Origin of the sequence: Streptomyces sp. NPDC058257, assembly GCF_042881845.1 — a bacterium.
Classification (GTDB): Bacteria; Actinomycetota; Actinomycetes; order Streptomycetales; family Streptomycetaceae; genus Streptomyces.
On record NZ_JBHVXJ010000013.1, the window covers coordinates 78,773 to 189,273 of the forward strand.

General features: G+C 70.2%; 112 protein-coding genes, 3 pseudogenes and 1 riboswitch (2 of these 116 running past the window's edge). Of the genes and pseudogenes, 61 read left to right on the forward strand and 54 right to left on the reverse strand.

All coding sequences use genetic code 11. The features are described from left to right. The 7 genes from ACFVXC_RS27820 to pgi form a co-directional block, all read left to right on the forward strand. Positions 1 to 618, forward strand: partial view of a M14 family zinc carboxypeptidase gene (locus ACFVXC_RS27820; protein ID WP_389910217.1) — the 3' end only. 2,355 nt of this gene lie to the left of the window's left edge; 618 of the gene's 2,973 nt are visible here — the last part of the coding sequence; its start codon lies off the left edge, out of view; its stop codon occupies positions 616 to 618. Between the two features lie 189 nt (positions 619 to 807). After that, on the forward strand, positions 808 to 1,818 hold the full coding sequence (gene gap / locus ACFVXC_RS27825) for a type I glyceraldehyde-3-phosphate dehydrogenase (RefSeq protein WP_361727061.1): 1,011 nt from the start codon (positions 808 to 810) through the stop codon (positions 1,816 to 1,818). A gap of 108 nt (positions 1,819 to 1,926) precedes the next feature. Continuing rightward, complete coding sequence (locus tag ACFVXC_RS27830) at positions 1,927 to 3,138, forward strand: phosphoglycerate kinase (protein WP_389910220.1); 1,212 nt, start codon at positions 1,927 to 1,929, stop codon at positions 3,136 to 3,138. A gap of 6 nt (positions 3,139 to 3,144) precedes the next feature. Continuing rightward, positions 3,145 to 3,921, forward strand: coding sequence for a triose-phosphate isomerase (tpiA, locus tag ACFVXC_RS27835; protein ID WP_389910223.1), 777 nt, complete (start codon positions 3,145 to 3,147; stop codon positions 3,919 to 3,921). Between the two features lie 122 nt (positions 3,922 to 4,043). Next, positions 4,044 to 4,274: a preprotein translocase subunit SecG gene (secG, locus tag ACFVXC_RS27840; RefSeq protein WP_383283369.1), complete on the forward strand. Its 231-nt coding sequence runs from the start codon at positions 4,044 to 4,046 to the stop codon at positions 4,272 to 4,274. A gap of 193 nt (positions 4,275 to 4,467) precedes the next feature. Further along, the gene (locus ACFVXC_RS27845) at positions 4,468 to 4,803 is read left to right on the forward strand and encodes an RNA polymerase-binding protein RbpA (protein WP_078077905.1); all 336 of its coding nucleotides are present in this window, start codon (positions 4,468 to 4,470) and stop codon (positions 4,801 to 4,803) included. A 181-nt stretch (positions 4,804 to 4,984) separates the two neighbouring features. Further along, entirely contained in the window at positions 4,985 to 6,637 is a 1,653-nt protein-coding gene (gene pgi / locus ACFVXC_RS27850) for a glucose-6-phosphate isomerase (RefSeq protein WP_389910227.1), read from the forward strand. A 76-nt stretch (positions 6,638 to 6,713) separates the two neighbouring features. On the opposite strand, the gene pgl is transcribed toward pgi, so the two are convergent. The 5 genes from pgl to tkt are packed head-to-tail and all read right to left on the reverse strand — an operon-like array spanning position 6,714 to position 13,291. Continuing rightward, on the reverse strand, positions 6,714 to 7,493 hold the full coding sequence (pgl, locus tag ACFVXC_RS27855) for a 6-phosphogluconolactonase (protein WP_389910230.1): 780 nt from the start codon (positions 7,491 to 7,493) through the stop codon (positions 6,714 to 6,716). After that, a complete protein-coding gene (gene opcA, locus ACFVXC_RS27860; RefSeq protein WP_389910233.1) occupies positions 7,490 to 8,518 on the reverse strand; it encodes a glucose-6-phosphate dehydrogenase assembly protein OpcA in 1,029 nt (342 codons plus the stop codon). The genes pgl and opcA overlap by 4 nt, the downstream gene beginning before the upstream one ends. After that, positions 8,515 to 10,038: a glucose-6-phosphate dehydrogenase gene (gene zwf, locus ACFVXC_RS27865; protein WP_389910236.1), complete on the reverse strand. Its 1,524-nt coding sequence runs from the start codon at positions 10,036 to 10,038 to the stop codon at positions 8,515 to 8,517. The genes opcA and zwf overlap by 4 nt, the downstream gene beginning before the upstream one ends. Before the next feature lie 5 nt (positions 10,039 to 10,043). Further along, positions 10,044 to 11,162 carry a transaldolase gene (gene tal, locus ACFVXC_RS27870; protein WP_389910239.1) on the reverse strand — a complete coding sequence of 373 codons (1,119 nt, stop codon included), beginning with the start codon at positions 11,160 to 11,162 and terminating at the stop codon, positions 10,044 to 10,046. Between the two features lie 35 nt (positions 11,163 to 11,197). After that, positions 11,198 to 13,291 carry a transketolase gene (gene tkt, locus ACFVXC_RS27875; protein ID WP_389910242.1) on the reverse strand — a complete coding sequence of 698 codons (2,094 nt, stop codon included), beginning with the start codon at positions 13,289 to 13,291 and terminating at the stop codon, positions 11,198 to 11,200. A 388-nt stretch (positions 13,292 to 13,679) separates the two neighbouring features. On the opposite strand from tkt, the gene ACFVXC_RS27880 reads away from it, so the two are divergent. The 3 genes from ACFVXC_RS27880 to ACFVXC_RS27890 all read left to right on the forward strand — a co-directional run bounded on the left by ACFVXC_RS27880 (position 13,680) and on the right by ACFVXC_RS27890 (position 16,358). Then, positions 13,680 to 14,633 carry a heme o synthase gene (locus tag ACFVXC_RS27880; protein ID WP_389910629.1) on the forward strand — a complete coding sequence of 318 codons (954 nt, stop codon included), beginning with the start codon at positions 13,680 to 13,682 and terminating at the stop codon, positions 14,631 to 14,633. 172 nt (positions 14,634 to 14,805) lie between these two features. Continuing rightward, entirely contained in the window at positions 14,806 to 15,153 is a 348-nt protein-coding gene (locus tag ACFVXC_RS27885; protein WP_389910245.1) for a hypothetical protein, read from the forward strand. A gap of 116 nt (positions 15,154 to 15,269) precedes the next feature. Further along, complete coding sequence (locus ACFVXC_RS27890) at positions 15,270 to 16,358, forward strand: amidohydrolase family protein (RefSeq protein WP_389910248.1); 1,089 nt, start codon at positions 15,270 to 15,272, stop codon at positions 16,356 to 16,358. A gap of 19 nt (positions 16,359 to 16,377) precedes the next feature. Here ACFVXC_RS27890 and ACFVXC_RS27895 read toward each other — a convergent pair whose 3' ends face one another. The 4 genes from ACFVXC_RS27895 to ACFVXC_RS27910 form a co-directional block, all read right to left on the reverse strand. Then, positions 16,378 to 17,385, reverse strand: coding sequence for a heme A synthase (locus ACFVXC_RS27895; RefSeq protein ID WP_389910250.1), 1,008 nt, complete (start codon positions 17,383 to 17,385; stop codon positions 16,378 to 16,380). Positions 17,386 to 17,469: 84 nt separating this feature from the next. Further along, a complete protein-coding gene (locus ACFVXC_RS27900; RefSeq protein WP_389910253.1) occupies positions 17,470 to 18,240 on the reverse strand; it encodes an ABC transporter permease in 771 nt (256 codons plus the stop codon). Beyond that, positions 18,237 to 19,163, reverse strand: a complete 927-nt coding sequence (locus ACFVXC_RS27905; RefSeq protein WP_389910256.1) for an ABC transporter ATP-binding protein — start codon at positions 19,161 to 19,163, stop codon at positions 18,237 to 18,239. Before ACFVXC_RS27905 ends, ACFVXC_RS27900 begins: the two co-directional genes overlap by 4 nt. Positions 19,164 to 19,209: 46 nt before the next feature. Continuing rightward, complete coding sequence (locus tag ACFVXC_RS27910) at positions 19,210 to 20,022, reverse strand: aminoglycoside N(3)-acetyltransferase (RefSeq protein ID WP_389910258.1); 813 nt, start codon at positions 20,020 to 20,022, stop codon at positions 19,210 to 19,212. Between the two features lie 161 nt (positions 20,023 to 20,183). Here ACFVXC_RS27910 and ACFVXC_RS27915 point away from each other — a divergent pair, with 161 nt between their 5' ends. The 8 genes from ACFVXC_RS27915 (at position 20,184) to ACFVXC_RS27950 (ending at position 26,745) form a co-directional block, all read left to right on the forward strand. After that, on the forward strand, positions 20,184 to 20,915 hold the full coding sequence (locus tag ACFVXC_RS27915) for a helix-turn-helix transcriptional regulator (RefSeq protein WP_389910261.1): 732 nt from the start codon (positions 20,184 to 20,186) through the stop codon (positions 20,913 to 20,915). Then, on the forward strand, positions 20,912 to 22,333 hold the full coding sequence (sufB, locus tag ACFVXC_RS27920; protein ID WP_389910264.1) for a Fe-S cluster assembly protein SufB: 1,422 nt from the start codon (positions 20,912 to 20,914) through the stop codon (positions 22,331 to 22,333). Before ACFVXC_RS27915 ends, sufB begins: the two co-directional genes overlap by 4 nt. Positions 22,334 to 22,395: 62 nt before the next feature. Beyond that, entirely contained in the window at positions 22,396 to 23,577 is a 1,182-nt protein-coding gene (sufD, locus tag ACFVXC_RS27925; protein ID WP_389910267.1) for a Fe-S cluster assembly protein SufD, read from the forward strand. Next, positions 23,574 to 23,891, forward strand: coding sequence for a bifunctional 3-phenylpropionate/cinnamic acid dioxygenase ferredoxin subunit (locus ACFVXC_RS27930; protein WP_389910270.1), 318 nt, complete (start codon positions 23,574 to 23,576; stop codon positions 23,889 to 23,891). Before sufD ends, ACFVXC_RS27930 begins: the two co-directional genes overlap by 4 nt. Positions 23,892 to 23,896: 5 nt before the next feature. Then, positions 23,897 to 24,661: a Fe-S cluster assembly ATPase SufC gene (sufC, locus tag ACFVXC_RS27935; protein WP_389910273.1), complete on the forward strand. Its 765-nt coding sequence runs from the start codon at positions 23,897 to 23,899 to the stop codon at positions 24,659 to 24,661. After that, complete coding sequence (locus tag ACFVXC_RS27940; RefSeq protein ID WP_389910274.1) at positions 24,658 to 25,926, forward strand: cysteine desulfurase; 1,269 nt, start codon at positions 24,658 to 24,660, stop codon at positions 25,924 to 25,926. Before sufC ends, ACFVXC_RS27940 begins: the two co-directional genes overlap by 4 nt. 16 nt (positions 25,927 to 25,942) lie before the next feature. Then, on the forward strand, positions 25,943 to 26,413 hold the full coding sequence (gene sufU, locus ACFVXC_RS27945) for a Fe-S cluster assembly sulfur transfer protein SufU (RefSeq protein ID WP_160504341.1): 471 nt from the start codon (positions 25,943 to 25,945) through the stop codon (positions 26,411 to 26,413). Further along, a complete protein-coding gene (locus ACFVXC_RS27950; RefSeq protein ID WP_160504340.1) occupies positions 26,410 to 26,745 on the forward strand; it encodes a metal-sulfur cluster assembly factor in 336 nt (111 codons plus the stop codon). The genes sufU and ACFVXC_RS27950 overlap by 4 nt, the downstream gene beginning before the upstream one ends. Positions 26,746 to 26,801: 56 nt before the next feature. Here the strand turns inward: ACFVXC_RS27950 and ACFVXC_RS27955 are convergent, their stop codons facing one another. Then, positions 26,802 to 27,917 carry a hypothetical protein gene (locus ACFVXC_RS27955; RefSeq protein WP_389910278.1) on the reverse strand — a complete coding sequence of 372 codons (1,116 nt, stop codon included), beginning with the start codon at positions 27,915 to 27,917 and terminating at the stop codon, positions 26,802 to 26,804. A gap of 136 nt (positions 27,918 to 28,053) precedes the next feature. Between ACFVXC_RS27955 and ACFVXC_RS27960 the strand changes: the two genes are divergently transcribed. The 5 genes and pseudogenes from ACFVXC_RS27960 to ACFVXC_RS27980 form a co-directional block, all read left to right on the forward strand. Beyond that, positions 28,054 to 28,374 carry a DMT family transporter gene (locus tag ACFVXC_RS27960; protein ID WP_383277776.1) on the forward strand — a complete coding sequence of 107 codons (321 nt, stop codon included), beginning with the start codon at positions 28,054 to 28,056 and terminating at the stop codon, positions 28,372 to 28,374. Further along, positions 28,374 to 28,919 carry a TetR/AcrR family transcriptional regulator gene (locus tag ACFVXC_RS27965; RefSeq protein WP_389910279.1) on the forward strand — a complete coding sequence of 182 codons (546 nt, stop codon included), beginning with the start codon at positions 28,374 to 28,376 and terminating at the stop codon, positions 28,917 to 28,919. Before ACFVXC_RS27960 ends, ACFVXC_RS27965 begins: the two co-directional genes overlap by 1 nt. A gap of 133 nt (positions 28,920 to 29,052) precedes the next feature. Beyond that, entirely contained in the window at positions 29,053 to 30,042 is a 990-nt protein-coding gene (dapD, locus tag ACFVXC_RS27970; RefSeq protein ID WP_389910281.1) for a 2,3,4,5-tetrahydropyridine-2,6-dicarboxylate N-succinyltransferase, read from the forward strand. A gap of 120 nt (positions 30,043 to 30,162) precedes the next feature. Then, on the forward strand, positions 30,163 to 30,771 hold the full coding sequence (locus ACFVXC_RS27975; RefSeq protein ID WP_389910282.1) for a hypothetical protein: 609 nt from the start codon (positions 30,163 to 30,165) through the stop codon (positions 30,769 to 30,771). An 86-nt stretch (positions 30,772 to 30,857) separates the two neighbouring features. Beyond that, a pseudogene (locus ACFVXC_RS27980) lies at positions 30,858 to 31,017 on the forward strand (SigE family RNA polymerase sigma factor); the annotation flags it as partial. Here ACFVXC_RS27980 and dapA read toward each other — a convergent pair. Beyond that, positions 31,009 to 31,974, reverse strand: coding sequence for a 4-hydroxy-tetrahydrodipicolinate synthase (dapA, locus tag ACFVXC_RS27985; RefSeq protein WP_389910283.1), 966 nt, complete (start codon positions 31,972 to 31,974; stop codon positions 31,009 to 31,011). The pseudogene ACFVXC_RS27980 and the gene dapA sit on opposite strands and share 9 nt — an antisense overlap. 220 nt (positions 31,975 to 32,194) lie before the next feature. Here dapA and ACFVXC_RS27990 point away from each other — a divergent pair, with 220 nt between their 5' ends. The 3 genes from ACFVXC_RS27990 (at position 32,195) to ACFVXC_RS28000 (ending at position 33,904) form a co-directional block, all read left to right on the forward strand. Further along, the gene (locus ACFVXC_RS27990) at positions 32,195 to 32,371 is read left to right on the forward strand and encodes a hypothetical protein (protein ID WP_389910285.1); all 177 of its coding nucleotides are present in this window, start codon (positions 32,195 to 32,197) and stop codon (positions 32,369 to 32,371) included. Next, positions 32,368 to 33,036 carry a hypothetical protein gene (locus ACFVXC_RS27995; protein ID WP_389910287.1) on the forward strand — a complete coding sequence of 223 codons (669 nt, stop codon included), beginning with the start codon at positions 32,368 to 32,370 and terminating at the stop codon, positions 33,034 to 33,036. Before ACFVXC_RS27990 ends, ACFVXC_RS27995 begins: the two co-directional genes overlap by 4 nt. Positions 33,037 to 33,166: 130 nt before the next feature. Continuing rightward, positions 33,167 to 33,904: an SRPBCC domain-containing protein gene (locus ACFVXC_RS28000; RefSeq protein ID WP_389910290.1), complete on the forward strand. Its 738-nt coding sequence runs from the start codon at positions 33,167 to 33,169 to the stop codon at positions 33,902 to 33,904. A 24-nt stretch (positions 33,905 to 33,928) separates the two neighbouring features. On the opposite strand, the gene ACFVXC_RS28005 is transcribed toward ACFVXC_RS28000, so the two are convergent. After that, positions 33,929 to 35,797, reverse strand: coding sequence for an endonuclease/exonuclease/phosphatase family protein (locus ACFVXC_RS28005; protein ID WP_389910293.1), 1,869 nt, complete (start codon positions 35,795 to 35,797; stop codon positions 33,929 to 33,931). A gap of 286 nt (positions 35,798 to 36,083) precedes the next feature. Between ACFVXC_RS28005 and ACFVXC_RS28010 the strand changes: the two genes are divergently transcribed. Continuing rightward, positions 36,084 to 37,544, forward strand: a complete 1,461-nt coding sequence (locus ACFVXC_RS28010; protein ID WP_389910296.1) for a hypothetical protein — start codon at positions 36,084 to 36,086, stop codon at positions 37,542 to 37,544. 81 nt (positions 37,545 to 37,625) lie between these two features. On the opposite strand, the gene ACFVXC_RS28015 is transcribed toward ACFVXC_RS28010, so the two are convergent. From ACFVXC_RS28015 to ACFVXC_RS28030, 4 genes are all read right to left on the reverse strand, one after another. Further along, entirely contained in the window at positions 37,626 to 38,072 is a 447-nt protein-coding gene (locus tag ACFVXC_RS28015) for a hypothetical protein (protein WP_389910299.1), read from the reverse strand. A 28-nt stretch (positions 38,073 to 38,100) separates the two neighbouring features. Next, positions 38,101 to 39,255 carry a hypothetical protein gene (locus ACFVXC_RS28020; protein ID WP_389910302.1) on the reverse strand — a complete coding sequence of 385 codons (1,155 nt, stop codon included), beginning with the start codon at positions 39,253 to 39,255 and terminating at the stop codon, positions 38,101 to 38,103. A 64-nt stretch (positions 39,256 to 39,319) separates the two neighbouring features. Further along, the gene (locus ACFVXC_RS28025; protein ID WP_389910305.1) at positions 39,320 to 39,547 is read right to left on the reverse strand and encodes a hypothetical protein; all 228 of its coding nucleotides are present in this window, start codon (positions 39,545 to 39,547) and stop codon (positions 39,320 to 39,322) included. 170 nt (positions 39,548 to 39,717) lie between these two features. After that, positions 39,718 to 40,494 carry an SDR family NAD(P)-dependent oxidoreductase gene (locus ACFVXC_RS28030; protein WP_389910308.1) on the reverse strand — a complete coding sequence of 259 codons (777 nt, stop codon included), beginning with the start codon at positions 40,492 to 40,494 and terminating at the stop codon, positions 39,718 to 39,720. 144 nt (positions 40,495 to 40,638) lie between these two features. Here ACFVXC_RS28030 and ACFVXC_RS28035 point away from each other — a divergent pair, with 144 nt between their 5' ends. From ACFVXC_RS28035 to ACFVXC_RS28050, 4 genes are all read left to right on the forward strand, one after another. Continuing rightward, entirely contained in the window at positions 40,639 to 42,087 is a 1,449-nt protein-coding gene (locus ACFVXC_RS28035) for an alkaline phosphatase PhoX (protein WP_389910310.1), read from the forward strand. A gap of 165 nt (positions 42,088 to 42,252) precedes the next feature. Further along, entirely contained in the window at positions 42,253 to 42,897 is a 645-nt protein-coding gene (locus tag ACFVXC_RS28040) for a GntR family transcriptional regulator (protein ID WP_389910312.1), read from the forward strand. Between the two features lie 31 nt (positions 42,898 to 42,928). Then, complete coding sequence (locus ACFVXC_RS28045; RefSeq protein WP_389910315.1) at positions 42,929 to 43,951, forward strand: 1-aminocyclopropane-1-carboxylate deaminase; 1,023 nt, start codon at positions 42,929 to 42,931, stop codon at positions 43,949 to 43,951. Positions 43,952 to 44,129: 178 nt separating this feature from the next. Then, positions 44,130 to 44,357: a CarD family transcriptional regulator gene (locus ACFVXC_RS28050; RefSeq protein ID WP_135329399.1), complete on the forward strand. Its 228-nt coding sequence runs from the start codon at positions 44,130 to 44,132 to the stop codon at positions 44,355 to 44,357. A gap of 144 nt (positions 44,358 to 44,501) precedes the next feature. Here ACFVXC_RS28050 and ACFVXC_RS28055 read toward each other — a convergent pair whose 3' ends face one another. The 7 genes from ACFVXC_RS28055 to ACFVXC_RS28085 all read right to left on the reverse strand — a co-directional run bounded on the left by ACFVXC_RS28055 (position 44,502) and on the right by ACFVXC_RS28085 (position 52,059). Next, positions 44,502 to 45,761 (reverse strand): TerD family protein, encoded by a 1,260-nt coding sequence (locus tag ACFVXC_RS28055; protein ID WP_389910632.1) that lies wholly within the window; start codon positions 45,759 to 45,761, stop codon positions 44,502 to 44,504. A gap of 125 nt (positions 45,762 to 45,886) precedes the next feature. Further along, the gene (locus tag ACFVXC_RS28060) at positions 45,887 to 46,876 is read right to left on the reverse strand and encodes a zinc-dependent alcohol dehydrogenase family protein (protein ID WP_389910318.1); all 990 of its coding nucleotides are present in this window, start codon (positions 46,874 to 46,876) and stop codon (positions 45,887 to 45,889) included. Further along, positions 46,873 to 47,742 (reverse strand): carbohydrate ABC transporter permease, encoded by an 870-nt coding sequence (locus tag ACFVXC_RS28065; RefSeq protein WP_389910321.1) that lies wholly within the window; start codon positions 47,740 to 47,742, stop codon positions 46,873 to 46,875. The genes ACFVXC_RS28060 and ACFVXC_RS28065 overlap by 4 nt, the downstream gene beginning before the upstream one ends. Continuing rightward, complete coding sequence (locus ACFVXC_RS28070) at positions 47,739 to 48,692, reverse strand: carbohydrate ABC transporter permease (protein ID WP_389910323.1); 954 nt, start codon at positions 48,690 to 48,692, stop codon at positions 47,739 to 47,741. Before ACFVXC_RS28070 ends, ACFVXC_RS28065 begins: the two co-directional genes overlap by 4 nt. Next, the gene (locus ACFVXC_RS28075) at positions 48,689 to 50,059 is read right to left on the reverse strand and encodes an ABC transporter substrate-binding protein (protein ID WP_389910326.1); all 1,371 of its coding nucleotides are present in this window, start codon (positions 50,057 to 50,059) and stop codon (positions 48,689 to 48,691) included. The genes ACFVXC_RS28070 and ACFVXC_RS28075 overlap by 4 nt, the downstream gene beginning before the upstream one ends. A 150-nt stretch (positions 50,060 to 50,209) precedes the next feature. Further along, complete coding sequence (locus ACFVXC_RS28080; protein WP_389910329.1) at positions 50,210 to 50,980, reverse strand: DeoR/GlpR family DNA-binding transcription regulator; 771 nt, start codon at positions 50,978 to 50,980, stop codon at positions 50,210 to 50,212. Between the two features lie 269 nt (positions 50,981 to 51,249). Then, entirely contained in the window at positions 51,250 to 52,059 is an 810-nt protein-coding gene (locus ACFVXC_RS28085; protein ID WP_389910331.1) for an NAD-dependent epimerase/dehydratase family protein, read from the reverse strand. A 294-nt stretch (positions 52,060 to 52,353) separates the two neighbouring features. Here ACFVXC_RS28085 and ACFVXC_RS28090 point away from each other — a divergent pair, with 294 nt between their 5' ends. The 3 genes from ACFVXC_RS28090 to ACFVXC_RS28100 all read left to right on the forward strand — a co-directional run bounded on the left by ACFVXC_RS28090 (position 52,354) and on the right by ACFVXC_RS28100 (position 55,951). Beyond that, positions 52,354 to 53,307, forward strand: coding sequence for a 5-dehydro-4-deoxyglucarate dehydratase (locus tag ACFVXC_RS28090; RefSeq protein WP_389910334.1), 954 nt, complete (start codon positions 52,354 to 52,356; stop codon positions 53,305 to 53,307). Then, positions 53,304 to 54,470, forward strand: a complete 1,167-nt coding sequence (locus ACFVXC_RS28095) for a hypothetical protein (protein WP_389910337.1) — start codon at positions 53,304 to 53,306, stop codon at positions 54,468 to 54,470. Before ACFVXC_RS28090 ends, ACFVXC_RS28095 begins: the two co-directional genes overlap by 4 nt. A 128-nt stretch (positions 54,471 to 54,598) precedes the next feature. After that, complete coding sequence (locus ACFVXC_RS28100; RefSeq protein ID WP_389910340.1) at positions 54,599 to 55,951, forward strand: S28 family serine protease; 1,353 nt, start codon at positions 54,599 to 54,601, stop codon at positions 55,949 to 55,951. On the opposite strand, the gene ACFVXC_RS28105 is transcribed toward ACFVXC_RS28100, so the two are convergent. Then, on the reverse strand, positions 55,926 to 57,134 hold the full coding sequence (locus tag ACFVXC_RS28105) for an MFS transporter (protein WP_389910343.1): 1,209 nt from the start codon (positions 57,132 to 57,134) through the stop codon (positions 55,926 to 55,928). The genes ACFVXC_RS28100 and ACFVXC_RS28105 overlap by 26 nt on opposite strands. Before the next feature lie 177 nt (positions 57,135 to 57,311). Here ACFVXC_RS28105 and ACFVXC_RS28110 point away from each other — a divergent pair, with 177 nt between their 5' ends. The 5 genes from ACFVXC_RS28110 to ACFVXC_RS28130 all read left to right on the forward strand — a co-directional run bounded on the left by ACFVXC_RS28110 (position 57,312) and on the right by ACFVXC_RS28130 (position 60,889). Continuing rightward, complete coding sequence (locus tag ACFVXC_RS28110; protein WP_389910346.1) at positions 57,312 to 57,899, forward strand: TIGR03086 family metal-binding protein; 588 nt, start codon at positions 57,312 to 57,314, stop codon at positions 57,897 to 57,899. Positions 57,900 to 58,064: 165 nt separating this feature from the next. Then, positions 58,065 to 58,898, forward strand: coding sequence for an HAD family acid phosphatase (locus tag ACFVXC_RS28115; protein ID WP_389910349.1), 834 nt, complete (start codon positions 58,065 to 58,067; stop codon positions 58,896 to 58,898). 136 nt (positions 58,899 to 59,034) lie between these two features. Then, on the forward strand, positions 59,035 to 59,796 hold the full coding sequence (locus ACFVXC_RS28120; RefSeq protein ID WP_389910352.1) for a CPBP family intramembrane glutamic endopeptidase: 762 nt from the start codon (positions 59,035 to 59,037) through the stop codon (positions 59,794 to 59,796). Positions 59,797 to 59,798: 2 nt separating this feature from the next. Beyond that, positions 59,799 to 60,161 carry a PadR family transcriptional regulator gene (locus ACFVXC_RS28125; RefSeq protein ID WP_389910355.1) on the forward strand — a complete coding sequence of 121 codons (363 nt, stop codon included), beginning with the start codon at positions 59,799 to 59,801 and terminating at the stop codon, positions 60,159 to 60,161. Beyond that, positions 60,158 to 60,889 carry a hypothetical protein gene (locus ACFVXC_RS28130; protein WP_389910358.1) on the forward strand — a complete coding sequence of 244 codons (732 nt, stop codon included), beginning with the start codon at positions 60,158 to 60,160 and terminating at the stop codon, positions 60,887 to 60,889. Before ACFVXC_RS28125 ends, ACFVXC_RS28130 begins: the two co-directional genes overlap by 4 nt. Before the next feature lie 71 nt (positions 60,890 to 60,960). On the opposite strand, the gene ACFVXC_RS28135 is transcribed toward ACFVXC_RS28130, so the two are convergent. The 5 genes from ACFVXC_RS28135 to ACFVXC_RS28155 all read right to left on the reverse strand — a co-directional run bounded on the left by ACFVXC_RS28135 (position 60,961) and on the right by ACFVXC_RS28155 (position 65,930). Further along, a complete protein-coding gene (locus tag ACFVXC_RS28135; RefSeq protein WP_389910360.1) occupies positions 60,961 to 62,409 on the reverse strand; it encodes a peptidoglycan D,D-transpeptidase FtsI family protein in 1,449 nt (482 codons plus the stop codon). Between the two features lie 162 nt (positions 62,410 to 62,571). Continuing rightward, positions 62,572 to 63,228: a response regulator gene (locus ACFVXC_RS28140; protein ID WP_389910363.1), complete on the reverse strand. Its 657-nt coding sequence runs from the start codon at positions 63,226 to 63,228 to the stop codon at positions 62,572 to 62,574. Then, positions 63,225 to 64,538, reverse strand: coding sequence for a sensor histidine kinase (locus ACFVXC_RS28145; RefSeq protein WP_389910366.1), 1,314 nt, complete (start codon positions 64,536 to 64,538; stop codon positions 63,225 to 63,227). Before ACFVXC_RS28145 ends, ACFVXC_RS28140 begins: the two co-directional genes overlap by 4 nt. A 139-nt stretch (positions 64,539 to 64,677) precedes the next feature. Then, positions 64,678 to 65,148 (reverse strand): GNAT family N-acetyltransferase, encoded by a 471-nt coding sequence (locus ACFVXC_RS28150; RefSeq protein ID WP_389910635.1) that lies wholly within the window; start codon positions 65,146 to 65,148, stop codon positions 64,678 to 64,680. A gap of 11 nt (positions 65,149 to 65,159) precedes the next feature. After that, positions 65,160 to 65,930, reverse strand: coding sequence for an IclR family transcriptional regulator (locus tag ACFVXC_RS28155; RefSeq protein ID WP_389910369.1), 771 nt, complete (start codon positions 65,928 to 65,930; stop codon positions 65,160 to 65,162). A 137-nt stretch (positions 65,931 to 66,067) separates the two neighbouring features. Between ACFVXC_RS28155 and ACFVXC_RS28160 the strand changes: the two genes are divergently transcribed. The 3 genes from ACFVXC_RS28160 to ACFVXC_RS28170 all read left to right on the forward strand — a co-directional run bounded on the left by ACFVXC_RS28160 (position 66,068) and on the right by ACFVXC_RS28170 (position 68,625). Further along, positions 66,068 to 67,597 carry an aldehyde dehydrogenase (NADP(+)) gene (locus ACFVXC_RS28160; RefSeq protein ID WP_389910372.1) on the forward strand — a complete coding sequence of 510 codons (1,530 nt, stop codon included), beginning with the start codon at positions 66,068 to 66,070 and terminating at the stop codon, positions 67,595 to 67,597. 5 nt (positions 67,598 to 67,602) lie between these two features. Continuing rightward, positions 67,603 to 68,211 carry a DUF1349 domain-containing protein gene (locus ACFVXC_RS28165; protein WP_389910375.1) on the forward strand — a complete coding sequence of 203 codons (609 nt, stop codon included), beginning with the start codon at positions 67,603 to 67,605 and terminating at the stop codon, positions 68,209 to 68,211. A 150-nt stretch (positions 68,212 to 68,361) separates the two neighbouring features. Further along, the gene (locus tag ACFVXC_RS28170; protein WP_389910378.1) at positions 68,362 to 68,625 is read left to right on the forward strand and encodes a hypothetical protein; all 264 of its coding nucleotides are present in this window, start codon (positions 68,362 to 68,364) and stop codon (positions 68,623 to 68,625) included. Positions 68,626 to 68,944: 319 nt separating this feature from the next. Here the strand turns inward: ACFVXC_RS28170 and ACFVXC_RS28175 are convergent, their stop codons facing one another. After that, positions 68,945 to 69,595 carry a DUF4352 domain-containing protein gene (locus ACFVXC_RS28175; RefSeq protein ID WP_389910381.1) on the reverse strand — a complete coding sequence of 217 codons (651 nt, stop codon included), beginning with the start codon at positions 69,593 to 69,595 and terminating at the stop codon, positions 68,945 to 68,947. A gap of 374 nt (positions 69,596 to 69,969) precedes the next feature. Here ACFVXC_RS28175 and ACFVXC_RS28180 point away from each other — a divergent pair, with 374 nt between their 5' ends. Then, entirely contained in the window at positions 69,970 to 70,194 is a 225-nt protein-coding gene (locus ACFVXC_RS28180; protein WP_389910384.1) for a hypothetical protein, read from the forward strand. A gap of 235 nt (positions 70,195 to 70,429) precedes the next feature. On the opposite strand, the gene ACFVXC_RS28185 is transcribed toward ACFVXC_RS28180, so the two are convergent. From ACFVXC_RS28185 to ACFVXC_RS28200, 4 genes are all read right to left on the reverse strand, one after another. Next, the gene (locus ACFVXC_RS28185; protein ID WP_389910387.1) at positions 70,430 to 71,140 is read right to left on the reverse strand and encodes a protein kinase; all 711 of its coding nucleotides are present in this window, start codon (positions 71,138 to 71,140) and stop codon (positions 70,430 to 70,432) included. Positions 71,141 to 71,260: 120 nt separating this feature from the next. Next, positions 71,261 to 72,148, reverse strand: coding sequence for a radical SAM/SPASM domain-containing protein (locus ACFVXC_RS28190; protein WP_389910390.1), 888 nt, complete (start codon positions 72,146 to 72,148; stop codon positions 71,261 to 71,263). Positions 72,149 to 72,162: 14 nt separating this feature from the next. Beyond that, the gene (locus tag ACFVXC_RS28195; protein WP_389910393.1) at positions 72,163 to 72,348 is read right to left on the reverse strand and encodes a hypothetical protein; all 186 of its coding nucleotides are present in this window, start codon (positions 72,346 to 72,348) and stop codon (positions 72,163 to 72,165) included. Positions 72,349 to 72,999: 651 nt separating this feature from the next. Continuing rightward, complete coding sequence (locus tag ACFVXC_RS28200; RefSeq protein ID WP_389910395.1) at positions 73,000 to 74,235, reverse strand: helix-turn-helix domain-containing protein; 1,236 nt, start codon at positions 74,233 to 74,235, stop codon at positions 73,000 to 73,002. Between the two features lie 113 nt (positions 74,236 to 74,348). Between ACFVXC_RS28200 and ACFVXC_RS28205 the strand changes: the two are divergent. The 5 genes and pseudogenes from ACFVXC_RS28205 to ACFVXC_RS28225 all read left to right on the forward strand — a co-directional run. Further along, a pseudogene (locus ACFVXC_RS28205) lies at positions 74,349 to 74,555 on the forward strand (helix-turn-helix domain-containing protein); the annotation flags it as partial. A 35-nt stretch (positions 74,556 to 74,590) separates the two neighbouring features. Further along, positions 74,591 to 75,088, forward strand: coding sequence for a GNAT family N-acetyltransferase (locus tag ACFVXC_RS28210; RefSeq protein WP_389910638.1), 498 nt, complete (start codon positions 74,591 to 74,593; stop codon positions 75,086 to 75,088). Positions 75,089 to 75,172: 84 nt separating this feature from the next. Further along, the gene (locus ACFVXC_RS28215; protein ID WP_389910398.1) at positions 75,173 to 75,880 is read left to right on the forward strand and encodes a DsbA family oxidoreductase; all 708 of its coding nucleotides are present in this window, start codon (positions 75,173 to 75,175) and stop codon (positions 75,878 to 75,880) included. An 82-nt stretch (positions 75,881 to 75,962) separates the two neighbouring features. Then, positions 75,963 to 77,009: an aminotransferase class V-fold PLP-dependent enzyme gene (locus tag ACFVXC_RS28220; protein WP_389910401.1), complete on the forward strand. Its 1,047-nt coding sequence runs from the start codon at positions 75,963 to 75,965 to the stop codon at positions 77,007 to 77,009. A gap of 40 nt (positions 77,010 to 77,049) precedes the next feature. After that, positions 77,050 to 77,265: a hypothetical protein gene (locus tag ACFVXC_RS28225; protein ID WP_389910404.1), complete on the forward strand. Its 216-nt coding sequence runs from the start codon at positions 77,050 to 77,052 to the stop codon at positions 77,263 to 77,265. Here ACFVXC_RS28225 and ACFVXC_RS28230 read toward each other — a convergent pair. Further along, on the reverse strand, positions 77,262 to 77,759 hold the full coding sequence (locus ACFVXC_RS28230) for a MarR family winged helix-turn-helix transcriptional regulator (RefSeq protein WP_389910407.1): 498 nt from the start codon (positions 77,757 to 77,759) through the stop codon (positions 77,262 to 77,264). The two genes, ACFVXC_RS28225 and ACFVXC_RS28230, sit on opposite strands and share 4 nt — an antisense overlap. 142 nt (positions 77,760 to 77,901) lie before the next feature. Between ACFVXC_RS28230 and ACFVXC_RS28235 the strand changes: the two genes are divergently transcribed. Then, positions 77,902 to 78,969 carry an alkene reductase gene (locus ACFVXC_RS28235; protein ID WP_389910410.1) on the forward strand — a complete coding sequence of 356 codons (1,068 nt, stop codon included), beginning with the start codon at positions 77,902 to 77,904 and terminating at the stop codon, positions 78,967 to 78,969. A gap of 73 nt (positions 78,970 to 79,042) precedes the next feature. Here the strand turns inward: ACFVXC_RS28235 and thpD are convergent, their stop codons facing one another. The 6 genes from thpD to ACFVXC_RS28265 all read right to left on the reverse strand — a co-directional run bounded on the left by thpD (position 79,043) and on the right by ACFVXC_RS28265 (position 84,593). Further along, complete coding sequence (gene thpD / locus ACFVXC_RS28240; RefSeq protein ID WP_389910413.1) at positions 79,043 to 79,942, reverse strand: ectoine hydroxylase; 900 nt, start codon at positions 79,940 to 79,942, stop codon at positions 79,043 to 79,045. Between the two features lie 158 nt (positions 79,943 to 80,100). Continuing rightward, positions 80,101 to 80,505 (reverse strand): ectoine synthase, encoded by a 405-nt coding sequence (locus ACFVXC_RS28245; RefSeq protein ID WP_383273390.1) that lies wholly within the window; start codon positions 80,503 to 80,505, stop codon positions 80,101 to 80,103. 53 nt (positions 80,506 to 80,558) lie between these two features. Beyond that, entirely contained in the window at positions 80,559 to 81,830 is a 1,272-nt protein-coding gene (gene ectB / locus ACFVXC_RS28250) for a diaminobutyrate--2-oxoglutarate transaminase (RefSeq protein ID WP_389910416.1), read from the reverse strand. Between the two features lie 76 nt (positions 81,831 to 81,906). Next, positions 81,907 to 82,500, reverse strand: coding sequence for a diaminobutyrate acetyltransferase (gene ectA / locus ACFVXC_RS28255; RefSeq protein ID WP_389910419.1), 594 nt, complete (start codon positions 82,498 to 82,500; stop codon positions 81,907 to 81,909). 332 nt (positions 82,501 to 82,832) lie between these two features. Beyond that, positions 82,833 to 83,357 (reverse strand): DinB family protein, encoded by a 525-nt coding sequence (locus ACFVXC_RS28260; protein ID WP_389910641.1) that lies wholly within the window; start codon positions 83,355 to 83,357, stop codon positions 82,833 to 82,835. Positions 83,358 to 83,489: 132 nt separating this feature from the next. After that, complete coding sequence (locus ACFVXC_RS28265; protein WP_389910422.1) at positions 83,490 to 84,593, reverse strand: pyridoxal-phosphate-dependent aminotransferase family protein; 1,104 nt, start codon at positions 84,591 to 84,593, stop codon at positions 83,490 to 83,492. A gap of 88 nt (positions 84,594 to 84,681) precedes the next feature. Here ACFVXC_RS28265 and ACFVXC_RS28270 point away from each other — a divergent pair, with 88 nt between their 5' ends. Both ACFVXC_RS28270 and ACFVXC_RS28275 read left to right on the forward strand, forming a co-directional pair. Beyond that, positions 84,682 to 85,770: an amidohydrolase family protein gene (locus ACFVXC_RS28270; protein ID WP_389910425.1), complete on the forward strand. Its 1,089-nt coding sequence runs from the start codon at positions 84,682 to 84,684 to the stop codon at positions 85,768 to 85,770. Between the two features lie 338 nt (positions 85,771 to 86,108). Further along, complete coding sequence (locus tag ACFVXC_RS28275; protein WP_389910428.1) at positions 86,109 to 87,038, forward strand: SCO1860 family LAETG-anchored protein; 930 nt, start codon at positions 86,109 to 86,111, stop codon at positions 87,036 to 87,038. A gap of 220 nt (positions 87,039 to 87,258) precedes the next feature. On the opposite strand, the gene cobC is transcribed toward ACFVXC_RS28275, so the two are convergent. From cobC to ACFVXC_RS28290, 3 genes and pseudogenes are all read right to left on the reverse strand, one after another. Next, a complete protein-coding gene (gene cobC, locus ACFVXC_RS28280) occupies positions 87,259 to 88,329 on the reverse strand; it encodes an Rv2231c family pyridoxal phosphate-dependent protein CobC (RefSeq protein WP_389910430.1) in 1,071 nt (356 codons plus the stop codon). Further along, positions 88,319 to 89,140 carry a sirohydrochlorin chelatase gene (locus ACFVXC_RS28285; RefSeq protein WP_389910433.1) on the reverse strand — a complete coding sequence of 274 codons (822 nt, stop codon included), beginning with the start codon at positions 89,138 to 89,140 and terminating at the stop codon, positions 88,319 to 88,321. The genes cobC and ACFVXC_RS28285 overlap by 11 nt, the downstream gene beginning before the upstream one ends. An 86-nt stretch (positions 89,141 to 89,226) precedes the next feature. Next, positions 89,227 to 89,604: pseudogene (locus tag ACFVXC_RS28290) on the reverse strand (cobalamin biosynthesis protein); the annotation flags it as partial. 271 nt (positions 89,605 to 89,875) lie between these two features. Between ACFVXC_RS28290 and ACFVXC_RS28295 the strand changes: the two are divergent. Beyond that, positions 89,876 to 90,607 (forward strand): ZIP family metal transporter, encoded by a 732-nt coding sequence (locus ACFVXC_RS28295; protein WP_389910435.1) that lies wholly within the window; start codon positions 89,876 to 89,878, stop codon positions 90,605 to 90,607. Positions 90,608 to 90,671: 64 nt separating this feature from the next. Here the strand turns inward: ACFVXC_RS28295 and ACFVXC_RS28300 are convergent, their stop codons facing one another. From ACFVXC_RS28300 to ACFVXC_RS28335, 8 genes are all read right to left on the reverse strand, one after another. Continuing rightward, a complete protein-coding gene (locus tag ACFVXC_RS28300) occupies positions 90,672 to 92,015 on the reverse strand; it encodes a cobyrinate a,c-diamide synthase (protein WP_389910437.1) in 1,344 nt (447 codons plus the stop codon). Further along, the gene (gene cobO / locus ACFVXC_RS28305; protein ID WP_389910440.1) at positions 92,009 to 92,617 is read right to left on the reverse strand and encodes a cob(I)yrinic acid a,c-diamide adenosyltransferase; all 609 of its coding nucleotides are present in this window, start codon (positions 92,615 to 92,617) and stop codon (positions 92,009 to 92,011) included. Before cobO ends, ACFVXC_RS28300 begins: the two co-directional genes overlap by 7 nt. Then, on the reverse strand, positions 92,617 to 94,680 hold the full coding sequence (locus tag ACFVXC_RS28310) for a putative cobaltochelatase (RefSeq protein ID WP_389910442.1): 2,064 nt from the start codon (positions 94,678 to 94,680) through the stop codon (positions 92,617 to 92,619). Before ACFVXC_RS28310 ends, cobO begins: the two co-directional genes overlap by 1 nt. A 46-nt stretch (positions 94,681 to 94,726) precedes the next feature. Next, positions 94,727 to 96,295 (reverse strand): cobyric acid synthase, encoded by a 1,569-nt coding sequence (locus ACFVXC_RS28315; RefSeq protein ID WP_389910445.1) that lies wholly within the window; start codon positions 96,293 to 96,295, stop codon positions 94,727 to 94,729. Next, a complete protein-coding gene (locus tag ACFVXC_RS28320) occupies positions 96,295 to 97,233 on the reverse strand; it encodes a cobalamin biosynthesis protein (RefSeq protein ID WP_389910448.1) in 939 nt (312 codons plus the stop codon). The genes ACFVXC_RS28315 and ACFVXC_RS28320 overlap by 1 nt, the downstream gene beginning before the upstream one ends. A 121-nt stretch (positions 97,234 to 97,354) precedes the next feature. Further along, positions 97,355 to 97,498, reverse strand: a riboswitch (cobalamin riboswitch). A gap of 106 nt (positions 97,499 to 97,604) precedes the next feature. Next, entirely contained in the window at positions 97,605 to 97,850 is a 246-nt protein-coding gene (locus tag ACFVXC_RS28325; protein WP_389910451.1) for a hypothetical protein, read from the reverse strand. Positions 97,851 to 97,862: 12 nt separating this feature from the next. Next, a complete protein-coding gene (locus tag ACFVXC_RS28330; RefSeq protein WP_389910454.1) occupies positions 97,863 to 99,143 on the reverse strand; it encodes an anion permease in 1,281 nt (426 codons plus the stop codon). After that, entirely contained in the window at positions 99,144 to 99,767 is a 624-nt protein-coding gene (locus tag ACFVXC_RS28335) for a GH25 family lysozyme (protein WP_389910457.1), read from the reverse strand. Positions 99,768 to 100,175: 408 nt separating this feature from the next. Between ACFVXC_RS28335 and ACFVXC_RS28340 the strand changes: the two genes are divergently transcribed. The 3 genes from ACFVXC_RS28340 to ACFVXC_RS28350 all read left to right on the forward strand — a co-directional run bounded on the left by ACFVXC_RS28340 (position 100,176) and on the right by ACFVXC_RS28350 (position 103,686). After that, positions 100,176 to 100,844 (forward strand): class II aldolase/adducin family protein, encoded by a 669-nt coding sequence (locus ACFVXC_RS28340; protein ID WP_389910460.1) that lies wholly within the window; start codon positions 100,176 to 100,178, stop codon positions 100,842 to 100,844. 144 nt (positions 100,845 to 100,988) lie between these two features. Continuing rightward, a complete protein-coding gene (locus ACFVXC_RS28345; RefSeq protein WP_389910463.1) occupies positions 100,989 to 102,125 on the forward strand; it encodes an alpha/beta hydrolase in 1,137 nt (378 codons plus the stop codon). Between the two features lie 88 nt (positions 102,126 to 102,213). Beyond that, on the forward strand, positions 102,214 to 103,686 hold the full coding sequence (locus ACFVXC_RS28350; protein ID WP_389910466.1) for a hypothetical protein: 1,473 nt from the start codon (positions 102,214 to 102,216) through the stop codon (positions 103,684 to 103,686). A 49-nt stretch (positions 103,687 to 103,735) separates the two neighbouring features. Here ACFVXC_RS28350 and ACFVXC_RS28355 read toward each other — a convergent pair whose 3' ends face one another. Next, positions 103,736 to 104,626: a neutral zinc metallopeptidase gene (locus ACFVXC_RS28355; protein ID WP_389910469.1), complete on the reverse strand. Its 891-nt coding sequence runs from the start codon at positions 104,624 to 104,626 to the stop codon at positions 103,736 to 103,738. Between the two features lie 381 nt (positions 104,627 to 105,007). Between ACFVXC_RS28355 and ACFVXC_RS28360 the strand changes: the two genes are divergently transcribed. The 4 genes from ACFVXC_RS28360 to ACFVXC_RS28375 all read left to right on the forward strand — a co-directional run bounded on the left by ACFVXC_RS28360 (position 105,008) and on the right by ACFVXC_RS28375 (position 109,055). Next, positions 105,008 to 105,745 carry a hypothetical protein gene (locus ACFVXC_RS28360; RefSeq protein ID WP_389910472.1) on the forward strand — a complete coding sequence of 246 codons (738 nt, stop codon included), beginning with the start codon at positions 105,008 to 105,010 and terminating at the stop codon, positions 105,743 to 105,745. A gap of 146 nt (positions 105,746 to 105,891) precedes the next feature. After that, entirely contained in the window at positions 105,892 to 107,490 is a 1,599-nt protein-coding gene (locus ACFVXC_RS28365; RefSeq protein ID WP_389910475.1) for an ABC-F family ATP-binding cassette domain-containing protein, read from the forward strand. Between the two features lie 362 nt (positions 107,491 to 107,852). Further along, complete coding sequence (locus tag ACFVXC_RS28370) at positions 107,853 to 108,074, forward strand: helix-turn-helix domain-containing protein (RefSeq protein ID WP_055550175.1); 222 nt, start codon at positions 107,853 to 107,855, stop codon at positions 108,072 to 108,074. Between the two features lie 168 nt (positions 108,075 to 108,242). Next, positions 108,243 to 109,055, forward strand: coding sequence for an enoyl-CoA hydratase/isomerase family protein (locus tag ACFVXC_RS28375; RefSeq protein WP_363207950.1), 813 nt, complete (start codon positions 108,243 to 108,245; stop codon positions 109,053 to 109,055). A 31-nt stretch (positions 109,056 to 109,086) separates the two neighbouring features. On the opposite strand, the gene ACFVXC_RS28380 is transcribed toward ACFVXC_RS28375, so the two are convergent. Continuing rightward, a complete protein-coding gene (locus ACFVXC_RS28380) occupies positions 109,087 to 109,830 on the reverse strand; it encodes a nucleopolyhedrovirus P10 family protein (RefSeq protein ID WP_389910480.1) in 744 nt (247 codons plus the stop codon). A 93-nt stretch (positions 109,831 to 109,923) separates the two neighbouring features. Between ACFVXC_RS28380 and ACFVXC_RS28385 the strand changes: the two genes are divergently transcribed. Beyond that, positions 109,924 to 110,418, forward strand: a complete 495-nt coding sequence (locus ACFVXC_RS28385) for an Asp23/Gls24 family envelope stress response protein (RefSeq protein ID WP_389910483.1) — start codon at positions 109,924 to 109,926, stop codon at positions 110,416 to 110,418. A 72-nt stretch (positions 110,419 to 110,490) separates the two neighbouring features. Next, positions 110,491 to 110,501 carry the 5' portion of a hypothetical protein gene (locus ACFVXC_RS28390; protein ID WP_249590721.1) on the forward strand. It continues 178 nt past the right edge of the window, so only the first 11 of its 189 coding nucleotides appear in the window; its start codon is at positions 110,491 to 110,493; its stop codon lies off the right edge, out of view.

The window sequence follows — 110,501 nt, forward strand, 5'->3', positions numbered from 1 at the left end:
CTCAACTGGAACCTCGAGACCGGATACGACCACGGCGTACTGGAGGCGCACACCACCGGCGCCGACGACTGGACCACGCTCCCGGACACGAACGGCAACTCGTCGTCGGCCGTGCCCGCCGAGTGCGGGGCCGGGTTCTTCATCAACGGCCACCCGTTCCTGCGCCACTACCTGACGCAGTCGGCGACCGGCTGCACGGCGAGCGGCACCAGCGGCGCCTGGAACAGCTTCACCGGATCCTCCGGCGGCTGGAAGCCCGTCGCCTTCGACCTGAGCGCCTACGCGGGCAAGAAGGTCGAGGTGTCGCTCAGCGCCATCACCGACCCCTCCAGCGGGGGCCGCGGACTCTTTGCCGACAACGCGCAGGTTGTGGTAGGGGGCAACGTGACGGAGACCGAGGGATTCGAGGCCTCCCTGGGCACCTGGGCGGTCGCTCCGGCGCCTCCCGGGAGCCCCGGCGTCACGGGTGACTGGGCCCGCACCGGCGAGCTCTACAAGCCCCATGCGGCCGTCACAGCGCGTGACAGCGTGCTCCTCGGCTTCGGGTTCGAGCATGTACCCAACACTGCCGAGCGCACTGCTCTTATGGGCGCCTCCCTTGCACATCTGCGCCGCTGACGCTGCGTAGTCGGGACCGTGATCGCGGTGGCCCGTACTTCCTACTCGGGGGTACGGGCCGCCGTGCTGTTCGGACCCCCTGTCGATGTCACCCAAAGGCCATCAGAGAGGTAGGGTCGGAGGCGGTCGGGGACATCCCATACATCTCGCCGGCGTCTGAAACCGGCGTACCAACGAGGAGATCGGTTCGTGACGATCCGCGTAGGCATCAACGGCTTCGGCCGCATCGGGCGCAACTACTTCCGGGCGCTGCTCGAGCAGGGTGCGGACATCGAGATCGTGGCTGTCAACGACCTGGGTGACACCGCGACTACGGCTCACCTCCTGAAGTACGACACCATCCTGGGCCGTCTCAAGGCCGAGGTGTCGCACACCGAGGACACCATCACGGTCGACGGCCACACCATCAAGGTGCTGTCCGAGCGCAACCCCGCCGACATCCCGTGGGGCCAGCTCGGCGTCGACATCGTGATCGAGTCGACGGGCATCTTCACCAAGAAGGCCGATGCCGAGAAGCACATCGCCGGTGGCGCCAAGAAGGTCCTCATCTCGGCTCCGGCCAAGGACGAGGACATCACCATCGTGATGGGCGTCAACCAGGACAAGTACGACGCGGCCAACCACCACGTCATCTCGAACGCGTCCTGTACCACCAACTGTGTGGCGCCGATGGCGAAGGTTCTCGACGAGAACTTCGGCATCGTCAAGGGCCTGATGACGACGGTGCACGCGTACACCAACGACCAGCGCATCCTGGACTTCCCGCACTCGGACCTGCGTCGCGCCCGCGCCGCCGCCGAGAACATCATTCCGACCACGACCGGTGCCGCCAAGGCCACCGCTCTGGTCCTTCCGCAGCTCAAGGGCAAGCTCGACGGCATCGCGATGCGCGTCCCGGTCCCGACCGGTTCCGCCACCGACCTCGTCGTCGACCTGCAGCGCGAGGTCACCAAGGACGAGGTCAACGCCGCGTTCAAGAAGGCCTCGGACGACGGCGCCCTCAAGGGCTTCCTCACCTACACCGAGGACCCGATCGTGTCGTCGGACATCGTCGGCGACCCGGCTTCCTGCACCTTCGACTCCTCCCTGACCATGGTCCAGGAGGGCAAGACGGTGAAGATCCTCGGCTGGTACGACAACGAGTGGGGCTACTCCAACCGCCTCGTCGACCTCACGGTCTTCGTCGGCGGTCAGCTCTGATCAGCAGAGCAGGCACCTCGATGTGAGCACAGGGTCCGGATCGCGCAATACTGCGTGGTCCGGGCCTTGTTGCACGTCAGCCCTCTAAAGGAGTCCTGGAGTCCAGCCATGAAGACGATCGACGAACTTATCGCCGAAGGGGTCGAGGGCAAGCGGGTCTTCGTCCGCGCCGACCTCAATGTGCCGCTCGCCGACGGCACCATCACCGACGACGGCCGCATCCGCGCCGTCCTGCCGACCGTCACCAAGCTCGCGGGCGCGGGCGCCAAGGTGATCGTCGCCTCGCACCTCGGCCGCCCCAAGGGCGCCCCGGACCCGGTGTTCTCGCTGCTTCCCGCCGCCGAGCGCCTCGGTGAACTCCTCGGCAAGCCCGTGGCGTTCGCCCAGGACACCGTCGGTCCCGCCGCGCACGACGCGGTGGACGGTCTCGAGCCCGGCCAGGTCGCCGTCATCGAGAACCTCCGCTTCAACGCGGGCGAGACGTCCAAGGACGACACCGAGCGCGGCGAGTTCGCCGACCGGCTCGCCGCCCTCGCCGACGTCTACGTGGGCGACGGCTTCGGTGCCGTGCACCGCAAGCACGCCTCCGTGTACGACCTTCCGGCGCGTCTTCCGCACTACGCGGGCTACCTCATCGCCACCGAGGTCGGCGTCCTGAAGAAGCTCACCGAGGACGTCAGGCGTCCGTACGTCGTCGCGCTCGGCGGCGCCAAGGTCTCCGACAAGCTGGCCGTCATCGACCAGCTGCTCGGCAAGGCCGACCGCCTCCTGATCGGCGGCGGCATGGCGTACACCTTCCTCAAGGCCCAGGGCCACGAGGTCGGCGCCTCCCTCCTCCAGGAGGACCAGGTGCCGCAGGTCAAGGAGTACATCGAGCGCGCGAAGGCGAACGGCGTCGAGCTGGTCCTCCCCGTCGACGTGCTGACCTCCACGGAGTTCCCGGACCTGAAGGCCAAGGCCCCCGCCAACCCCACCACGGTCGCCGCGGACGCCATCGCGGCCGACCACATGGGTCTCGACATCGGACCCGAGACCTGCAAGCTCTACGCCTCGAAGATCACCGACGCGGCCACCGTCTTCTGGAACGGCCCGATGGGCGTCTTCGAGCACCCCGACTACGCCGAGGGCACCAAAGCGGTCGCCCAGGCGCTCCTCGACTCCGAGGCCTTCACGGTCGTCGGCGGTGGCGACTCCGCTGCGGCCGTACGGATCCTCGGCTTCGACGAGAACGCATTCGGCCACATTTCCACCGGCGGCGGCGCCTCCCTCGAATACCTCGAGGGCAAGACGCTCCCCGGCCTCGCCGCACTGGAGAACTGACACCTGATGACTACGCGTACCCCGCTGATGGCGGGCAACTGGAAGATGAACCTCAACCACCTCGAGGCCATCGCACACGTCCAGAAGCTCGCCTTCGCCCTCGCCGACAAGGACTACGACGCCGTCGAGGTCGCCGTCCTGCCCCCCTTCACCGACCTGCGTTCGGTGCAGACCCTGGTCGACGGCGACAAGCTCAAGATCAAGTACGGCGCCCAGGACATCTCGGCGCACGACACCGGTGCGTACACCGGCGAGATCTCGGGCCCGATGCTCGCCAAGCTGAAGTGCACGTACGTGGCCGTGGGCCACTCCGAGCGCCGTCAGTACCACGACGAGACCGACGAGATCTGCAACGGCAAGGTGAAGGCCGCCTACAAGCACGGCCTGACCCCGATCCTCTGCATCGGCGAGGGCCTGGACATCCGCGAGGCCGGCCAGCAGATCCAGTACACCCTCGCCCAGCTCGACGGCGGCCTGAAGGACATCCCCGCCGAGCAGGCCGAGACCATCGTCATCGCCTACGAGCCCGTGTGGGCCATCGGCACCGGCAAGGTCGCGACCCCCGAGGACGCCCAGGAGGTGTGCGGCGCGATCCGCGGCCGCCTCGCCGAGCTGTACTCGCAGGAGCTCGCCGACAAGGTGCGCATCCAGTACGGCGGCTCCGTGAAGTCCGGCAACGTGGCCGCGATCATGGCCCAGCCCGACGTCGACGGCGCCCTCGTCGGCGGCGCCGCGCTCGACACGGACGAGTTCGTCAAGATCGTGCGGTTCCGCGACCAGTGAGTATGCGGTAGCGCCGATACGTCGTACCCTTGCGGGGGCCGGGCGGCCTCACCCAGAGGCACCGGCCCCCGTCGTCGACAGAGAATCGATTCAGATCCGAGGAAGTTGGTCCAGCTGTGGTTATGGGGTTCTCGATCGCCCTCATCGTCTTCAGCCTGCTGATGATGCTGCTGGTGCTGATGCACAAGGGCAAGGGCGGCGGTCTCTCCGACATGTTCGGTGGCGGCATGCAGTCGTCCGTCGGCGGTTCCTCCGTCGCCGAGCGCAACCTCGACCGCATCACTGTCGTGGTCGGTCTCTGCTGGTTCGCGTGCATCGTCGTGCTCGGCCTGTTGATGAAGGTGAACAACTGACCGCGAAAGCGGCTTGATTGCCACCTTGCGAAAGCTTCGCTTAAAGCCCCATGTACGGTGCGCGCCGCACGGCGCGGATTATCATGGGGCTTGCGTGTCGGGGTGAGGGTGTAACTCCGAACACTGGACGCGCGTTGGGCCTTACGTAGACTGAGGCGCCCGCAGCAGCACCATCACGCAGGGAGTTACGACCGTGGCAAGTGGCAACGCGATCCGTGGAAGTCGGGTCGGGGCGGGGCCGATGGGCGAGGCCGAGCGCGGTGAGTCCGCGCCGCGACTGCGCATCTCCTTCTGGTGCTCCAACGGACACGAGACGGTGCCCAGCTTCGCCAGCGACGCGCAGGTTCCCGATACTTGGGACTGCCCCCGCTGCGGCTTCCCGGCCGGTCAGGACAGGGACAACCCGCCGGATCCGCCCCGCACCGAGCCGTACAAGACGCACCTGGCGTACGTACGGGAACGGCGCAGCGACGCGGACGGCGAGGCGATTCTCGCGGAGGCGCTGGCCAAATTGCGGGGCGAGATCTAGAGCGTATGAAGGGCCGGACATCGGGCGATGTCCGGCCGCTGTGCTTTTCGCGTGGCGTTTACCGGCGCGTGTCCGGACAGACAGCTTCAGAGATCTCATATCGGGCCCTGATCAATTAGGTTGGAACGTGCAGCGGGGCAAGGTGTACGTACACAGGTACGAGAGAAGGCTGAAGTCCGAGATGAACGCAGAAAGCGGCGCCAGGCTCAACCAGACGCCCGAATGGGCGGCGCTCAGCAAGCACCGGGAGCAGCTGGGGGAGGTGCAGCTGCGTGCGTTGTTCGCCAAGGATCCGGCGCGCGGTACGGGATACACGCTCCAGGTCGGTGACCTGCACGTGGACTACTCCAAGCACCTCGTCACGGACGAGACGCTGACGCTCCTGCGCGAGCTCGCCGCGGCCACCGGCGTCTTCGGCCTGCGGGACGCCATGTTCCGCGGTGAGAAGATCAACACCACCGAGGACCGCGCCGTCCTGCACACCGCGCTGCGCGCCCCGCGCGACGCGGAGGTCGAGGTCGACGGCGAGAACGTGGTGCCCGCCGTGCACGCCGTGCTCGACAAGATGGCCGCCTTCGCGGACAAGGTCCGCTCCGGCGAGTGGACCGGGCACACCGGCAAGCGCATCAAGAACATCGTCAACGTCGGCATCGGCGGCTCGGACCTCGGCCCCGCCATGGCGTACGAGGCGCTCCGGTCCTTCACCGACCGCGACCTCACCGTGCGCTTCGTGTCGAACGTCGACGGCGCCGACCTGCACGAGGCCGTCCGGGACCTCGACCCGGCCGAGACGCTGTTCATCATCGCCTCGAAGACGTTCACCACGATCGAGACGATCACGAACGCGACCTCCGCCCGCGACTGGCTCCTGACCGGCCTGCGCGCCGACCAGAGCGCGGTCGCCAAGCACTTCGTGGCCCTGTCGACGAACGGCGGGAAGGTCTCCGACTTCGGCATCGACACGGCCAACATGTTCGAGTTCTGGGACTGGGTCGGCGGCCGCTACTCGTTCGACTCCGCGATCGGTCTCTCGCTGATGATCGCCGTCGGCCCGGACGCCTTCCGCGAGATGCTCGACGGTTTCCACCTCGTCGACGAGCACTTCCGCAACGAGCCCGCCGAGTCCAACGTGCCGTTGCTCCTCGGCCTGTTGGGCATCTGGTACGGAAACTTCCACGACGCCCAGTCGCACGCCGTCCTGCCGTACTCGCACTACCTCTCCAAGTTCACCGCCTACCTCCAGCAGCTGGACATGGAGTCCAACGGCAAGTCCGTCGACCGTGACGGCGAGCCGGTCGACTGGCAGACGGGCCCTGTGGTCTGGGGCACGCCGGGTACGAATGGGCAGCACGCGTACTACCAACTCATCCACCAGGGCACGAAGTTGATCCCCGCCGACTTCATCGGCTTCGCCGAGCCCGTCGCCGATCTGCTGCCCGGTCTTGTCGGCCAGCACGACCTCCTGATGGCCAACTTCTTCGCGCAGACGCAGGCGTTGGCCTTCGGCAAGACGCCCGACGAGGTGCGCGCCGAGGGTGTGGCGGACGAACTCGTCCCGCACAAGACGTTCAAGGGCAACCACCCGACGACGACGATCCTCGCCAAGGAGCTGACGCCGTCGGTTCTCGGCCAACTCATCGCGCTCTACGAACACAAGGTGTTCGTGCAGGGCGCCGTGTGGAACATCGACTCCTTCGACCAGTGGGGCGTAGAGCTCGGCAAGGTCCTCGCCAAGCGCATCGAGCCCGCCCTGACCGAGGGCGCGGACGTGCCGGACCTCGACGGTTCGACGACGGCGCTTGTCGCCAAGTACCGCACTCTGCGCGGACGTTGATCCACTGAAAGCAGTTGAAATCACCAAGGCCCGGCCCGCCGTGAGGCGGACCGGGCCTTGGCGCTGTGCGAGCCGTTCAGGGAGAAGACGGCGGATACAGATCGCGCGGCAGCTGCGAGGCCGCGGCGGCGTCGAGCAGCCACAGCGTCCGCGACCTGCCGTACACACCCGCTGCGGGCGCCTGTACCTCGCCCGCGCCCGACAGGGCGATCGCCGCGGCGTTCGCCTTGTCCTCGCCCGCGGCGAGCAGCCACACCTCACGTGCCGACCGGATCGCCGGGAGCGTGAGCGTGATGCGCACGGGCGGCGGCTTGGGCGCGCCGTGCACGCCGACCACCGTCCGCTCCGTCTCGCGGACCGCGGGCAACTCCGGGAAGAGCGAGGCGACATGGGCATCCGGGCCGACGCCGAGCATCAGCACGTCGAACGTCGGCACCGGGCCGTGGTCCTCGGGCCCCGCAGCCGCGGTGAGCTCGGCCGCGTATATCCCGGCCGCCGCGTCCACCTCGTAGGCGCCGTCCGACGCGGGCATCGGATGCACCCGGGCCGGGTTGAGGGGCACCGAGTCGAGCAGCGCCTCCTTGGCCTGGGTGTAGTTGCGCTCCGGGTCGCCGTCCGGCAGGAAGCGCTCGTCGCCCCACCACAGGTCCAGGCGCGACCAGTCGATCGCGTCCTTGGCCGGGGACGAACTCAGCGCCGCCAGAAGGCCGTTGCCGTTGCGGCCGCCGGTGAGGACCACCGACGCGTAGCCGCGGGCGGCCTGCGCGTCGACGATCTTCGCGATGAGGCGGTCCGCCGCGGCCTGCGCCATCAGCTCCTTGTCGCGGTGCACGACCAGCTGCGGGGCCGCGCTCACTTCGCCGCCGCCTTCTTGGCCGCGGTCTTCTTCGCGGGGGCCGACTTCTTCGCCGCCTCCGCGGGCTCCTCCACCTCGGGAACCGTGGTCTCCTCGGCGGACTCGCCCAGGCGGTCCACGCCGAACTTCAGCGCGGACGCATAGGTGTCGTCCGGGTCGAGACGGCGCAGCTCCTCGGCGATCAGCTCGGCCGTCTCACGGCGCTTGAGCGCCACCGCGCGGTCGGGCTGCCCCTGGATGGAGAGCGTGGCGAGCGAGCCGTCGGCCCGGCCGAGCACGATGGGACCGCAGTCGGTGTCCATGCGCACGCCGGTGAGGCCGGGGCCCGAGGAGAGCGAGCGCTTCACGGGGACGGAGAGCCGGTCGGCGAGCCACATGGCGAGCAGCTCGCAGCTGGGGTTGAACTCCTCGCCCTCCACCTCGACCGAGGTGACCTTGCAGGTGACCTGGTCGAGAGCCGCCGCGAGCATCGAGCGCCACGGGGTGATCCGGGTCCAGGACAGGTCCGTGTCGCCGGGGTGGTAGGCCTCGGCGCGCGCGGTCAGCTCGTGGATCGGCTGCTCGGCGGCGTAGGTGTCCGTGACGCGGCGCTGGGCGAGCGCGCCAAGGGGGTCCTTGGCCGGGTTGAGCGGCGCGTTGACCGGCCACCACACGACCACGGGGGCGTCGGGGAGCAGCAGCGGCAGGACGACCGACTGGGCGTGGTTGATGACCTCGCCGTAAAGCCGCAGGACCACTGTCTCGCCGGTGCCCGCGTCCGCGCCGACCCGTACCTCGGCGTCGAGGCGCGACGTCGTACGGTCGCGGGGCGAGCGCGCGGCGCGCTTGATGACGACCAGCGTGCGCGAGGGGTGCTCGCGGGACGCCTCGTTGGCGGCCTTCAGGGCGTCGTAGGCGTTCTCCTCGTCGGTGACGATGACGAGGGTGAGCACCATGCCGACGGCCGGGGTGCCGATCGCCCTGCGCCCCTTGACGAGGGCCTTGTTGATCTTGCTGGACGTTGAGTCCGTAAGGTCGATCTTCATGGGCGACGCCAGCTCCGTCCGTCTCGTGCGAGCATTTCGTCCGCCTCGGACGGGCCCCAGGTCCCGGACGGGTACTGCGCGGGCTTGCCGTGCTTGTCCCAGTACTCCTCGATCGGATCGAGGATGTTCCAGGAGAGCTCGACCTCCTCCGTGCGCGGGAAGAGGTTGGCGTCGCCGAGCAGAACGTCAAGGATCAGGCGCTCGTACGCCTCCGGGCTGGACTCGGTGAAGGACTCGCCGTACGCGAAGTCCATCGACACGTCGCGGATCTCCATCGAGGTGCCGGGCACCTTGGAGCCGAACCGGACCGTGATGCCCTCGTCGGGCTGGACGCGGATGACGATCGCGTTCTGGCCCAGTTCTTCCGTCGCCGTGTGGTCGAAGGGGGAGTGGGGCGCGCGCTGGAAGACGACCGCGATCTCCGTGACGCGTCGGCCGAGGCGCTTGCCGGTGCGCAGGTAGAACGGGACGCCCGCCCAGCGGCGGTTGTCCACGCCCAGCTTGATGGCCGCGTAGGTGTCGGTCTTCGACTTGGGGTCGATGCCCTCTTCCTGGAGGTAGCCGACGGCCTTCTCGCCGCCCTGCCACCCCGCGGCGTACTGCCCGCGGACCGTGCTCTTGCCGAGGTCCTTGGGCAGCCGCACGGCACCGAGGACCTTCGCCTTCTCGGCCACGAGCGCGTTCGCGTCGAAGGAGGCGGGCTCCTCCATCGCGGTCAGCGCCATCAGCTGGAGCAGGTGGTTCTGGATGACGTCACGGGCGGCGCCGATGCCGTCGTAGTAGCCGGCGCGGCCGCCGATGCCGATGTCCTCGGCCATCGTGATCTGGACGTGGTCCACGTAAGAGCGGTTCCAGATCGGCTCGAACATCTGGTTGGCGAAGCGGAGCGCCAGGATGTTCTGGACGGTCTCCTTGCCGAGGTAGTGGTCGATCCGGAACACCTGGTCCGGGGCGAACACCTCGTGCACGATCGAGTTGAGGTCCTTGGCGGACGCCAGGTCGTGTCCGAAGGGCTTCTCGATGACCGCACGGCGCCAGGATCCCGCGGGGGCGTCCGCGAGCTCGTGCTTCTTGAGCTGCTGGACGACCTGCGGGAAGAACTTCGGCGGCACGGAGAGGTAGAAGGCGAAGTTGCCGCCCGTGCCCTGTGCCTTGTCGAGGTCCTGGATGGTGGCCTTGAGCTGCTCGAACGCGGCGTCGTCGTCGAAGTTGCCCTGGACGAAGCGCATCCCCTGGATGAGCTGCTGCCAGACCTCTTCGCGGAACGGCGTACGCGAGTGCTGCTTGACCGCGTCGTGGACGACCTGGGCGAAGTCCTCGTCCTCCCAGTCGCGGCGGGCGAAGCCGATGAGCGAGAAGCCCGGCGGCAACAGGCCTCGGTTGGCGAGGTCGTAGACAGCGGGCATCAACTTTTTACGGGACAAATCGCCCGTGACGCCAAAGATGACCAGGCCCGACGGCCCCGCGATACGCGGGAGCCGTCGGTCTGCGGCGTCACGCAGCGGATTGCTGCTTGACAAAGTGGTCAGCCCTTCGAGGGAGCGAGGCGCTTGAGCTCGGCCTCGGTCGACTTGAGCAGGTCGTTCCAGGAGGCCTCGAACTTGTCGACGCCTTCGTCCTCCAGCAGCTGTACGACCTCGTCGTACGAGATGCCGAGCTTCTCGACGGCCTCGATCTCGCCGCGCGCGGCGTCGTACGTGCCGGCGATGGTGTTGCCGGTGATCTGGCCGTGGTCGGCGGTGGCCTCGAGGGTCGCCTCCGGCATCGTGTTCACCGTGTTCGGCGCGACCAGGTCGTCGACGTACAGGGTGTCCTTGTACGCCGGGTCCTTGACGCCGGTGGAGGCCCACAGCGGACGCTGCTTGTTGGCCTGCGCCTTGTCGAGCGCGGCCCAGCGGTCGGAGGAGAAGACCTCCTCGTACGCCTCGTACGCCAGACGGGCGTTGGCGAGGGCGGCCTTGCCCTTGGCGGCCTTGGCCTCGTCCGTGCCGATGCCGTCGAGGCGCTTGTCGATCTCGGTGTCCACGCGGGACACGAAGAAGGACGCCACCGAGTGGATCTTGGAGAGGTCCAGGCCCGCGGCCTTCGCCTTCTCCAGGCCCGCCACGAACGCGTCCATGACCTCGCGGTAGCGCTCGAGCGAGAAGATCAGCGTCACGTTCACGCTGATGCCCTTGCCGATGACCTCGGTGATCGCGGGCAGGCCCGCCTTCGTCGCCGGGATCTTGATGAGCGTGTTCGGGCGGTCCACCAGCCATGCGAGCTGCTTGGCCTCGGCCACCGTCGCCAGGGTGTTGTGCGCCAGGCGCGGGTCGACCTCGATCGACACCCGGCCGTCCTGGCCGTTCGTCGCGTCGAAGACCGGGCGCAGGATGTCGGCGGCGTCACGGACGTCCGCCGTCGTGATCATGCGGATGGCCTCTTCGACGGTGACCCCGCGGGCGGCGAGGTCGGTGAGCTGCTGGTCGTAACCGTCGCCCTGCGAGATGGCCTTCTGGAAGATTGACGGATTCGTCGTGACACCCACGACGTGGCTCTGGTCGATCAGCTCGGCGAGGTTGCCGGACGTGATCCGCTTGCGCGACAGGTCGTCCAGCCAGATCGCGACGCCTTCGTCGGAAAGGCGCTTGAGTGCGTCTGTCATGAGGATTGCATCTCCTACTAGGTCGTATGTCGGCGTCAGCGCTGAGCGGCGTCGATCGATTCCCGGGCGGCGGATGCCACGTGATCGGCGGTGAAGCCGAACTCGCGGAAGAGCACCTTGCCGTCCGCCGATGCGCCGAAGTGCTCAAGGGAGACGATGCGACCGGCGTCACCCACGAAGCGGTGCCAGGTCAGGCCGATGCCCGCCTCGACCGCCACGCGCGCCTTCACTGACGGCGGAAGGACGCTGTCGCGGTACCCCTGGTCCTGCGCCTCGAACCACTCGACGCAGGGCATCGAGACGACACGCGTGGGAACACCGGCGGCCTGGAGCTGCTCGCGCGCCTCGACGGCGAGCTGCACCTCGGAGCCGGTGCCGATGAGGACGACCTCGGGCTTGCCGCCGTCGGCCTCGAACAGGACGTAACCGCCCTTGACCGCGCCCTCGGTGACCTCGCGGTCGTACGTCGGCACGCCCTGACGGGTCAGCGCGAGGCCGTGCGGGGCGCCCTTGCCGAACTCCTTCGTGTAGCGCCGCAGGATCTCGCGCCACACGATCGCGGTCTCGTTCGCGTCCGCGGGGCGGACCACGTTCAGGCCCGGGATGGCGCGCAGCGAGGCCAGGTGCTCGACCGGCTGGTGCGTCGGGCCGTCCTCGCCGAGACCGACGGAGTCGTGCGTCCACACGTACGTCACCGGAAGGTGCATCAGCGCGGAGAGGCGGACGGCGTTGCGCATGTAGTCGGAGAACACCAGGAAGGTGCCGCCGAAGATGCGGGTGTTGCCGTGCAGCGCGATGCCGTTCATCTCCGCGGCCATGGCGTGCTCGCGGATGCCGAAGTGGACCGTTCGGCCGTACGGGTCGGCCTCCGGCAGCGGGTTGCCCGCGGGGAGGAACGACGACGTCTTGTCGATCGTGGTGTTGTTCGAGCCCGCGAGGTCGGCGGAGCCGCCCCACAGCTCGGGGACCACGGCGCCGAGGGCCTGGAGGACCTTGCCGGACGCGGCACGCGTCGCGACGCCCTTGCCCGTCTCGAAGACCGGGAGCTTCTCCTCCCAGCCCTGCGGGAGCTCGCCCGCGGCGATGCGGTCGAACTCGGCGGCGCGCTCGGCCTCGGCGGTGCGCCAGGAGGCGAAGCCCTTGGCCCACTCGGTCTTGGCGTCGCTGCCGCGGTCCAGGGCCGCACGGGTGTGCGCGAGGACCTCGTCCGAGACCTCGAAGGTCTGCTCCGGGTCGAAGCCGAGGACGCGCTTGGTGGCCGCGACCTCTTCGTCGCCGAGCGCCGAGCCGTGCGCGGCCTCGGTGTTCTGCGCGTTCGGTGCGGGCCAGGCGATGATCGAGCGCATGGCGATGAAGGAGGGACGCTCGGTCTCCGCCTTCGCGGCCTGGATCGCGCGGTAGAGGGCGGCCGGGTCGAGGTCGCCGTCCTCCTTGGGCTCCACGCGCTGGACATGCCAGCCGTAGGCCTCGTACCGCTTCATGGTGTCTTCGGAGACCGCGGTCTCCGTGTCGCCCTCGATGGAGATGTGGTTGTCGTCCCACAGCAGTACGAGGTTGCCGAGCTTCTGGTGCCCGGCCAGGGACGACGCCTCGCTGGAGATGCCCTCCTGGAGACAGCCGTCACCCGCGATCGCGAAGATGTGGTGGTCGAACGGCGACTCGCCCGCGGGGGTCTCGGGGTCGAAGAGGCCACGCTCGTAACGGGCGGCCATCGCCATGCCCACGGCGTTCGCGACGCCCTGGCCCAGCGGGCCCGTCGTCGTCTCGACGCCCGTGGTGTGCCCGTACTCCGGGTGTCCCGGGGTCTTGGAACCCCAGGTGCGGAACGCCTTCAGATCATCGAGCTCCAGACCGAAACCGGCGAGGTAGAGCTGGATGTAAAGGGTCAGGGACGAGTGACCCGCGGAGAGAACGAACCGGTCGCGCCCGGTCCACTCGGCGTCCGCGGGGTCGTGCCGCATCACCTTCTGGAAGAGGGTGTACGCGGCAGGCGCGAGGCTCATGGCCGTACCAGGATGGCCGTTGCCGACCTTCTGTACGGAGTCCATGGCCAGGACGCGGGCAGTATCAACAGCCCGCTGGTCCAGTTCGGTCCACTCGAGGTCTGTGGTGGTCGGCTTGGTGCTCACCCTGAGTCAGGGCTCCTCTCCACATGTCGAATGCCGGCGATGTAGATCCCACCGGCCGATGTCGAGCCTACCGCTGTAAAGACGTGCATTTTTTCGAGTGATTCCAGACTGCCGGGGTGCGCCGGTATCCGCCTCCCGAAAGGGATCCACGGTGTTCACCATGTGATCCCCGAGCCGCTCATCTGGACCTTTGGAACGAGTGCCGCACCGCTCATCTGAATGGGTGTCGGGCCGGCTTTCGGGCGGCTCAACACGCCGCTCAACACGACCCCACCCCCGCGAAGAGCGAGGTATGGGCAACGTCTACAGTGGCGTGGTACGCGCGAGCCTTTACCGGATCTTCATTTCTGAACGTCCGACGCGGCTTGCTGGGAAGTCTCTGTCAGGGGTGTGCGTGACGGCCGTTGAATCCCGTCCAGCGGGAGCAATTGGGACGAGCTCTAGCCCAAGCCACCGGCCGCTCCGGGCCCGTGTCATGGCGTTCGTGGCGCTGACCAAGCCGCGAATCATCGAACTCCTCCTCATCACCACCGTTCCGGTGATGTTCCTCGCCGAGCAGGGGGTGCCCGACCTGTGGCTGGTCTTCGTGACCTGCCTCGGCGGCTACCTGTCGGCGGGCGGCGCCAACGCGCTCAACATGTACATCGACCGCGACATCGACGCCCTCATGGACCGTACGTCCCAGAGGCCCCTGGTCACGGGAATGGTCAGCCCCCGCGAGTGCCTCGCCTTCGGCATCGCGCTCGCGATCGCCTCCACGCTGCTCTTCGGGCTCGTCGTCAACTGGCTGTCCGCGTGGCTCGCCCTCGGTGCCCTGCTCTTCTACGTGGTCGTCTACACGATGATCCTCAAGCGCCGCACCTCCCAGAACATCGTCTGGGGCGGCATCGCGGGCTGCATGCCGGTGCTCATCGGCTGGTCCTCGGTGACCAACTCCCTGGCGTGGGCCCCGGTCATCCTCTTCCTCGTCATGTTCTTCTGGACGCCGCCGCACTACTGGCCGCTGTCCATGAAGGTCAAGGACGACTACGCCCGCGTGGGTGTGCCGATGCTGCCGGTCGTCGCGTCGAACAAGGTGGTCGCGCGTCAGATCGTCCTCTACAGCTGGGTGATGGTCGCCGTCTCGCTGCTGCTCCAGCCGCTCGGCTACACCGGCTGGTTCTACACGATCGTGGCCTTCGTGACCGGCGGCTGGTGGCTGTGGGAGGCGCACGGCCTGCAGAACCGCGCCAAGGCGGAGGTCACGGGCGGCAAGCTCAAGGAGATGCGGCTCTTCCACTGGTCGATCACGTACGTCTCGCTGCTGTTCGTGGCGGTCGCGGTGGATCCCTTCCTCCGCTAGGCCGCAGGCCAGGTCGACGGAGTTCACAGCCCCCTGCCGCCCGCAAGGGCGGCAGGGGGCTGTCTGCTTCGAGAGCGTCGAGCGCCGACGCGCCCATGCGAGCCAGGTGCGTGGCCGACGCCACGGCACCCGGCCGTCGCCAGACGATCTACCCATCGGTAGCATCCTGCTCATGGCAGAGACGCAGCAGGTTGAGGACAGCAAGCAGGCCGCTCGCGCCGAGCGGAAGGCCGCCAAGCTCGCCAAGGAGATCGGCGCCTTCGCGAAGGCGCACGGCGGTGCCGAGGGGCAGGTCGCGTACATCGGGCACGAGGGCACCCGCATCGTCCTGGTCGGTGAGGACGGCGGCTGGGGCGACCTGGTGGCGCCCACCTACGCGATCGCGCTGAGCGCCGTCGAGAAGGCCGGGATCACGGTCCACGAGGACTTCGACGGTGACTTCGCGGCCAAGGTGAAGACCGGCCCCTACGAGTGGTCGCGCATGGCGGGCATTCAGCTCGGCGGTCCTGGCAACGGCTGAGGGCCGCTGTTCCCGCACTCTTTTCGGCACTGTTTCCGAGCGCGTCCGAAGGCAACACCTGATGCCCGGTTCACCCGTTAGACCGTAGGAGCACGGTCCGCCTAACGGGAGCCCGGATGATCGAAACGCCGTCCCTGGTGGACCAGTACTGCCACGGTGTGCTCCGTACGGAGCTGGGCCTTGGCACCTTCGAGACCCACCTCGGCAGGGGCGAGGGGCCGCCCGCGCCCGGCACCACCTTCTTCGACACCCAGACGGGCTTCGCCGTACGCCGCTGGTGCCCCCCGCTGCTCGGCCTCGAACCGCACTGCACGCCCGCCCGCTATCTCGCCCGCCGCCGCGAACTTGGCGTGCTCGAGGTGGGGCGCAGGCTGCTGCGGGGGAGCGGCATCACGACCTATCTCGTCGACACGGGGCTGCCCGGCGATCTGACCGGGCCCGGCGAGATGGCGTCCACCGGCTGCGCCGACGCCCACGAGATCGTCCGCCTGGAGCTGCTCGCCGAACAGGTGGCCGACACCTCCGGCACGGTCGACTCGTTCCTCGCCAACCTCGCCGAGTCCGTGCACGCGGCCGCCGCGCACGCCGTCGCCTTCACCTCCGTGGCGGGCGTCCGGCGCAGTCTCGCCCTGGCCCCCGAACCGCCGGGGCCCGGCGAGGTGCGGGGCGCGGCGGGCCGCTGGCTCGCCCGGCGGCAGGTGGGCGGTGCGCTCCAGGACCCCGTACTGCTCAGGCATCTGCTGTGGATCGCCGTCGCGTCCGGGCGGCCGCTGCAACTGCACGCGGGGGCCGGGGACCCGCAGGGGTACTTCGGCGGCTTCGCGCGGGCGACCGCGGGGCTCGGCACCGATCTGGTCCTGCTGCACGGCTATCCGTACCACCGCAACGCCGCTGACCTCGCGGGTGTCTTCCCGCACGTGTACGCCGACCTGGGGCCCGCCCTGGTGCGCACCGGCGCCCGCGCGGCGGCCGTACTCGCGGAGATCCTGGAGCTGGCGCCCTTCGGCAAGCTGCTGTTCTCCAGCGGCGCGCACGGTCTCCCCGAGCTGCACGTGGTGGGCGCCAGGCTCTTCGGGGAGGCGCTCGGGCGCGTGTTCGGCGGGTGGGTCACCGAGGGGGCGTGGTCACTGCCGGACGCGCAGCGCGTGGCGGGCCTCATCGCGGCCGGCAACGCCCGCCGCGTGTACGGGCTCGCGGAGGGCTGACTCGCGGAGGGGGAAGGCCTCAGACGGCCGACAGCCGGGAGTCCGCGCTCTGGGACGGGACCTCCGCGGTGCCGTACGGGCGCTCACGCAGCGACAGCAGGACGCGCATCACGCCGATCCAGACCACGCACGAGCCGAACATGTGCAGGCCGACCAGGACCTCGGGCAGGTCCGTGAAGTACTGGACGTAGCCGATGGCGCCCTGGGCGAGCAGGATCAGGAACAGGTCGCGGGTGCGGTGCAGCGGGCCCTTGGGGGCGTCGACCGCCTTGAGGACGAACCACAGGGCGAACGTCAGCGTCACCACGATCCACGCGAGCACGGCGTGCAGCTTGCTGACGGTCTCCCAGTCGAAGCCCATGCGCGGCACCTCGCTGGAGTCACCGGCGTGCGGCCCGGAGCCCGTCACCACCGTGCCGACCGCGATGAGGAGCACGGTTGCCGCGACCAGGAACCACACCAGCTGCGCCACGGCCTTGCCGACCAGCGGACGCACCTCGCCGTCGCCCTCGCGGGTGCGCTGCCACATCGTGACGGCCACCGCGATCAGGGCGGTGGAGAGCAGGAAGTGCGCCGCGACCGTGTACGGGTTCAGGCCGACGAGCACGACGATGCCGCCGAGCACGGCATTGCCCATGACCAGCCAGAACTGGATCCAGCCGAGCCGGGTGAGGCTGCGCCGCATCGGCTTCTGGGAGCGCGCCGCGATGATCGCCCAGCCGACGGCCGCGCACAGCACGTACGTCAGCATGCGGTTGCCGAACTCGATGAATCCGTGGAAGCCCATCTCGCTGGTGGCGGTGAGGGATTCGTCGGTGCACTTGGGCCAGGTCGGGCAGCCGAGGCCGGAGCCGGTCAGGCGGACCGCACCGCCGGTGACCACGATGCACACCGTCATCGCGAGCGAGATGAGGGCCGCGTGCCGGACGGTCCGCTGCTGCGGGGTCCAGCGTTCGGCGATGAAGGCGAGCGGATTGCGCACGGCGGAGACGGCGTCGGCTCGGGTCACGTTTGGCACGGGGACCATCGTAGGGGGCCGCTTGTGCACGGCTTCACGAGGGGGACGTATCCGGTGCTTCTGTGACGCGAGTTACGCCCGTCCCCCCTCGATTCACTCCCAGCGGAAGAGCTTCCCGGCCGCCCCGAGCCCCAACACCGCCCAGACCGCCAGGATCCCGAGGTCGCGCCACGGCATCCCCGCGCCGTCCTGGAGCACGTCCCTCAGGCCGTCGGAGAGCGCCGAGATGGGAAGGAGGCCGAGCACCGACTGGGCCGCGTCCGGGAACTTGTCCAGCGGCACGATGACCCCGCCGCCCACGAGCAGGAGGAGGAAGACCAGGTTGGCGGCGGCGAGCGTCGCCTCCGCCTTCAGGGTCCCCGCCATCAGCAGGCCGAGCCCGGAGAAGGCCGCCGTGCCGAGGACGAGCAGGAGGAGTACGGCGAAGGGGTTGCCGTGCGGTGACCAGCCGAGCGCGAACGCGATCACCGTGAGCAGGACGATCTGGAGAACCTCGGTGACCAGGACCGACAGGGTCTTCGCCGCCATCAGGGCCCACCGGGGCAGCGGGGACGCGCCGAGCCGCTTCAGGACGCCGTAGCGCCGCTCGAAGCCCGTGGCGATGGCCTGACCGGTGAACGCCGTCGACATCACGGCGAGGGCGAGGATGCCGGGGGCGAGGAAGTCCACGGCCTTGCCCTCTCCCGTGTCGACGATGTCGACCGCGCTGAACAGGACCAGCAGGAGCGTGGGGATGACGACCGTGAGCAGCAGCTGTTCGCCGTTGCGCAGCAGCATCTTCGTCTCGAGCGCCGCTTGCGCGCCGATCATGCGGGGGAGCGGGGCGGCGCCCGGCTTGGGTGTGTACGTACCGGCGGCGCTCATCCGCGCAGCTCCTTGCCTGTGAGCTCCAGGAACACGTCTTCAAGGGTGTGGCGTTCGACGGCGATCTTCTCCGGCATCACGCCGTGCTGGGCGCACCAGGAGGTGACCGTGGCGAGCAGTTGCGGGTCGATCGTGCCGCTCACGCGGTAGGCGCCCGGGGTGAGTTCGGCCGCTGCGGAGTCCGGCGGGAGGGCCTTGAGGAGGGAGCCGACGTCGAGCCCGGGGCGCCCGGAGAAGCGCAGGGTGTTCTCGGCGCCACCGCGGCACAGCGCCTCCGGGGTGCCCTCGGCGATGACCTTGCCCGCGTCGATGATCGCGACCTCGTCCGAGAGCTGCTCGGCCTCGTCCATGTGGTGCGTGGTCAGGATGACGCTGACGCCGTCGGTGCGCAGATCGCGTACGAGATCCCAGGTGGCCCGGCGTGCCTGCGGGTCCAGGCCCGCGGTCGGCTCGTCGAGGAAGACGAGCTCGGGCCGTCCCACCACGGCCATGGCGAGCGCCAGCCGCTGCTGCTGGCCGCCGGACAGGCGCCGGTAGGTGGTGCGGCCACAGCTCTCGAGGCCCAGGCGCTCGATCAGCGCGCCCACGTCAAGGGGGTGCGCGTGCAGCTTGGCCATGTGGCGCAGCATCTCGTCGGCGCGGGCGCCGGAGTAGACGCCGCCGGACTGGAGCATCACGCCGATGCGGGGGCGCAGCGCGCCGGCCTCGCGGACCGGGTCGAGGCCCAGGACGCGGACGGTGCCCTCGTCCGGCCTGCGGTATCCCTCGCAGGTCTCGATCGTGGTGGTCTTCCCGGCGCCGTTCGGGCCGAGGACCGCGGTGACGGTGCCCGCGCGGACCCGGAGGTCGAGGCCGTCCACCGCGGTCTTCTTGCCGTACCGCTTGACCAGTCCTGTGACCTGGACGACGGACTCATTTCCCATGGCGGGAAGTCTAGAGAGGGTGCGGCGGGCGGCGGGCAGGGGGATGTCAGCCCGCCCACTCGGCCCGTGAGCGGTGGGTGTCCAGCCACTTCTGTGCGTAGGCCACCGCGTCGGCCACCGGGAAGAGCCGGGCCGTCGCCGCGCCCACCGTGCCCCGCACCACGGGGCGGTCCCGCTCGAAGTCCGAGCCGAGTTCGTCGAAGCGCTCCTCGGAGATCGAGGTCTCGCGCACCGTGGTCCAGCGGCGCCCCTGCGGTGTCATGACCGCGAAGGAGTTCTCCACCTCGGGGGCCGGAATCCGGTACTCGGCCAGGTGGAAGGCGGTGCAGGAGTCGAATCCCGCGCCGAGGAGCAGCACCCGGGCGCCCGATTCCTCCAGGCGGGCCAGCGGGCTGCGCTCGCCGAGTCGGCAGTCCAGCGCGTGCCCCTCCAGGAGCGCCCCCGCGCGAGGGCCGATCGCGGCGAAGGAGGTCTGCGGGTGGGCGCTGCGCAGGGCGCCCGGCCAGGTCCGTACGGTCTCGGGGATCACCCCGACACCGCGGGTGGGGGCGGTGCGCGGGTCGTACGCGGGGATGGACGCGCGGATCTGGGGCCACCACGATTGGGGCACGGGCGGGTTCTCCCACTCGGCCGGGTCGGAATTGTCGCTGGACTGCGCGGGGACCACGAGAGTGCCCGTCTGGCCCAACGCGTCGAGAAGAGCCTGGACGACGGCGACGGGGCCACCGACGACCCAGCCCAAGGCCCGCAGTGAGGAGTGCGCGAGGAGGGTCTCCCCGGGGCTCACGCCGAGCTCGCGGAGGTCGGCCGCGAGGGACGCGCGCGTACACAAAGGGCCGGTCGGAGTGGGTGTCGACATGGTCGGAGAGTCTCCTGGCCCCGCCCTGTCCGCGCCACCGATTTGATCGATCAGTGATCATTTCCGCAGGTCAGCTTAGGTATGCCTAAGTGATGTAGCGCACCGGGTCTTGATCCGGACGCGGGTTGTCAGTCTCTGAGGAATTACGCAACAATGGCGTTGTGAAAAACGTTGGCGAGGCTCCGCAGGAGGAACTCGCGACCGGGGAGCGCTCGACGCGCAACCGGGTCGCGCGCTCCGTCCTGGACCACGGCCCGTCCACCGTCGCCGATCTCGCCAAGCGCCTCGGCCTCACCCAGGCCGCCGTGCGCAGGCACCTCGACACACTCGCCCATGAGAACGTCGTCGAGCCCCGTGAGCAGCGGGTCTACGGCGCCCGTACGCGCGGTCGCCCCGCCAAGGTCTTCGCGCTCACCGACTGCGGCCGGGACGCCTTCGATCAGTCGTACGACAAGCTCGCCGCCGACGCCCTGCGCTGGATCAGCGAGCGGCACGGCGAAGGAGCGGTGGTCGAATTCGCCCGTGAGCGGATGGCCGCCCAGGCGGTGGCCTACCGCGAGGCGGTCGACGCGGCGCCCCCCGAGCAGCGCGCGGAGGCACTCGCGAAGGCATTGACCGCCGACGGGTACGCTGCTACGGCCCGCACGGCGCCCGTAGGCGAGCAGCTGTGCCAGCACCACTGCCCGGTCGCCCACGTCGCCGAGCAGTACCCACAACTTTGCGAGGCGGAGACGGAGATCTTCTCCGCCCTCCTGGGGACGCACGTCCAGCGGCTCGCCACCATCGCCCACGGCGACGGCGTCTGCACGACGTTCATTCCCCGCAACGCCCCACAGTCTTCACAGACCACTGACAAAGCATCCGCAAGCACGGCCGGGAGGAACCCCGCATGACGCTCCCCACGGAGACTGCCCACCCCGAACTCGATGGTCTGGGCACGTACGAATACGGCTGGGCCGACTCCGACGTGGCCGGGGCGTCCGCCAAGCGCGGCATCAACGAGGACGTCGTCAAGGACATCTCGGCGAAGAAGTCCGAGCCCGAGTGGATGACGAAGCTGCGCCTCAAGGGCCTGCGGCTCTTCGGCAAGAAGCCCATGCCCAACTGGGGCTCGGACCTGTCGGGCATCGACTTCGACAACATCAAGTACTTCGTGCGGTCCACGGAGAAGCAGGCACAGTCCTGGGAGGACCTGCCCGAGGACATCAAGAGCACGTACGACAAGCTCGGCATCCCCGAGGCGGAGAAGCAGCGCCTCGTCGCCGGTGTCGCGGCCCAGTACGAGTCCGAGGTCGTCTACCACCAGATCCGTGAGGACCTGGAGGAGCAGGGCGTCATCTTCATGGACACCGACACGGCGCTGAAGGAGCACCCTGAGCTCTTCAGGGAGTACTTCGGGACCGTCATCCCCGTCGGTGACAACAAGTTCGCGTCGCTGAACACCGCCGTGTGGTCCGGCGGCTCGTTCATCTACGTCCCCAAGGGCGTGCACGTCGAGATCCCGCTCCAGGCCTACTTCCGTATCAACACGGAGAACATGGGCCAGTTCGAGCGCACCCTGATCATCGTCGACGAGGACGCCTACGTTCACTACGTCGAGGGCTGCACGGCGCCGATCTACAAGTCGGACTCCCTGCACTCCGCGGTCGTCGAGATCATCGTGAAGAAGGGCGGCCGCTGCCGCTACACGACGATCCAGAACTGGTCGAACAACGTCTACAACCTGGTCACCAAGCGCGCCGTGGCGTACGAGGGCGCGACCATGGAGTGGATCGACGGCAACATCGGCTCCAAGGTGACGATGAAGTACCCCGCCGTCTACCTCATGGGCGAGCACGCCAAGGGCGAGACGCTCTCCATCGCCTTCGCGGGCGAGGGCCAGCACCAGGACGCCGGTTCCAAGATGGTCCACATGGCGCCCAACACGTCCTCCAACATCGTCTCGAAGTCCGTGGCGCGCGGCGGTGGCCGCACCTCCTACCGCGGTCTCGTCGAGATCGGCGAGGGCGCGGCCGGATCGAAGTCGAACGTCCTGTGTGACGCGCTGCTCGTCGACACGATCTCCCGCTCGGACACGTACCCCTACGTGGACGTGCGCGAGGACGACGTGTCCATGGGCCACGAGGCGACCGTCTCCAAGGTCTCCGACGACCAGCTCTTCTACCTGATGAGCCGCGGTCTGACGGAGTTCGAGGCCATGGCGATGATCGTCCGCGGCTTCGTCGAGCCGATCGCCAAGGAACTGCCCATGGAGTACGCCCTGGAGCTGAACCGGCTGATCGAGCTGCAGATGGAGGGCTCGGTCGGTTAATTCCGCCGACCGTCCCCGCAGCGACCGACTTCTTTACCCAGAGAGAGAGCACGACGACAGCCATGGCTGAGGCTCAGAACATCCCGGTGGGCTCCACCACCGCCGGATCGATCGCGGTGGCCGCCGAGTCGACCGTCGCCACCCGCATGAGCGCTCCCCCGTCCTTCGACGTCGCGGACTTCCCGGTCCCGCACGGTCGCGAGGAGGAGTGGCGGTTCACGCCGCTGGAGCGTCTGCGCGGGCTGCACGACGGCACGGCGGTCGCCACCGGCGGCGTCCGCGTCGAGGTGAGCGCCCCGGCGGGCGTGACCCAGGAGACCGTCGGCCGTGACGACCCGCGCGTGGGCAAGGCGGGCAAGCCCGTCGACCGTGTCGCCGCGCAGGCGTACTCGTCCTTCGAGAAGGCCTCGGTCGTCACCGTCCCCAAGGAGACGGTCCTGACCGACCCGATCCGCATCGCCGTGCACGGCGAGGGCGGCACCGCCTTCGCGCACCAGGTCATCGAGGTGGGCGCGTTCGCCGAGGCCCTCGTCGTCATCGACCACACCGGTGACGCCGTGCTCGCCGCCAACGTCGACTACCTCCTGGGCGACGGCGCCAAGCTCACCGTCGTCTCCGTCCAGGACTGGGACGACACGGCCGTCCACGTCGCGCAGCACAACGCCCTCGTCGGCCGGGACGCCACCCTCAAGTCGGTCGTCGTGACCTTCGGCGGCGACCTCGTCCGTCTCCACCCGCGCGTCACGTACGCGGGCACGGGCGGCGAGGCCGAGTTCTTCGGTCTGTACGTCACCGACGCGGGCCAGCACCAGGAGCACCGCCTCCTGGTCGACCACAACCAGCCGCACTGCAAGTCGAACGTCGTCTACAAGGGCGCGCTCCAGGGCGACGACGCCCACGCGGTGTGGATCGGCGACGTCCTCATCGAGGCCGCCGCCGAGGGCACCGACACGTACGAGATGAACCGCAACCTGGTTCTGACCGACGGTGCCCGTGTCGACTCCGTGCCGAACCTCGAGATCGAGACCGGCGAGATCGTCGGAGCGGGCCACGCCTCGGCGACCGGCCGCTTCGACGACGAGCAGCTCTTCTACCTCCAGTCGCGCGGCATCCCGCAGGACGAGGCGCGCCGCCTCGTCGTCCGCGGGTTCTTCGCCGAGCTGATCCAGCAGATCGGCCTGCCCGACATCGAAGAGCGCCTCCTCGCCAAGATCGAAGAGGAGCTGGAGGCGTCGGCCGCATGACATTCGTACGCGCCTGTGGCCTGAGCGAGCTGGCGGAGGACACCCCCAAGCGGGTGGAACTCGACGGCACGCCGGTCTCGGTCGTCCACACCGAGGGCGAGGTGTTCGCGATCAACGACATCTGCTCGCACGCGAACGTCTCCCTCTCCGAGGGAGAGGTGGAGGACTGTCAGATCGAATGCTGGCTGCACGGCTCCGCCTTCGACCTCCGCACCGGCAAGCCGTCCGGCCTCCCCGCGACGCGCCCCGTCCCCGTATACCCCGTAAAGATCGAAGGGGACGATGTGCTCGTCTCCCTCACCCAGGAGTCCTGAGGCACATGGCAACGCTTGAAATCCGCGACCTGCACGTCACCGTCGAGGTCGAGAACGGCACCAAGGAAATCCTCAAGGGTGTCGACCTGACCGTGAAGCAGGGCGAGACGCACGCCATCATGGGCCCGAACGGCTCCGGCAAGTCGACGCTCGCCTACTCCATCGCGGGTCACCCCAAGTACACGATCACCAAGGGCACCGTCACGCTCGACGGCGAGGACGTCCTTGAGATGTCCGTCGACGAGCGCGCCCGCGCCGGCATGTTCCTGGCCATGCAGTACCCGGTCGAGGTCCCCGGCGTCTCGGTCTCCAACTTCCTGCGTACGTCGGCGACGGCGATCCGCGGCGAGGCCCCCAAGCTGCGCACCTGGGTGAAGGAGGTCAAGGGCGCGATGGAGACGCTCCAGATGGACCCGGCCTTCGCCGAGCGCAACGTGAACGAGGGCTTCTCCGGCGGTGAGAAGAAGCGCCACGAGATCCTGCAGATGGAGCTCCTCAAGCCGAAGATCGCGATCCTCGACGAGACGGACTCCGGCCTGGACGTCGACGCCCTGCGCCAGGTCTCGGACGGCGTCAACCGCGTCCGTGAGTCCGGCGAGGTCGGCACCCTGCTGATCACGCACTACACGCGCATCCTGCGCTACATCAAGCCTGACTTCGTGCACGTCTTCGCGAACGGCCGCATCGCCGAGTCCGGCGGCGCCGAGCTCGCCGACAAGCTGGAGGCCGAGGGCTACGAGGCTTACACGAAGGGCGGCGCATCAGCGTGACAGTGGCCCACCAGGGGCTCTCCGGCCTCCTCGACACCGAGGCGATCCGCAAGGACTTCCCGATCCTGGATCGCAGGATCCACGACGGCAAGAAGCTCGTCTACCTGGACAACGCGGCGACCTCGCAGACGCCGCGCCAGGTGCTCGACGTACTCAACGAGTACTACGAGAAGCACAACGCCAACGTCCACCGCGGCGTGCACGTCCTCGCCGAGGAGGCCACGGCGCTGTACGAGGGCGCCCGTGACAAGGTCGCCGCGTTCATCAACGCGCCGAGCCGCGACGAGGTGATCTTCACCAAGAACGCCTCGGAGTCGCTCAACCTCGTGGCCAACATGCTCGGTTGGGCCGACGAGCCCTACCGCGTGGACCACGAGACCGAGATCGTCATCACGGAGATGGAGCACCACTCCAACATCGTGCCGTGGCAGCTGCTCTCGCAGCGCACGGGCGCGAAGCTGAAGTGGTTCGGCCTCACGGACGACGGCCGGCTCGACCTGTCCAACATCGACGAGATCATCACGGAGAAGACGAAGATCGTCTCCTTCGTCCTGGTCTCGAACATCCTGGGCACGCACAACCCCGTCGAGGCGATCATCCGCCGTGCGCAGGAGGTCGGCGCGCTGGTCTGCATCGACGCCTCGCAGGCCGCCCCGCACATGGTGCTCGACGTGCAGGCGCTGCAGGCCGACTTCGTGGCCTTCACCGGCCACAAGATGCTGGCCACGACGGGCATCGGCGTCCTGTGGGGACGGCAGGAGCTGCTTGAGGACCTGCCGCCGTTCCTCGGCGGTGGCGAGATGATCGAGACGGTTTCGATGAACTCGTCGACGTACGCTCCCGCGCCGCACAAGTTCGAGGCGGGCACGCCCCCGGTCTCCCAGGCCGTCGGCCTCGGCGCGGCAGTGGACTACCTCTCCGCGATCGGCATGGACAAGATCGCCGCTCATGAGCACGCGATCACCGAGTACGCGGTCAAGCGCCTCCTTGAGGTCCCAGACCTCCGGATCATCGGCCCGGCATCGGCCGAGGACCGCGGCGCCGCGATCTCCTTCACGCTCGGCGACATCCACCCGCACGACGTGGGCCAGGTCCTGGACGAGGAAGGCATCGCGGTCCGCGTGGGTCACCACTGCGCCCGCCCCGTCTGCCTCCGTTACGGAATTCCTGCGACCACGCGAGCGTCGTTCTATCTGTACTCCACGCCCGGCGAGATCGACGCGCTGATAGACGGCCTGGAGCACGTACGGAACTTCTTCGGCTGAGGGGCTGGCTGGGATCGTGAAGCTTGATTCGATGTACCAGGAAGTCATCCTGGACCACTACAAACACCCTCACGGGCGCGGTCTGCGCGACGGTGACGCCGAGGTGCATCACGTCAACCCGACGTGCGGCGACGAGATCACGCTGCGCGTGAAGTACGACGGGTCGACGATCGCCGACGTGTCGTACGAGGGCCAGGGCTGCTCCATCAGCCAGGCCAGCGCGTCCGTCCTGAACGATCTCCTGGTCGGCAAGGAGCTCGCCGAGGCGCAGAAGGTCCAGGAGGTGTTCCTGGAGCTGATGCAGTCCAAGGGCAAGCTGGAGCCGGACGACGCGATGGAGGAGGTCCTGGAGGACGCCGTCGCGTTCGCCGGGGTCTCGAAGTACCCGGCGCGTGTGAAGTGTGCTCTGCTGAGCTGGATGGCGTGGAAGGACGCGACGGCGCAGGCACTCGGTACCGACGACGTCGCTGAGAGGAAGACCGCATGAGCGAGAACGAGACCCTGACCAAACCGGCCTCGGAAGAAGAGGTCCGTGAGGCGCTGTACGACGTGGTCGACCCCGAGCTGGGCATCGACGTCGTCAACCTCGGCCTGATCTACGGCATCCACGTCGACGACGCGAACATCGCGACGATCGACATGACGCTCACCTCGGCGGCCTGCCCGCTGACGGACGTCATCGAGGACCAGGCGAAGTCCGCCACCGACGGCATCGTCAACGAGCTCCGGATCAACTGGGTCTGGATGCCGCCGTGGGGCCCGGACAAGATCACGGACGACGGCCGCGAGCAGCTTCGCGCGCTCGGGTTCAACGTCTGAGGCGTATGACAACAGTTCGGCCCCCCCGCGCTCACCGCGCGGGGGGCCGAACTGTTTTACGGGGCAGGCTCCTGGACCGACGAGGCCTCCGTCAGCGTCCGCGCCAGGTCCTCCTTGCGGATGCGCTGGTCGATGTAGAGCACGGCGGTCACCAAGGGCAGGAACACGCTGGCGGCCAGTTGCGTGACGAACGAGCCGACCAGGCCGAACAGGGCGTACAGGCCGAACTGGGAGCGCAGCTGGTCGAGCATGACCGTGGACGCGGAGGTGCCCGGGTCCACCCGGGGCGGGGCCGGCGTGGCGAACTGCAGGGGCAGACGGACCGCGAGGGACACGACGACCACGATGATCCCGGCGAGCAGTGAGATGCCGAACGTGCGCCACCAGGCGCCGCGGACCAGGCGTGCGGAGCGGCGCAGCGCTGCGAGCGGGCCCGCTGTCTCCAGGGCCGCGACCGCGGGGGCGAAGGCGAACAGGACGTACAGCCAGGCAGCCAGCGGGGTCACGACCAGGAGCAGCAGGAAGACCAGGCCGAAGGGGGCGGCCGACTGGGTCATGACCGTGACGAAGAAGGAGACGAAGAGCAGCACGCACGCGGCCATCGGCAGTAGCAGGATGAAGGCGAGCAGCAGGGTCACGCCCATCACGGACGGCGTCCGGGACCACGCCCTGCGCCAGACCGCCGCGAACGTCGCCGGGCGGCCGAGCACCGCCTCGTGCAGCGTGGCCGCGCACGAGGCCTGGATGAACGAGTTGACCGCGAGGGTGGCCAGCAGGCCCACCAGCCACACCGCGCCGAACGCGATGAGCAGCGGCCTTCCGTGGCCCCAGGAGAACGTCGCGTCCGTCTCGGACAGCGCCTGGAAGTGCTCACGCACACTGACGTAGGCGAGGACGGCCGCCGCGATCACGACCGCGGCGAGCAGACCGTACGCCGCGGCCGCGGTGCCGAACAGCGGCTTCGCGTACCGCCGCATCGTGGCGAACGTGCCGCCGAGGACGTGGTCGACGCCCAGTGGGGCGAGGGGTATGACGCCGGGCTTGGGCGGCGGGGGCGGCGGCGCCCAGCCGCCGTTCCAGCCCCAGCCGGGCGGTGGCCCGTCATAGGGTCCCCGCGGTCCCTGCGGCCCGCCATAAGGCGCTTGTGGTCCCCACCCCGACGTGTCTGACATCGCTCTTGTGCTCCGTAGTTCCGTGCGGTGTCCCGCGTGCGCCCTCTGTGGCCCCCCACAGCGATCGCGTCACCCTATCCGGTTTGATCAGCGTCGTTATGTACGACCGTACGCAACGTTGTGTACACTCGTACGCATGGGATATGGACTGCTGGCCGGGGCGATCCTGGCGGAGGTGGCCGGGACGACGGCCATGAAGTACAGCGAAGGGTTCAGCAGGCTCTGGCCCTCGCTGATCACGGTCGCCGGGTATCTGATCGCCTTCACACTGCTCGCGCAGACGCTGAAGACGCTGTCGATGGGGACCGCCTACGCGATCTGGGCGGGCATCGGAACCGCTGCCGTCGCCGCCATCGGGATGCTGTTCATGGGGGAGTCCGCCAGCCTCGTTAAGATCTCCGGGGTCGTCCTCGTGATCGCGGGCGTCATCGTGCTCAATCTGGGAGGTGCCCACTGATGGTTCGCCGGTACGACCCCGAGCGGCGTCAGCGGATCATCGACGCGGCGATCCGGGTGGTCGGGGAGAAGGGGATCAAGGGGCTCAGCCACCGGTCCGTCGCCGCCGAGGCCGATGTGCCGCTCGGGTCGACCACCTACCACTTCAAGACACTCGACGAGCTGATGGTGGCGGCGCTCCGGCAGGCTAACGAGGGGTTCGCCAAGGTCGTCGCGGGGAGGGGCGCGCTGGAGGATCCGCGCGCCGATCTCGCCGGTGAGCTAGCCGCGCTGCTCGGGGACTGGCTCGGCGGGGACCGCACGGCCGTCGAGCTGGAGTACGAGCTCTATCTGGCCGCTCTGCGCAGGCCCGCCCTGAAGCCCGTCGCCGCAGAGTGCGGCGTGGGGCTCGGCGAGGTCCTTGAGCAGCGCACCGATCCCGTCACCGCGCGGGCGCTCGTCGCGCTCATGGACGGGATCTGCCTGGAAGTGCTGCTCACGGACGCGCGGTACGACGAGGCGTACGCCCGCGAGGCGTTCAGCAGGCTTGTTCCGTCGAGTCGATGACAAGGCCGATGTCTCTGCGGCTCTCGACGGGCTGTCGACGGGCCCCCGACAGACCCCCGACGGACCGCCGCGCCGGGGCCCGGTCCCTGAGACCGGTTCGCCCGCGCGCCGCGCCGCCGGTTAGGTTTTCCCCATGACCGACACGAACGCTTCCCGCACCACCGGCGCCGTCGCCGCAGGCCTCGCCACCGTCACCGCCGACGGCACCGTTCTCGACACCTGGTTCCCCGCGCCCGAGCTCGTCGCCGAAGCGGGCCCCGCGGGCACCGAGCGGCTCACCGCCGAGCGCGCCGTGCAGCTGCTCGGCGACGGCGCGGCCAAGGCCATCGGCCCGGACGCCCGCCGTGGCGTGGAGATCGTCGCCGTACGTACGGTCATCGCGTCCCTCGACGAGAAGCCGATCGACGCCCACGACGTCTACCTGCGGCTGCACCTGCTCTCGCACCGCCTGGTCAAGCCGCACGGCGTGAACCTCGACGGCCAGTTCGCCTTCCTCGCCAACATCGCCTGGACCTCGCTCGGCCCGGTCGCCGTCGACGACGTCGAGAAGGTCCGGCTCAACGCCCGCGCCGAGGGCCTGCACCTCTCCGTGACCTCCATCGACAAGTTCCCGCGCATGACGGACTACGTCGCGCCGAAGGGCGTCCGCATCGCTGACGCCGACCGCGTACGGCTCGGCGCGCACCTCGCCGCGGGCACGACCGTGATGCACGAGGGCTTCGTGAACTTCAACGCGGGCACGCTCGGCACCTCCATGGTCGAGGGCCGCATCTCCGCGGGTGTCGTCGTCGGTGACGGCTCCGACATCGGCGGCGGCGCCTCCACGATGGGCACCCTCTCCGGCGGCGGCAACGTCCGCATCGTCATCGGCGAGCGCTGCCTCATCGGCGCCGAGGCGGGCGTGGGCATCGCGCTCGGCGACGAGTGCGTCGTCGAGGCCGGTCTCTACGTCACCGCGGGGACCCGGGTGACCATGCCCGACGGACAGATCGTCAAGGCCCGCGAGCTCTCCGGCGCCTCGAACATCCTCTTCCGCCGCAACTCGGTCACCGGCGCCGTCGAGGCCCGCCCGAACAACGCGGTGTGGGGCGGCCTGAACGACGTGCTGCACAGCCACAACTGAGCACCGCCACCACACCGAAGAGCGCCCTCCGGCCCCCCCGGAGTGCGCTCTTCGCGTCGTGCCGTGCGTATGCTGCCCTGCCACACGTGCGTGTGCCGCGTGGGACGACGGGAGAGCGACATGCAGCGAGCGGGTATCCGGGCCCTGGCCCTGAGTGGAGTGGCGGCACTCGGTCTTGTCGCCGCGTGCGGTGAGAGCGCCGGGCGGAGCCAGGACATCGGCGGCGGGGCGGCGCAGCAGGTGAGCCGGACCTCCACAGGCGACCACCGCTATCCGCTGGAGAAGAGCGACATCCACTGGAGCGGCAGCCCGAGCCCGTTCAACGCGCAGGTCAAGCTCGCCGACGGGCGTCGCGTGGCCATGCACTACATGAAGGGCAAGGGGCTCCTCGTGCAGGACTACAGCCCCAAGGCCGAGGGGTGGTCGAAGTCGGCCCTCGTCCACAAGACCAAGACCGACGCCTGCCAGGGGATCACGCTCAAGGCCAAGGACGGCACCGTCGCCGCCTTCGGGGACTTCGGCGTGTACTGCGCGGACGGTGAGCCGCCGACCGAGTCGGTCGCCGCGGTCGCCACCGGCCCGCTGACGAAGTGGGCCACGCACCTCACGAAGAACTTCGACGGCTGGGAGAAGATCGCCGTCGCCACCGGGGGAAAGACGGTCACGTTCAGCCGGGGCGCCGACAAGCTCCTGTGGACCAAGGCCGCGGGCTTCCCCGCCACGAGCTGAATCCCGGAGACGGGCATAGCGGGGGCACCACGGACCGTCTACCTGCGTGGGGGGGGCACCAGACCCGCCAGGGAGCGAAGGTGACGATGGATGCCCAGGGGCTCAGGAGAGCTTCCGGGACTTCGTGGGCAGCCGGACGTCGGCGCTGCTGAAGACCGCCGTCCTGCTCAGCGGCGGGACCGGCGCGCGGCCGAGGACCGGCCGCAGAACGCGCTGGTCAAGACCGTGGGCCGCTGGTCACCCGTGTTCGCCGGGGGCTGACACCGGCTGCGCCTGCCGCAGCGCCTCGTACGCGGCAAGCAGCCCGTCGGTCGCCGCGCGGCCGGCGGGGCGCAGCGGTGCGCGGACGGGGCCGCCGGGCAGGCCGAGCGCGCCGAGCAGCGCCTTGGTGGTGACTGTGCCCGGGAGGCCCGAGCTCATCATCAACTCGATGAGAGCGATGGCCTGCCGCTGAAGTCGCCGCGCCTGGGCCGTGTCGCCCGCGTCGAACGCGTCGATGATCGAGCGGAGGTGACGCGGCACGACGTTGGACACGGTGCTGATGTATCCGACGCCACCCACCGCGTACAGCGCCAGGATGAGTTCGTCGCAGCCCGTGTAGTACGCCAAATCCGTCTGGGACAGCACCTTCTGAGTGCCCATCAGGTCGTACGCGCAGTCCTTCACGGCGACGATCCGCGGATGCTCCGCGAGCCGCGTCATCGTCGTGGGCTCGATGCGGGTCCCAGTGCGCCCCGGGATGTCGTACAGCGCGATCGGGAGCCCCGACGCCTCGGCGACCTCGATGAAGTGCGCCTCGACGGCGTCCTGCGGCGGCTTGCTGTAGTAGGGCGTGACCACCAACAGGGCGTCCGCGCCCGCCTTTTCGGCCTGTAGCGCCATCTCGACGGTGTGCCGCGTCGCGAAGCTGCCGACGCCCGCGACGATCGTGGCCCGGTCGCCCACCGCCTCGGCGACCGCCCGTACGAGCGCGGCCTTCTCGTCGTCGGACGTGGTGGGCGACTCGCCGGTGGTGCCGGAGAGCACGATCCCGTCGCAGCCTTCGGTCACCAGGTGCTCGGCGAGCAACTGGGCGCCGTCGAGGTCGAGCAGGCCGTCGTCCGTGAAGGGCGTGACCATCGCGCAGAGAGCGCGGCCGAGAGGGGCAGGCGCCGGGGAGGGGGAGGAGGGAGAGGCGGCGGCAGGCGTGATGGGGGAGGTCATAGAGGCAGTGTCGGTTCGCCGACGCTGAAGCTCCACTTAAATCTGCTACGAGATATGCGACAGGAACGCTACGAGGTGACGGTGGGCGGGTCGGAGCGGGTCGGGGCGGGCCGCTGGAGCAGGCCGGATTTCAGTGCCAACCCGCCCCCGTATGCGCCACCATGGGTGGACGGTATTCGACGGGTGGCCGCGTCGCGGCGGCCGGTTCACAGGAGGCGTCATGAGGCTGGGCAAAGCACTCGCCACCGGGATCGCCGAGGAAGCTCCGCAGGACCGGCCGGGGCGACAAGATCTTGAGCAGCGGCGGCAACACGCGGAGCCGGAGCCCGAACGGGCGGCGCCCGCCGAGCAGTCGTCGGCCGAGCAGCCGACGGCCGAGGTCCCGGCAGTCCGATGAGGCTGCGGCTCCCCGCGGAACGCCCGAAGGAGCCGCCGACCGGATACAAGATCGCCCGCTTGGTCCTGTCCCAGGACGGGGTTCGGGCCGGGTTCACCGGCGTCTCCCTGGGTGCCGCCCTGCCCTACGGCGCGCTCGACGCGGCCGGCTGCGTCTACGGGCGACGGCACGCGGCCCCGCACCGCCGCTGCGACTGCGGCTTCCACTGCGTCCACGAGCGCCGCGCGGCTCAGGCTCTCCTGTGCACCGGCGAGCACCGCGGGGCCGCGCTCCTCGAAGTGACGGTGCTCGGCGCGTACATCCGCTTCGAACGTGGCTTCCGGTACGCGCGGCAGCGGGTGCGAACGGTGACGGTGCGGCCGTGCGGATGCGGCGCGCGGGCCTCCGTCCTCGCGGACGCCGGGTGGGGCGGGCCGGGGTGGCGCGTGGTCGAGGGGGTGTGCGGTTTCTGCGTAGGCAGGCGTATGCCGCTGCGGCTCACGGAGTTCGCCCGCCTCGCGGGTGAGGGGCTCACGGTCACCGCGGCACACCCCGATTCCGTGCCGGGGTCTCCTGCCGAGGCCATGGGGGTGCCGGAGCTGGTCGCCGAGGCGGCGCTGCTGCAGGCGCGACTCGATCTGTTCCAGGGCGAGTTGGCCCGACTTGCGGGGGAGCAGAGCAGCTGACGGAGGCTGTTCCTCCGGGGATGCTTGGAGGGCTGGCTCGAAACCGTGGAGGGCTGGCCCGAATCCGTCGTGCCGCGCACCCTGCGCACCGCACAGCACGGCGCAGCACAGCACCCCCTAAGGAGTCGCCATGGCCACCGGCAAGGAGTTTGAGATCGAGCGGGAGTTCGAGGTCGATGCCTCTCCTGCCGAGGTCTGGGAGGCGCTCACCACCGGCACGGGCGGCTGGCTGTGGCCCATGGAGTTCGAACCCCGCGAAGGCGGCGCCGCCCCCTTCGGCGGCACCGTCACCCGCTGGGAACCACCCCACCGCCTCACCGGCCGCGTCGAGAACCCCGAAGGCCTCCCGCCGGGCCACATCCGCAATCAGCTCGACCTCGCCGTCGAACCCCGCGACGGAGGCCGCCGCTCCTGGATCCGCTACGTACACAGCGGCGTCCTCACCGGCGACTGGGACAACCAGTACGACGGAGTCAGCAAGCACACCGACTTCTATCTGCACACCCTGTGCCAGTACCTGACGTACTTCCGGGGTCTCGCCGTCACCTTCACCACCCTCGAAGGGCCCGCCCCCTCCACCGCCCCGGACGCCTTCGCCAGACTGGGCCGCCGCCTGGGCCTCCCCGACGACGCGTCCGAGGGCGCCCGCGTACGCGTGGACGCCCCCGGCGAACCTCTCGACGCGATGATCGACTTCCGCAGCCGGCGCTTCATAGGCCTGCGCACGGACACCGCGCTCTACCGCTTCCTCGGCCGCAACCACTTCGGTGCCCCCGTGTGCGTCAGCATCCACGACTTCGCCCCGCAGGCGGACGCCAAGGGCACCGAACTCGCCTGGCGGGACTGGCTGCTCAGGCTCTACACGTGAAGTCCCACGCGTAACGAGGGAACGCTACGGCCGGAACCGCAGTACCTGCGGATCATGGTCGCTGTTCTGCTCCGCGAACTCGGCGTTGATGTGCACGCTGTCGTACGAGAAGCCGCCCTTACCCGCGCGACCCACCCCGGGGCTGGTCAGAATCTGGTCGAGGACCTGGGTGTTCCCCTGGTAGACGTACGAGTAACGCTCCGACCGGGGCAGGGACTTGACGGCGGACTTCAGCGCGCCTTTGGCCTCGAGAGCGGCAGTCGTCGCCGAGAACTCGAAGTCGTTCACGTCCCCCACGACCACCACGTCCGCGTTCTTCTGCACCTTGCGGACGTCCCGCACGAAGGAGTTCACCGCCTGCGCCTGCCGCACCCGCTTCTCCTCCGACGACCGCACCGGGGGCTGATGCCGCGACACGAGACTCTCGTCGCCGCCCTTCGACCCGAAGTGGTTGGCGACCACGATCACGCTCCGCCCGCGGAAGCCGAACTCACCGGCCAGCGGCTTGCGGCTGTCCGCCCACGCGGTGTTCGTGGGGTCGACGCGACCGGGGGAGAGGGTCAGTGCCGCGCGCCCGCCGGAGGAACGTACGGCACTCGTGCCCGTCGTCGCGTCCCCGTGGCCGCGGTCCGTGAAGGAGACCCGCTCGGGGTTGAAGAGGAACACCTGGCGGATGTTCCCGCCCGGTTCCCCGCCGTCCTTGTTGTTCTGCGGGTCGATGGACCGCCACGCGTACCGCGGACCGCCCGCGGCGACGATCGCGTCCGTGAACTTCTTCAGGGTCGCCTCCGCCGAGACGGTCCCGTCGTTCTTCGCGCCGTTGTCGTCCTGGATCTCCTCCAGGGCGAGGATGTCGGGCGAGGCGAGATTCGAGACGACGGCCCCCGCGAGTGCGTCGAACTTCGTCTGCGGATCAGTGGGGTCGAGGTTCTCCACGTTGTACGTCGCCACAGCGAGCTCACTCTTGGCCTGCCGCCGCGTCTTCTCGGGCTCCAGGCCCTCGTCCGTGACCGTGCCGAGCGTCCGCGCGACCAGCGTATAGCCGCCGAACTGGTTGAAGTCCAGCGGTCCTTCGGCGCCGCCGGACAGCGCGTCACCGACGTTCGCCTTCGGGAAGGGCTGCTCGGAGAGCGGAGTGAGCTGCTGGATCTGGAGGCGCCCGGTGTTCTGGTCGGCGTAGGACTTGTACACCGTGCCGCCGCGCCGGTTCGGGTTCTCGTGCGGCTTCACGGTGATCCACAGCTCCGAGTAGGGATCCGTGGCACCGACCACGCGCGAGGTGCCGACGCGTACGTTCATGCCCTCAAGGGACTCGTAGAGGTCCAGGGCGTACGAGCGGGGCTTGAGGGGGAGCGCGTCGATGCTGCCGCCGTTGGCGGGGTCGCCGGCGGGGGCGTACGCGGAGGGCACCGACTCGGCGTCCACCGTGACGGGCGCGGGCAGCGCGTTGCCGGACGACTCGACCGTCACCGTCGGCTTCGTGAGCTGGGTCAGGGACTGGTTGCCGGACGCCTCGCCGCCCGGAACGTACTCGCTGACCGTCCCCGAGACGAGGACCGCGTCACCGGCCCGCACGGCCGGGGCGGCGGAGCCGGTGTAGACGAAGACGCCCTCGCTGGTCGCGGGGTCGCCGTCGCCCTTCGGGTCCTGGATCCAGAAGCCCTTCGAGCCGTACGAGCGGACGCCGGTCACGATGCCCGTCACGTCCGTGACCTGCCGGCCCGCGAGGGGCGAGAGGCGGGTGGTGCCCTGGATGTCGTGGACGCGCACGTCGGCGGCGGACGCGGACGAGGAGCCCGCGGCGAGGAGACCGGCCGCGAGGGCGGTGGCCACGACGGTGGAGACGGCGGCGGATCTCACGGTGGGCCGGGTGGCACGGGATATGTACGGCATGGAGGGACTCCGGATGAGGGTGAGTGCGTATATGAGGGGTGAGCACGTGGGGAGCGGGCGGGGCGGACCGGCGGATGACCGGCGCTCTACGCGCGTCAATCTCTTGCGTGGCCAGGGGAGTTGTCAAGGTTCGGCGGGTGTTCTCACCGTGTATGTCTTCTGACAGGGACATGAACCGGGCGGCATGGGGCCAAATCCGTCTAGGCTTCAGCCCAGCGCCCCCTTCCCCAGGCTCGTGACTTTGCTCGGGCAGGGGAGACCCCATCCTTCGGAGGAGAACCAGCCGATGTCCGTAAGTCCCGCCACCCTGCCGCCGGTGCTGCTGCACTCCGAAGCGGAACTCGCGCGGGCCGCGCTCGCCACGCCGCTGCTCTCCCGCGCCGCGCGGCTCGCCCGCTGGGCCGGACCCGACACGCGGGTCGGGGCGGGCGGCGAGCTCGTCGAGGAGCAGCTGCCGGCCGCCGTCGCGGAGCTGGGCCTGGAAGCGGACGACCCGGACTCCGTCGCGTATGCGAGCGAGGCCTGGCGCGTGGCCGTCGACACGGGCCTGGTCGACGTCACGGACGCCGACGAGGCGGAGGGCGAGGACGCGCCGGGCACGGTGACCGCGGGTGAGGACCTCGCCGCGCTCACGTCCGGCAGCCCGCAGGACATCCTCGGAGTCTGGCTCGGCGCCCTGGACACCGTGTACGGGGACGCGACCGTGCCCGACATGGACAACCTCCTCGACGTCCTGGAGGAGAACGGCGAGATCGACTTCGAGGAGCTCGGCTGGGACCCGCAGGCGGAGGCGGACTTCCTTGACGGCGTGCTCGGCAATCTGTACCTGCTCACCGCCGGGGACGCCGGGGCGAGCGAGGGCCCGGTGCCGCTGCCGGCGCTCGCCGCGTCGATGATCGTGCCCGACGACATGGGGGAGCCGACGGACGACATCCTGGAGCAGGTGTCGGACGCGATGATGAAGCTCGACGACCAGTTCCGGCTCTTCGAGCCGCTGGGCCTCGTCGAGTACCAGCCGGTCGACGAGGCCCTCATGGCGGACATCGACGAGGCCGAAGCACCGCTGCCGGACGACGACGAGGACGTCACGCGGTACGGGATGGTCCGCCTCACGCCCCTCGGTGTGTACGGCATCCGGGCGCGGATGCTGGAGGCGGGCGTGGACGCTCCGGCGGTCGGTGATCTCGCGGGCAAGGGTGCCGACGGGCTGCTCGAAGGCACGGCGGGCTTCCCGCAGGCCGCCGCGCAGGCCGAGATCGAGCAGTGGCTCGCCGGGCACGAACCGCTGGAGGCGGCGCGGGAGCTCCTGTCCGCCGCGCGGGGCGGGGACGAGGGGGCGCCCCTGCGGCGGCTCCGGTGCCAGCAGGCGCTCTCGCTGGTGGGCCGGACCGCGGAGCCCGCCCTGAGGGAGGTGCTCGACGACGCCGAGCTCGGTGGGCTCGCCCGGGTGTGGCTGGCCGAGCACGGGGCGGCCGACGTGCCCGCGCCCTCCGAGGCCCTTGTCTTCTGGCTGACCATCGACACGATCGCGGCCCAGCTCGCCGCCGAGGGCAACTCGGACGAGCTGCAGGGTCTCGTGGAGGGGCTCTCCGAGCAGCACAGCGGGTTCTTCGCCGCGGCCTGGCGTGTCGAGCACCCCGCCACCGCGGACGTCCTTGAGGCGATGGGGCGGCTGCACCCCGACAAGAAGGTGGCCAAGGAAGCCCGGAAGGCGGCCTTCAAGGCGCGCTCGCAGCAAGGCGTTTGACGCCCATGTGCTGCCGGGAACCGGCCGGGACGGACCTTCCGCCCCGGCCGGTTCTCCGCTTCTGCGCCTCTGCGGTTCAGCTCAGCACTTGTACAGCGTCGTGTGCTTGAACGACGACGTCGCGCCGTCGAACCCGTACGTTCCCCGGTACGCCGGAGGGTTCTGGAACTCGCCGACGATCGTGATCGTGCTGGCGCAGGAACCCTGGCCCGTGCGCTTGGCGTCCAGGCGGATGGTGTCGCCGATGAAGCCGCCCGTGATGTCCCACGGAGCGCCGCAGATGCCGGAGGTGATCTGCCCGCCCACCACCACGTGCGGGTAGGTGTTCGGGTTGAACTTCACCTCCATCGCGAACGTGATGGCGCCGTTGTACAGCTCCAGCTCGGAGGTGGTGGCGACCGCCTCCGCGGACACGTCCTGGGGCGCGGCGAACGCCTCGTCGCGCGTCTTGACCTCGGCGCCCTGCGGATTGTGGAAGCGGTGCTCCCCGCGGGCCTGGCCCTTCTGCTTGCGTGCCTGAGTGGTCATGGATGCCCTCCTCTCGTGGTGCGACCGGTCAGGCCAGCTGTTCGGAGACCTCGACCCGCAGCAGCGCGCGGACGTTCTCGAAGTGGTTGAGCACGGTGACGGTCGAGGAACCCGCGAACAGCAGGCCGAGCGCGACGTTGTCGAGCGAGGTCACCAGGGACCCCGAGTCGCCGCCCGCCGAGATGTTCGTCGTGAGGATCTGGTCCTTGAAGCGGGCCGTGCCCGCGGTGCCGTAGTTGACGTCGATGGTCGCGTCGACGGCGATGATCCGGCCGAAGGAGATGTTGGTCGTGCGGCCGGTCTTCTTCACCAGGTCGCCGACCGCGACATTCGCCTTGCGGCGCCAGGCGCGCGGCGCACCGCTGAAGTACGTCTCACGGGTCGCGTCCTGGAAGTCCACGGTGCCGAGCGCCGCGTCGACGACGTTGTTGTGGCGCTCCAGCGGAATCTGCGGCGCGAACTGGATCGTGATGAAGCGCTCCAGGGTCGCGATGCGGTCGGCCGGGTCCTGACCGCCGTCGAAGACACCAGGCTGCACGATCGGGCTGCCCAGCTGCGCTCGGTTGGAGTCGGCGAGCACGTGGTTGTTGGACAGGATGTAGAACTTCGCCGGTGTGCCGAGGCCGGGGCCCGGCGGGTCGACGGAGGCGCCGGGCAGGAAGTCGTAGACCACGCTGCCGAGCGTGCCGGCCGTCACGCGTACGTTGCCGACCGAGAAGCCGGCGGGGCACGGGCGCATCCGCCGCTTGAGGAGCTGCGGCTCGAACGCGCCGGGTCCGCTGAACTCTTCCAGCATGGGCTGCGAATGGCCCGCGAGCTGGTCGCTCACACCGCCGTCGGGGCCGTACGTCACCGAGCGGTCGTCGGCGCGGCTCGTCCTGCGCTGCTGCCGCTGTGCGGCGACGTGGCCGACGGCGACGACATCGGTGGGGGTGCCGTCGTCCATCTGGGACGGGATGACGTCCCGCTCCGGGAGCATGGACTCCGGGACCTTCTGGGTCACGAACACGATGACCGCGGGTTCGCCGGTGGGCTCTCCGCCGATCCACTTCACGCCGTGGCCGAAGCCGACGACGTTGGCCAGCGACGTCTGGGGGCCCATGAAGTCCCCGGTCGCCTGCTGGCGCGAGCTGTCACTGAGCTGACCGCCGGTGGGTCCTCGCATCAATTCGGGCTGGCTCACCACGCCAGACCACCTCTTCCCCTTGGTTGAAGGGTGGAGTTCCGGTCCGCTTGAGCAGGTCGTCCTACTGCGCCGTGGGCTCGCCGATGGCGAGGACGCGCACGGGGACGTCTTCGAGCACTTCCGGAACCACGTCTTCGTCCCGGAGCCGGTCGCGGGGCACTTTGCGGGTGACGAACACGACGATCACGTCCGCCCCCGAGTTCTCGTCCCTGCCGATACCGACGCCGGTGACATTGGCCAGCTTCATCAGCCGGTCCTCATGGCGGCTGCGTGCCTGCGACGCATCCACGCGGCTCGCCTCCCCCTACGGGTGATGCAGGTAGGGGATGTCTATTGCCGTGTGGAGGGCGGGTCAAGGCGTTCTGCACTAAATCTTGGCTTTACGGGTGATCCGCGCCTGTTGACCTTGTTTACGAAGTCTCTTCCCACCTGCGACTCATGTGCGCGGATGCCTGTGACTCATGTGCGCAGATGTGAAGCGCCGTTGAGGTCCAGGACCGTGCCCGAGGCCCACTCCGCGACCGGCGAGGCCAGCCACAGCACCGCCGCTGCGATCTCGTCCGCCGTGCCCGCACGCCCGAACGGGCTCTGCGCGCGGATCGCCGCGCCCTCGTCCCCGCTCAGGCGGTGCGCGACCCGCTCGGTCGCGAAGAACCCGGGCGCCACCGACGCCACGGCGATCCCGTACGGCGCGAGCGACACCGCCAGGGACTGGCCGAGCGCGTGGACGGCCGCCTTGGTCGCCCCGTACGCCGGGTGGTCGGGCTCCCCGCGGAACGCCCCGCGCGAGCCGATGTTCACGATCCGGCCACCCGCGCCCTGGTCGATCATCCGGCGGGCCGCCAGGTGGCTGAGATTCGCCGTGGCCAGGAGATTCACCGATACGTGCCGCTGCCAGAGCGCCGCCCAGTCCTCGTACGACGTGTCGGCGAGGGGGTGCGGCAGGTTCACGGCGGCGTTGTTGACCAGGACGTCCAGACCGCCGAGGCCGCCGGCCGCCGAGGCGGCCCGCTCCGCGACGTCCGCGGCCCCCGCCGGGTCCGACAGGTCCCCGCCCACCAGGACATGGCCCTCGCCCTTGAGCGAACAGAGCGTCGCGCGCGCGTCGTCCTCACGTGAGCCGTAGTGCACCGCCACGCGGTCGCCGTTCTCCGCGAAGGCCTGCGCGAGGGCTCTCCCCAGGCCCCGGGAGGCTCCGCTGATCAGTACACGGCGGCCGGTGGCTTGCAGGTTCATGGAAGGAGGCCCCTTGATGTCGGACGGCGTTCAACCGCCGTTTATACGTGAGCGGGAACGTGAGGCCGACAGCAGCCCGGCCGGAAATGCCCAGCACGTACACAGTCAGCCCGTAGCCCGCTCGTACGCGCCCCAGGAGACATCATGCCGCTCACCCGCAGGGACTTCGCCAGACGCTCCGCGATCACCGGTGCGGGGGTGGCGCTGGTCGGCAGCGTCGGCGCGCTCGCCACCGCGCCCGGCGCGCTCGCGGCCGACGAGACGACGGCGGGCGGCGATGACGGGGCCGACGCGCTCGGCGGCGACCCCGGCTACGGACCCCTCGTCCCCGACCCGGACGGCCTGCTCGCGCTGCCCGCCGGATTCTCGTACCGGGTGCTCACCCACAGCGGAAAGACGAAGCTGGAGAGCGGCGAGTTCACGCCGTCCAACCACGACGGCACGGCCGCCTTCGAGGGGCCGCGCGGCGCGACCCTGCTCGTCAACAACCACGAGCTGGGCGGCGCCCGCTCCAAGTGGCCGCACCCGGTCCCGCTCACCGATGGCCTCGTCTACGATCCGGCCGCCTCCGGCGGCTGCACCGTCGTCGAGGTCCGCCGCGACGGACACGTCGCCGAGTGGGTCGGCATCGCGGGCACCGCCACCAACTGCGCGGGCGGCAGCACCCCGTGGAGCACCTGGCTGACCTGCGAGGAGACCGAGGACCGGGCCGGTCAGAACGGCATGACCAAGGACCACGGCTACGTCTTCGAGGTCGACCCGCACGACCCGCGCGCCAACCGCGCCCCCAAGCCCGTCAAGGCGCTCGGCCGCTACGCCCACGAGGCCGTCGTCGTCGACCCCAAGCGCGGCCACCTCTACCTCACCGAGGACGCGTCCGGGCCCAACGGCCTGCTCTACCGCTGGACCCCGCCGCACGGCTTCAAGCACGGCCGCGGCAAGCTGCGCACCCTCTCCGACGACGCGGGCGTCCTGAAGGCGCCCAAGTGCTACGACTCCGGCGGCCGTTTCGTGGACGACCTCTCCCGCGCCACCAGGACCGGGACCGTCTACGGCGTGGACTGGGTCGAGGTCCCGGACCGCGACGCCCGTACGGTCCCGGTGCGGGCGCAGTTCGGCGACGGTGACATCACGCGCGCCCGCAAGCTCGAAGGCATGTGGTGGGGTGACGGCGGCGTCTACATCGTCGCCTCGTTCGCCCGCGAGGAGAGCCCCGTCCAGCACGACGGGCAGGTGTGGTTCTACCACCCCTCGCGCCGCACCCTCACCCTGAAGGTGCTTCTGGGCGTCAACCCCGACCCCGCCGAGGACGGCGCCTTCGACGGCCCCGACAACATCACCGTCTCTCCGTACGGCGGCCTCGTCATAGCCGAGGACGGCGAGGGCGTGCAGCACCTCTTCGGGGCGACCGAGCGCGGCCGTACATACCCGATCGCACGCAACGAACTCAACGCCGGCACACCCGGGAAACCCTCCTACAGCGAGTTCACCGGCGTCACGTTCTCCCCCGACGGCAAGACGCTCTACGCCAATATCCAGACCCCCGGCATCATGCTGGCGATCACCGGCCCGTGGCGGCGCCGGCGTCACTGATGTCCGGCGGCTGCTTCCTGCGAAGATCCACGCCGCCGGGGAGGGGGTGACGGCGCGCGGAGGGGCAGGGTCCGCCGTGTATGCCTCTCCGCGACCCTTCCCGCCGTATTCCGTTCGCTCAAGCCCCTTGCCCGGGGCGGAAATTGGTATCTAACATTTCAGTCCATGGGAGCCATGCAACCGGTGCGCCGCACCCTCCTGCGGGACCAGGCGTACGCATCGATCCGTGACGCGATCGTCGGCGGGGACATCCCGCCGGGCAGCGTCGTGCGGGACGCCGACCTCGCCGCGTCGCTCGGACTCTCCCGCGCGCCCGTCCGCGAGGCGTTCTCGCGACTCGTGGACGAGGGCCTCCTGGAGACCAAACCGCAGAGCCACACCCGTGTGACGCCGCTCGACGCGGCCGATGTCAGGGACGCGGCGGCCGTGGTGCGCGCCATGCACGAGCTCACCGCCCGCAGCGCGGTACCCCGCCTTGAGCCCGCGCACCTCTACGCGATGCGCGAGGCCAACCGCCGGTTCGCGGCGGCCGTCGCGTCCGGCGACGTGGAGGGCGCCCTGCGGGCCGACGACGACCTGCACGGCGTCCTCGTCGCGGCCTGCGGCAACAGCGCGGCGGCGGCCACCATCAGCCGCTACACCCCCCTCATCCGTCGCCTGGAGAGACAGCGCTTCGGCGAGGGCCTGGCCTGCGGCTCCGCCGCACTGCACGAGCGGCTCATCGACGCGTGCGCGGACGGCGACCCGGACGCGGCGGCGGCCGTCACCACCGAGATCTGGCGCGCCCTGGAAGAGCTCGCACACCCCTGAACGCGCACCCCTGAACGGCCCGGAGGCCCCCGTGTCCACACCTCTCGACTCCTACGCCCGCTACCCCCTCCTCTTCGGCCCCTCGCCCGTCCACCCCCTGGACCGCCTCACCCACCACCTGGGCGGTGCCGCGCTCTGGGCCAAGCGGGAGGACTGCAACTCCGGCATCGCGTACGGCGGAAACAAGACGCGAAAGCTGGAGTTCCTGGTCGCCGACGCGCTCGCCCAGGGCTGCGACACCCTCGTGTCGATCGGCGGCGTCCAGTCCAACCACACCCGTCAGGTCGCGGCCGTCGCCGCCCGCGCCGGTCTCAAGTGCGTCCTTGTCCAGGAGAGCTGGGTCGACTGGCCCGACTCCGTCTACGACAAGGTCGGAAACATCCTCATCAGCAGGCTCGCGGGCGCCGACGTACGCCTCGTACGCGCCGGATTCGGCATCGGCGTCAAGGACAGCTGGGAGCAGGCTGTGCGCGAGGTCGAGGAGGCGGGCGGCAGGCCGTACGCGATCCCGGCAGGGGCGTCCGAGCACCGGCTCGGCGGTCTGGGCTTCGCGCGCTGGGCGTACGAAGTGGCACAGCAGGAGGAGGAGTTGGGGGTCTTCTTCGACACCGTCGTGGTCTGCTCGGTGACCGGGTCGACGCAGGCGGGGATGGTCGCCGGATTCGCCGCGCTCGCGGAGGAGGGCGGCCGTCCGCGCCGGGTCCTGGGCATAGACGCCTCCGCCGACCCCGACCGTACCCGCGAGCAGATCGCCCGGATCACGCGCGGCACGGCGGAACTCATCGGCGTACAGGCAGAGGTGAAGGACTCCGACATCGAGCTGGACGCGCGCTATCACGCGGGCACCTACGGGCTCCCCGACGAGGCGACCCTCGACGCGATGCGGCTCGCGGCCCGCACGGAGGGCATGCTGACCGACCCGGTCTACGAGGGGAAGTCGATGGCCGGGATGATCGACCTGGTCGACAGGGGAGAGATCGCGCGCGACGCGACCGTCCTGTACGCGCACCTCGGCGGGCAGCCCGCCCTGAACGCCTACAGCGCCTTGTTCTGATTCTCCTGGCGGCCGGGAGCCGGCTGAGACGCCTGGGTACACGCGTGCGCGCGGTGCCACGGAGCAACTACGTAACGCTACGGGGAAACCGAGATTGTGTGTCGGTTTGATGCCGATGTGAGGACCGTGTGAGCTCGGAGCATGGTGCGCCGGGGTCCGGAGGGCGCATACTCAGAACATGACGAGGCCCCCCGGTACCCGACGCCACCTGCCGAACAGTCCTTTCAACGTTCCGCCGCCGCCCGCACCGCCCATCGAGCAGTTCGCCGTGGGCGACCGGGTGTCACACGACCAATACGGACTCGGACGGATCGTCGGAGTCGAAGGCGAAGAAGCAGTGGTCATCGACTTCGCAGGCCGCCAGGGAAGGTTCCTGAGCCCCTATCCCAAGCTGGCCAAGCTCTGACCTGACGCAGGCCTCAGGGCGCGTCCGCACCGCACGACAAGGAGCGGTCGGCAGGAAGAGTCACCCCTTCCCGCCGACCGCTCCCGCATGTCCCCTCGCGCGCCGCACGGGCCACGCGGGCACCCGTGCGCCGACCGCGGCGGGCTACAGCGCCTGCGCCGCGGGCTTCACCATCCCGCGCACGGTCCGTGACTTAACGAAGTCACCGATGGCGGTCATTTCCCACTCCCCGCTGAACTGCTTGATCATCTTGGCCATCATCACGCCCGTCTGCGCCTCGGCGTTGGTGAGGTCGAAGCGGACCAGCTCCTCGCCCGTCGCCGCGTCGAGCAGGCGGCAGTACGCCTTGGCGACCTGCGTGAACTTCTGGCCCGAGAACGAGTTCACCGTGAAGACGAGACCCGTCACGTCCTGCGGCAGACGCCCCAGGTCCACGACGATCACCTCGTCGTCGCCGCCGCCCTCACCCGTGAGGTTGTCGCCGGAGTGCTTGATCGCGCCGTTCACGATGGACAGCTTGCCGAAGTAGCAGCTGTCCACGTGGTTGCGCTGCGGGCCGTACGCGATGACGGAGGCGTCCAGGTCGATGTCCTTGCCGCCGTACGCGGGCTCCCAGCCGAGGCCCATCTTGACCTGCGAGAGCAGCGGCTTGCCGCCCTTGACCAGGGACACGGTCTGGTTCTTCTGGAGGCTGACCCGGCCCTTGTCCAGGTTGATCTTCCCGGCACCGGGCGCGGGGGCCGCGGGCGCCGGAGGAGCGGCGGGCGCCGCGGGGGCCGCGAGGCGGGGGTCCGCGACCGGCGGGGGCGGACCCTGGACCGGGGAGCCGGTCGGGGGCGCCATCGCGGCGGGTGCGGCGGGTGCGGCGGGTGCGGCGGGTGCGGCGGTGGCCGGAGCGGCCGGGGCCGCGGGCTCCTCGACCGAGACGCCGAAGTCCGTCGCGATGCCGGCCAGGCCGTTCGAGTACCCCTGGCCGACGGCGCGCGCCTTCCACACGCCGTTGCGCAGATAGACCTCGACGATCACCAGAGCGGTCTCGCCACCGAGCTGCGGGGGAGTGAACGTGGCGAGGACGGTCCCGTCGTCCGCGTTGCGGATGGTGGCGGTGGGCTCGACGCCCTGGAAGGTCTGGCCCGCCGCGTCCGGGCTCGCGGTGACGACGATCTTCTCGATGCCCGCGGGCACGGCCGTGGTGTCCACCGTGATCTTGTCGGGGGTCGTGCCGTCACCCGACTGGTAGGTCACACCAGGCCCTGCGGGCTGGTTGAAGAAGATGAAGTCGTCGTCGGATCGCACCTTGCCGTCGGCGGTGAGCAGCAGGCCCGATACGTCGAGCCGCACCGGTGCGGCGACGTCCACCGCTACGCGAGGGGCGGTGAGAGGGATGTTCGAGCCGGGTGTCATAGCGGTCATGTCCGGGGTAACGAACGTCCCGGCTTTGCCGTTCCCTTACCTACGGAGATTTCTTTCCCGCGCTCCCCGGACGCCGGACGGGGCGCGGTCCCGCCCGTCCGGCGCCTGTGGCCGCTCTACGGAACCACCACGATCTTCCGCCCCACGCCGGAGGCGAACCGCTCCAGCGCCTGCGGGTAGGAGTCCAGCGGCAGCCGGTCGCTGATGAACACATCAGGGTCGAGCACACCGGCGGCGAACAGCTCCGCGGCCCGCTCGTAGCTGTGCAGGACCGCCATCGACCCGGTGATGGTGATCTCCTGGTTGTAGATCTTGTACGGGTCGATGCTGACCCGTGTCGCGTAGTCGGCCACCCCGAACTGCAGGAACGTACCCGCTTTGGCGACCCGGCCGAGGCCGTCCTGGATCGCCGCCGCGTTGCCCGTGGCGTCGACGACGATGTCCCACCCCTGCGGCCGCTCAAGCTCGTCCGCACCGGCGGCCGACCCCGAGACGCCCAACTGACGGGCCGTGGCGAGGCGGTCCGCGTTGAGGTCCACGATGTCCACGCTCGCCGCGCCCGTCCGCTTGGCGAGCTCCAGCATCATCAGGCCCATCGTCCCGGAGCCGTAGATCAGGACGTGCGAGCCGAGCTGGGCGCGGAGCACGTCGTAGCCGCGCACCGCGCAGGACAGCGGCTCGATGAGGGCCGCGTCCTGGGTGCGTACGTTCTCGGGGAGCCGCACGCAGTTGGCGACGGGCGCGACGGCGTACTGGGCCGCGCCGCCCGCCGTGGTGACGCCGATCGCGTTCCAGCGCTCGCAGAGGTTGTTGTGGCCGGTACGGCAGTAGCGGCACTCGTAACAGTAGAGCGAGGGGTCGACGCCGACCCGGTCGCCGACCGAGAGCTCCGTGACGTCGCGGCCCAGGCCCACCACCTCCCCGGCGAACTCGTGCCCCGGGACCACCGGCAGCGTGGGCGCGAACTCGCCCTGCAGGATGTGCAGGTCGGTTCCGCACAGACCGCAGGCGGCGACCTCGACGACGACATCGCGCGGCCCCGGGGTGGGGTCGGGCACCTCGCCGACGACGGCTTTGCCAACGGACTCGATGATGGCGGCCTTCACTTGACTGCTCCCAACGACAGGCCCTGGACCAGCTTGTCCTGGGCGGCGAACCCTGCGGCGAGCACCGGCAGGGAGATCACGAGGGACGCGGCGCACACCTTCGCCAGGAACAGGCCCTGGCTGGTGATGAAGCCGGTCAGGAACACGGGCGCGGTCTGGGCGACGACGCCCGTGAGCACCCGTGCGAAAAGGAGTTCGTTCCAGCTGAAGATGAAGCAGATCAGGGACGTCGCCGCGATCCCCGGCAGCGCGATGGGGGCCACCACGCGCGTGAGGATGGTGGGCAGGCGTGCCCCGTCGATCTGCGCGGCCTCGATGATCGCGACCGGCACCTCGGCGAGGAAGGACTGCATCATCCACACCGCGATCGGCAGGTTCATCGACGTGTAGAGGATGACGAGCAGCCAGATGTTGTCGAGCATCTCGGTGTTCTTGGCGAAGAGATAGATCGGAAGGAGGCCGGCCACGATCGGCAGCATCTTCGTCGACAGGAAGAAGAACAGGACGTCCGTCCACTTCTTCACCGGCCTGATGGAGAGCGCGTACGCGGCGGGCAGCGCGAGGAGCAGCACGAGGAGGGTCGAGGCGACCGACGCCACCGTCGAGTTGATGAGCGAGGGCCAGGGGCTGGCGCCGCCGCCCGTGCCGAAGAAGTCGCGGTAGCCGTCCAGGGTGAGCGAGGCGGCGAGCGAGGGGGGATTGGTCGCCGCGTCCGACTCCGAGTGGAAGGACGTCAGCGTCATCCAGGCGATGGGCAGGAAGAACAGGATTCCGGCGAGCCAGGCGGCCAGGCCGAGGCCGGCGGAGCCGCGAATACGGAAGCGGCTCCCGGGCTGTGTACGTACACGCGTATCGGCGGTGCTCATGCGCGGGACGCCTCCTCACGGAACAGGGACGAGACGACCCGCAGCGCGAAGGTCGCGATGATGATGGAACCGATGACGACGAGGACACCGGCGGCGGACGCGAGGCCGTTCTCGTGGGCCTGGTAGAAGCTCTGGTAGACGGTGTAGGGCAGGTTGGCGGTGCCGAGGCCGCCCGAGGTGATCGTGAAGACGGCGTCGAAGTTCTGCACGATGTAGATCGAGCCGAGCAGCGAGCCGAGCTCCAGATAGCGGCGCAGATGCGGCAGCGTCAGATAGCGGAACACCTGCCAGCTGCCCGCGCCGTCCATGCGGGCCGCCTCGATGAGCTCGCTGTCGCGGCTCTGCAGTCCCGCGAGCAGGATCAGCATCATGAAGGGCGTCCACTGCCAGATCAGGGAGGCCTCGATGGCGATCAGCGGCGTGTTGGAGACCCAGTCGGGCTGGGCCGCGCCGTCACCGCCCACCCAGTGCAGCAGGCCGTTGAAGAGGCCGTACTCGGGGTTGTAGAGCACGTGCTTCCACAGCAGCGCGGCGGCCACCGGCACGAGCAGGAACGGCGCGATGAGCAACGTGCGCACGAATCCGCGGCCCCGGAACTTCCGGTCCAGGAGCAGGGCGAGGCCGAGGCCGATGACGAGGCTGGCTATCACGACGGTGGCCGTGAGCACGATGGTCGTCAGGACGGACTTGCGCAGGTCCGGGTCGGTGAGGACCTCGGAGTAGTTGCCGAATCCGGTGAAGCTGCGGGCGTCGGGGTAGAGCGCGTTCCAGTCGAAGAAGGAGATCACCAGCGTGGCCACGAACGGCAGCTGGGTCACGACGACCATGAAGATCAGGGCGGGCAGGAGCGGGGCCCTGGTGGCCCAGGCGCGCAGCCTCCCTGGCGCCTTGGGTCCTGGGGTGCGCGCGGTCTTGGGCGCGACATCGGGGGTACTCGCGGTGGCGGTCATCGTCCCTCGTACTCCTCGGCGATCTTCTCGGCGAGCTTCTGTGACTTCTTGAGGGCCGATTCGACGGACTGGCGCCCGGCGATGGCCGCGCTGATCTCCTGGGAGACCTTCGTGCCGAGGTCGGTGAACTCGGGGATGCCGACGAACTGGATGCCGGGCGCGGGCCGCGGCTGCACGCCCGGATCGGTCGGCCGCGCGCCCTCGATGGCGTCGTGGGTGACATCCTGGAACGCGGCGGCTTCCTTGCGGTACTCGGGATTCTCGTACGTCGACGAGCGCTTGCCCGCCGGGACGTTGGACCAGCCGATCTTCTCGCCGACCAGCTGCTCGTACTCCTTGCTGGACGCCCAGGAGACGAACTTCCACGCCTTGTCCGGGTTGTGCGAGGCCTTCTGCAGGCCCCACGCCCAGGTGTAGAGCCAGCCGGAGCTCTTGGTCTTCTCCACGGGCGCCGGTACGTAGCCGATCTTGCCCTTGACCGGGGACTTGGCGGCCTCCAGCGAACCGGCGGCGGCCGTGGCGTCGTACCACATGGCGGTCTTGCCCTGGGTGAGGTTGTTCAGGCACTCGGCGTAGCCGGACTGAGCGGCTCCGGACTCGCCGTGCTCGCGCACGAGGTCCACGTAGAACTGTGTCGCCTTCTTGAACTCGGGTGAGTCGAGGCGGGCCGTCCAGTCCTTGTCGAACCAGGTCCCTCCGAAGGTGTTCACCACGCTTGTCAGGGGCGCGATCAACTCGCCCCAGCCCGGGAGCCCGCGCAGACAGATGCCCTTCATGCCGGACTGGGCACCGGCGCCTTCGACGTCACCCGCCAGCTTCGCCACCTGCTGCCAGGTGGGTTTCTTCGGCATGGTGAGCCCGGCCTTCTTGAACACGTCCTTCCGGTACATCAGGAAGGACGACTCTCCGTAGAAGGGCTGCCCGTAGAGCTTGCCGTCGTCGCCGGTGAGGGACTGGCGCATGGGCGGCAGTACGTCCTTCTCGTCGTACGCCTTGTCCTTCTTGGTGTACGAGCCCAGTTCGTGCAGCCAGTCGTTCTTGGCGTAGATCGGGATCTCGTAGTTGGAGAGCGTGGCGACGTCGTACTGCCCTGCCTGGTTGGCGAAGTCCTGGCTGATCTTGTCGCGGACGTCGTTCTCGGGCAGGACGGTGAAGTTCACCTTGATGCCCGTTTCCTTGGTGAAGTGGTCGGCGGTGAGCTTCTGCAGTTCGACCATCTGCGGGTTGTTCACCATCAGTACGTTGATGGAGTCGCCGGAACCGGTCCCGCCCGCCCCGGCCCAGCAGCCGGAGAGCAGCGGGGCAAGCAGCGTCCCTGCGGCTGCCGCGGCGAGTGCGCGCGACCTCCGTCGGCTCTGGGTTCGCATGAATGCTCCTGGACGTATGGGGACTTATGGGATGTGAGGGGGTGCGTCTAGGCGAATGTGGGCGCGCGGAATCACGAGAGGTGGGCGGGGGAGTGGGAGGAGAGGGGCAGCGGGAGGAAGGGGGAGTGGAGGGTGAGCGGGTGGGGTGTGTCAGACGCGGATGACCTGCGGGCCCTGGAGCGAGTAGCGGTGCGCCTCGGATGCGGGCAGCTGTGTGCTCGTGACGATCGACTCCAGCTCGCCGACGTGCGCGAACCTGCAGAAGCTCGTCGCCCCGAACTTGGTGTGCACGCCCGTGAACACGGTGCGCCGTGACGCCCGGATGGCCTGCGTCTTCACCTCGCTGACCGCGGGGTCGGGCGTGGTCAGGCCGTGCTCGCGGGAGATGCCGTTGGCCCCGATGTACGCGAGGTCGATCACGAATCCGGCCAGCATGCGCGTCGTCCAGTGGTCGACGGTCGCGAGGGTGCCCGGACGGACACGGCCGCCGAGGAGGAGGACCGACATGTTGTCGGCCTCGGCGAGGACGCCCGCGGTGGCCAGGGACGCGGTGACGACGGTCAGGGGGCGGCCCTTGGCCGCTTCGGGGAGAGCCTCGGCGATGAGCTGTGGGGTGAAGCCCTCGTCGACGAAGACTGTTTCGGCGTCGCCGAGGAGGTCGGCGGCCGCGGTGGCGATCCGCCTCTTCTCGGGGACGTGCATGGTGGTGCGGAACGCGAGGGTCGTCTCGAAGCCCGCGCTCTCCACGGGGTAGGCGCCGCCGTGCGTGCGGCGGACCAGGCCGTGGTCCTCCAGGGCGCGCAGGTCACGGCGGACGGTCTCTTTGGCGACACCCAGTTTGGTGGCGAGTGCGGTGACGTCCACGGAGCCGGAGTTCCGTGCCGCCCGGACGATCTCCCGCTGGCGCTCTTCCGCGGTCATGGGTGCCGCCGCCTTCCCTCGCTGTGCCCGTTCGGGCCCTGTGGGGAAGTTCTACAGCGGGGGACGGTGTGTGAACAGGCTCGGAGTGGAGACGATGGTGCCCGCATGTGCCCGCTTGGCAGGGCTGCGGCCTCTGCTTCGGGCGCGAGGGGTGCCCGTTCGGGGTGTTCGAGGTGCCCGTTTGATGCCCGGGTGGGGTTCGGACGGCTGTTCTTCCCCCACCGGAAGGGCTGGTTTCGGTCTGTCCGGGCGCCGGTAGGGCCGAGTGCTCAGTACGGCCAGACTGGAGGGTTCGTGCAGAAGTGACCCCCCAGGTTCGCGTGGTCCGGGTTCGCGGGGTCCAGTTCTCCCTGCTCGGCGACCAGCTTCCGCGCGTACTGCTCGGAGTCGTCCTGCGGCTCGTAGCCGAGCGCGCGGGCCGACGAGAGGTCCCACCACAGCCGTGTGTTCGCGGACGATCCGTAGACCACCGTGTGCCCCACGGCGGGCGCGGTCAACGCCGCGTCGAAGAGTCGGGCGCCGTCCCCGGGGCTCATCCAGACCGACAGCATCCGCACGCTCGACGGCTCCAGGAAGCACGAACCGATCCGCACCGAGACGGTCTCCACCCCATGCTTGTCCCAGTAGAACTGGGCGAGATCCTCGCCGAAGGACTTCGACAGGCCGTAGAAGGTGTCGGGGCGGCGCGGCGCGTCCACCGCGATCAGCGGATCGTCCCCGACGGGCCGCGGGGTGAACCCGAGCGCGTGGTTCGACGACGCGAAGACGACCCGGCGGACGCCCTCCTCGCGGGCCGCTTCGTAGAGGTTGTACGTCCCCTCGATGTTGGCCCGCAGGATCTTGTCGAAGGACGCCTCCAGGGAGATGCCCGCGAGGTGGATGACCGCGTCGACGCCCCGCACGGCCTCCCGCAGCGCCTTCTTGTCGGCCAGGTCCGCCGTGATCGCGTCGGGCTCGCCGTCGATGGGCAGCACGTCGAGCAGTCGCAGTCGGTAGCCGTAGGCCGGAAGCAGCCCCCGCATCAAGGTGCCGAGGCCGCCCGCGGCGCCGGTGAGCAGGATGGTGCGGGGAGCGGGCATGAGGGGGTCTCCTCGGATCAGGGGCTGCTCAGGGACTGATCAGCGACTGCGTTCGCGTGTGCGTACAGCATTCACATCTGTGGACAAGCTAGAGATCAATGCCTCTTCGAGTCAAGTGTCGTACGGAGGCGGCGGATCCGCTCTTGAATCACGCTTCTCTTGTCGATCTCTTGCCTATCTCTTGTTGATCCCCGGCGGGCCTCGGCGCTTGACCGGGGCTCCGGAGGCGGCTTAGCGTGGGTCTGTTCAGAAATATGGACGTGGATCAGAAACGTGCACGCTTAGGGAGAGCCCGTGACGTCAGCAACCCTCGCCGATCGACTCAATGTCCCCAGCGGGCCGCTGTTCTTCCCGGTCACCGCCTACGGTCCTGACGGCTCCGTCGACCTCGACGTCTACCGCGCGCACGTGCGCGCGGGCATCGAGGCGGGCGCGGCCGCCGTGTTCGCCTGCTGCGGCACCGGCGAGTTCCACGCCCTGACGCCCGAGGAGTTCCGGGCGTGCGTCGCCGCGGCCACCGAGGAGTCGGCGGGCCGGGTCCCGGTCGTGGCGGGCGCGGGGTACGGCACGGCGCTCGCCGTACGGTACGCGAAGCTCGCCGAGGAGGCCGGTGCCGACGGGCTGCTCGCGATGCCGCCCTACCTCGTCGTCGCCGGGCAGGAGGGACTGCTCGCGCACTACGCCGAACTGGCCGCGGCGACCTCGCTCGACATCATCGTCTACCAGCGCGACAACGCCGTGTTCACCCCGGAGACGGTGGTCGAGCTCGCCCGTACCGAGGGCGTCATCGGCTTCAAGGACGGCCTCGGCGACATGGACCTGATGCAGCGCATCGTCAGCGCCGTGCGCGCGGAAGTCCCCGGGGAATTCCTCTACTTCAACGGCCTGCCCACCGCCGAGCTGACCGGGCTCGCCTACCGCGGCGTCGGCGTCACGCTCTACTCGTCGGCGGTCTTCTGCTTCGCGCCCGACATCGCGCTCGCCTTCCACCGCGCCTTCAACGCCGGGACCGCCGAGGGTGACGCCCTCGTGAACCGCCTCATCGACGGCTTCTACCGGCCCTTCGTGGAGCTGCGCGCCGAGGGCCGCGGATACGCCGTCTCCCTCGTCAAGGCGGGCGTACGCATGGCCGGGCTCGACGTCGGCGGCGTGCGGACGCCGCTGCACGAACCCGCCGACGAACACATCAAGCGCCTCGCCGAACTGACCGAGCGCGGGCGCGCCCTGGTGCGGGAGGAGAGCGCGTGAGAACCTCCGCTTTCCTCTACCCCTGGGACGTCGTCGGCGACCCCGAGGCACCCGCGCGCGTCGCGGACCTCGGCGTCCAGCAGGTCACCCTCGCCTCCGCGTACCACTCCACGCGCGCGCTGACCCCCCGCCACCCCCGCCACCGCATCGTCACCGCCGAACACGCGGCGGTCCTGTACGAGCCCGGTGACCGGTGGCAGGGACGCCAACTGCGCCCGTACGCGGCCGGAGACTGGGCCCCCGGCGACGCCTACGGGGAGGCCGCCGACGCACTGGCGGCCGCCGGGCTCGACGTGCACACCTGGGTCGTCCTCGCCCACAACTCCCGTATGGGCGCCGACCACCCGGACACCTCCGTCGTCAACGCCTACGCAGACCGCTACCCCTGGGCCCCCTGCATCGCGCGGCCCGCCACGCGCGCGTACCTCGTCGACCTCGCGGCGGAGGCCGCCGTCCGCCCCGGCGCACGCGGCACCGAACTGGAATCCCTCGGCTGGTACGGCCTCGCGCATCTGCACGCCCACGACAAGATCGCGGGAGTGGCGCTCGGCGAGGCCGCGCAGTATCTGATGTCGCTGTGCTTCTGCGCGGACTGCCGTGCCGGGTACGCCCGACAAGGGCTCGCCCCCGATGAGCTCGCGGCCGGGGTCCGCCGTGCCCTGGAGCCCGTCTGGCGCGGCGACGAGCAGCCCGGCGGCTGGGAGGGGGTGGAGAAGCTCATCGGCGCCGAGAGGGCGACCGCCACGCGCGCGTGGCGCGAGGAAACCGCCCGCACTCTCCAGGAGGCGGCGATCGCCGCAGTGCGCGCCGCGGCGCCGGACGGCTTCCAGGTGCTGCTGCACGCCGACCCGGTGGCGTACCACTGCGGCGCCAACGCCGGAGTCGACCCGGAGCACATCCTCTCCGTGGCCGACGGCGTGGTCGTGCCCTGCACGGGCGGCGCCCAGGCCCTGACCCCCTTCGACGCACACCGCACGGCCCGCACCACCCTCGCCGCGAACCTCACCGTGGTCTCCGGCATGGGCGGCAGCCCCGCGACGCTCGCCGCCGACGCCGCGCACGCGCGCACCCTGGGCGCCGACGAACTGCGGCTCTACCACGCCGGTCTGGCCTCCGACGCGGATCTCGCCCAAGTGACCAAGGCCCTGGAACACCTCAAATAGCCTCTGTCGCACCAGAAGTGGAAGCGGTTACCATCCGCGCACCACAACACCGTCGCGCCGGCCACGAGCGGACAGGGCACGAGCGGACAGGGCACGGCGGGCCGACGGCAAGACGACAAGGGGACAAGGTGCGCAACAAGGGGATATCCGCGCTGGTCTGTGCCGGATTCATGGCGGGCGCCGCCGTGCTCGGCGGGGCAGTGCCCGCGACCGCGCAGGGTGACGCGAGACCGTCCGCCGCGGACACCAAGGCCGACATCCGGGAGCAGTTGGAGAAGATCCCCGGCATGAAGGTCGTCTCCGTGGCCGACAGAGAGGGCTACCCCTTCTACAGCCTCACGTACACCCAGCCCGTCGACCACCACGACCCCGGCGCCGGCACGTTCACCCAGCGCGCCACGCTCTGGCACAAGGCCACGGACAAGCCGACCGTCCTCTACACCGGCGGCTACACCCTGGCGTCCAACACCACCGCCCTCACCAAGCTGATCGACGCCAACCAGGTCAGCGTCGAGCACCGCTACTTCGAGCAGTCACGCCCCTCGGGCCCGGCGGCGTCGGACTGGTCCAAGCTCACGATCCAGCAGGAGGCCGCCGACGAGCACCGTCTGACCCGGGCGCTGCGCGGCATCGAGAAGGGCAAGTGGCTCGGCACGGGCGCCAGCAAGGGCGGCATGACGGCCACCTACCACGAGCGTTTCCACCCCGGCGACCTGGACGCGGTCGTCGCGTTCGTGGCACCGAACGACGCGAACAACCGCGACGACAGCGGCTACGAGCGGTTCTTCAGGACCGTCGGCACGGCCGAGTGCCGGACCGCGCTGAACGCCGTGCAGCGCGAGATGCTCGTACGGCGTGAGGCGCTGCTGCCCAAGTTCGAGGCGGACGCGAAGGCCGCGGGCGACACCTTCGATGAGACCCTCGGCACCACCGACCGGGCCTATGAGTTCGCGGTGCTCGACCAGGTGTGGAACTTCTGGCAGAGCGGCACCATCGACAACTGCCCGACCGTGCCCGACGCCAAGAAGGCGACCGACGACGAGCTCTACGACTGGTCGAAGAAGCACGGCTTCAGCGTCTACCAGGACGAGACCCTCGGCACGAACGGCACAGGCCCCTACTACCGTCAGGCCGCCACCCAGCTCGGCTGGGCCGACCTGAAGTTCAAGCACCTCAAGGACGTGCGCCACTACCCCGACATCTACCAGCCCAACTCGGTCCTTCCCGAGTCGATGCGCGGCTCGTACGACAACAGGACCACCGCCGACGTCGACCGCTGGGTGAAGACCCGAGGCCAGCGGATGATGTTCGTCTACGGCCAGAACGACCCGTGGAGCGCGGAGAAGTTCAAGCCGAGCCACCGCGACTCCTACCGCTACGAGGTCCCGGGCTCCAACCACGGCGCCTCCATCGCCAAGCTGCCCGCCGCCGAACAGGCCGAGGCCGTCGCGACCATCAAGCGCTGGGCGAACGTGAAGTAGCCGCCACCGGAGAGTTCTTGAGCAGGGGCGCGGCGATCAGCAGCCGCGCCCCCGCGAGGACCGGCAGCAGGACGCGGTAGCCGACGCTCTCCACGAGGCCCGCGCCCAGCGCGATGCCTAGGGCGGTCGGCGTGAACATCAGGGTGCTCGCGGTCGCCGCCGCGCGGCCGAGCAGCGCCCGCGGTGTCCCGCGCTGTACCGCCGTCATGCCCGCGATCAGCACGCAGGGCAGGCCGAGGCCGTTGGCGAAGCTGCCCGCCAGGGCCGTCGCGTCGTACGGCAGCGCGTGCAGAACCACGGCGAGCGCGGTGAGCGCGATGCCCGCCCCGCCGAACCTGCGCCCTCCCAAGCGCCGCATCAGCGCACCCGAAGAGACGCCGACCACGACAGAACCGGCGCCCTGCACGACGTACAGCACACCGGTGTACGCGGGGGAGCGGCCAAGCCCCTCCACGACCGCGTAGACGGCCGCCCCGCTGATCCCCGAGGTCAGCATGGTCAGGCCGCCCGCGAGGACCAGGGGGCGCAGCCGCGGACTGCCCCACAAGTAGCGTGCGCCTTCCGCGGTCCTGGCCCGCCATCCCGACGCGTCGCGCACGGGTGCGTCCTCGCGCACGCGCAGCAGCGTGAACATCCCGGCCGCGAGTACGAAGGTGGCGGCGTCCAGGAGCGCCACCCGGGCGCCTCCGCAGGCGGCGAAGAGGCCCGCTCCGGCGAGTGGGGCGAGCAGCTTCATGCCCTCGTTCGCGGACATCCGCAGGCCGTTGAAGTCCCCCGTCAGGTCCTTGCCGACGGCCGCCGTCACCAGCGCCGCCTCCGCCGCGTCGGTGACGGTGCCGCACGCCCCGTACAGGAAGAGCACCGCGTAGAGGATCCACAGGGTGCTCGTGGAGTCGACGAGGAGGAGGGAGGTCAGCAGGGCGCCCAGAGTCAGGTTCGTGCCGATGAGCAGGGGTCTGCGGCGGGTGCGGTCGGCGATCGTGCCCAGGAGGGGGCCGGCCAGGGCCGGGGCCCAGAGGGCGAACGCGCAGAGGGCCGCCAGGCCGTCCGAGCCGGTCAGCTGCTTCACCCAGATCCCGGCCACCAGCCACATCGCGGAGCTCCCGAAGCCGGAGACCACCACCGCGCCCAGACAGAGGCTCGCGTCGCGGTTGCGCAGGATCCGCGTGATCGTCGTTGTCATGGCAGATGATGGTGGTTCTAAGGCCCCCGGGTCGGCATAGGGCAGGTGCGGTAGATCCCGTAGATCTCGGTGGGCCCGTGCGCCGGTCGGCGATGAGTTCCGGGCCGCGGGCCGGTCCAACAGGGCAGGAGTGCGGCCCGCGGGGCAGGCGGGGCCGCCGAGATTCGGGAGGATCCCATGACGGACATGGTCGACTTCGCGCCGCAGGCCCGGCTTGTGGCAGGCATCGCGGAAGGCGTCGGTGACGAGCGGCTCGCGGGGCCCACGCCCTGTCCGGAGTACCGGGTGCGCCATCTGCTGGGCCATCTGATCCAATTGACCGGCGCGTTCCGGGACGCCGCGCGCAAGGACTTCGGGCCCCACCTCGACCAGAACCCGGGAAGCGCCGTGCCGGACATCGGCCCCGAGTGGCGTGCCGCCCTGCCGAAGCTGCTCGACGAGCTGGCGGAGGCGTGGCGCGCCCCGGCCGCGTGGGAGGGCATGACCCGGGCGGGCGGCCTCGATCTGCCGGGTGACGTCGCGGGCGCCGTCGCCATGGACGAACTCGTCGTGCACGGCTGGGACCTGGCCCGTGCGACGGGACAGGCGTACGCCCCTGACGAGGCGAGCCTCGGGGTGGCCAAGGGGTTGCTCACGCCCCAGGAGGGTGACACGTCGGGGAACAGCCTGTTCGGGGCCGTGTTCCCGGTACCGGACGACGCCCCGCTCCTCGACCGTGTGATCGGCCTCAGCGGCCGTGACCCGGGATGGACACCGGGCGCGTAGGACTCAGGTTTTCTCCGGATCGGGTATCGATCGGGCAAAGAGTCTCGCGATGTGCTGTGTGATGCGCGTAGACAGTGCGCGTAGACGGGCATTGACCTGCTCGAACTTGTTGCCCGTGCACAGACACTGACCCAGGCCCAGACCCTGATCCGGAGAGAACGACCTATGCGGAAGTCCCTACGGGTGGCGGGCATCGCCACCGCCTGTGCCGTCGCCGGAGCCGCGCTGTACGGCACCGGCGCGGCCACCGCCGACTCGACCGACACGACCTCGGCGCGGCACACCGCCGAACCCCAGAACATCGGCGTCCTCGTCGGCGAGATCGACGACTACTACGGCGCCCACCAGGACGCCGACGGCGTCTGGCGCTCCTCGCCCGACAGTCCGTACGCCAAGGACCTGGCGCGCGTCCAGGCGAAGGCGAAGAAGGACATCAGGAAGGCCGCCGCGCACGGCGCGAAGAGCGACGGCCACGGCGTGAGGGGCAGCGCTCACGGCAAGAAGCCCGCGATCGTCCTCGACGTGGACGACACCGCGCTGCTCAGCTTCGACTACGAGAAGTCGACCAACTACACGTACAACGGCGCCACGTGGGACGCCTACGTGAAGGAGGCCAAGCGCCCCGCCGTCTTCGGCATGCCCGAACTGGTCAAGTACGCCAAGGGCAAGGGTGTCGAGGTCTTCTTCCTGACCGGCCTGAGCGAGACGCAGCGCGAGGGCGCGGTCACCAACCTCGCCAAGGCCGGGTACGACACGAAGCTCGACACCACGCACGTGTTCACCAAGAACAAGGCCGCCCCGCCCGCCTACCTGAGCCACTGCGCGACGCCCGCCAAGTGGGAGTGCACCACCGTGCAGTTCAAGGAAGGCACCCGGAAGTACATCGAGTCGACCGGCTACGACATCGTCGGCAGCTTCGGCGACCAGGTCTCCGACCTCGCGGGCGGGTACGCGGACAAGACGTACAAGCTCCCGAACCCGACGTACTTCGTGGAGTAGTCCGCTGCCCGATGCCCTGTCGGCATCACGAGATAGGTTGCATTCCTGACTAGGTCGCTCTACGGTCTAGGTAGCTCACATGCTCATGGGGCCGTGCGGCACGCGCCGTGCGGCCCCTTCGGGAAGGGGGATTCCCATGACCGTCTCGCCTGACTTCTCAGCCGCTTCCACGGCCGTCACAGCCGTACTCGGCGCCTATCTGCTGCTCGGTGAGCCCTGGCTCGGCCGCCGCCTCTACGGCTCGCTGGCCCGCCACCGCGACACCGAACCACGCGCCCTCGTGCGCTACTTCAGCTTCATACTCGTCTTCTGGTGCGTCCTCGCCGCGCTCGCGGTGGCCGCGCTGCTGTTCTCGCCGGGCATGGCCGCCGCCGACCTCGGCATCGCGGCGCCCGCCTCGCCGCTGACCGCCGCCGTCATCATCGTCATGATGGGAGCGGTCTCGGTGGCGTCGGGGCGCAAGATGCGCGCCCTCGCCGCGGGCGGCAGGAATGTCCCGGGGCTCGCCTCCATCCAGGCGATGCTGCCGCGCACGGCACAGGAGCGCCGCCTCGCGATCGCCGTCGCCGTGACCGACGGCGTCTGCGCCGAACTCGTCTACCGCGGGCTCCTGATCGCCTTCGGCGTCGGCGTCCTAGGCCTCGACCTCTACGCGGCGGCGGCCCTTTCGGTGCTCGTGTACGCCGTCGCCGGTATCTATCAGGGCCGCAGCGGCGTCATCGCCTTCGGTTTCGTCGGGGCGCTGCTCGCCGGCCTCTATATGGCGAGCGGGAGCCTGCTGCTGCCCATCGCCGTTCACATCGCCCTCTCCGTACGGGACCTGACGCTCCCCGTGCCGGAGCCGATCGGCAGCGTTCCCGCGCACGAGCCGTACGAGCCGACCCCGAAGGGCAACTGACCATGACCCCACCCGCCTCCGGGGGCGCGAAGGGCGACCGCCGGGCCAGCTGGTTCAAGGGCGTACTCGATCTGCTCGTGCTCGCCGCCCTCACCGACGGCGAGAGCTACGGCTACGAGATCGCCAAGCTGCTCGGCGCCGCCGGGTTCGGCCAGATCAAGGGCGGCACGCTCTACCCCGTGCTCAACCGGCTCGAGGAGGCGGGGCTCGTCGCCGCGGAGTTCCGGGCCACCGAGAAGGGGCCGGGGCGGCGCTACTACTGCCTGACGGACGAGGGGCGCAGCACCCTCGGCGAGCAGGGCGGGCTGTGGCTCGCCTTCGACGGATCCGTCCGTGAGGTCCTGGCGAAGGCGGGTGTGCGGTGAGCGTGCCCTACTTCGCCGACCTCGCCGAGCGGCTGCGGGAGCACCGGGTGCCCGCCGACCGGGTGGCGGCGACCGTCGCGGATCTTCAGGCGCACCTGGAGGAGTCGGGCGGCGCCGACCCGGAGGCCGAGTTCGGGCCCGCGGCGGAGTTCGCCCGTGAGCTGGTGCCCGCCGCGCCCGCCGGGGCGGAGGCGCCCGAGGCCGCCGGGGCGCACGTCGAGACGTGGCGGTGGACCGCCGACACGTATGTCGACGAGGAGCTCCTGAACCGCTTCGGCGACGAGGGGTGGGAGGTGGAGAGGGTCGACGCGCTCGGCCGTTTCGTCAGCCACCGCGACCTGGAGAGCCCGCAGCGCTGGGAGTACCGGCGTGAGCTGGTCACGCGGGGGCGTGAAGGGCTCGACGAGCGCCTTGCCCCCGACGGCTGGGAGGCCTGCGGGAACTGGATCGTCTACGCGTGGTTCAAGCGGCCGAGGGCCGCGAGCCTCGGGCCGGGCGCGGAGATCTCGGCGCCGCCGCGGGTGCCCGATCGGTGGCGCTTCTTCAGCCGGCGCTTCTATGTCCTCGTGGCTGTCGTGGCGGCGGTCGTCGTCCTGGCGGGGGTGGCCGTCGCCGTCGACGACGGCGAGTCCCGCAGCGGGCTCGGCTTCGTCGCGGGGATCCTGGTGGGGCCCCTTGGCCTGTTCGCCGGTCTCTGGGCCGTGCAGGTGTGGCGCTCGCGGCGTTGACGTCTCATCACCCCTCCGCCTCCGCGGGGCGCCGTCTTGTCCGTCGGCGCCCCGCGGTCGGGCGTGAGTGGCTACGACTTCAGGGCCGCCGACATCATCGCCTTCGCGATGGGCGCCGCGAGGCCGTTGCCGCTGACCTCCGACCTCGCCGCGCTCGACGACTCGACGATGACCGCTACCGCGACCTCCTTGCCGTCGCTGCCCTTGGCGTACGAGGTGAACCAGGCGTACGGCGTCTTGCTGTTGTTCTCGCCGTGCTGTGCCGTGCCCGTCTTGCCGCCCACGTGCGCGCCGCTGATCCGCGCGTTCGTACCCGTGCCCTTCTCGACGACCGTCTCCATCGCCGACTGCAGCTGACTCGCCGTGTCCTGGCTCATCACCCGCTGTGAGTCCGGGTCGTCGAACGACTCCAGGGCGTCGCCGCCCGAGTCGGTGATCTGGGAGACCATGTGCGGCGAGACCAGCTCGCCGCCGTTCGCGATCGCCCCCGAGACCATCGACATCTGCAGCGGCGTCGCCGTCACGTCGAACTGGCCGATGCCGGTCAGGGCCGTCTGGGCCTTGTCCATGTCCGAGGGGTACACGCTCTCGGACGCGCGCACCGGCACGTCGAGCTTGTCGGTGTTGAAGCCCATCTTCTCGGCCATCGCCTTGACCTTGTCCTGGCCCAGGTCGACGGCCATCTTCCCGAAGACGTTGTTGCAGGAGTACTGCAGCGCCGTACGGATCGTCGCGTCCTCGCAGGGCGCGGAGGCACTCTCGTTCCTCAGGGGCTGGGTCGAGCCGGGCAGCATGTACGGGTTCGGGCTGTCCGTCTTCGTGTCCGCCGAACCGTAGAGCCCGTCCTCCAGGGCCGCCGCCGCGACGACCAGCTTGAACGTCGAACCCGGCGGCAGCGGCTGCCGCAGCGCGCGGTTGACCATCGGCTTCTCCTCGTCCTTCAGGAGCGACGCCCACTCCTTGGAGTCGGTGGAGCCGCTGATGTCGGAGGGGTCGTACGAAGGAGTCGACACCATGCCGAGGATCTTGCCCGTCTTCGGGTCGACGGCGACCGCCGCGCCCTTCGTGTCGCCGAGCGACTTGTACGCGGCCTTCTGCACCGCCGGGTCGATCGTCGTGACCACGTCACCCGGATCGGCGCGCTTGTCGGTGACCGTGTCCAGGGGGTCCTTCAGCCGCGTGTCGGTGCCGTCGAGGACGTCCTTGTAGATGCCTTCGAGCTGCGTCGCCCCGTACACCTGTGAGCTGTAGCCCGTGACGGCCGAGTACAGGTCGCCGTCCTTGTAGGTGCGCTTGTACGCGAGGTCGCTGCCCTTCGTCCGCGCGGAGCCGGTGATGGACTCACCGCCCACGATGATGTTCCCCAGCGGGTTCGCGTACTGCTCGATCGCGTTGCGCCGGTTCTGCTTGTCGTCCGCGAGCGCCTTCGAGTCGTAGAACTGCACCCAGGTCGCCCGCACAAGGAGGGCGACCACGAGCAGCAGCGTGAAGACCGCGGCGCGCCTGATCGTCTTGTTCATCCCGTGAAAAGACGATCGGCGCGGATGTATTCGTTCCGTTCTGCGGGGTTTCTTAGACATTCCTCATACTGCGGGCGCTGCGACACGCCGTGGGTGCTGCGACGGTGCGGGCGCTGCGGGGGTGCGGGCGCTGCGAGGGCGCGGATGCTGCGGTAGCGCGGGTCAGTCGGCGTTCATGAAGCCCGCCTCGTACGCCGCGATCACCGCCTGCGTACGGTCCCGCGCCCCCGTCTTGGCGAGCACCGAGGCCACGTGCGTCTTCACCGTCGCCGGGCCCACGCCCATCCGTCCGGCGATCTCCGCGTTGGTCAGGCCCGCGGCCATCAGCCTCAGCACCTCGCTCTCGCGCCCCGTCAGCCTGGCCACCCAGGCGGGCGCCGCGGGCTTCGCGCGCGCGTGTTCGGCGGCCAGGGCGCGCACCGCCGCGGGGAAGAGCAGCGAGTCGCTGCGCGCGACGAGCCGCACCGCCTGCACGAGCGAGTCCGCGTCGGACCGCTTGAGGAGGAACCCGCAGGCCCCCGCGCGCAGCGCCTCGTACACATAGGAGTCGTTCTCGAAGGTCGTCACGACCACGATGCGCGGCGGATCGGCGTGGGTCCGCAGGATCTGCTCGGTGGCCCGGATGCCGTCGATCTCCGGCATGCGTACGTCCATGAGCACCACGTCGGGCCGCAGCTCGCGCACGACGGACACCGCGTCGGCGCCGTTCGCCGCCTCACCGACGACCTCCAGGTCGGGCTCGGCGGAGAGGATCACGCGCAGGGCGGTGCGCACCATGCGCTCGTCGTCGGCGAGCACGATGCGGATGGGGGGAGTCATACGGGGCCCTTCAGGGGGAGTCGTACGTTCACTCGCCACACCCCGTCGGCGGGGCCGGCCAGGGCCGTGCCGCCGAGGAGCCTGGCCCGGTCGGTGATGCCGCGCAGGCCGTGGCCGCCGCCGGGACGGGACGCGGGAGGCGCGGAGGCGCTCTGGGGCAGCGGGTTCTTCGTGAGGATCTCCAGGTCGGTGCCGTCCAGGGCGATCCGGAGGGTCACCGGGGCGCCGGGGCCCGCGTGCCGGAGCGCGTTGCTCAGGCTCTCCTGGACGATGCGGTAGGCCTCGCGGGACACCATCGGGGGCAGGGCGTCCGGGCCTCCGGGGCCGAGCTCGACCGCGGCCTTCACCCGCAGGCCGCCCGCGCGGGTGCGCTTGAGGAGCCCGTCGAGATCGGCGCAGAGAGTGGGGGCGGGCGCGGTCGGGCCCGCCCGGCCGTCGCCGCCACCCTCCCGCAACACGCCGAGAACCGCGTCGAGTTCCCCCACCGTGCGCCGGGTCGTCTCCTCGATGGCGGCGAGCGCCTCGCGGACGAACTCCGGGTCGCGGTCGAGGACCCTGCGAGCGGCGCTCGCCTGGAGCGTGACCGCGCTCAGGGCGTGGCCCACCGAGTCGTGCAGCTCCCGCGCGAGCCGGTTGCGCACGGCGAGGTCCGCGGCGCGCTGTTCGGCCGCCGCGAGCCGGTCGGCGGGCGAGGGCCCGAGCAGCTCGGGCGCCCAGCGCGCGAGCAGGCCCCCGGCGGCGGCCGAGCACCCCGCGAGCGCGAGGAGGGAGAGGATCCCGGCGACGGGGGAGAGCGCCAACGCCCATCCCTCGTCGAGGACTTCGGGCATCCCGACCCGGCTGTCCCGCAGCGCGGCGACGAACGGCAGCGCGATGAGGACCGCCGCGAACGGCGGCAGCGCGAGGGACATTCCGCTGATGATCCCGCCGAACCCCAGGTGCAGCGTGAACCACGCGACGGTGCGCCCGCGCGCCTGCCGGGACCGCGCGGGCCCGTCGGCGAGCGTGTCGCCCGGCACATCGCACAGCGCCCGTACGGCGGCCACCGACATGGGCCGCGTGAGCGGGAAGAGCGCGGTGACGGCGGCGAGCGGCAACCCCACGGCGAACGAGCCGAGTTGGGAGACGACCGAGCCGAAGACGTTGTCCTCGCCGAGCAGCGGACCGATGACGACGGAGCCCACGAAGACGTACGGCATGGCGAGCGCGCCGCCGAGGACCAGATGGATCCACCGGCGCCGCGCCCGGCGCCCGAACAGAGCAGCCACACGCCCCCCGATGACCATCTGCACAGAGTAGGTCCGGCTCATGGGCCCTGGGCTCCCGGGGCGGATTCAGCCTGTCCGGCGTTTGAGGACGAACTCGGCGAAGCCGGTGATGACGGTACGCACGAGCCGGCGAAGCCGGGGGATTCGGGCAGGGGCGGGATCGGGGAAAAGAAGCCCGCTCCTACGCCAGCACCAGCACCGCCTCATCGATCTCCTCGCCCCGCGCGTGCGCGAAGCCCCGCGCGGCGGCGGTGACCAGGAAACCGCACTTCTCAAGCACCCGCAGGGACCCCGCGTTGTCCGACGCCGCGCGCGCGTAGAGGGGCCGCTCCGGCACCTCGACCAGCAGCGTCAGCAAAGCAGCCGTGGCCAGACCACGGCCCCAGTACGCCCGGTCGATCCAGTACGTGACCTCGCGCTCCCCCGGCTCCCCGTACACCGCCGCGCTGCCCACGACGTCGCCGTCCGCGAGAACCGTACGGGCGACGACGTCGTCCGAGGCCCGGAGCTTCTTCCAGTGGGCCTCGAAGAGCGTCCAGTCCGCCGACTTCGGCGAGGTGAACGCGGCGACGTGGTTCGACTCGGGATCGTTCATCTGCCGGTAGAAGACCGGGAGATCGCTGTCGTGCACCGGGCGCAGAATGACATCCATACCGACCATGGTCAGAGCCTACGTGTCGCCAGTGACAACCGGTCCCGCGCGTCGAACAAGGCGTCCTTCACCATCTGCTCGTGCGCCGGCGTGAGCCGCGCCACCGGCACCGAGCAGCTGATGGCGTCCCGCGCGGGCGTGCGGTAGGGGATCGCGACGCCGAAGCAGCGCAGGCCGAGCGTGTTCTCCTCGCGGTCCACCGCGATGCCCTGCTCGCGGACCGTGCGCAGCTCCTCGATCAGCTTCTCGCGGTCGGTGATCGTGTGCTCGGTCAGCGCGGGCAGCGTCTCCGGGAGCATCTTGCGGACCTGCTCGTCGGTGTGGGTGGCGAGCAGCGCCTTGCCCAGGGACGTGGAGTGCGCGGGGAGGCGGCGGCCCACGCGCGTGAAGGGGCGCAGGTAGTGCTGCGACTGGCGCGTGGCGAGATAGACGACGTTCGTGCCGTCGAGGCGCGCCAGGTGGATCGTCTCCGTGGTGTCGTCCGAGAGGCGGTCGAGCGTCGGACGCGCCGCCGCCACCACCTCGTCGCCGTCGATGTACGAGGTGCCGACCAGCAGGGCCCGCACCCCGATCCCGTACCGCGTGCCCGTCGCGTCCGTCTCCACCCAGCCCAGCTCCACCAGCGTACGAAGGAGCATGTAGAGGCTGGACTTGGGGTACCCGACGGCTTCCTGGACGGCGGCCAAAGAGTGCATTCCGGGGCGCCCCGCGAAGTATTCGAGCAACTCCACGGTCCGCACAGCGGACTTGACCTGTGCCCCGCCAGTCTCGCCAGCCGACATCGCCCTTGACCCCTTAGTTCGACGAGAAATAGTCTCCGAAGTCTCCGCTATTCATCACCGGAGACAGCGTTCAGCATATCGAACAGCCCAGGTGGGTGGCAGCACATCTGTGGCATCACCCTTGGAAGGACCCCGCGGTGGCAGCAGCACCAGTCTGGAGTGTCGACCCCCGAACCGGGAAGCAGCGTGAACAGGTCGCTGTCGAAGCCTCGGCCCAAGAGGTGGATCAGGCGGTACGTTCCGCGCTGGCCGCCAAGGACGCCCTCGCCGACCGCGCCGTACGCGCCGCGTTCCTGCGCTCCGCGGCCGAACTGCTCGACGGGGCCAAGGACCACCTGGTGGAGGCCGCGGACGCGGAGACCGCGCTCGGTCCCGTGCGGCTCACCGGTGAGCTCGCCCGCACCTGCTTCCAGCTGCGGGCCTTCGCCGACGTGGTCGACGAGGGCGGGTTCCTCGGCGTCGTCATCGACCACCCCGACAGCAGCGCGACCCCGCCCATCCCGGACCTGCGGCGCTACAAGATCCCGCTGGGCGTCGTGGCCGTCTACTCCGCGTCCAACTTCCCGTTCGCCTTCTCCGTGCCCGGCGGTGACACCGCGAGCGCGCTCGCCGCGGGCTGCCCCGTGGTCGTCAAGGCGCACCCGGACCACCCGGCCACCTCCGAGCTCGTGGCGGCGACGCTGCGGCGGGCCGCGGCCCGGCACGACATCCCCGAGGGCGTCATCGGCCTCGTGCACGGCTTCGACGCGGGAGTGGAGCTCGTCAGGCACCCGCTCGTCTCCGGCGCGGGCTTCACCGGATCGATCCGCGGCGGCCGTGCCCTCTTCGACGCGGCGGCGGCCCGCCCCGTGCCGATCCCCTTCCACGGCGAGCTCGGCTCCCTCAACCCGGTCGTCGTGACCGAGGCGGCGGCTCTGGAGCGCGCGGAGGAGATCGGGACCGGTCTCGCGGGCTCCATGACACTCGGCGTCGGCCAGTTCTGCGTCAAGCCGGGCCTGGTCTTCGCGCCGAGCGGCGCGGGCGGCGACCGGTTCGTCAAGTCGCTTACCGAGGCGGTCAGCGACACCGAGGCCGGGGTGCTCCTCGACCACCGGATGCGGGACAACTTCGTCGCGGGCGTGCGCGAGCGGGGCGAACTGCCGGACGTGGACGCGCCGGTGACGCCGGGCGCGGGCGGCGAGCACACGGTGAGCGCGGGCTTCCTGACGGTTCCCGCGGCGCGGCTCGCCGCCTCCGGTGAGCACGATCTGCTCCTGGAGGAGTGCTTCGGCCCGGTGACGGTCGTCGCACGCTACGAGAACGAGGCGGAGATCACCTCCGTGCTCACCCGGCTTCCCGGCAACCTCACGGCGACGGTTCAGCTGTCCGCCGAGGAGGCCGCGGGCGAGGGAGGCGGCGCGGCACTGGTCGCCGAACTCACGCCGCTGGCCGGGCGCGTGCTGGTCAACGGGTGGCCGACCGGGGTCGCGGTGGCGCCCGCACAGCACCACGGCGGTCCTTACCCCGCGACGACGTCCACCTCCACCTCCGTGGGCGGTACGGCGATCGAGCGCTGGCTGCGTCCTGTCGCGTACCAGAACACGCCCGAAGCGCTGCTGCCGGCCGAGCTGCGGGACGACAATCCGCTGGGGCTGCCGCGTCGCTACGAAGGGCGCCTGCAACACTGACGCCCATGGACGTCGACATCCCCCAACTGCCCTTCTCCCTGCGCACGTACGGCCCCGACGGCAACTGGTCGTACGAGAACGGGGCGCTCACCGGCTGGGCGGGCGCCCGGCAGGACCGCTTCGTGCCGCCGACGGGCGAGGCCCTGGACCCCGCTTCGGACGCGCCGCGTCTTCTCGGTGCGCCCGAGGGGGACTTCCAGCTGATCGCGCGGGTGACGGTCGGTTTCGCGGCGGCGTTCGACGCGGGCGTGCTCTACCTCCACGTCGGCGACCGGGAGTGGGCCAAGCTCTGCCTCGAACGGTCACCGGACAAGGCGACGGTCTGCACGGTCGTCACCCGCGGCCACTCCGACGACTCGAACGCGTTCGTGGTGGACGGCAGCAGCGTCTGGCTCCGGATCAGCCGCACGGGTTCGGCTTTCGCCTTCCACGCGTCCCTCGACGGGGAGGAGTGGACGTTCGTCCGGATCTTCTCCCTCGGCGAGGAGAAATCGGCGGGAGCCGCCCTGGTGGGCTTCATGGCGCAGTCGCCGGTGGGGGAGGGGTGCGTGGTGACGTACGAGGAGATCGAGTTCCGTCCCAACTGGCCCCGGGGTCTGAGGGACGGGTCCTAGCACTGCTCGTCAAACGCCGGACGGGCTGGAACTATCCAGCCCGCCCGGAATGCCTTAGAGGTGATCGGGCCCACCTGCTGTGGCGGGCCTCGGTGAACCGGGTGCTGCCGGTCCAGGCCAGGCTTGCCGGACGGCTCCTGGCTGTCCCGGTTGCACGCCGGCACTGACGGCAAGAAGCGGGACCCGCAACGAGTCCGCGTCCTGGCCTACCGCCTGCACGGCCAGGCGACGGAGTATCGCCTGGCCACCGACCTGCTGGACGTGGACCTCTACCCCGCAAGGGAGTTGGCCGCGCTGTATGGCCAGCGGTGGGAGATCGAGTCCGTCTTCGGTGAGCTCCCCCTCGCCAACAACCAGATGGCTAACGCAACAGCATTGCCTCTAGACGTAACCCCTAAGGTCACGCTCAGGTAACGAAGTTGAGGGCTCTGGAGGGTCGTGGCTCCGGTTCGATGCCGGGTGCGGCTGCTCGTCGACGTCGACAACGCGGATCTGAAGCTCACGCCCATCAAGATCTGAGGGACGCACAGACGCAGCCCCGCCCCGGAGGAGTGTTCCCGGGGACGGGGCTGATCTATTTCAGGAGGATGTATGGCGCGCATGCTTGGCGCCGCGGGCTTTGAGGGAAGCGGCTGCTCGCCTCGTTGTCGATGGACGCGGACGCCCCGCCCAAGTGCCGCACGGGCGCCATGCGACGCCACGAGCGGTCCGCCTGGCGTCGCGAGTGGGCGCGCTACTTCGGCAACTCCACCGTGAACACGGGGCCTTCGGCCTCCGGGTCTTCGTTACCGACGTAGCTGACGGTTCCGCCCTTCCGGGCGACGTCCAGGACGACGCTTCCTGTCACGGACTGGCCAGGCTTGTACTTCGCATCGAGATCCGGCCCATCGCCAACACCTTCGAGCGTCGTAGCGTCCTGAGCGGCTGTCTCCTCGTCCTCCCATTGCAGGAGGCCGTACGCGGAGAACTCCGCTGGACCCTTGCCCACGTTCTTCAGGGAGAGCGTCAGCTTCACGAACTGGCCTTGCTCCGGCTCGTTGGTCGTGTCGATCTCTGCCGGCGTCACGTACTTCGCGCTGACGACCTTGACTTGCATCTTCGTCGTGACCTTGTAGTTCTCGCCGTACTCGTCCGTCTTTCCGGTCTCGTACGTCCCCGTCTCGCCTACCGCCAAAGCGGGCGCCTCCGGGGCGGTGGACGGCGGCTCTGAAGCTTCCTTCGCCTCGCCCACCTCCACCTTCTCAAAGTCCGTGGATGCGGTGGCCAGCTCTTTCGGCTCGGCCTTGTCGGACGAGTCCCTCGAAGCCGAGCAGCCCGTGACGAGCGTGGACGCTAGGGCGAGTGGCGCCGTCAGTAAAACGGCACGGCGAATGTAGGTGCGCATAGCGCCCCCCCCTTGTATTAGCGGCCTCCCCAGACCGTATAAGGCAGCAAGCGTAAGGCACGAGTGCGGGAGGTGGAGGCGCTATGACGTGGCAAGGCAGCATGCGCAGACAGCGCCTGCCGAAGGACTGGCCATGCCTGGAGTCGCTCGTCGACGACTTCTACGACCTCCGCAAACGACTCCGCGGACGGGCGCCGGTTACTTCCTCAACTCCCGCACAGTCGCTTCTGACGCGTGGATGGACCCCGACGCGTGGGCTATGTGCCGTCGCGCGGAGGAGATAGCCGCGGGCGACCTAGCTACGCTCGGTTCGACGGCTCTATCCGCGATGACGCCACGGGCTTACAGCCTGTCGCGTCACCGATGGGCATGTCATGCTGCTCGGTTGCTGGGAGAGGACCGAAGGGCCCGAGGGTGACGGCTGGCAGGTTGACCGTGAATCGGTTGACGTTGCTGTCGCGCGGGCCTTCGAGCGCTTCGAAGTCTGCGGCTTCTACGCCGATCCGCCGCACTGGCAGGACTACGTGGACCGCTGGACTGCGGACTTCGGCGAAGTCCTTCAGGTACGCGCCACGCAGGCGCGTCCGCTGGAGTGCTGAACCAACGGGCCCGACGGCCGTGGAAGCAGCACTGGACCGCTTCATGGGGGCCGTCGACGGCAAGGCGCTTTCCCATACAGAGACGCCGGACCCCGACGAGACGTCGGAGTACCTGACGCTCGGATCCACGCTCTCCCGTCACGTTAAGAACGCGCGGCGCCGTCCGATGGGTCGCAATCACAAGGGCATCGGCAAGGAGCACGCCAAGAGCCCGAAGAAGATCGATGCCGCCATGTCAGCACCGCGCGGAGGAGGAATCAGGCCGTTGCCTGTAGTCGACCCACGCTTGCGCGGTCGCTTCCATGGCGCTGATCCACGTCTGATCAGGGAATCGCTTTGCCCGCTTGCGGTACATCCGAAGGTTGGCCATGGCGAACGCGTCGATGGCCACAGGATCGGACTTTGACCACGCCCCGCATTCAGACGCCCATGACTCTGCGCCCTCCGGGCTGTGGCCCGCTGCAATGAGCTGCAGGACGAGGAGCGCGGGATCGATCAACGCGCTTCCTCTCGTGGGCCACGCCCAGTCGACGACCCACGCCCCGGCGTCTCCCACTAGGAGGTTGCCGCGGTTGATGTCCCCGTGAATGAGGCTGTCGCCCTTGAAGAGCGCGGCTTCGTCCTGGTCCGCCGCGAAGCGGTCCCACCGGGTCTCCGGCCAGTCTTCGGCCATGGCCGGCAAGGGAACTTCCCTGATCCTGTTGACGAGCTGAGCAACGGCAGGGAGATCGACGGAGCATGGTGCGAAGTCGCTCGGCCGACCGTTGACCAGCTCGAAACCGAGTGCGATCCATTGATCGTTCTCCGCGTGCCAGAGGAGGCGCGGGGAGAGCGGGTGTACGGCTTCGTTGATCAGTCGTTCCCTGATGATGGAGTCCCGACGCCCCCCAGCCCGGTTGGCGATCCCCTTGACGAAGACGCGCCCCAGAGCGCCTTCGACCAACATCAGGACGTCGGAGCTGAACCCGCGCTCCGTGGCCCGTGAGTCGGAGATGTCTCCTGTGTAGGGGTGGATGAGTTCCAGGAATTCGAGGCTGGGGAGGCGACGGTTCATTCCGGCTTCCTTCTAGTTCCGAGGAGTGCACTCACTGCCCGGAAAACCGGGTGAGCACTCATCTTCGTTGTCGTCATCGTCGTCCCCGCCGTTGCCGCCGTTGCGGACGACAGGCGAGTTGATGTGGGCGCTCGCTGCGGCCATGGCATCGCCAGTGAGGATGTCCTCCAGCGAGCCAGCGAGGACGTTGCCGACGCTCAGCCACGTGGAGAAGACGCACAGCGACACGTCGCCGTCAGGGCCGACCGACGCGCGGCCGTCACCACACCGACCGCAGAGGTTGGAAGCGCTCGGGTCTTGCCCGCACGCAGCTCGACCAAAAGGACGAACCGCGTCCGTCTTGATCCGCTGCACTCCCATGGCGGTGAGTTCCCGGCGTGCTTCTTCGACACGCTGACCCCCGCCGCAGTCGATGATCCCCACACGGATCGGGATGCCGAGTCTGACGGCCTGAGCGATGTTGGCACTCGTCCGGGCGTGGCTCTTACGGCCCGTGATCGCGTTGTGCTCGTCGGGGTCGTCAGAGTAGTACGACGTAGCGATCTGGGCGCCTCCGATCATGAAGACTGCCCACCAGGGATCCGGTACGTGGACGAGGTTGCTGTAAACCTCCACCGCCATTCCGTAAAGAAGGGCGTGGTTCGCAATCTCGATCGAGTCAGGGTGGAGAAGCGGCTCACCACCGAACAGTTGCACCGCCCGGACGCCACTTGCGGCGGCCTCGTCAATGACCCTGATCCAGTCAGCGCGGGTCATCGTTCCGTGCTGACCGTCAGGACCCGAGTCGTTGAGGCAGTGATGGCACTTCAGCTGACACTTGCGAGTCAGGTCCAACCACAGGAAACCCCCTCCCGTTCGGTGTGCGGGTAAGGGGAGATGCTCGACTACCGGGACTGCCATGGCTCCTCCTGGTCTCAGCTACGTAGAACGCGTTTCTGCTCCGCCGTTGCAGGTTTCAGCGCTTCCGGCTTCGCAGCCCACTGCCGTCCCGAAGGCCGCTGAAGGATGACCTCAGTTGCAGTCACCAGGTGCACGCGCCCGACGAGGTCTTCCTCCAGGTCGTGCACCACCAGGCCGAACGTCAGCTCGTCAGGCTTCATCGGTGCCCTTCCGTGTCAGGCAAGTGGGCGGCCCGCTCTGCTCGCTGTCCTCAGCCGTGAGTGGGAGACGAGGAGTGAGCAGAGCGGACCTAAACTGTCGGTGTTGCAGTACTTCGACGTGCAGTACCAACGGGGCTTTAAGGCCGTACCGGTCCTCCGCCGCGGGGTCTGGGCGACATGGAGGGCCGACGGCTTGGCGGTTCACTCAGTGCCTCCGCCAAGAGGACGCACGTGCGCAAGCATGGCGGGGAGGCGGCGCTTTGCGCCGTACGGCTGACTGGAGACGGCCGGTAATCACGTTGGCCGCCCTGTGCTCCTGGCGTTGGCATCCGACACCCGCGCATGCAGCAACTGGTGCGGCTCGACAGGGCGGATGTTCTCGGGCCTGGTATCCCACTCGCGGCCCCCTGAGGGGGACGGAGTTGGTAGATCCCGCCCTCGTTACCCATGACGACGCCCACGAGGTCCCTGCGCGAATCCAAGACAGTTTCGCCTAGCGCGGGGGTGTGCGTCGCGTCCGTGTCTGTGCCTTCTGGCGTTGGCCCTGCCGTCTCCATGCACACGACGTTATTGGCGCTTCACAGAGCATTACAGACACGTAGCGTTGTAGTTCGCTGACGGAACGTACGGAACTACTACGCGGCATGGTAGTTAGCCAGTCACGCCCAGGTGAGCGGCCATGGTGCGCATGTCCTGAGTCAGCGTGCGCTTCCGGTGGGCAAGAATGTCCCGCATGACGTGGCGCGCCATGGATTGATGCTTCAGCCACTCCGGGGAGGTGCGGAGGATGGTGTTCAGCTCCTCCATCGAATCCTGGTGCGACCCGAGACGCGCGTGCGCGTAAGCAACGTCCAGACGATGCCGGTCCCAGTTGTTCGCACTTGGCCGGCCGAACCTCTTCAGCGCCTTACGCCCAACCGGTCCTTCGTCAGCCCTGCGAAGAACCCCGCGGGCGTCACCGATCAGGGCGAGATCCTCAATTGCCTTCGTCTCAGCCGTTACCGGCCCGAAGGTAGTCCAGTGCTGACGGAAGTCGACGTGTTCCTCGTTCAGTGCGCTCGCGGCCGTGGCCGTCATTCGACGTGCTTCCTTGGCCACGTCCGGGCGGTTGTTGCGCATCGCGGCGGAGGCGACGCGTTGAAGGAGTTCCCCCCATACCGCCAATTCCCCGGGGGTGGCGCTGGAGATCCGCGGCTCCACCTCCGCAGCCGTAACCGTTGCCAGTCGCTCCGCCTCGTCGAAGCGGTCCTGGCGCAGGAGCAGCCACCCCATTCCCACAACTCCGGTTGCTGCGATATGCACTTGCCCCGCTTCGCGAGCGTCCCGGATTCCCTGTGAGAGAGCGTGATAGGCCATGTCGTAACGGCGGACCTGCGTCAAGTATTTGCCTGCGAGGAGGAATGCGCCAGCACGCGTGATAACCGCCCGTTGCTGCGCCTCGCCTTCCTCGCTGAGGACGACAGCAGCCTCAGCGGCCCGCAGGATGCCGGGTAGCTTCTTCGCCACGGAGTCGTACCGGTCGGCGTGGTAGAGGCTGTGGGAATCGTCGACGTCCCGCTGAATTGAATGAAGGTCGGTCATCTGCTGTGGCTCTGTGAGCACTTCAGCCAGGCCGATAGGCGGCATGAGAGCCCGCCTGAGTTCCATCAGCTTCGGGCCGTCCCCTGCGCTTACGTGCACCGGGTCGGGGGATTCCGTCACGAAGAGGCTGGAGGTAGACGTACCGAGCGCCCGCGCGATCATGTGAAGGGTCTCGACCCTGGCGTCTCCGCCTTGCTCAATCTTGCGGATCGTACCCACGGAGAGGTCCGCCGAGTCGGCTAGTTCCTCCTGGCTCATGCCCGCCCGGCGGCGAAGGTCTCGGACGTTCTCTTGCAGCGACGACATCGAATCACCTCCCGTCCAGCGTAAGCCCGTTGAGCGGTCTGGCGGGCTCCACTCAGGGGGCGATCAGAGGAACTATCATCACCTGATAGTCAGTTCAGCTGGCGAAGGCGAGCGTGCACCAGCGCGTCGAGCGGGCCAAGGAGCTCCTGGAGGCGACATCGCTCTCCATGGACCAGGTGGCGCGGGCCTGCGGGCTCGGCACCGCCGACTCGTTCCGCGGCCACCTGGTGCGCCGCACCGGGCTCACGCCGAGTGCCTGCCGCACCCAGTTCAGCCGCCTCGGAACCCAGGGCTCCCGGAACACGTCTGTCGCAGCGTGATCCACTCAGCATTCCCCACGACGATGCGGACCGTGATGCCGACCGTCATACGCACCGCCCTCACCGCCGACGCCCCGGCGCTCGCCGCCCTGCACGCCCGTGCCCGCGCCACGTACTACCCCCAGGGGCTGCCGGAACAGCGCGTCGACGCGCTCGTGATGTGGCGGGGGGCCGTCGAGCGCCGTGACGGGCATGTGCTGTGCGCGGTCCGCGAGGGCCGGATCGTGGGCCTCGCCTCCTTCCGCACGCCCGAGGGCGAGGCGGCGGACACCGTGGCGCTCTTCCAGTTCCACGTCGACCCCGACCACTGGCGGGCGGGGGTCGGCGCGGCCCTGCACGCCGCGTGCGTGGAGGAGTGGCGGGCCGACGGCATCCGGGTGGCCACCCTGGACGTCCACCGGGAGAACCGGCGCGCCCAGGCCTTCTACGCCCGCCACGGCTGGCAGCCGGCGGAGCCTGGCGAGGGCGCGGGCACGCACCTGCGGATGCGGCTCCCGGTGACGCCCGGGGGTCCTGGGGAAACCGGGGAATGACCGGATCAGATCGTACGTTTCCTCAAGTGACCGGAGGGACCCTCCGCACCACCGTCAACGTTCGACCTGAAGAGAGCTGGACACATGCGCGTCGAGATCTGGAGCGACATCGCCTGCCCCTGGTGCTACGTGGGCAAGGCCCGCTTCGAGAAGGCGCTCGCCGCTTTCCCGCACCGCGACGACGTCGAGGTGGTGCACCGCTCCTTCGAGCTCGACCCCTCGCGCGTCAAGGGCGACAGCGGGCTCGTCATCCCGATGCTCGCCAAGAAGTACGGCATGAGCGAGGAGCAGGCCCAGGAGGCCGAGCGGAACCTCGGCGTCAACGCGTCGTCCGAGGGTCTGGCCTACCTCACCGAGGGCCGCGACCACGGCAGCACCTTCGACATGCACCGCCTCCTGCACTTCGCCAAGGAGCAGGGCAGGCAGGACGAGCTGCTCGGGCTCCTTTACCGCGCCAACTTCGCCGATGAGCGGTCCGTCTTCGATGACGACGAGCGGCTCGTGGAGCTCGCGGCCGAGGCCGGTCTCGACGCGGACGGTGCCCGCGCGGTCCTCGCCGACCCGTCCCGCTACGCCGACGACGTACGCGCCGACGAGCGCGAGGCCGCCGAACTGGGCGCGAACGGTGTGCCGTTCTTCGTCCTCGACCGCAAGTACGGCGTCTCCGGCGCCCAGCCCGCCGACGTCTTCGCCCAGGCCCTGGAGCAGGCGTGGGACAGCCGCTCGCCGCTCACCAGCCTCGCGGACGGCGACGCCTGCGGCCCCGACGGCTGCGCGGTTCCGCAGGCCTGAGGCGGCGCGTAGGCACCGCTGACCGGTCGCCTCCCCGTATGCGTGATGGACGTGGGCGTGAACGGGCGCGAGAGTTGATGCCATGGGGATCATCAACGGCGCCGAGTTCGCGCCCACGTCGACGTATCTGGACACGGCGAAAAGCGGCCTGCTGCCTGCCCGCGCGGTCGAGGCGATCCAACGCCTCGCGGCCGAGAACGGCATGGGCGCGGGCGGCGGCTCGGGTGACTTCGGGATCGTGAACGCCGCCCGTGAGGCTTTCGCACGGCTTGTCGGTGTGGACCGCTCACGGGTGGCCAACGGCGGCTCGGTCGCCGTCCACTGCGGACTGATCGCGGCGGCGCAGCGGCCGGGCTCCGAAATCCTGCTCCCCGAGGGGGAGTTCAGCTCGATCATCAATCCCTTCGTGGTGCGCGGCGACCTCAAGATCCGCTACGTACCCCTTGAGGAACTCGCCGAGGCGGTCCGCCCCACCACGGCCCTCGTCGTCTACTCCGCCGTGCAGTCGGCCGACGGCCGTCTCGCCGACGACACGGCGGTACGTGCGGCCGCGGCCGCCCACGGAGCCCGCGTCCTCAACGACGCCACACAGGCCGCGGGCTGGCTGCCCTTTGACGCGAGTCCGTACGACTACACCGTCACCGGCGCCTTCAAGTGGCTGCTCTGCCCGCGCGGCACGTCGTTCCTGACCGTGAGCGAGGAGGCGCAGGAGTCCCTCGTCCCGCTGCACGCCGGCTGGATGGCGGCGGCGGACACCTGGAACTCCACCTACGGGCCGCTCTCGGAACTGGCCCCCGACGCCCGCCGTTTCGACGAGCCCCCCGCCTTCCTCGCGTACCACGGCGCGGCGCAGTCCCTGGCCTACCTGGAGGAGACCGGAATCGAGGCGGTGCACGCCCACGACACCGCGCTCGCGGCCCGCTACCGTGCGGGACTCGCGGACCTGGGCCACGAGCCGGTGCCCGGCGGGTCCCCCATCGTCTCCGTCCCCGGCCTCGCCGACAAGGAACCCGAGCTGAGGCGGGCCGGGATCATCACGGCCGCGCGCGCGGGACACCTGCGAGCCTCGTTCCACCTGTACAACACGGAGGCGGACGTGGACCGGATCCTCGACGTGCTCTCCGGCTGACCCCTGGCGCGCCGGGCCGGGGGGGGGCAAGGGGGACGAGGTGCCGTGGGCCCTGGGCAGCGGTGCGGAGCCGGTGCGGGCGGAGCATCGTGGGTCCTGGGCAGCGGTGCGGGCGGAGCTGGTCCTGGGGCCGGTGGACTTCTGCCCGCTCATGGGCGGGCGGGTCGACCCCGCGGGGGTCCCCAGGGGAGTCCGCGGCAGCGTGTCCGCCGCGGACCAGGTCCTGGCCCGAGCGGCGTCGCCGGCCTGGCTCTAAGCCTCACCACACCCCGTCGGCTCCGCCGTCTCCCCGCACAGGTTCGTCTCCACCAGGCCGAGCAGCCGCGTCAGCTCCGCCCGGTCCGTCTTGCCGAGGCCCGCCAGCGTCTGGTCCTCAAGGTCTCCCCAGGCGTGCTCCACCTCTGTCAGCAACCCGCAGCTCGCCTCCGTGGCCTCCACGAGGACCCCGCGACGATCGTCCGGGTCCGGGCGGCGCTGGACGTGTCCGGCCTGCTCAAGGCGCTGCAGCATCTTCGTGACCGTCGACGGATCAAGGCCGACCGCCTTGATGATGTCCGACTGCCGCGCGGGTCCCGAGTCCCACAGGTACATCATCACGAACTCCTGGCCGGGGTAGAGCCCGACCTTCCTCAGCACCCTGCCCGCCGCGTTCCGGTGCAGCCGGGCCACCCGGCTGATGGTGTGGCTGACAGGTCCCCGCCGCTGGGCGGTGGGGAGCTCGGTACAGGCGGGTTCGGCCGAGGCTTTCATCGGTACTCCTGAGTGGTCGCGGTCCGGCCCCACCAGATTAGCTTGGCCGGCCAAGGAATGAGTTAGGGTGGCGCTCGGTTCAATTGATTGGCCGACCAATTACCTCGGACGGTAATCCGCAGCATCCCCTGGGAGCCCCCTGATGACCACCGCTTTCGACTCGCTCGACCTCTCCGGCACGCCGCTCAGCAACCGCATCGCCATGGCCCCGATGACCCGAAGCCGCGCGGGCGCGGGTGCCACTGCCACGGAGCTCACCGCCGAGTACTACGCCCAGCGCGCCTCGGCCGGGCTGATCATCACGGAGGGCATCCAGCCCTCGGTCATCGGCCAGGGCTACCCGGACACCCCGGGCCTGCACTCCGACGAGCAGATCGAGTCCTGGCGCAAGGTCACCTCCGCCGTCCACGCCGCCGGTGGCCGGATCTTCGCCCAGCTCATGCACGCGGGCCGCGTCGGCCATCCCATACTCTTCCCCGAAGGCCTGGTGAACGTCGCCCCGTCGGCCATCGCGGCCGAGGGCCAGGTGTACACGGCCGAGGGCCCGAAGGACTTCGTCACACCCCGCGAACTGACCGGCGACGAGATCCGCGCCACCATCGGCGACTTCGCGACGGCGGCCCGCAACGCGATCGACGCGGGCTTCGACGGAGTCGAACTGCACGGCGCCAGCGGCTACTTGATCCAACAGTTCCTGGCCCCCGGCTCGAACCGGCGCACCGACGAGTGGGGCGGCACCCCGGAGAACCGCATCCGCTTCGCGGTCGAGACCGCGAGGGCCGTCTCCGCCGAGATCGGCGCAGCCCGCACCGGCCTGCGCGTCTCGCCCGGCAACCCCTTCAACAGCATCTCCGAGCCCGAGGACGGGCTCGAGGCGACGTACACCGCCCTGGTGAAGGAGCTCAGCGCCCTGGACCTGGCATACCTGCACGTCGTGGAGGTGGGTCCGATCCGCGACCTGACGACCACCCTGCGCGGGAGCTTCGACGGAACCTTCATCCTGAACCCCGTCACCGAGGGCCCCACCGGTCCCGACGCTCTCGCCCTCGTCGAGGACGGCACCGCGGACATCGTGGCGTTCGGCGCGCTGTTCCTGGCCAACCCCGACCTGCCGGCCCGCCTCAGGGCCTCGGGCCCGTACAACACCCCTGACACGGCGACGTACTTCGGCGGTACGGAGAAGGGCTACACGGACTACCCGGCGCTGTAACCACGACCCGGACCTCGCAACCAAGCTTGGCCCGGCACTCCAAGGTGCCGGGCCAATTCTCATACGAGACTGCTTACTTCACCGGAGTGAAGTCCCGAGCCCCAATGTAATCCGGCCGCCGGATCGGCGCCGCGAACGGCTCCACCGCCGTGTTCTCCACACTGTTGAACACGATGAAGACGTTGCTGCGCGGGAACGGCGTGATGTTGTCCCCCGAACCGTGCATGGCATTGCAGTCGAACCAGGTCGCGGAACCCGCCTCACCGGTGAAGAGCCGGATGCCGTACTCCGAGGCGAGGTCCGTGAGCGTCTCGTCCGAGGGAATGCCCGCGTCCTGCATCTGCAGGGACCGCTTGTAGTTGTCCTTCGGCGTCGCGCCTTCACAGCCGAGGAACGTCTTGTGCGACCCCGGCATGATCATGAGGCCGCCGTTGGTGTCGTGATTTTTGGTGAGCGCGATCGAGACCGAGACGGTCCGCATGTTCGCGAGGCCGTCCTCGGCGTGCCAGGTCTCGAAGTCCGAGTGCCAGTAGAACCCCGAGGCCCCGAAGCCAGGCTTGACGTTGATCCGGGACTGGTGGACGTAGACGTCGGAACCCAGGATCTGCCGGGCCCGCCCCACCACCCTCGGATCGGCAGCGAGCTTCGCGAACAGCTCGCTGATCTTGTGCACCTCAAAGATTGTCCGGATCTCCTGGGAACGCGGCTCCACGATGGAGCGCTCGTCCGCCCGCATCGTGGGGTCATCGATCAACCGCGTGAGCTCGGCGAGGTAGACGCCCACCTCGTCCGGGGTGATGAGCTGGTCGATCGCCAGGAATCCGTCCCGTTCGAACCCCGCCAGTTCGTCGGCCACGATGGGCCCCGGTGTACCCGGCTCGGACCACACGACGGGGTCCTTGCGTTCGATGAGGACCTCTTCGGCGCCTCGTGTCGGGTACAGATCGGCGGTGCGTTCGGGTGCGGTGGTCATGGTGTTGCCTGCCTCTCCTCTCGTACGGCCCTTTCCGGGATGTACACCCCCGCCGCCCAGAGGAAGAGGGCGGCGGGGGAGATTCAGGGGGCGTGTTGCTCCAGCCCTGCGGCACGGAGCCGGGGCAGAAGCGGCCCCGGCTCCGGCACTTCAGTTTTTCAGGCCGGCTCCGGCTCCGTCAGGAGCGGGTATACGCCGTTCTCGTCGTGGTCCTCACGACCGGTGACGGGCGGGTTGAAGACACAGATGCAGTGGAAGTCCTCCTTGATCCGCATCGTGTGCTTCTCGTTCCCGTCGAGCAGGTACATGGTCCCCGGTGTGATCGTGTACTTCTTGCCGGTCGTGTCGTCGGTCAGCTCGGCCTCGCCCTTGGTGCACACGACGGCCTCGATGTGGTTCGCGTACCACATCGACGTCTCCGTACCCGCGTACAGGATGGTCTCGTGGACCGAGAAGCCCACCCGCTCCTTGGCGAGGACGATGCGCTTGCTCTCCCAGGTGCCCGACGCGGACTTGACGTGCCGGTCGGTGCCTTCAATGTCCTTGAACGAACGGACGATCACGGTGAATCAGTTCCTTTTCTCTTACGGGGGTGACGACGCGGCGCGGGGGCCGCTCAGGCGGTCTCGCGCACCGCACGGGCGAGCGTGCGAAGGCCTTCGTCCAGCTCGTCGGCGGTGATCGTCAGCGCCGGAAGGAGCTTGACGACCTCGCTCTCGGGGCCGGATGTCTCGATGAGCAGACCGAGTTCGAAGGCGCGCTTCGCGATGGCGCCCGCACGTGTCTTGTCGATGAACTCCATGCCCCAGACGAGACCGCGGCCGCGGTACTCCTTGATGGCGCCGGGGTTCTCGTCGGCGATGGCGGCGAAGGCCTCTTCGACCTGCTCGCCGCGGGCACGGGTCTGCTTCTCCATGGCCGGGCCGTCGGACCAGTAGGTCTCCAGGGCGGCGGCGGCCGTGACGAACGCCGGGTTGTTGCCGCGGAAGGTGCCGTTGTGCTCGCCCGGCTCCCAGACGTCGAGCTCGGGCTTGAACAGCGTCAGCGCCATCGGCATGCCGTAGCCGCTGATGGACTTGGACACCGTCACGATGTCCGGCGTGATGCCCGCCTCCTCGAAGGAGAAGAACGCGCCGGTACGGCCGCAGCCCATCTGGATGTCGTCGACGATGAGCAGCATGTCCCAGCGCTCGCACACGTCGGCGAGCTTGCGGAGCCACTCGGCGCGGGCGACGTTGATGCCGCCCTCGCCCTGGACCGTCTCGACGATCACGGCGGCGGGCTGGTTGAGGCCGGAGCCCTGGTCTTCGAGCAGACGCTCGAACCAGATGAAGTCGGGGGTCTGGCCGTCGAAGTAGCGGTCGAACGGCATCGGCGTGCCGTGCACCAGCGGGATGCCGGCGCCGGCGCGCTTGAAGGCGTTGCCGGTCACCGCGAGCGAGCCGAGCGACATGCCGTGGAAGGCGTTCGTGAACGACACGATGGACTCGCGGCCCTTGACCTTGCGGGCCAGCTTCAGCGCGGACTCGACGGCGTTGGTGCCCGTCGGGCCCGGGAACATGACCTTGTACGGCAGGTCACGCGGGCGCAGGATGATGTTCTGGAACGACTCCAGGAACGCGCGCTTGGCGACCGTGGACATGTCCAGGCCGTGGACGACGCTGTCGCGCTCCAGGTAGTCGATCAGGGCGCGTTTGAGGACCGGGTTGTTGTGGCCGTAGTTGAGCGAGCCGGCCCCGGCGAAGAAGTCGAGGTACGAGTGGCCGTCCTCGTCGAACATGCGGCTGCCCTGCGCACGGTCGAAGACAGTGGGCCAACCGCGGCAGTAGCTGCGCACCTCCGACTCCAGGGTCTCGAAGACGCTCAGGTCGGGCTGGGTGATGGTCACAGCAGATCTCCTGGGAGATGGAAAGACTTGGGAGTGGGGGGTGACAGGTGGTGCGTGGGGGGAAGTGCGGCGTAACTCAGCCGACTGGCTTGACCGGCTTGTTCTGCGCGGCTTTCCCGGACTCGGTGACAGGCTCTATGAGGAACAGGACCTCGGGCTCGTGCCCCTCTTCGGGGAAGAGCCCCGCGTCGAAGAGCACGGTGCGCTCGACCGACGCGCCGTGGCGCTGTGCGTACGAGGTGAACAGCCGCTCGGACGGCTTGTTGTCCGGCGTGATGGTCGTCTCGACCGAGACCAGCTCCCGGTCGGCGGCGACCTTCGAGGTCAGCCCGTCCAGCAGCGCACCGGCGAGGCCGCGGCCCCGTTGTGCCTGGTCGACGGCCACCTGCCAGACCACCAGGGTGCGTGGCCGCTCGGGCCGGATGTAGCCGGTGATGAACCCGGCGGGCTCACCGTTCGCGTCCCGGGCCACCACCGAGGTCGCCGCGAAGTCGCGACACCACAGCAGGTAGCTGTACGAGGAGTTGAGGTCCAACACCTTCGAGTCGCGCGCGATCCGCCAGATTGCGGCGCCGTCGGCGACGTCGGGGGTGTCGAGGCGCAGCCCCTCGGGCATTTTCAGGGAATTCGCTTCCAGGTCGGTCGGTACATCGGCTTGTGCAGCGGTCATGCGGATTGAATTTACCGAGCAATTTCTTTAATTGCATCGCCGGAAGGGGTTACGTAAGAGAGCCCTATGTGTTATCACGCGTGGGTGCGCGCCCGCAGGAATCCCCGGCGAAATGGCCTGATTTGAGGGGGTCATAGGGTTCATAGCGGACACTATGTGGAGTACGTCACAGAACCGTAACTCCCTCGAAGCGTGTCCGAATTGTGAGACTTACCGTTGTCGAAACCTTAGTGTTTAGGTCTCCGAAAAGCGGGAAGAAGAATACGGAAAGCTGTGCTGATAAAGTGGATAATGAAGCGGTGAGAATGCGTCCGTGAATTTACGTAGAGCGTTTAAGGCCCCGTCACCCCGTCGATTGCCTCCCTGAGAAGATCGGCGTGGCCGTTGTGCCGCGCGTACTCCTCGATGAGGTGGACCAGGATCCAGCGCAGGCTGACCTCGGCACTGCCCGTCACGGCCGCCTCCCGCTCGCTCAGCCGCCCCACCCCGTCCAGTGACCGTCCCTCGCAGAGCTTCCGGCTCACCGCCACCTCGCGCCGCCACAAGGCCAGAGCCTGGGCGTACGTCCGCTCCGGGGCCAGAGCGAAGCCTCCGGCCCCGTCCTCGTGCACCGGCGGGACGTCCTGGCCGGCGAGCACGCGCTGGAACCAGTTCCGCTCCACCTCGGCCAGATGCTGCACGAGGCCGAGCAGGGTCAGCGACGAGGACGGGACCGCGGCGACACGGGTCTGTGCGTCATCGAGCCCCGTGCACTTCACCGCGAGCGTCTCGCGATGGAAATCGAGCCAGCCCATCAGCATCGCGGGCTCGCCGGCGGTCGGGTCGGGCACGGGGCGGCCGTCCGGGAGCGTGGTCATGGCGCTCACGCTGCCACTCCCGCCGTGTGGGCGCTCGCTGTTCGCTGTGAGCTTGGCGCGGGCGCTGTGGGCATGGCGGGCCGGGGCAGTGGGCAGAAATGAGCGGTCACCTACCGCTCGTCCACCGCTCGGCTACTGCCAGGCGGCCGTCACCGCACGTCGTGCCGCTTCGAGGTCGACCGCGAGTCCGGCCTCGCCCATCGCGGCGCCCAGGGCGGCGAGCGAGGCGTGCACGACGCCACGGGTCGCGTCAGGCCCGTAGTGGTTGACCCGGATCATCTCCTTGGCCAGCGCGCCGCCACCGGCGACCAGCGGAAGCACCGGGTCGGCGGAGAGCGCCTTGGCGACGAGCACCGAGGCGTCGACCCCCTCGGGGGCGCGCAGCGTCGTGGCGACCGGAGCGGCGTCCCCCGCCTGAAGGACGTACGGCTCAAGGCCGCCGCCGAGCGCGATCGCACCCGCGCGGGTCGCCGCGGCGGCGGTGGCGTGCCGCGCCATCAGCGCGTCGAGACCCTCGGCCTCGATGCGCTCCACGCACGCTTCGAGGGCGAGCATCTCCAGCTGCGCCGGGGCGTGAAGGAGCGCCTTGCGCCCGCCGTCGATCCACCGCTCCTTCCAGTCGAGGAGGGAGAGGTACGAGCGGCGCGGCGCCTGCGGATTGGCGGCGAGGCGGGTCCAGGCCCGCTCGCTCACGGAGACGGCGGAGACGCCCGCGGGGCCGCCCATCGCTTTCTGGGCGCCGATCACGCACAGGTCCACGCCCCACGCGTCAGGGAGCAGCGGCTCGGCGGCCACCGAGGCGACGGCGTCGAGCATGAACAGGGCGCCGTGCTCGGTGACGACCTCACCGATCTCGGCGACGGGATTGGTGTTGCCGGTCGCGGCCTCGGCGTGGACGAGCGAGACGAAGTCGATCTCGGGATGCGCGGCGAGGGCCGCGCGGACCTGCTCGGCGGTCACGGCGGTGTGGAAGGGGACGGCGAGATCGACGACGGTCGCCCCGCAGTCGCGCAGCCAGTTCCCGAAGGTCTGCCCGTAGGGCCCGGTGATGACGTTCAGCGCGGTCGTGCCGGGGCGCGCCGCACCCCGGATACAGCCCTCCAGGGGCAGCAGCGCCTCGCCCTGCATGATCACGACGTCCTGCGAGGTGGAGAGCAGCCCGGCGACGCGCTCCTCGATGGAGGCGAAGTGCCGGGCGCTCAAGGGGGCCAGGTCAAGGAATGGATGCGTCGTCACGGTGCTGCTCACTTCGCTGCTCACTTCGCTCACGAGTTCGTTCGGGCTGCCGGTCCGAGCGTACCGACAGGCTCCTAAGCTGCTGTACATGAGCGATCACACGGTGCTGCACGTGAAGGGGCGGGTGCTCGTCGGACCGGACGAGGTCCGGGACGAATTGTGGGTGGTCGGGGGCAGGGTGACGTACGACCGCCCGTCGGCGGCGCCGGACGTCACGATCGACGGCTGGACGCTCCCCGGCCTGGTCGACGCGCACTGCCACGTGGGCCTGGACACGCACGGCCCGGTGGAGCCGGACGTGGCGGAGAAGCAGGCACTGACCGACCGCGAGATCGGCACCCTCCTGATCCGCGACGCGGGCTCCCCCTCCGACACGCGCTGGATCGACGACCGCGAGGACCTCCCGAAGATCATCCGCGCGGGCCGCCACATCGCGCGCACGCGCCGCTACATCCGCAACTACGCCCACGAGATCGAGCCGTCCGACCTCGTCGCGTACGTCGCCCAGGAGGCCCGGCGCGGCGACGGCTGGGTCAAGCTGGTCGGCGACTGGATCGACCGCGACGCGGGAGACCTGACGGCGTGCTGGCCGCGTGCCGAGGTGGAGGCGGCGATCACCGAGGCGCACCGCCTGGGCGCGCGGGTGACGGCGCACTGCTTCGCCGAGGACTCTCTGCGCGACCTGGTGGAGGCGGGCATCGACTGCGTCGAGCACGCCACGGGCCTGACCGAGGACACCATCCCGCTCTTCGCCGAACGGGGCGTGGCGATCGTCCCGACACTGGTGAACATCGCGACGTTCCCGCAGTTGGCCGACGGCGGCGAATCGAAGTTCCCCAAGTGGTCACGGCACATGCGGCGCCTGTACGAGCGCCGCTACGACACGGTTCGGGCCGCGTACGACGCGGGGGTGCCGGTGTACGCGGGCACGGACGCGGGCGGCTCACTGGCCCACGGCCTGGTCGCGGCCGAGGTGGCCGAACTGAGGCACGCCGGGATCCCGGCGGTGGACGCGCTCTCGGCGACGACATGGGGGGCGAGGTCCTGGCTGGGGCGCCCCGGCCTGGTGGAGGGGGCGCCGGCGGACCTGGTGGTGTACGGGGCCGATCCCCGGGAGGACGTGGGGGTGTTGGCGGCGCCTCGGCGGGTGGTCCTCAACGGGCGGGTCGTGGGGTAGGCAGGGCCGGGCTCAGCGGGGGAGCCACGTTGACGGAGCGTTACGTGTAGGGCCCTCGGTTCGTTGCACACGATTCGGCCATGCCAGCCGCGTCAACCGGCGTGTTCGAGCCAGGGAGTTGCTCGGGTGGCTGTGGGGAACGTACGTGCCGGAAGATTCGAAAGCAGGGGCGGAAACCTCCCTTTGGAGTGAACTCACGCTTCGTCGCTGGCTATTCACTCTCAGTGCGTAAAGATTCCCCCTGTCGATGTTGCCGGTGTCGCGCTCCAGCGATGTCCCCATCCAGCGAAGCGCGAGGCTTCCGGCGGCTCCGTAACTCTCGTGGGGGTTCCACCACCTTGAACAGCAATGCCTTCCGCCTGCCCGCACGCCGCCTCGGCGTGATCGCCACCGCCACGGTTCTCCTCGCGGGTCCCGCGGCGCTCGCCACCGCGGGGTCCGCCTCGGCCACGGGCGGCGACAAGGGCCGCGCGAACGCCGTCGTGCTGCGCACCGGGCTCGACGTATCCCTGCTCAACAAGACCTTGAACGTCCCGCTCAAGGTCGCGCTCAACGAAGTACAGGCGCCGGCCAGCGCCGACAGGACCGCGCTCACCGCCGAGCTGAACGGAGTCGACGGCGGGCAGCCGTTCAGCGTGCTGCGGGCGGACGTCGCCACCGCGAAGGCGACCGTCGAGGGCGGGAAGGCGGAGGGCTACAGCAACATCGCACGGGCGAAGGTGCACGTGCCGGGCCTTCCGCTGCTGTCACTGATCGAGGTCGAGCAGGTGACGTCCAAGGCGATCTGCGTGGCGGGCGAGCGACCGGTCGCCGAGGCGAACCTGCTGGGCGGAGTGACGGTGCTCGGCAAGAAGGTCACGCTGTCGGCGGGGGGGACGACCCATGTGGAGGTGCCGGGAGTCGGAGAGGTGCGGCTCGACCTGTCGAAGACGCACACGACATCGCGTACGGCGGCGGCCACCGCGCTGGAGCTGAAGGTGTCCGTGAACCCCCTGAAGCTGAATGTCGCGGAGGTCGAGGGGACGGTGACGCTCGCCGGCGCGTCGTGCGAGGCGCCTGTGGCGGCGAAGCCTTCGGCTCCGCCGGTGAAGCCGCAGGGTGGTACCGGCGAGAAGCCGGTGGTCGCGAAGCCGGAGAAGCCCGCCGGGGCGAACCTCGCCGAGACCGGGGGGAACTCGTCGACGCCGTATCTCGTGGGTGGCGGCGTGATGCTGCTCGCCGCGGGTGGTGGCGCGGTGGTCATGGCTCGGCGGGTGCGTAAGGGCTGAGTGCCCAGCCACTCCGGCGTCTGCGGAGCGGGGTCCGGGGCTCCGGCACGGGCAGGTCCGGGGCTCCGGCACGGTTTTCGGCAGGGGCGGGGCGCAGGCACCGGTTTGGGTAAGGGGCGGGGTTGGGGACTCGCGCGGTTTCGACCGCTACGACCATCCCCAGCACCGTCACCACTACCTGCCCAGCACCGTCACCACTACCTCCCCAGCACCGTCACCACTACCTCCCCAGCACCGCCCTCAACGCCCCCAGCAACCGATCCGTCGTCCCCGGATCACGCACCGCCACCCGCAGCCACTGGGCCCCGAGCCCCGGAAACGTATCCCCCCGCCGCAACGCGAACCCCCGCTCCCGCAGCCGTTCGCGCAGGGCCGGGGCGTCGGGGGCCCGGAGCAGGATGAAGGGGCCCTCGGCGGGCTCCACGGCCCGCACCCCGTGGGAGGCGAACTCCCTCAGTCCGTCCAGGAGATGGGTCCGATCGGCGGAGATCCGCAGGGCCGCGTCGGACGCCTCGGCCAGCGCCGCGGGCGCCACGCATGCCTCCGCCGCCGCGAGCGCGGGAGAGGACACCGGCCACAAGGGCTGAGCCGCGGCCAGCGTCGCGATCGTCTCCGGGTCGGACAGGACGTAGCCGATCCGCAGCCCCGCCAGACCCCATGTCTTGGTGAGGCTGCGCAGCACCACGAGGCCGGGCACGTCCGTACGGCCCGCCAGCGCCTCCCGCTCACCCGGTACCGCGTCCATGAAAGCCTCATCCACCACCACGTACCGACCGGGGCGGGCGAGTTCGGCGATCGAGGCGGCCGGGTGAAGGGCCGATGTCGGGTTCGTCGGGTTGCCGATCACGACCAGATCGGCATCCTGTGGGACCGTCGCCCCCGAAAGGCGGAACCCGTCCTCCTCCCGCAGCAGCACCCGCCCCACCACATGCCCCGCGTCCCGCAGCGCCGCCTCCGGTTCGGTGAACTGCGGGTGGACCACCACGGGCTGACGCACCTTCAGGGCGCGCGCGAGGAGCACGAACGCCTCCGCCGCGCCCGACGTGAGCAGCACCCGGTCGGGGGCCACGCCGTGCCGCGCCGCCACCGCCGCCCGCGCCGCCCGGCCGTCCGGATACGCGGCCAGACCGTCGAGCGAGGCGGCGAGGTGCCGCTTGAGCCAGGCGGGCGGGGTGTTCGCGCGGACGTTGACCGCGAGGTCGGTGAGGCCGACGGCGCCGCGGACCTCCGCGTCCCCGTGGTGGCGCAGGTCCGGCCCGCCGTCGTACTCGGCGTCGTACTCAGTGGGCATGCGCGTCATCGCCGCCGACCGCCTCCCGGTAGCGCTCCATGACGAGGTCGAGCAGCTCCTCCTCGGGGCCGATCACGTCCGCCGAGCGCACCTCGATCCCGGGGTGCGCCGCCGCCCAGCCCTCCGTCTGCTGGAGGACCCGCTCGGGCAGGGTGCCGGTGAACAGGAAGTAGGGCAGGACGACGATCCGCTGCGCGCCCAGACGTACGCAGCGGTCGAGCCCCGACGGCACGTCCGGCGCCGCGAGCGACACGAACGCCGTCTCCACACCCGCGTAACCGCGCCCCTCCCACAGCAGCCGAGCCGCCTTGTGCACCTCGGCGTTGGCCTCCGGGTCGGTCGAACCGCGGCCCACGAGCAGCACCGTGACGTTCGCGCGGTCCTGCGGCGTGCGGCGGGCCGAGCCGCCGAGTGCCTCGTCCAGGCGACGGCCGAGGACGTTCAGGAGCGAGGGGTGCGGGCCGAGCGGGCGGCCGTGGGTGTACGAGATGCCGGGGTGGCGCTCCTGCTCACGGGTGAGCGCCACGGGGATGTCGCCCGTGGCGTGCTCGTCCGGCGCCAGCGTCAGCGGTACGGAAGCGAAACGTTTCACGCCCCGGTCGACGAGGTCGGTGACCGCGTCGGCCAACGGGGGCGGCGACGGCGGTGACGGCGGCGGCGAAAGCCCGATCAAGCCTCCGGCGACCGGGAGTTCGGGGTTGCGGCGGGCGATCTCCTGTACGAAGCCCCGGAAAGCGGCCGCCCCGGCCTCGTCCCGGGCGCCGTGTCCGGCGATGAGAAGTGCGGGGAGCGGTGCGGGCGGGGTGGTCACTCGGACTCCTTGATTGCTCTGCCTATTTCGTTCGGATCAGGTGCGGACACCGGCGGCGCGTTCACCGCGTTCGGCGCGGGCCCGCAGCGCACGATCGCACAGGTCACCATGGGTGCACGGCCGCCGGGTGCCGACTTCCGCTTGGGCACGAGGAGTTCGCCGCCTCCGCACAGCGCGGCGGCCTCCGCCACAGAGGGCGTACCCACGGTGGCGAGCGGCGCGTCGGAGGGGTTCGGCACCTCGACACCGGCCAACTCGTCGGCCGCGTACGACACGACCGGTACCCCGAGCCGCGCCGCCGCCTCGACGATGCCGGGCTCTTCGGCCTTCGTGTCGAGCGTCGCCAGCGCGGCGAGCTGGGCGGGCCAGAGCCCCGCGTCCCGGAGGGTCTCCTCGACGAGGCCGATGACCTCTTCGGCGGGCGCGCCCCTGCTCGCACCGACGCCCACCACGAGGGAGCCACCGGCCGCCACCTGTTCGGGGGATGTCGTCATCGGGCCGATTGCCTCTGCGTCCTCCCTCGTGTGTTCGATGCCTTCCGGCCCCGCGGGGCCGGAAGGCCCCGACCCGGCAGGGGAGACCTTGCCCATGGCGGCCTCGGCGTCGGTCACGGGCGGGGGCTCCTCTCGTACGGGACGGAAACGGGACAGAGACGGGACAGAAACGGGCCGGTGTCCGCTCGGCGGGCCCGATGTGGATGTGCGGGGCAGGGGGGCAATCGGCTAGCAAGGGCGCATGGCGGTGTTCGTGGCGCTCGGCGCCTTTGTGATGACCCTGGTGGGCGGCTGGACGGCCCAGCGGGTCACCGACCGGCGCCACCTCGTCCTGGGGCTCGCGGGCGGTCTGATGCTCGGCGTGGTCGGTCTCGACCTGCTGCCGGAGGCGCTGGACGCCGCGGGCGGCCCCGTCTTCGGGGTACCGGCGGCGCTCCTCCTGTTCGTGGCGGGCTTCCTCACCGCGCACCTGGTGGAACACCTCCTCGCGGGCCGCCAGGCCGCCCACGGGGCGGGCGAGGACACGAACGGCCGGATCCCGCAGGTGGGGATGACAGCGGCCGGGGCGATGGTCGGGCACAGCGTCATGGACGGTGTCGCGATCGGTGCCGCGTTCCAGGTGGGCGGCGGCATGGGCGTGGCGGTGGCGCTCGCGGTCATCGCCCATGACTTCGCTGACGGCTTCAACACGTACACGCTCACCAGTCTGTACGGGAACGCCCGCCGCAAGGCCCTCGCGATGCTCTTCGCGGACGCGGTGGCCCCGGTGGTGGGCGCCGCGTCGACGCTCCTGTTCACCATTCCGGAGCAACTGCTCGGGGGATATCTCGGCTTCTTCGGCGGCGCGCTGCTCTACCTGGCCGCCGCGGAGATCCTGCCGGAGGCGCACCACGAGCACCCGGCGCGCTCGACGCTGCTGTGCACGGTGGCGGGGGCGGCGTTCATCTGGCTGGTGGTGGGCATCGCGGAGTGAGGCGGCCATGGCGTGGATCGAGGTCACAGACTTCCGCTCCGGCCGCCCCCGGCCCGCGTACCGCTCATCCCCGGCACCTCTCCACGAACCGGCGCGCGATACCCGGCTCGGCGGCCCAGTGCGTGTGCAGATAACTCGCGTGCACACCCTGTTGTACGAAGCCTTCGACGCGCCGCTCGGGGGAGTGCAGCCCCCAGGCGGGAGCCGCGCCGGCGCCCGGCTCGACGACGGTGCGGTGGAACTCGTGCCCGCGCATCCGGGTCCCGACCACCGCGAGCGGGCTCTCGGACACGGCGACGGCCTCGCGGTACCCGAGCGTGAGCCGCTCGGACATGTGGGAGCGGGCGTCGAGCACCCCGCACATCGGCTTCCCGTCCAGCTCCCGGGTCAGATAGAGCAGCCCGGCGCACTCGGCGGCGACGGGCGCACCGCTCAGCGCGAGATCGGCGACGACTTTCCGCAGCGGCTCGTTGGCGGAGAGCTCGGGCGCGTACACCTCGGGGAATCCGCCGCCGATGATCAGCCCCGCGGTGCCGGGCGGCAGCTCCTCGTCGTGCAGCGGATCGAAGGTGACGACGTCCGCGCCCGCGGCCGTGAGCAGCTCGGTGTGTTCGGCGTAGGAGAAGGTGAACGCGGCCCCGCCGGCGACGGCGACCACCGGCCGACGCCCACCGTCCCGCGGCACCTCTTCCGGCGCCCACGTCTCACCGGTCATCGCGGGCGCACTGCGCGCCAACGCCAGAATCGCGTCGAGATCGCAGCCCTCCCGCACCCGGGACGCCAGCGCGGCCACCGATTCGACGGCTTCGGCCTGCCGCTCGGCCACCGGAACGAGCCCCAGATGGCGCGAGGGCGCCCGGACCTGCTGCACCCGGCCGAGCGCGCCGAGCACGGGCACCCCGGACTCGCCGAGCGCGTCCCGCAGCAGCTCCTCGTGCCGCGCGGACCCCACCTTGTTGAGGATCACGCCCCCGAGCCGCACCTCCGGGTCCCAGGACGCGAACCCGTGCACGAGCGCCGCGACGGAGCGGGACTGCGACGACGCGTCGACGACAAGGACCACCGGCGCCCGGAGCAGCTTCGACACATGCGCGGTGGAAGCGAGCTCACCCTGCCCGGAGACCCCGTCGTACATCCCCATGACACCCTCGACCACGGCGAGATCGCAGCCGTGTGCCCCATGGTTGAACAAGGGCGCCACCATCTGGGGCCCACACATGTACGCGTCGAGATTCCGCCCGGGGCGGCCCGTGGCCAGCGCGTGATACCCGGGGTCGATGTAGTCGGGGCCCACCTTGTGCGGGGACACCGCGAGCCCCGCCGCGGAGAACGCGGCCATCAACCCCGTGGCCACGGTCGTCTTCCCGCTCCCGGAAGACGGCGCGGCGACGACGAGCCGAGCTACCACTCGATGCCCCTCTGGCCCTTCTGCCCCGCGTCCATCGGATGCTTGACCTTGGACATGTCGGTGACGAGATCGGCGAACTCGACCAGGGCCTCCGGTGCGTTGCGCCCCGTGATGATGACGTGCTGGTGCCCTGGACGGTCCCGGAGAACCTCGATCACCTCGTCCACGTCGATCCACCCCCAGTGCAGGAGATAGGCGAACTCGTCGAGGACGTACAGCGAGTACGTCTGAGCGGCGAGGTCGCGCTTGACCTGCTCCCACCCCTCGCGGGCCTTGTCCTCGTGGCTGGGCTCGCCCTCGGCGGGCGCGCGCTGGATCCACGACCAGCCCTCGCCCATCTTGTGCCAGTCGACGGGGCCGCCCTCGTCGCTGGCGCCGAGCGCTTTGAGGGCATTCTCCTCACCGACCTTCCACTTCGCCGACTTCACGAACTGGAAGACCCCGATGGGCCATCCCTGATTCCAGGCCCGCAGCGCGAGCCCGAAGGCGGCGGTGGACTTTCCCTTGCCGATCCCGGTGTGCACCATGACCAGCGGCCGGTTGCGCCGCTGGCGCGTGGTGAGCCCGTCGTCCGGCACCACGTTCGGCTGTCCCTGCGGCATCAGGCCACGCTCCTCATCTGAGTTCCCTGTACGTCCTTGACGAGCCCGGCGATGGAGTCCGCCCGCAGCTCGTCGAGCGTCACGGCCGTCCCGCCGAGCTCGCCCGCCAACTGCCCGGCGAGCCCGAGCCGGATGTGCCCCGACTCGCAGTCGACGACCACGGACGCGATGTTGGCGGCCCCGAAGAGACGCGCGGCACGCCCCGCGCGGGCCACCGGCTCCACGCCTCCCGTGGCCCGGCCGTCCGTGACCACCACGACCAGAGGACGCCGCGCCGGATCCCGCAGCCGCTCGACGCGCAGTACGTCGTGCGCCTTGAGCAGCCCGGCCGCGATCGGCGTACGCCCACCCGTGGGCAGCGTCTCCAGCCGGGCGGCAGCAGCATCGACGGACGAGGTCGGCGGCAACGCCACCTCGGCGTCGGACCCGCGGAAGGTGACAAGACCGACCTTGTCCCGGCGCTGGTAGGCGTCGAGCAGCAGCGAGAGCACCGCACCCTTCACGGCGCTCATCCGCTGCCGCGCGGCCATGGACCCGGAGGCGTCCACGACGAAGAGCACGAGGTTGCCCTCACGCCCCTCCCGCGTCGCCTGCCGCAGATCGTCCCGCCGCACGACGAGCCCCCGCCCCACGCGCCCCCGCGCCCGCTGATGCGGGGCAGCCGCGTGCACGGTGGCCGCCAGGTGCAGCTTGGTGAGCGCCCCTTGAGGCCGCCGGGCCCCGGTGGTCCGCCCGTGCTCGGTCCGCGCCCTCGACCGGCGCCCCGCGGCACCCTCACCGAGGCCGGGGACGCTCAGCATCTTCGTACGGAACGGCTCGGAGGCCTGCACGGGCCGCTGTTCACCGCCGCCACCACCGGCCGCGGGAGCCCGCGCGGGGGACGCGTCGTCGTCCTGGTCCTGCCCGGTTCCGGCGTCGGTGTCGGAGGCGGGGGCGTCATGTGCGTCGGGCGCCGGGGCGTCGGGCCCCTCCTGGGGCGGCTGTCCGCCCCCACCGGGACCGTCGCCGTCGGGCTCGGGGTCGTCGCCCCCGTCGTCCCCGTCGTTGTCGTCGTCGCCGTTCTGCTCCAGCGTGTCGTCCAGCTTGTCCTCGTCGAGGCCCGGCGCGTCGAAGGGGTTGCGACGGCGCCGGTGCGGAAGCGCGAGAAGAGCGGCCTGCCGTACGTCCTCCGCGAGCACGTCCTCGCGCCCCGCCCAGGCGGCCAGAGCCGTCGCCGTACGCGCCATCACGATGTCGGCCCGCATGCCGTCGACCTCGAAGGCCGCGCAGGTCGCGGCGATCTGGCGCAACGCGCCGTCCCCGAGCCGCACGTGGGGAAGCAGCGCACGTGCCGCGACGATCCGGTCCCGCAGCGCGGACTCGTCCTCGTGCCACCGGGCGGCGAACCCTTCCGTGTCGTCGTCGTACGCGAGCCGTCGGCGCACCACCTCGACCCGCTGATCGGTCTCGCGCGACGCGGCGACCTCGACGGTGAGCCCGAACCGGTCGAGCAACTGCGGGCGCAGTTCGCCCTCTTCGGGGTTCATGGTGCCTACGAGCAGGAACCGCGCGGCATGCCGGACGGACACGCCCTCGCGCTCGACGTAGGAGGCGCCCATGGCGGCCGCGTCGAGCAGCAGGTCGACCAAGTGGTCGTGCAGCAGGTTGACTTCGTCGACGTAGAGGATGCCGCGGTGGGCGTCGGCGAGAAGACCCGGCTCGAAGGCCTTCACGCCCTCGGCGAGCGCCCGCTCGATGTCGAGAGCCCCTACGAGGCGGTCCTCGGAGGCCCCTACGGGCAGTTCGACCATCCGCGCGTCCCGCACCGAAGCGCCGCCGACGTCGTGCGGACCGTCGGGGCAGGCGGGGTCGGGGGCGGCCGGGTCACAGGAGAAGCGGCATCCGGCGACGACGGGCACCTGCGGCAGCAACGCCGAAAGGGCTCGCACGGCGGTGGACTTGGCAGTGCCCTTCTCCCCGCGCACGAGCACACCGCCGACGGCGGGCGAGACGGCGTTGAGCAGCAGGGCGAGCCGCAGGTCGTCCTGCCCGACGAGGGCGGTGAACGGATAGGGGGTACTCACAAGGCCTCCATTACGTGGTTCAGGGCGGGGCAGGGGGCGGCGGCTCTCACCCGTCCCCCTCCGCCGGTCGTGCGGGCGCCCCGGGTGCGATGAAGGGGAGGCCGGACGGGGCGCCGGTCTCGATCAGGCGGAGCAGCGCGTCCGTGTCCGCATGCTGCTCGATCAGGTCGCCGAGCAGGTCGAGCTGCTCCTCGCGCAGTGCGGCGAAGCTGGTGTCGGGCGCGGGCACGAAGCGGCGTCCGGCGGCGCGGGCGACCTCGGCCAGGAAGCGGCGCCGGAACGCGTCGCTCTCCAGCGAGCCGTGCCAGTGCGTGCCCCACACCTCGCCGACGCGGCAGCCGTCCAAGAAGGCCTCTCCGCCCAGGACTTCGGCGACGCCGTGATGGATCTCGTACCCCTCGACGGGTTCGCCGAGCGCCTCACCTACCGGCCGCGCGAGGGTCTTCTCGCGCGCGAACCGCACCCGCACGGGCAGCAGGCCGAGCCCGTCCACGGCCCCTGCCCGCGACTCGACGTCGTCCTCGATGTGCTCGCCGAGCACCTGGAAGCCCCCGCAGATCCCGAGCACGGGCCGCCCCTCGGCAGCGCGCCGCGCGATGGCGTCCGCGAGACCGCGCTCGCGCAGCCACTGAAGGGCGCGGACGGTGCCGCGCGTCCCCGGTACGACCACGAGATCGGCGTCGACCAGCTCGTCGGCGCGGTCCACGAACCGCACCACGACGCCGGGTTCGGCGGCCAGGGCGTCCACGTCCGTGAAGTTCGACATCAGCGGCAGGGCACAGACGGCGACCCGCAGCACGTCCTCACCGACCGGGGGAGCGACGACGGACTCCCGCACGGCGCCCCGCAGGGACACCCGAAGGCCGTCCTCCTCGTCGATGCCGAGGCCGTGCTGGAAGGGCAGCACACCGAACGTGCGCCGCCCGGTGAGCCCGTGCAGCATGTCGAGCCCGGGTTCGAGCAGCGAGACGTCGCCCCGGAACTTGTTGACGAGATAACCGGCGACCAGTTCCTGGTCCTCGGCGCTGAGTAGCGCGGTCGTACCGAAGAACGAGGCGAAGACGCCGCCGCGGTCGATGTCGCCGACCACGACGACCGGGAAGCGGGCGGCCCGCGCGATCCCCATGTTCACGATGTCCGTACGCCGCAGATTGATCTCGGCCGGACTGCCCGCGCCTTCGCAGATCACGGCGTCATAGCTGCCCCGAAGTTCTTCGAGGCATCCCACGACGGTGGAGAGCAGCTGTTCCTGGCGCCCACCGTGCAGTCCTCCCCCGGGGGACGACCCCCCGGACCCCCCGAAGAACCCGCGCGCGCTCATCTCGCCCACGGGCTTCCCCATGAGGACGACCTGGCTGCTGCGGTCACTGCCCGGCTTGAGCAGCACGGGGTTCATCAGCGCGCTCGGCTCGACCCGGGCGGCCTGCGCCTGCATGGCCTGGGCCCGCCCGATCTCGGCGCCTTCGCGTGTGACGAAGGAGTTGAGGGACATGTTCTGCGCCTTGAAGGGCGCGACGGAGACGCCCTCGCGGGCCAGCCACCGGCAGATCCCGGCGGTGATCACGCTCTTCCCCGCGTCGGACGTGGTCCCGGCAACGAGCAGCCCACCACTCATCAGGCCCTGCCTTTCCGCATAGTGCTCACCACGGCCGCGACCCCCAGGGCAAGCAGCCCCACCCGTCGCGAAAGCTTCACGGCCCGCTCGATGTCGGCGACTTCGACGTCCCGCCCGTCCCCGTTCAGGACAGGCCGGTGCTCGACCCGGCCTCCGTACGAGAGGGTCCCCCCGAGCCGTACCCCCAACGCCCCCGCGAAGGCGGTCTCGACGGGCCCCGCGTTGGGGCTCGGATGCTTGCCCGCGTCCGCGTGCCAGGCCTTCAGGGCTCCTCGTGGTGCGTCACCGGCGGCAGCCGCGAGCACCGCGGTGAGCCGGGCCCCGGGCCACCCCAGAACGTCGTCGAGCCGCGCGGAGGCCCACCCGTACCTCCGGTACTTCACCGACTTGTGCCCGACCATGGCGTCGAGCGTGTTCACGGCCCGGAAGGCGACAAGCCCGGGAACCCCGCCGAGCGCGCCCCACACCAGGGCGCCGACGACCGCGTCGGACGTGTTCTCGGCGACGGACTCGACCACGGCCCGCGCGATGCCATCGGCGTCGAGCGCCTGCGGATCCCGCCCGCACAGATGCGGAAGGCGCTCCCTGGCCACCTCGATGTCCCCGGCGGCGAGCGCACCGCCGACGGCCCGCGCCTCGCGGCCAAGGGAGGTCCCGCCGACCACGGCCCAGGTGGTGGCGGCGGTCAGCGCGAGGGATGCGGGGCGTGAGTCACGTACAAGGGAAGAGACGAGGGCGGCGGCACCGGCCGCGCCCCCGGCGCACACCACGGCATGCAGGGCGCCCCACCCGCGGTGGTCACGCCACAGCACACGCTCGACGGCTCCCGCGGCCCGGCCGAACGCGGCGACCGGATGCCCGCGGCGAGGATCGCCGAGGAACAGATCACCGAGGAGGCCGGCGGCGGCGCCGTACGCGAAGTCGCGATCGGCACGCATGGCTTCAGCCGGCCGTGGCGCGGAGGGGAGCGAGGGGCCCGGCCTGGACAGGCAGGGGCACAGAGACCGGCAACGGGCGGCCGCACATGGCGATATGTCCTCACTCAGGGTGTCCGCGCCCTGATTCGACGAGATCGGCGGCGAGAGTTCCTGGCTTCCGAGGAGTCGTCTCCTCGATGACAGTGGCGGGACCGCGCCGGATTCGCACCGGCTTCCTCTTCTGCCGCCGTAATGGCTCCGGCAGTCCACCACGCCCGCGAACGCCCGTCAACTTGCCGTTGACCTGGGGCGGGAGAGTGTGCCGAGGCCCACAGACAGAGGTGGGGTGCGGGACGCCGAAGCGTCCCGCGCCCCACCCGGAGCTGCGATCGTCAGGCGACGATCAGATAGATCCCGTACGCCACCGCCGCCGCGCAGAGCGCGAAGCACACGTACGCGCCCGTGCGCGCCGCCACCGGGGGCCCGCCCGCGGTGGCAGCGGTCGAAGTGGCGCCGGACGTCGCCGCCTCGCGCTTGGAGAGGCCGACGATGCCGAGGGTGAACAGGCCCACCAGGGCCACCGTCACCGCGAGGCTGACTCCGAACACGGAGCCGAGAGCTGCCCAGTCGATGTTCATGCTGACTTGTCCTTACACCGTGGCGGGCCGGGCGGGGTCCGCCACGGTGCCGGTCGGGGGCGGGGCCGGGATGGTGGCCTTGACGAGGTCGACGTCCGAGGTCGTCACGGCCGAGCCGGTGGGCGGCGGCGTGACGGCGGCGATCGCGGTGGTCACGACACCGGCGGGCTCGGCGGCCGGAGAGCCGCCGATCTCGTCGTCGGCGACGTTCGTGTGGTCGACGGCGTCGCGCCGGGACAGCGCCCAGATGACGGCGGCGCCGGTCACCAGGAGCGCGGCGGTCGCCGCGACGCCCCAGGGACCCTGCTTGGTGAGGAACTCGGCGCCCGCGCCGACCAGACCGGCGGCCGGGAGCGTGAGGCCCCAGGCGACGAACATGCGCGTCGCCGTGGACCAGCGGACCACACCGCCCTTGCGGCCGAGGCCCGCGCCCATCACGGCGCCCGAGCAGACCTGGGTGGTGGAGAGCGAGAAGCCGATGTGCGAGGAGGCCAGGATCGCGGTCGCGGCGCTGGTCTGGGCGGCGAAGCCCTGCTGCGGCGCGAGGTCCGTCAGACCCTTGCCCATCGTGCGGATGATGCGCCAGCCACCGAGGTAGGTGCCGAGGGCGATGGCGATGCCGGCCGAGACGATGACCCACATCGGGGGGTTGGCGCCCGGGTTCAGGACGCCGCCGGTGATCAGGGCGAGCGTGATGATGCCCATCGTCTTCTGCGCGTCGTTCGTGCCGTGCGCCAGCGAGACGAGGCCCGCGGAGGCGATCTGACCGGTGCGGTAGCCCTTGGCGGTCGCCTTGGTGTCGGTGTTGCGCCCGATGCGGTACGTCAGGCGCGTGGCCAGCGTCGCCGCGATGCCGGCGACGAGGGGCGCGGCGATCGCGGGGAGCAGGATCTTGGTGACGACGGTGCCGCCGTTGATCGACGACCAGCCCATTGACATGACCGCGGCGCCGATGAGGCCGCCGAAGAGCGCGTGGGAGGAACTGGAGGGCAGGCCCACCAGCCAGGTCAGGAGATTCCAGAGGATCGCGCCCACCAGGGCGGCGAAGATCACCTCTGTCTTCAGTCCGTCCTCGTTGACGATGCCGCCAGAGATCGTCTTGGCGACTTCGACCGACAGGAAAGCGCCGACGAGGTTCAGCACGGCGGACATGGCCACCGCCGTCTTGGGCTTGAGAGCGCCAGTCGAGATGGTGGTCGCCATCGCGTTGGCCGTGTCGTGGAAACCGTTCGTGAAGTCGAACACGAGAGCGGTAACGATCACGATCCCGAGGAGAAGCGTGATGTGTTCCATTTACCCAGGCTTCTGTTGGACGTCAGTGGCAAGTGGAACGTAGGCAAGCTGAGTGAACGGAAAGTGAACTGGGTCGGGCCGTGCGGTGACCCAATTCGGGGCGCTGCCAATCCGGTTCTGTCGTGGCCCTGACGAGGATCGCCCGGAGTGGCGTCGCGAGGCCTGGAACGTGAGCCTCCAGAGGCCTGGAATGCGGGCTTCCGAGGGTGTCCGGCAGTGCGTGGCCACCCTCGGGGCGGACCTCTTCAGCGGGATCGTCGAGCCGTTGAAGAGATTCTGATCACCCGGCAGCCTGCCGCCGTTGTCGTGCTGCCGGAAGGTCAGATACGACCAGCCCCTGGGCAGCGACCCCGAGGCCGACGACCAGCGCGCGAGCCACAGCGCGTGATGCGCCGCGAAGGCGCGGCTGCCGCCCGTCCGCTTGTTCCACCACCTGGCGGTCGTGCAGATCACGGGGCGCCGTCCCGTCTGCCGCGTCACCTCGTCGCTGAACGGCTTGATCCAGTGGACCACGCCCCGCTCGCCGACGCCGTGGCGCTTGCGCTCGCCGTACGGATTGTGCTCGATGCCGAGGGCCGACGGCAGCGTCAGGCCGACCGCGCTCCACCGTCCACCGTGCCTCATGAAGCACCGTCCACCGTGCCTCATGAAGCGGTGCCAGTCGACTCGCTTCTGGTGCGACGGGACGTCGTCCCCCTTCGGCCTGCCCGCCGCCGAAACCGGAATCTCGGCGAGGGCGGTCCATTCAAGGGGCAGAGCCGTTGCTGAGGCCGCGATGGCGCCCGCGCGGCGATGGGATGGTTTGTGGGCATGAGCCATATTTACCCCGAAGGTGCAACATGCAGGGCAAATCGCCCTACAGGCTATTGGGAGATCATCGGGTAGCCGCGGATCGCCAGCCAATCGCCAGCCAATCGGCAGTCAATCGCCAGCCAATCGGCACCAGAGAGTGATGTGTGCACATTTGTACTTTTACGGACTCCCTGCCTCCGCTCCTACGGTGCCGCGCCCCACGGCTGGCAGGATCGCGGCATGACGGAGCAGCGGGACGAAGTTCGGCAGGACGCGGTGGAGCGGGCGTGGGGCGAGCTGGTGGCGGCGGCCCGCAGGACGGTGACGGACGGCCTGGTGGTCGGCACGTCGGGCAACGTCTCGGTGCGGGTCGGCGGCACGATCCTGGTCACCCCGAGCGGCGTGCCGTACGACCGCCTGGGGCCGCGGGACGCGGTCGGCGTCGACAGGGACGGCAACCGGCTCTTCGGTGACCTCGCCCCCACCAGCGAACTGCCCATGCACCTGGCCGTCTACCGCACCACGGACGCCGGAGCCGTGATCCACACCCACGCGGTGCACGCCACCGCCGTCTCCACCCTCGTCCCGGAGCTCCCGCCCGTCCACTACATGGCGGCGGCGCTCGGTGGCCCGGCCCGGGTCGCCCGGTATGCCCCGTACGGCTCCGACGAGTTGGCCGAGAACATGCTCCGGGCCCTCAGGGACCGCACGGGTTGCCTGCTCCAGAACCACGGGACCGTCACCTACGGAGACACCCTGGACCAGGCGTACGACCGCACGGCGCAGCTGGAATGGATGTCCCGCCTCTGGCTGACGGCCAGCGCGATCCCGGGTCACACCCCGACGCTCCTGTCCGCGGGGCAGCTGAGGGAAGCAGAGGACAGGCTGCGGGGCTACGGCCGGCAGTGACGGCCCCGGGGCGTGTCCGGCCCGGCCGGACACGCCCCGGGGCCGCCGATTCAGCACATCACCCGCGGGTACGCGGACGGCATGACGTCACCCCGCGGGCTACGCCCACTGGCCGTGGCCTCTCGCTCGCCGGACACTGGGCAGGTGCGCCCAGCCAAAGCGACGGCAACGGCCGTCACCGCCGTCACCACCGCCCTCCTGGGCGGCGCAGCCGCCGTCGCCGCGGGCCGGTTCGCCAGCAACGCCGCCCTGAAGGCACCGGCGGGCCGCCCGCTGCCGACCGACCACCGCCTCACGGTCCACTCCACGGCCGCGGGCCAGATCACCCTGACCCGCGCCCTCGCGAGCCTGCGCCCCGGCACGTACGGCCTCAGCGGCAACGGCAGCCACGCCGTGATCGGACCCGTCCTGGACTCGGCGCCGCACGAGGCGGACACCGTCGTACGCCGCCTGGAGCGCGTCACGCACGGCTCCCTCGAACCCGGCGCGAAGGTCTGGCTCACCCCGCAGGTCCACATCGGCGACCCGCACGCCGCACTGGACATCGACCACGCGGACGTCGACATCCCCGGCGAACTCGGCGGCCTGCCCGCCTGGTTCGTGCCGGGCGTCCGCGATACCTGGGTGATCACCGTGCACGGCCTCGGCACGACCCGCGAGCACCCCATGGTCGTCATGGACTTCCTGCACCGCCAGCAGTTCCCGGTGCTCGACATCGCCTACCGCGGCGACCTCGGCGCGCCCCGCTCCCCGGACGGCCTCGGCCACCTCGGTGAGACCGAGTGGCGCGACCTGGACGCCGCCATGCGCTACGCCGTGCGCCACGGAGCGCGGAACGTGATCCTGCACGGCTGGTCCACCGGCGCCGCCATGGCGCTGCGCGCCGCCGCGCACTCCGCCCTGCGCGAGAGGATCAGCGGACTGGTCCTCGACTCCCCGGTGCTCAACTGGGAGACCACCCTGCGCGCGCTCGCCGCGGCCCGGCGTACACCGGGCCCCCTCCTGCCCCTCGCGGTGCGCGCCGCCCAGGGCCGCACGGGCCTGCGCGGCGACCGCATCCTGGAGGCCGCCGACCCCCAGGTGCTCAAGGTCCCCACGCTCCTCTTCCACGGCCCCGACGACGTGATCGCCCCCTGGGCGCTCTCCCGCCAACTCGCCGAGCGGCGACCGGAACTCGTCACTCTCCACACCGTTCCGGATGCGCCCCACGGAGCCATGTGGAATGCCGACCCCGCAGGCTACGAAGAGGCGCTACGGCGCTTCCTCACGCCTCTCATGTAGTGCGCGAGAGCCCCCTGAAGTAGCTCTCCGGAGCCTCGCGAAGGCATTCCGTTTGGGTTTTCGGACCGTCAACAGGAAGACTGCTCCTGTGACGTCCCGTATCCCGCGCGACTCAAGGCTCCGACTCGTCCGCGCTCAATCCCCCAGAGCCGAGAGGCGAGCGGGGGCGGAGCGCGACACAGCCCGGCCCCTGACCGCCCCCGGCGCAGTGACGCAGCAGCGTGCGCGCCGTCCCGCGCCCCGGCCGCCCGAGGGCACACCCGCCCCCGCGGAGCTGGCCCGCATGGCGCGCAAGGGCCTCGCCGACGCCGTCCGGGTCGCGCGCTGGGCCGACACATCCTTGCGCTCCGGGCCCAGCCGCGCGCGAACACCCGGTGCCGCCGACGGAGCCGAAGACACCAAAGGCACCAAAGGCACCCTCTCCGCCGCCACCGCCGAACGGGCCGCCGCGGAACTGGCACTGACCCCGGATCAGGTCCGCGCCGACTGGGACACCGCCCGCCTCGCAGGACTCATCGAGGTGCACGGCGACATCGCGCGCCCCGGCTGGCGGCTGCGCGCCTGGGACCGGGACGACGCCGCCGTGCTGCGCGGCTGGGTCGCCCTCTTCGACGCCTGGTCGCTCGCGCACGCGGCATCACGCGATCTGGCGCCCGCCACCGTGGCCGAGACCGTCGAGGCCATGCCGCAGCTGCTCACCCTGCTGCAGCTCTCCGCGGGCCCCGTACCCGTACCGCAGCTCCTCGACCTCCTGGACCAGCGGGTCACGGAACTGCGCACGGAGCGCTGCGAGATCCCCTACGGCCCGCAGCCCGAGCCGGTGGACCCGGTCGAGACCCCGCCCCTCGCCACTCTTCTGGACTGGGCGCTGCGCGGCCTCGCCGCCGTCGGCGCGCTGACGTTCGCCGAAGGCCAGGCCACGCTCACGCCGCTCGGCAGCTGGGCGGTCTGGGTCAAGCTGGAGCAGATCTGCGTGGCCGCGCAGAGTCCGGCGGGCAACATCGAGCAGTCTGCCGAGGACATGCTGCGCGGCTGTGCGCGGCTTCGCCCGAACGCGGCCCGCTCCGAGTACCGCGCCTGGCTCGCCCCGCGCCCCGTCGGCAGCGCCGTCACCGAGCTCCTGGACGCGGCCCGCGGAGAGGACGCCCTCCTGCGCGGCCTCGCCTTCGAAGCCCTGCGGGTGGTCGGCGCCCCGGCCGAGGCGGAGGTGCGGGCCGTCGTGGACGAGGTCTCGCTGCGGCCCTACGCCCTGATCTGGATCGCCGAGCAGGAGGGTGCAGACCCCGAGGACGTCCACCTCGTCCTGACGCGGGACGAGTCGACGTGGCTGTGGGTCGACACCGCCGCCGCCGTCGCCGACCACGGGGAGATCCATCTCCTCGTACGTCACCTGGAGTCCGCGGTGCAGCCCACGGTGCCCGCGCTCCTCGACGAGGTCCGGCGCATCGGTCACCCCCGCACCGTCCAGGTCCTTGTCGCGCTGGCCGCGGCCCACCCCGACCCGGCGCTCGCTAAGGCCGTGCGCCGGGCGGCGTTCCAGGTGCACACCGGAGGGGTGTAGCGCCAGACGGGAAGGTGCCTGACGGGAAGGTGCCTCAGGGGAAGGCGCCTCACCGGAAGGTGTTGCACTGCCCCATGTCGCCGGTGCGGTAGCCCTGGTAGAACCACTGCTGCCGCTGCTCGGCCGAGCCGTGCGTCCAGGACTCCGGGGTGACCCGGCCCTGGAACTTCTCCTGGATGCGGTCGTCGCCGACCGCGGCCGCCGCGTCGAGGCCCTCGCGGATGTCCGCGTCGTCGAGGCTGGTGATCAGCGGCTTGCCCGTCCTGTCGTCGGCGGTACGGGTCGCGTGCCGCGCCCAGACACCCGCGTAGCAGTCCGCCTGCAGCTCGACCTTCACGGCGTTGCTGTTCTGTCCCGTACGCCCGTCCTGGGAGCGCTGCAGCGTCCCCATGAGGTTCTGCACGTGGTGCCCGTACTCGTGCGCCACGACGTACGCCTGCGCGAAGGGGCCGCCGCTGGAGCCGAACTTGGTCCGCAGCTCGTCGAAGAATCCCAGGTCCAGATAGACCTTCCGGTCACCGGGGCAGTAGAAGGGACCGACCGCCGACGACGCGGCGCCGCAGGCCGTGCCCACCCGGCTGGTGTAGAGGACGGTCGGCGCGGGGGAGTAGGTCCCCTTCCTGCGCTGGAACTCGGGGCGCCAGTAGTCCTGCACGCTGTTGACCACCGCCACCATGCGGCAGTCGTCCTTGGTGTTCGCGTCCTGTCCCGTGCGGCAGGTCTGCTGGACCTGCGCGAGCGACGAGGACGAGGCGGCGGGCTCGTCACTGCCCGACGAGAGCCCGAGCTGATCCGGGCCGACCCCGAAGAGCAGCCCGAGGACCAGCGCGATCAGGCCCGCGATGCCGCCGCCGACCGTCGCCTTGCCGCCGGGAACCCGGCTGCCCCGCACATCCTGCACCTCGGACGTGTCCAGATCGGCGTCGTCGTCGAACTGCATGGGCGCACCACCCTCTGCCTCGCATCCGGGGCGGCAGCTCGCCGCCCTGTGCCGAGATGTCGGCGCCTTCATCCTGATATGCCCCATCCCGCGCGGCGCCGGACGGGGGTCCGAACGGGGGACCCGGCGACATGGCGCGCCGTGTCGCGGCCGCCGCCCCGGCTCGCGTGCTCACGCCGCCGCTACGCTCTGCGCCTGTCGCGTGGGCAGAGGTACCGGCAGAGATGCCGAAGAGGGGGCGCCGTGTCCGTTGTGCCGTGCGAGGCGACGGGATCAGCGCCCGTACCGTCCGAGGCGGCGGGACCAGCGCCCGTACCGTGCGAGGCGCCCGGATCCCAGCCCGTACCGTGCGAGGCGCCCGGATCCGGGCCCGTGCGGCCGGTGTCCGCCCGTCGCGGCCCCCGGCTCGCCCTCCCGGTGGTCCTCGGCCTCCTCGCCCTGCCGCTCATCACCGCCGCCCACCACTCACGACCGGCCCCCTACGGAGACCACGTCACCGTCCACGCGCGCGTGGACGTCGCTACGGCGGATCCCGCGCTGCGGACCACCGGCCGCGCGGTCGAGGCGTACGACGAGACGACAGGCCGCCCACGCTGGACGTACCGCCGCGAGGGAGCCAGGCCGCTGGCCCTGCTCTCCGTCCCCGGGCACGCCGTCGCGCTCTGGAACGACGGCCTGGTCACCGACACCGCGCGCGCCGACGGCAGTGCCGTCCGCTGGCACCGCGCCATCCCCGACAGCGCCCCCTGGCTGCGCACTCCGGCGGCCCGCGGCGCCGCCGGAGTCCTTCAGCGGCTCGACGCCCGCGGCAGCATGCTCGCCGTCGTCACCCCGCAGCGCATCGCCGCCTACCGCGGCGCCGACGGCGACCTGCGCTGGGTGCTGCCCGCCGAACCCGGCTGCGCCTTCGAACCCGCCCGGTCGGTGCGCCATCGCGAGGCGCTGCTCGTCGCCCAGCCCTGCGAGGACGCCGCGACGCCGTGGACCTCGCAGCTGATCGCCGTGGACGACCTCGGCCGGATCGTGCCCCGGCGCACGCCCCTGGGTAACGAGCTGCCGGGCGGCGCCCCCGACGACGTACGGGCCCGGGCTGGGAAAGAGCTTGCACCGCACCGTTAGAATTGGCCTCATGGCCATTCTCCTCGTGCATTAGACGGCGTGATCGCCCGCCCGCCAGCCCGCCACCGCCCTGTCAACGGCGCGCTGCGCGCGGCACCACCTTTTGTCTCTTCCGCCGTCCATCCCCCCTGCCCAGGAGTCTGTCCGTGATCACCGCTTCCGGCATCGAGCTGCGCGCCGGCGCCCGCATCCTCATCGAGAACGCCACCTTCCGTATCGCCAAGGGCGACCGCATCGGCCTGGTGGGCCGCAATGGAGCGGGCAAGACCACGCTCACCAAGTGCCTCGCCGGTGAGGGCGTCCCGGCCGGCGGCACCATCAGCCGCTCCGGAGAGGTCGGCTACCTCCCGCAGGACCCCCGCACCGGCGACCTGGACGTGCTCGCCCGCGACCGCATCCTCTCCGCCCGCGGACTCGACACCCTCATCCGCAAGATGCGTGAGAACGAACAGCGCATCGCCAGCGGCTCGGGCGCCACCCGCGACAAGGCGATGAAGCAGTACGAGCGCCAGGAGACGGAGTTCCTCACCAAGGGCGGGTACGCCGCCGAGGCCGAGGCCTCCACCATCGCCGCCGCGCTCAGCCTCCCCGACCGCGTGCTCGGCCAGCCCCTCCACACGCTCTCCGGTGGCCAGCGCCGCCGCGTCGAGCTGGCCCGCATCCTCTTCTCGGACGCCGACACCCTGCTCCTCGACGAGCCGACGAACCACCTCGACGCCGACTCCATCGTCTGGCTCAGGGACTACCTCAAGTCCTACCGCGGCGGCTTCATCGTGATCTCCCACGACGTCGACCTGGTCGAGACGGTCGTCAACAAGGTCTTCTATCTGGACGCCAACCGCGCCCAGATCGATGTCTACAACATGGGATGGCGGCTCTACCAGCAGCAGCGCGAGTCGGACGAGAAGCGCCGCAAGCGCGAGCGCCAGAACGCCGAGAAGAAGGCCAGCCAGCTCCACTCGCAGGCCGACAAGATGCGTGCCAAGGCCACCAAGACCGTCGCCGCGCAGAACATGGCCAAGCGTGCCGACAAGCTCCTCGCCGGTCTGGACGAGGTACGCCAGAGCGACAAGGTCGCCAAGCTGCGCTTCCCGGATCCCTCGCCCTGCGGCAAGACCCCGCTGATGGCGGAGGGGCTCTCGAAGTCGTACGGCTCCCTGGAGATCTTCACGGACGTCGACCTCGCCATCGACAAGGGCTCGCGCGTGGTCATCCTCGGCCTCAACGGCGCGGGCAAGACCACGCTGCTGCGGCTCCTCGGCGGCGCGGAGAAGCCCGACACCGGGCAGGTCATCGAGGGCCACGGCCTCAAGCTCGGCTACTACGCGCAGGAGCACGAGACCCTCGACCCCGAGCGCACGGTCCTGGAGAACATGCGCTCGGCCGCACCCGACCTCGACCTGGTGGCGGTGCGCAAGACGCTCGGTTCGTTCCTCTTCTCCGGCGACGACGTCGACAAGCCGGCGGGCGTCCTGTCCGGCGGCGAGAAGACCCGTCTGGCGCTCGCGACCCTGGTGGTCTCCTCCGCCAACGTGCTGCTCCTCGACGAGCCCACCAACAACCTCGACCCGGCGAGCCGCGAGGAGATCCTCGGCGCCCTTCGCACCTACAAGGGCGCGGTCGTCCTCGTCACGCACGACGAGGGCGCGGTGGAGGCGCTCCAGCCGGAGCGGATCATCCTGCTGCCCGACGGAGTGGAGGACCTGTGGGGCCAGGATTACGCGGATCTGGTCGCGCTCGCCTGATGCCGTCGAGGCGTCCACATTGGTTGATCGAATAACTGATCCACTGCGTATGGATCATTCGGCCGATCCGTGATCCTTCATCTGTGTGAGGTCTCCTCGTACCGAAGTGTGGGATACACGGATTTCCCCTGTGGTCTGGGCCTGGAACTCAACTCTCGCTCCGCACCGCGCTGACCTGGCATTTCGTCCCGCAACTCATTCAGCCGTACGGAATTCGACACGCGGAATCGTTAATTCCGATCGTGGTCCCGCCTTCCCCGGCGGGAAACCTCGTCGTACGGACCTTGCCGAATGGGTGGCCAGGAAGGCCGGGAGGGGTGATCATGAGAAGTCCAGAGCGCACTTCCCACGAGGAGGCACGGGTGGCCGAGACTCTGAAGAAGGGCAGCCGGGTAACCGGCGCCGCGCGCGACAAGCTCGCGGCAGACCTGAAGAAGAAGTACGACGGCGGTGCGAGCATCCGGGCGTTGGCCGAGGAAACCGGCCGTTCGTACGGTTTTGTGCACCGCATGCTCAGCGAGTCCGGAGTCACGCTGCGGGGACGCGGCGGGGCGACGCGAGGCAAGAAGGCCGCAGCCGGCTGACGGCTGCGGGCGGTTCACCGGTTTCGACGGTGGCCACCCGGTCGATCGTCCCCCAGAGCCCTTAAAGGGACCTGGGGGGTCCCCCTATCGGTCGGGTGGTTACTGTGCAGTCACTTACGGACGCGCGTGCGCGCCCGGACCGACCGCACACCACCATCGGAGGCCCCTATGGTTTCGCCCGGCAGTGAACTCGGCGGATCCGCACCGGTACTCGACAAGGACGGCGTACGCCTGACTGTCGACGAGGCCGTCGCCACGGTGACGCTGGCCAACCCGGCCAAGCGCAACGCCCAATCTCCCGCGCTGTGGAGGGCGTTGGCCGAGGCAGGCCGGATGTTGCCGGGCAGTGTCCGTGTCGTCGTGCTCCGCGGTGAGGGCAAGTCCTTCTCCGCGGGCCTCGACCGACAGGCGTTCACGCCCGAGGGCTTCGACGGCGAGCCGTCATTCATCGACTTGGCGCGCGGCGACGACGACGTCCTCGACGCGACGATCGCGGAGTACCAGGAAGCGTTCACCTGGTGGCGGCGCAGTGACATCGTGTCCATCGCCGCCGTCCAGGGGCATGCCATCGGTGCGGGCTTCCAGCTCGCGCTCGCCTGTGACCTGCGGATCGCCGCCGACGACGTGCAGTTCGCCATGCGCGAGACCAGCCTGGGCCTGGTGCCCGACCTCACCGGCACGCACCCCCTCGTGGGGCTTGTCGGCTACGCCCGCGCGCTCGAGATCTGCGCCACCGGGCGGTTCGTCCACGCGCCCGAGGCCGAGCGCGTCGGCCTGGCCAACCTCGTCGTGCCCGCCGACCAGCTCGACGCGTCCGTGAGCGACCTGGCGGCCGCGCTCCTCACCGCCCCGCGTGACGCGGTCATCGAGACCAAGGCGCTCCTGCAGGGCGTGGCCGGCCGTACGTACGAGGAGCAGCGCACCGCCGAGCGTGCCGCACAGGGGCGCCGCCTGCGGGACCTGGCGGGGCTCGGCGACTGACACCTCTTCACCTCTTCACCTCGCCACTTCCTCACTCCACCGCGGTGACCAGGACGGCCACCGAAGGGTGGTCCGTCAGCGCCTTGCCGACCGCTGTACGGACCGCGAGCGCCACGTCCAGGGCGCGGTGTTCGCGGCCCGTCGCCAGCTCCACGCGCGCGTGGCGGCGCGGCAGGGCGGTGTCAGCCGTCGGCAACTCGTCGATGTGAACGGCACGACCGAAGCCGCCGAGGGCCCCGGTCAGCCGCCGCACGCCCGGCACGCCGAGGGCGGCGCCCGCCGCACGGGCCTCGTCCCCGCTCCCGGTGGCCGCCTGCCCACCGTCCGGCGGCGTCCCGTCGTCCGGCTGTACGTCGACGGAGGCCTGCGGGGCCTGCCCCTCGTCGAGCAGCGTCGTCACGCTGAGATCCACCTCGTCGACCACCAGGCCGAGCCGCTCGTCGGCTGCCGCGAACAGCGCCGCCCGGAGCCGGGCCGCCGCCTCGGGAAGCGGCTCGGTCGGCTCGGCCGCGAACTCCGCCGTGATCCGCAGCGGGCCCGGCGGCAGCGCGCTCGGCGGTGACGGCACGCGGGAGACGTCCGCCTTCGACGGATCGGCGAGCGCCAACCGCAGATCACCGAGGCGTACGCCCCTCACCCGATCCGCCGCTTGGCGTAGTACCCCGCCCGCGCACGCCTCGGTCAGCCAGGAGCCGTCACCCGGGCCGCCCAGGGGCAGAACCCGCCCCAGGCCGAGCTGCCGCCGTACCGCCTCGGTCCATCCGTCACCGGTCATTGCCCCAGCCTGCCGCATCCCTGGCGCGCGAGGACGTAAGCACACTTAGTGTGGGCGAAGGAGCAGATCCCCTTTCGAAAGGGACAGACCGCAATGAGTGACACCGGACAGCGGAACCGGCCTCAGGAGACCCTCGCGAAGGAGTCCCCTGACGAGGCGGGGAAGAGCGGCTCGACCAAGAGGGGCGGCGGCGACCCCGCCACCCGGGGGCGCACCACCATCGCCGACGGCGTGGTCGAGAAGATCGCGGGGCTCGCGGCCCGGGATGTCCTCGGCGTGCACGCGATGGGCGGCGGACTCGCCAGGACCTTTGGGGCCGTACGCGACCGCGTGCCAGGCGGTTCGAACTCCAAGTCCGTCTCGCGCGGTGTGAAGGCCGAGGTCGGCGAGGTACAGACCGCGCTCGACCTGGAGATCGTCGTCGAGTACGGCGTCTCGATCGCGGACGTCGCGCGCGCCGTACGGGAGAACGTCATCGGGGCGGTCGAGCGCATGACCGGGCTCGAGGTCGTCGAGGTCAACATCGCGGTGAGCGATGTGAAGCTCCCGGACGAGGAAGACGATGAGCCGCAAGGCCGCCTTCAGTAACGCGGCCGCCTTCAGTAACGCGGTCGCCAGGAGTAACGCTGTTGCCGGGGGCCCGAACTCTAGGAGCGCAGGATGAGCATGGC

Coding starts and splice junctions, on each gene's coding strand:
- ACFVXC_RS27830 (WP_389910220.1), top strand. CDS start 1,927: ATGAAGACGATCGACGAACTTATCGCCGAAGGGGTCGAGGGCAAGCGG.
- tpiA (WP_389910223.1), top strand. CDS start 3,145: ATGACTACGCGTACCCCGCTGATGGCGGGCAACTGGAAGATGAACCTC.
- secG (WP_383283369.1), top strand. CDS start 4,044: ATGGGGTTCTCGATCGCCCTCATCGTCTTCAGCCTGCTGATGATGCTG.
- pgi (WP_389910227.1), top strand. CDS start 4,985: ATGAACGCAGAAAGCGGCGCCAGGCTCAACCAGACGCCCGAATGGGCG.
- opcA (WP_389910233.1), bottom strand. CDS start 8,518: ATGAAGATCGACCTTACGGACTCAACGTCCAGCAAGATCAACAAGGCC.
- tal (WP_389910239.1), bottom strand. CDS start 11,162: ATGACAGACGCACTCAAGCGCCTTTCCGACGAAGGCGTCGCGATCTGG.
- ACFVXC_RS27885 (WP_389910245.1), top strand. CDS start 14,806: ATGGCAGAGACGCAGCAGGTTGAGGACAGCAAGCAGGCCGCTCGCGCC.
- ACFVXC_RS27890 (WP_389910248.1), top strand. CDS start 15,270: ATGATCGAAACGCCGTCCCTGGTGGACCAGTACTGCCACGGTGTGCTC.
- ACFVXC_RS27895 (WP_389910250.1), bottom strand. CDS start 17,385: ATGGTCCCCGTGCCAAACGTGACCCGAGCCGACGCCGTCTCCGCCGTG.
- ACFVXC_RS27900 (WP_389910253.1), bottom strand. CDS start 18,240: ATGAGCGCCGCCGGTACGTACACACCCAAGCCGGGCGCCGCCCCGCTC.
- ACFVXC_RS27905 (WP_389910256.1), bottom strand. CDS start 19,163: ATGGGAAATGAGTCCGTCGTCCAGGTCACAGGACTGGTCAAGCGGTAC.
- ACFVXC_RS27910 (WP_389910258.1), bottom strand. CDS start 20,022: ATGTCGACACCCACTCCGACCGGCCCTTTGTGTACGCGCGCGTCCCTC.
- sufB (WP_389910264.1), top strand. CDS start 20,912: ATGACGCTCCCCACGGAGACTGCCCACCCCGAACTCGATGGTCTGGGC.
- sufD (WP_389910267.1), top strand. CDS start 22,396: ATGGCTGAGGCTCAGAACATCCCGGTGGGCTCCACCACCGCCGGATCG.
- ACFVXC_RS27930 (WP_389910270.1), top strand. CDS start 23,574: ATGACATTCGTACGCGCCTGTGGCCTGAGCGAGCTGGCGGAGGACACC.
- sufC (WP_389910273.1), top strand. CDS start 23,897: ATGGCAACGCTTGAAATCCGCGACCTGCACGTCACCGTCGAGGTCGAG.
- ACFVXC_RS27950 (WP_160504340.1), top strand. CDS start 26,410: ATGAGCGAGAACGAGACCCTGACCAAACCGGCCTCGGAAGAAGAGGTC.
- ACFVXC_RS27955 (WP_389910278.1), bottom strand. CDS start 27,917: ATGTCAGACACGTCGGGGTGGGGACCACAAGCGCCTTATGGCGGGCCG.
- ACFVXC_RS27960 (WP_383277776.1), top strand. CDS start 28,054: ATGGGATATGGACTGCTGGCCGGGGCGATCCTGGCGGAGGTGGCCGGG.
- ACFVXC_RS27965 (WP_389910279.1), top strand. CDS start 28,374: ATGGTTCGCCGGTACGACCCCGAGCGGCGTCAGCGGATCATCGACGCG.
- dapD (WP_389910281.1), top strand. CDS start 29,053: ATGACCGACACGAACGCTTCCCGCACCACCGGCGCCGTCGCCGCAGGC.
- ACFVXC_RS27975 (WP_389910282.1), top strand. CDS start 30,163: ATGCAGCGAGCGGGTATCCGGGCCCTGGCCCTGAGTGGAGTGGCGGCA.
- dapA (WP_389910283.1), bottom strand. CDS start 31,974: ATGACCTCCCCCATCACGCCTGCCGCCGCCTCTCCCTCCTCCCCCTCC.
- ACFVXC_RS27990 (WP_389910285.1), top strand. CDS start 32,195: ATGAGGCTGGGCAAAGCACTCGCCACCGGGATCGCCGAGGAAGCTCCG.
- ACFVXC_RS27995 (WP_389910287.1), top strand. CDS start 32,368: ATGAGGCTGCGGCTCCCCGCGGAACGCCCGAAGGAGCCGCCGACCGGA.
- ACFVXC_RS28000 (WP_389910290.1), top strand. CDS start 33,167: ATGGCCACCGGCAAGGAGTTTGAGATCGAGCGGGAGTTCGAGGTCGAT.
- ACFVXC_RS28005 (WP_389910293.1), bottom strand. CDS start 35,797: ATGCCGTACATATCCCGTGCCACCCGGCCCACCGTGAGATCCGCCGCC.
- ACFVXC_RS28010 (WP_389910296.1), top strand. CDS start 36,084: ATGTCCGTAAGTCCCGCCACCCTGCCGCCGGTGCTGCTGCACTCCGAA.
- ACFVXC_RS28015 (WP_389910299.1), bottom strand. CDS start 38,072: ATGACCACTCAGGCACGCAAGCAGAAGGGCCAGGCCCGCGGGGAGCAC.
- ACFVXC_RS28030 (WP_389910308.1), bottom strand. CDS start 40,494: ATGAACCTGCAAGCCACCGGCCGCCGTGTACTGATCAGCGGAGCCTCC.
- ACFVXC_RS28035 (WP_389910310.1), top strand. CDS start 40,639: ATGCCGCTCACCCGCAGGGACTTCGCCAGACGCTCCGCGATCACCGGT.
- ACFVXC_RS28040 (WP_389910312.1), top strand. CDS start 42,253: ATGGGAGCCATGCAACCGGTGCGCCGCACCCTCCTGCGGGACCAGGCG.
- ACFVXC_RS28050 (WP_135329399.1), top strand. CDS start 44,130: ATGACGAGGCCCCCCGGTACCCGACGCCACCTGCCGAACAGTCCTTTC.
- ACFVXC_RS28055 (WP_389910632.1), bottom strand. CDS start 45,761: ATGACACCCGGCTCGAACATCCCTCTCACCGCCCCTCGCGTAGCGGTG.
- ACFVXC_RS28065 (WP_389910321.1), bottom strand. CDS start 47,742: ATGAGCACCGCCGATACGCGTGTACGTACACAGCCCGGGAGCCGCTTC.
- ACFVXC_RS28070 (WP_389910323.1), bottom strand. CDS start 48,692: ATGACCGCCACCGCGAGTACCCCCGATGTCGCGCCCAAGACCGCGCGC.
- ACFVXC_RS28075 (WP_389910326.1), bottom strand. CDS start 50,059: ATGCGAACCCAGAGCCGACGGAGGTCGCGCGCACTCGCCGCGGCAGCC.
- ACFVXC_RS28080 (WP_389910329.1), bottom strand. CDS start 50,980: ATGACCGCGGAAGAGCGCCAGCGGGAGATCGTCCGGGCGGCACGGAAC.
- ACFVXC_RS28085 (WP_389910331.1), bottom strand. CDS start 52,059: ATGCCCGCTCCCCGCACCATCCTGCTCACCGGCGCCGCGGGCGGCCTC.
- ACFVXC_RS28105 (WP_389910343.1), bottom strand. CDS start 57,134: ATGACAACGACGATCACGCGGATCCTGCGCAACCGCGACGCGAGCCTC.
- ACFVXC_RS28110 (WP_389910346.1), top strand. CDS start 57,312: ATGACGGACATGGTCGACTTCGCGCCGCAGGCCCGGCTTGTGGCAGGC.
- ACFVXC_RS28115 (WP_389910349.1), top strand. CDS start 58,065: ATGCGGAAGTCCCTACGGGTGGCGGGCATCGCCACCGCCTGTGCCGTC.
- ACFVXC_RS28120 (WP_389910352.1), top strand. CDS start 59,035: ATGACCGTCTCGCCTGACTTCTCAGCCGCTTCCACGGCCGTCACAGCC.
- ACFVXC_RS28125 (WP_389910355.1), top strand. CDS start 59,799: ATGACCCCACCCGCCTCCGGGGGCGCGAAGGGCGACCGCCGGGCCAGC.
- ACFVXC_RS28135 (WP_389910360.1), bottom strand. CDS start 62,409: ATGAACAAGACGATCAGGCGCGCCGCGGTCTTCACGCTGCTGCTCGTG.
- ACFVXC_RS28140 (WP_389910363.1), bottom strand. CDS start 63,228: ATGACTCCCCCCATCCGCATCGTGCTCGCCGACGACGAGCGCATGGTG.
- ACFVXC_RS28145 (WP_389910366.1), bottom strand. CDS start 64,538: ATGAGCCGGACCTACTCTGTGCAGATGGTCATCGGGGGGCGTGTGGCT.
- ACFVXC_RS28150 (WP_389910635.1), bottom strand. CDS start 65,148: ATGGATGTCATTCTGCGCCCGGTGCACGACAGCGATCTCCCGGTCTTC.
- ACFVXC_RS28155 (WP_389910369.1), bottom strand. CDS start 65,930: ATGTCGGCTGGCGAGACTGGCGGGGCACAGGTCAAGTCCGCTGTGCGG.
- ACFVXC_RS28165 (WP_389910375.1), top strand. CDS start 67,603: ATGGACGTCGACATCCCCCAACTGCCCTTCTCCCTGCGCACGTACGGC.
- ACFVXC_RS28175 (WP_389910381.1), bottom strand. CDS start 69,595: ATGCGCACCTACATTCGCCGTGCCGTTTTACTGACGGCGCCACTCGCC.
- ACFVXC_RS28180 (WP_389910384.1), top strand. CDS start 69,970: ATGCTGCTCGGTTGCTGGGAGAGGACCGAAGGGCCCGAGGGTGACGGC.
- ACFVXC_RS28185 (WP_389910387.1), bottom strand. CDS start 71,140: ATGTTGGTCGAAGGCGCTCTGGGGCGCGTCTTCGTCAAGGGGATCGCC.
- ACFVXC_RS28190 (WP_389910390.1), bottom strand. CDS start 72,148: ATGGCAGTCCCGGTAGTCGAGCATCTCCCCTTACCCGCACACCGAACG.
- ACFVXC_RS28195 (WP_389910393.1), bottom strand. CDS start 72,348: ATGAAGCCTGACGAGCTGACGTTCGGCCTGGTGGTGCACGACCTGGAG.
- ACFVXC_RS28200 (WP_389910395.1), bottom strand. CDS start 74,235: ATGTCGTCGCTGCAAGAGAACGTCCGAGACCTTCGCCGCCGGGCGGGC.
- ACFVXC_RS28210 (WP_389910638.1), top strand. CDS start 74,591: ATGCCGACCGTCATACGCACCGCCCTCACCGCCGACGCCCCGGCGCTC.
- ACFVXC_RS28215 (WP_389910398.1), top strand. CDS start 75,173: ATGCGCGTCGAGATCTGGAGCGACATCGCCTGCCCCTGGTGCTACGTG.
- ACFVXC_RS28220 (WP_389910401.1), top strand. CDS start 75,963: ATGGGGATCATCAACGGCGCCGAGTTCGCGCCCACGTCGACGTATCTG.
- ACFVXC_RS28230 (WP_389910407.1), bottom strand. CDS start 77,759: ATGAAAGCCTCGGCCGAACCCGCCTGTACCGAGCTCCCCACCGCCCAG.
- ACFVXC_RS28235 (WP_389910410.1), top strand. CDS start 77,902: ATGACCACCGCTTTCGACTCGCTCGACCTCTCCGGCACGCCGCTCAGC.
- thpD (WP_389910413.1), bottom strand. CDS start 79,942: ATGACCACCGCACCCGAACGCACCGCCGATCTGTACCCGACACGAGGC.
- ectA (WP_389910419.1), bottom strand. CDS start 82,500: ATGACCGCTGCACAAGCCGATGTACCGACCGACCTGGAAGCGAATTCC.
- ACFVXC_RS28260 (WP_389910641.1), bottom strand. CDS start 83,357: ATGACCACGCTCCCGGACGGCCGCCCCGTGCCCGACCCGACCGCCGGC.
- ACFVXC_RS28270 (WP_389910425.1), top strand. CDS start 84,682: ATGAGCGATCACACGGTGCTGCACGTGAAGGGGCGGGTGCTCGTCGGA.
- cobC (WP_389910430.1), bottom strand. CDS start 88,329: ATGCCCACTGAGTACGACGCCGAGTACGACGGCGGGCCGGACCTGCGC.
- ACFVXC_RS28295 (WP_389910435.1), top strand. CDS start 89,876: ATGGCGGTGTTCGTGGCGCTCGGCGCCTTTGTGATGACCCTGGTGGGC.
- cobO (WP_389910440.1), bottom strand. CDS start 92,617: ATGCCGCAGGGACAGCCGAACGTGGTGCCGGACGACGGGCTCACCACG.
- ACFVXC_RS28315 (WP_389910445.1), bottom strand. CDS start 96,295: ATGAGTGGTGGGCTGCTCGTTGCCGGGACCACGTCCGACGCGGGGAAG.
- ACFVXC_RS28320 (WP_389910448.1), bottom strand. CDS start 97,233: ATGCGTGCCGATCGCGACTTCGCGTACGGCGCCGCCGCCGGCCTCCTC.
- ACFVXC_RS28325 (WP_389910451.1), bottom strand. CDS start 97,850: ATGAACATCGACTGGGCAGCTCTCGGCTCCGTGTTCGGAGTCAGCCTC.
- ACFVXC_RS28330 (WP_389910454.1), bottom strand. CDS start 99,143: ATGGAACACATCACGCTTCTCCTCGGGATCGTGATCGTTACCGCTCTC.
- ACFVXC_RS28335 (WP_389910457.1), bottom strand. CDS start 99,767: ATGAGGCACGGTGGACGGTGGAGCGCGGTCGGCCTGACGCTGCCGTCG.
- ACFVXC_RS28340 (WP_389910460.1), top strand. CDS start 100,176: ATGACGGAGCAGCGGGACGAAGTTCGGCAGGACGCGGTGGAGCGGGCG.
- ACFVXC_RS28355 (WP_389910469.1), bottom strand. CDS start 104,626: ATGCAGTTCGACGACGACGCCGATCTGGACACGTCCGAGGTGCAGGAT.
- ACFVXC_RS28375 (WP_363207950.1), top strand. CDS start 108,243: ATGGTTTCGCCCGGCAGTGAACTCGGCGGATCCGCACCGGTACTCGAC.
- ACFVXC_RS28380 (WP_389910480.1), bottom strand. CDS start 109,830: ATGACCGGTGACGGATGGACCGAGGCGGTACGGCGGCAGCTCGGCCTG.
- ACFVXC_RS28385 (WP_389910483.1), top strand. CDS start 109,924: ATGAGTGACACCGGACAGCGGAACCGGCCTCAGGAGACCCTCGCGAAG.